General features: G+C 72.3%; 71 protein-coding genes and 5 pseudogenes. 42 read left to right on the forward strand and 34 right to left on the reverse strand.

All coding sequences use genetic code 11. The annotated features are described in order from the left end of the window. Positions 1–117: 117 nt before the first annotated feature. The 5 genes from ACZ499_RS26625 to ACZ499_RS26645 are packed head-to-tail and all read right to left on the reverse strand — an operon-like array spanning position 118 to position 7490. A complete protein-coding gene (locus ACZ499_RS26625; RefSeq protein WP_468678578.1) occupies positions 118–2643 on the reverse strand; it encodes an acyl-CoA reductase in 2526 nt (841 codons plus the stop codon). Then, positions 2640–3788: a LuxE/PaaK family acyltransferase gene (locus ACZ499_RS26630; protein WP_468402271.1), complete on the reverse strand. Its 1149-nt coding sequence runs from the start codon at positions 3786–3788 to the stop codon at positions 2640–2642. Before ACZ499_RS26630 ends, ACZ499_RS26625 begins: the two co-directional genes overlap by 4 nt. Then, on the reverse strand, positions 3785–4921 hold the full coding sequence (locus ACZ499_RS26635; protein ID WP_468678580.1) for a GNAT family N-acetyltransferase: 1137 nt from the start codon (positions 4919–4921) through the stop codon (positions 3785–3787). Before ACZ499_RS26635 ends, ACZ499_RS26630 begins: the two co-directional genes overlap by 4 nt. Then, the gene (locus tag ACZ499_RS26640; RefSeq protein WP_468678582.1) at positions 4918–6222 is read right to left on the reverse strand and encodes an MFS transporter; all 1305 of its coding nucleotides are present in this window, start codon (positions 6220–6222) and stop codon (positions 4918–4920) included. The genes ACZ499_RS26635 and ACZ499_RS26640 overlap by 4 nt, the downstream gene beginning before the upstream one ends. After that, positions 6219–7490 carry a phenylacetate--CoA ligase family protein gene (locus tag ACZ499_RS26645; RefSeq protein ID WP_468678584.1) on the reverse strand — a complete coding sequence of 424 codons (1272 nt, stop codon included), beginning with the start codon at positions 7488–7490 and terminating at the stop codon, positions 6219–6221. Before ACZ499_RS26645 ends, ACZ499_RS26640 begins: the two co-directional genes overlap by 4 nt. Before the next feature lie 304 nt (positions 7491–7794). On the opposite strand from ACZ499_RS26645, the gene ACZ499_RS26650 reads away from it, so the two are divergent. Beyond that, positions 7795–8739, forward strand: coding sequence for a GlxA family transcriptional regulator (locus ACZ499_RS26650; protein ID WP_468678586.1), 945 nt, complete (start codon positions 7795–7797; stop codon positions 8737–8739). 168 nt (positions 8740–8907) lie between these two features. On the opposite strand, the gene ACZ499_RS26655 is transcribed toward ACZ499_RS26650, so the two are convergent. The 3 genes from ACZ499_RS26655 to ACZ499_RS26665 form a co-directional block, all read right to left on the reverse strand. Continuing rightward, positions 8908–9291, reverse strand: coding sequence for a hypothetical protein (locus tag ACZ499_RS26655; RefSeq protein ID WP_468678588.1), 384 nt, complete (start codon positions 9289–9291; stop codon positions 8908–8910). A 239-nt stretch (positions 9292–9530) separates the two neighbouring features. Further along, complete coding sequence (locus tag ACZ499_RS26660; protein WP_468678590.1) at positions 9531–13325, reverse strand: nSTAND1 domain-containing NTPase; 3795 nt, start codon at positions 13323–13325, stop codon at positions 9531–9533. A gap of 205 nt (positions 13326–13530) precedes the next feature. Then, positions 13531–13950: an RICIN domain-containing protein gene (locus ACZ499_RS26665; RefSeq protein ID WP_468678592.1), complete on the reverse strand. Its 420-nt coding sequence runs from the start codon at positions 13948–13950 to the stop codon at positions 13531–13533. Between the two features lie 375 nt (positions 13951–14325). Here ACZ499_RS26665 and ACZ499_RS26670 point away from each other — a divergent pair, with 375 nt between their 5' ends. Next, positions 14326–14826: a histidine kinase gene (locus ACZ499_RS26670; protein ID WP_468678594.1), complete on the forward strand. Its 501-nt coding sequence runs from the start codon at positions 14326–14328 to the stop codon at positions 14824–14826. Between the two features lie 27 nt (positions 14827–14853). Here the strand turns inward: ACZ499_RS26670 and ACZ499_RS26675 are convergent, their stop codons facing one another. Both ACZ499_RS26675 and ACZ499_RS26680 read right to left on the reverse strand, forming a co-directional pair. Next, positions 14854–16335 (reverse strand): flavin-containing monooxygenase, encoded by a 1482-nt coding sequence (locus ACZ499_RS26675; protein ID WP_468678596.1) that lies wholly within the window; start codon positions 16333–16335, stop codon positions 14854–14856. Positions 16336–16741: 406 nt separating this feature from the next. Next, positions 16742–17578: a MurR/RpiR family transcriptional regulator gene (locus ACZ499_RS26680; RefSeq protein ID WP_468678598.1), complete on the reverse strand. Its 837-nt coding sequence runs from the start codon at positions 17576–17578 to the stop codon at positions 16742–16744. A gap of 83 nt (positions 17579–17661) precedes the next feature. Between ACZ499_RS26680 and thrC the strand changes: the two genes are divergently transcribed. Together thrC and ACZ499_RS26690 are read left to right on the forward strand one after the other, a co-directional pair. Beyond that, entirely contained in the window at positions 17662–18759 is a 1098-nt protein-coding gene (gene thrC / locus ACZ499_RS26685; protein ID WP_468678789.1) for a threonine synthase, read from the forward strand. 79 nt (positions 18760–18838) lie between these two features. Further along, a pseudogene (locus ACZ499_RS26690) lies at positions 18839–19739 on the forward strand (arginase family protein). A gap of 40 nt (positions 19740–19779) precedes the next feature. On the opposite strand, the gene ACZ499_RS26695 reads toward ACZ499_RS26690, so the two are convergent. Next, positions 19780–20430: an HAD family hydrolase gene (locus ACZ499_RS26695; RefSeq protein WP_468678792.1), complete on the reverse strand. Its 651-nt coding sequence runs from the start codon at positions 20428–20430 to the stop codon at positions 19780–19782. 92 nt (positions 20431–20522) lie between these two features. On the opposite strand from ACZ499_RS26695, the gene ACZ499_RS26700 reads away from it, so the two are divergent. Then, positions 20523–21143, forward strand: coding sequence for an L-threonylcarbamoyladenylate synthase (locus ACZ499_RS26700; protein ID WP_385536342.1), 621 nt, complete (start codon positions 20523–20525; stop codon positions 21141–21143). A gap of 43 nt (positions 21144–21186) precedes the next feature. Here ACZ499_RS26700 and ACZ499_RS26705 read toward each other — a convergent pair whose 3' ends face one another. The 3 genes from ACZ499_RS26705 to ACZ499_RS26715 form a co-directional block, all read right to left on the reverse strand. Continuing rightward, complete coding sequence (locus ACZ499_RS26705; RefSeq protein ID WP_371656185.1) at positions 21187–21456, reverse strand: DUF6225 family protein; 270 nt, start codon at positions 21454–21456, stop codon at positions 21187–21189. A 96-nt stretch (positions 21457–21552) separates the two neighbouring features. Beyond that, complete coding sequence (locus ACZ499_RS26710; protein ID WP_468678600.1) at positions 21553–23049, reverse strand: IMP dehydrogenase; 1497 nt, start codon at positions 23047–23049, stop codon at positions 21553–21555. A gap of 185 nt (positions 23050–23234) precedes the next feature. Continuing rightward, a complete protein-coding gene (locus ACZ499_RS26715; protein ID WP_468678602.1) occupies positions 23235–24923 on the reverse strand; it encodes a reprolysin-like metallopeptidase in 1689 nt (562 codons plus the stop codon). Between the two features lie 290 nt (positions 24924–25213). On the opposite strand from ACZ499_RS26715, the gene ACZ499_RS26720 reads away from it, so the two are divergent. The 7 genes from ACZ499_RS26720 to ACZ499_RS26750 all read left to right on the forward strand — a co-directional run bounded on the left by ACZ499_RS26720 (position 25214) and on the right by ACZ499_RS26750 (position 33605). After that, positions 25214–25513, forward strand: a complete 300-nt coding sequence (locus ACZ499_RS26720; protein ID WP_468678603.1) for a hypothetical protein — start codon at positions 25214–25216, stop codon at positions 25511–25513. Positions 25514–25583: 70 nt separating this feature from the next. Then, the gene (locus tag ACZ499_RS26725) at positions 25584–27587 is read left to right on the forward strand and encodes an outer membrane protein assembly factor BamB family protein (protein ID WP_468678605.1); all 2004 of its coding nucleotides are present in this window, start codon (positions 25584–25586) and stop codon (positions 27585–27587) included. 124 nt (positions 27588–27711) lie between these two features. After that, on the forward strand, positions 27712–29460 hold the full coding sequence (locus ACZ499_RS26730) for a glycosyltransferase family 2 protein (protein WP_468678608.1): 1749 nt from the start codon (positions 27712–27714) through the stop codon (positions 29458–29460). Beyond that, complete coding sequence (locus ACZ499_RS26735) at positions 29457–30566, forward strand: glycoside hydrolase family 26 protein (protein WP_468678610.1); 1110 nt, start codon at positions 29457–29459, stop codon at positions 30564–30566. Before ACZ499_RS26730 ends, ACZ499_RS26735 begins: the two co-directional genes overlap by 4 nt. A gap of 274 nt (positions 30567–30840) precedes the next feature. Continuing rightward, positions 30841–31764, forward strand: coding sequence for an NADP-dependent oxidoreductase (locus ACZ499_RS26740; RefSeq protein WP_468678612.1), 924 nt, complete (start codon positions 30841–30843; stop codon positions 31762–31764). Positions 31765–31794: 30 nt separating this feature from the next. After that, positions 31795–32733: an AraC family transcriptional regulator gene (locus ACZ499_RS26745; protein WP_468402289.1), complete on the forward strand. Its 939-nt coding sequence runs from the start codon at positions 31795–31797 to the stop codon at positions 32731–32733. A 209-nt stretch (positions 32734–32942) separates the two neighbouring features. Further along, complete coding sequence (locus ACZ499_RS26750; RefSeq protein WP_468678614.1) at positions 32943–33605, forward strand: peptidylprolyl isomerase; 663 nt, start codon at positions 32943–32945, stop codon at positions 33603–33605. Positions 33606–33676: 71 nt separating this feature from the next. On the opposite strand, the gene fusA is transcribed toward ACZ499_RS26750, so the two are convergent. Then, on the reverse strand, positions 33677–35776 hold the full coding sequence (gene fusA, locus ACZ499_RS26755) for an elongation factor G (RefSeq protein ID WP_468678616.1): 2100 nt from the start codon (positions 35774–35776) through the stop codon (positions 33677–33679). Between the two features lie 494 nt (positions 35777–36270). On the opposite strand from fusA, the pseudogene ACZ499_RS26760 reads away from it, so the two are divergent. After that, a pseudogene (locus tag ACZ499_RS26760) lies at positions 36271–36429 on the forward strand (tetratricopeptide repeat protein); the annotation flags it as partial. 15 nt (positions 36430–36444) lie between these two features. Next, positions 36445–36822, forward strand: coding sequence for a hypothetical protein (locus tag ACZ499_RS26765; RefSeq protein ID WP_468678618.1), 378 nt, complete (start codon positions 36445–36447; stop codon positions 36820–36822). A 394-nt stretch (positions 36823–37216) separates the two neighbouring features. On the opposite strand, the gene ACZ499_RS26770 is transcribed toward ACZ499_RS26765, so the two are convergent. Continuing rightward, positions 37217–38440, reverse strand: a complete 1224-nt coding sequence (locus ACZ499_RS26770; RefSeq protein WP_468678619.1) for an FUSC family protein — start codon at positions 38438–38440, stop codon at positions 37217–37219. Positions 38441–38519: 79 nt separating this feature from the next. Further along, positions 38520–39374 carry a helix-turn-helix transcriptional regulator gene (locus ACZ499_RS26775; protein WP_468678620.1) on the reverse strand — a complete coding sequence of 285 codons (855 nt, stop codon included), beginning with the start codon at positions 39372–39374 and terminating at the stop codon, positions 38520–38522. A 139-nt stretch (positions 39375–39513) separates the two neighbouring features. On the opposite strand from ACZ499_RS26775, the gene ACZ499_RS26780 reads away from it, so the two are divergent. The 3 genes from ACZ499_RS26780 (at position 39514) to ACZ499_RS26790 (ending at position 41619) form a co-directional block, all read left to right on the forward strand. Continuing rightward, positions 39514–40335 carry an alpha/beta fold hydrolase gene (locus tag ACZ499_RS26780; protein ID WP_468678622.1) on the forward strand — a complete coding sequence of 274 codons (822 nt, stop codon included), beginning with the start codon at positions 39514–39516 and terminating at the stop codon, positions 40333–40335. 119 nt (positions 40336–40454) lie between these two features. After that, the gene (locus ACZ499_RS26785; protein WP_468678624.1) at positions 40455–40961 is read left to right on the forward strand and encodes a GNAT family N-acetyltransferase; all 507 of its coding nucleotides are present in this window, start codon (positions 40455–40457) and stop codon (positions 40959–40961) included. 79 nt (positions 40962–41040) lie between these two features. Continuing rightward, complete coding sequence (locus ACZ499_RS26790) at positions 41041–41619, forward strand: histone deacetylase (RefSeq protein ID WP_468678626.1); 579 nt, start codon at positions 41041–41043, stop codon at positions 41617–41619. Positions 41620–41640: 21 nt separating this feature from the next. Here the strand turns inward: ACZ499_RS26790 and ACZ499_RS26795 are convergent, their stop codons facing one another. Continuing rightward, positions 41641–42423, reverse strand: coding sequence for a LysR substrate-binding domain-containing protein (locus ACZ499_RS26795; protein ID WP_468678628.1), 783 nt, complete (start codon positions 42421–42423; stop codon positions 41641–41643). A gap of 58 nt (positions 42424–42481) precedes the next feature. Here ACZ499_RS26795 and ACZ499_RS26800 point away from each other — a divergent pair, with 58 nt between their 5' ends. Further along, a complete protein-coding gene (locus ACZ499_RS26800) occupies positions 42482–42886 on the forward strand; it encodes a DUF5997 family protein (protein WP_468678630.1) in 405 nt (134 codons plus the stop codon). Positions 42887–43067: 181 nt separating this feature from the next. Here the strand turns inward: ACZ499_RS26800 and ACZ499_RS26805 are convergent, their stop codons facing one another. Further along, a complete protein-coding gene (locus tag ACZ499_RS26805) occupies positions 43068–43925 on the reverse strand; it encodes an arylamine N-acetyltransferase family protein (protein ID WP_468678631.1) in 858 nt (285 codons plus the stop codon). Between the two features lie 252 nt (positions 43926–44177). On the opposite strand from ACZ499_RS26805, the gene ACZ499_RS26810 reads away from it, so the two are divergent. Together ACZ499_RS26810 and ACZ499_RS26815 are read left to right on the forward strand one after the other, a co-directional pair. Further along, the gene (locus tag ACZ499_RS26810; protein WP_385536447.1) at positions 44178–44684 is read left to right on the forward strand and encodes a mycothiol transferase; all 507 of its coding nucleotides are present in this window, start codon (positions 44178–44180) and stop codon (positions 44682–44684) included. Positions 44685–44748: 64 nt separating this feature from the next. Then, complete coding sequence (locus ACZ499_RS26815) at positions 44749–46023, forward strand: MFS transporter (RefSeq protein ID WP_468678633.1); 1275 nt, start codon at positions 44749–44751, stop codon at positions 46021–46023. A gap of 33 nt (positions 46024–46056) precedes the next feature. Here the strand turns inward: ACZ499_RS26815 and ACZ499_RS26820 are convergent, their stop codons facing one another. After that, positions 46057–46353 carry a DUF4031 domain-containing protein gene (locus tag ACZ499_RS26820; protein ID WP_385536378.1) on the reverse strand — a complete coding sequence of 99 codons (297 nt, stop codon included), beginning with the start codon at positions 46351–46353 and terminating at the stop codon, positions 46057–46059. 236 nt (positions 46354–46589) lie between these two features. Between ACZ499_RS26820 and ACZ499_RS26825 the strand changes: the two genes are divergently transcribed. Beyond that, positions 46590–47951, forward strand: coding sequence for an FAD-dependent oxidoreductase (locus tag ACZ499_RS26825; RefSeq protein WP_468678636.1), 1362 nt, complete (start codon positions 46590–46592; stop codon positions 47949–47951). A 79-nt stretch (positions 47952–48030) separates the two neighbouring features. On the opposite strand, the gene ACZ499_RS26830 is transcribed toward ACZ499_RS26825, so the two are convergent. After that, positions 48031–51519: a M28 family peptidase gene (locus tag ACZ499_RS26830; RefSeq protein ID WP_468678793.1), complete on the reverse strand. Its 3489-nt coding sequence runs from the start codon at positions 51517–51519 to the stop codon at positions 48031–48033. Between the two features lie 145 nt (positions 51520–51664). On the opposite strand from ACZ499_RS26830, the gene ACZ499_RS26835 reads away from it, so the two are divergent. From ACZ499_RS26835 to ACZ499_RS26845, 3 genes and pseudogenes are all read left to right on the forward strand, one after another. Then, positions 51665–52651: a LysR family transcriptional regulator gene (locus ACZ499_RS26835; protein WP_468678638.1), complete on the forward strand. Its 987-nt coding sequence runs from the start codon at positions 51665–51667 to the stop codon at positions 52649–52651. Positions 52652–52830: 179 nt separating this feature from the next. Beyond that, positions 52831–53265 (forward strand): annotated as a pseudogene (locus ACZ499_RS26840) (cytochrome P450); the annotation flags it as partial. A gap of 23 nt (positions 53266–53288) precedes the next feature. Then, on the forward strand, positions 53289–53471 hold the full coding sequence (locus ACZ499_RS26845; protein ID WP_468678639.1) for a hypothetical protein: 183 nt from the start codon (positions 53289–53291) through the stop codon (positions 53469–53471). On the opposite strand, the gene tgmB is transcribed toward ACZ499_RS26845, so the two are convergent. Then, positions 53465–54385: an ATP-grasp ribosomal peptide maturase gene (gene tgmB / locus ACZ499_RS26850; RefSeq protein ID WP_468678641.1), complete on the reverse strand. Its 921-nt coding sequence runs from the start codon at positions 54383–54385 to the stop codon at positions 53465–53467. The genes ACZ499_RS26845 and tgmB overlap by 7 nt on opposite strands. 15 nt (positions 54386–54400) lie before the next feature. Next, positions 54401–54592 (reverse strand): putative ATP-grasp-modified RiPP, encoded by a 192-nt coding sequence (gene tgmA / locus ACZ499_RS26855; protein ID WP_371656159.1) that lies wholly within the window; start codon positions 54590–54592, stop codon positions 54401–54403. Positions 54593–54804: 212 nt separating this feature from the next. Here tgmA and ACZ499_RS26860 point away from each other — a divergent pair, with 212 nt between their 5' ends. Further along, the gene (locus ACZ499_RS26860; protein ID WP_468678643.1) at positions 54805–55233 is read left to right on the forward strand and encodes a hypothetical protein; all 429 of its coding nucleotides are present in this window, start codon (positions 54805–54807) and stop codon (positions 55231–55233) included. A 66-nt stretch (positions 55234–55299) separates the two neighbouring features. On the opposite strand, the gene ACZ499_RS26865 is transcribed toward ACZ499_RS26860, so the two are convergent. Continuing rightward, positions 55300–56241 carry a DUF389 domain-containing protein gene (locus ACZ499_RS26865; protein WP_468678645.1) on the reverse strand — a complete coding sequence of 314 codons (942 nt, stop codon included), beginning with the start codon at positions 56239–56241 and terminating at the stop codon, positions 55300–55302. 364 nt (positions 56242–56605) lie between these two features. Here ACZ499_RS26865 and ACZ499_RS26870 point away from each other — a divergent pair, with 364 nt between their 5' ends. The 7 genes from ACZ499_RS26870 (at position 56606) to ACZ499_RS26900 (ending at position 62132) form a co-directional block, all read left to right on the forward strand. After that, positions 56606–57034 (forward strand): hypothetical protein, encoded by a 429-nt coding sequence (locus ACZ499_RS26870; protein ID WP_468678647.1) that lies wholly within the window; start codon positions 56606–56608, stop codon positions 57032–57034. Between the two features lie 318 nt (positions 57035–57352). After that, entirely contained in the window at positions 57353–58309 is a 957-nt protein-coding gene (locus ACZ499_RS26875; RefSeq protein WP_468402308.1) for a hypothetical protein, read from the forward strand. A 171-nt stretch (positions 58310–58480) separates the two neighbouring features. Then, on the forward strand, positions 58481–59932 hold the full coding sequence (locus tag ACZ499_RS26880) for an amino acid permease (protein WP_468678795.1): 1452 nt from the start codon (positions 58481–58483) through the stop codon (positions 59930–59932). Positions 59933–60267: 335 nt separating this feature from the next. Then, the gene (locus ACZ499_RS26885) at positions 60268–61320 is read left to right on the forward strand and encodes an SIS domain-containing protein (protein WP_468678649.1); all 1053 of its coding nucleotides are present in this window, start codon (positions 60268–60270) and stop codon (positions 61318–61320) included. A 25-nt stretch (positions 61321–61345) separates the two neighbouring features. Next, the gene (locus ACZ499_RS26890) at positions 61346–61591 is read left to right on the forward strand and encodes a hypothetical protein (protein WP_468678651.1); all 246 of its coding nucleotides are present in this window, start codon (positions 61346–61348) and stop codon (positions 61589–61591) included. Further along, positions 61588–61722: a hypothetical protein gene (locus ACZ499_RS26895; RefSeq protein ID WP_468678653.1), complete on the forward strand. Its 135-nt coding sequence runs from the start codon at positions 61588–61590 to the stop codon at positions 61720–61722. The genes ACZ499_RS26890 and ACZ499_RS26895 overlap by 4 nt, the downstream gene beginning before the upstream one ends. Then, a complete protein-coding gene (locus tag ACZ499_RS26900) occupies positions 61719–62132 on the forward strand; it encodes a hypothetical protein (protein WP_468678655.1) in 414 nt (137 codons plus the stop codon). Before ACZ499_RS26895 ends, ACZ499_RS26900 begins: the two co-directional genes overlap by 4 nt. On the opposite strand, the gene ACZ499_RS26905 is transcribed toward ACZ499_RS26900, so the two are convergent. Then, positions 62120–65218 carry a GH92 family glycosyl hydrolase gene (locus ACZ499_RS26905; protein ID WP_468678657.1) on the reverse strand — a complete coding sequence of 1033 codons (3099 nt, stop codon included), beginning with the start codon at positions 65216–65218 and terminating at the stop codon, positions 62120–62122. The genes ACZ499_RS26900 and ACZ499_RS26905 overlap by 13 nt on opposite strands. A 398-nt stretch (positions 65219–65616) precedes the next feature. Between ACZ499_RS26905 and ACZ499_RS26910 the strand changes: the two genes are divergently transcribed. After that, positions 65617–66633 carry a LacI family DNA-binding transcriptional regulator gene (locus ACZ499_RS26910; protein WP_468678658.1) on the forward strand — a complete coding sequence of 339 codons (1017 nt, stop codon included), beginning with the start codon at positions 65617–65619 and terminating at the stop codon, positions 66631–66633. Here the strand turns inward: ACZ499_RS26910 and ACZ499_RS26915 are convergent, their stop codons facing one another. Beyond that, the gene (locus tag ACZ499_RS26915) at positions 66634–66900 is read right to left on the reverse strand and encodes a hypothetical protein (RefSeq protein WP_468402313.1); all 267 of its coding nucleotides are present in this window, start codon (positions 66898–66900) and stop codon (positions 66634–66636) included. 175 nt (positions 66901–67075) lie between these two features. Here ACZ499_RS26915 and ACZ499_RS26920 point away from each other — a divergent pair, with 175 nt between their 5' ends. Beyond that, positions 67076–67330, forward strand: a complete 255-nt coding sequence (locus tag ACZ499_RS26920; protein WP_468678659.1) for a hypothetical protein — start codon at positions 67076–67078, stop codon at positions 67328–67330. After that, positions 67279–67962 (forward strand): annotated as a pseudogene (locus tag ACZ499_RS26925) (YfcC family protein); the annotation flags it as partial. The gene ACZ499_RS26920 and the pseudogene ACZ499_RS26925, both read left to right, overlap by 52 nt. Positions 67963–68003: 41 nt before the next feature. Here ACZ499_RS26925 and ACZ499_RS26930 read toward each other — a convergent pair. Together ACZ499_RS26930 and ACZ499_RS26935 are read right to left on the reverse strand one after the other, a co-directional pair. After that, on the reverse strand, positions 68004–68393 hold the full coding sequence (locus tag ACZ499_RS26930) for a hypothetical protein (RefSeq protein WP_468678661.1): 390 nt from the start codon (positions 68391–68393) through the stop codon (positions 68004–68006). Positions 68394–68715: 322 nt separating this feature from the next. Beyond that, positions 68716–69633: a MurR/RpiR family transcriptional regulator gene (locus ACZ499_RS26935; protein ID WP_468678663.1), complete on the reverse strand. Its 918-nt coding sequence runs from the start codon at positions 69631–69633 to the stop codon at positions 68716–68718. A 960-nt stretch (positions 69634–70593) separates the two neighbouring features. Here ACZ499_RS26935 and ACZ499_RS26940 point away from each other — a divergent pair. Then, positions 70594–71733, forward strand: coding sequence for a hypothetical protein (locus tag ACZ499_RS26940; protein WP_468678664.1), 1140 nt, complete (start codon positions 70594–70596; stop codon positions 71731–71733). A 111-nt stretch (positions 71734–71844) separates the two neighbouring features. Here the strand turns inward: ACZ499_RS26940 and ACZ499_RS26945 are convergent, their stop codons facing one another. Continuing rightward, complete coding sequence (locus ACZ499_RS26945; protein WP_468678668.1) at positions 71845–72018, reverse strand: hypothetical protein; 174 nt, start codon at positions 72016–72018, stop codon at positions 71845–71847. Positions 72019–72104: 86 nt separating this feature from the next. On the opposite strand from ACZ499_RS26945, the gene ACZ499_RS26950 reads away from it, so the two are divergent. Further along, positions 72105–72548, forward strand: coding sequence for a GNAT family N-acetyltransferase (locus ACZ499_RS26950; RefSeq protein WP_468678669.1), 444 nt, complete (start codon positions 72105–72107; stop codon positions 72546–72548). 4 nt (positions 72549–72552) lie between these two features. On the opposite strand, the gene ACZ499_RS26955 is transcribed toward ACZ499_RS26950, so the two are convergent. Further along, entirely contained in the window at positions 72553–74550 is a 1998-nt protein-coding gene (locus ACZ499_RS26955; protein WP_468678672.1) for a glycoside hydrolase, read from the reverse strand. A 75-nt stretch (positions 74551–74625) separates the two neighbouring features. On the opposite strand from ACZ499_RS26955, the gene ACZ499_RS26960 reads away from it, so the two are divergent. Further along, entirely contained in the window at positions 74626–75513 is an 888-nt protein-coding gene (locus ACZ499_RS26960; RefSeq protein ID WP_468678673.1) for an ATP-grasp domain-containing protein, read from the forward strand. 3 nt (positions 75514–75516) lie between these two features. On the opposite strand, the gene ACZ499_RS26965 is transcribed toward ACZ499_RS26960, so the two are convergent. Continuing rightward, on the reverse strand, positions 75517–76326 hold the full coding sequence (locus ACZ499_RS26965) for an endonuclease/exonuclease/phosphatase family protein (RefSeq protein ID WP_468678675.1): 810 nt from the start codon (positions 76324–76326) through the stop codon (positions 75517–75519). A gap of 321 nt (positions 76327–76647) precedes the next feature. Between ACZ499_RS26965 and ACZ499_RS26970 the strand changes: the two are divergent. Both ACZ499_RS26970 and ACZ499_RS26975 read left to right on the forward strand, forming a co-directional pair. Then, a pseudogene (locus tag ACZ499_RS26970) lies at positions 76648–76761 on the forward strand (glycosyltransferase); the annotation flags it as partial. 235 nt (positions 76762–76996) lie between these two features. Continuing rightward, a complete protein-coding gene (locus ACZ499_RS26975; protein WP_468678677.1) occupies positions 76997–77908 on the forward strand; it encodes a glycosyltransferase in 912 nt (303 codons plus the stop codon). Between the two features lie 160 nt (positions 77909–78068). Here ACZ499_RS26975 and ACZ499_RS26980 read toward each other — a convergent pair whose 3' ends face one another. After that, positions 78069–79868 (reverse strand): S8 family peptidase, encoded by a 1800-nt coding sequence (locus ACZ499_RS26980; protein WP_468678679.1) that lies wholly within the window; start codon positions 79866–79868, stop codon positions 78069–78071. A 194-nt stretch (positions 79869–80062) separates the two neighbouring features. Continuing rightward, the gene (locus ACZ499_RS26985; RefSeq protein WP_468678681.1) at positions 80063–80452 is read right to left on the reverse strand and encodes a cupin domain-containing protein; all 390 of its coding nucleotides are present in this window, start codon (positions 80450–80452) and stop codon (positions 80063–80065) included. A 52-nt stretch (positions 80453–80504) separates the two neighbouring features. Between ACZ499_RS26985 and ACZ499_RS26990 the strand changes: the two genes are divergently transcribed. Continuing rightward, a complete protein-coding gene (locus tag ACZ499_RS26990) occupies positions 80505–81509 on the forward strand; it encodes a helix-turn-helix domain-containing protein (RefSeq protein WP_468678683.1) in 1005 nt (334 codons plus the stop codon). 88 nt (positions 81510–81597) lie between these two features. Here the strand turns inward: ACZ499_RS26990 and ACZ499_RS26995 are convergent, their stop codons facing one another. Beyond that, positions 81598–82797 carry an MFS transporter gene (locus ACZ499_RS26995; protein ID WP_468678684.1) on the reverse strand — a complete coding sequence of 400 codons (1200 nt, stop codon included), beginning with the start codon at positions 82795–82797 and terminating at the stop codon, positions 81598–81600. 275 nt (positions 82798–83072) lie between these two features. Between ACZ499_RS26995 and ACZ499_RS27000 the strand changes: the two genes are divergently transcribed. Continuing rightward, positions 83073–84125 (forward strand): hypothetical protein, encoded by a 1053-nt coding sequence (locus ACZ499_RS27000; protein ID WP_468678686.1) that lies wholly within the window; start codon positions 83073–83075, stop codon positions 84123–84125. The last annotated feature ends 180 nt before the right edge of the window (positions 84126–84305 follow it).

The following is an 84305-nucleotide window of genomic DNA, read 5'->3' on the forward strand; positions in this document are numbered from 1 at the left end:
ATTGTTTCTTATACCCCCACCCGACGTCGGGGGGGGAGACTGTCTGGAGCCCCCCCGGGCCCTTCCCGGGCCCCCCCTCCCCCCCCCCCCGTCCCCCCCCCCCCGACAGGCGAAGACCTACACGCGCAGGTCCACCACCGAGCGCAGTTTGCCGCTGGTGGGGCTGCGGTCCAGGGACGCGCCGTCCACCGCCTCGACCGTGAGGTCGAGGAGCCGCTCGGTCACGGCCGAGCGCAGCTCGGGGTAGTCGGCCAGGAACGCCTCGCGCAGCAGCTCGGTGTCCAGCACGCCGGAGCGTTCCACGCGGACGGTGAGCCGTTCGCGGGCGTCCTGCCGGGCGAGGACGGTCTGGAGTTCGCCGCTGTAGCCGGTCCGTTCCTGCGCGATGGCCGCGAAGCGGCGGTGGTTGAGGAAGTACGTGGCCACCCGCATCACGTCCCCGGTCCTGCCGCGCAGCTCGAAGCGGGGTGCATGGCTGCCGCAGGGGCATCGGCCGTCGACCGCGCGGCCGAGGTCGCCGATCACGTAACGCCCGAGGTGCTGGCCGCGCCGGGCGTGCGTGGTGAAGACCAGACGGCCCGTCTCGCCCGGCGCCACCGGCCGGTCGGCGGCGAGGTCGAGTATCTCCATGGTGTGCAGATCGGCGTGGAGGTGGTGCACGCCGCCGGTGCTCTCGGCGCACTGGTAGCCGAGCGGGCCCAGGTCGGTGCTGCCGTACGTGATGGACCGGACGACCTCGATGCCGAAGGCGTCCCGCAGGGTGCGCTGCTGTGCGTCGGTGAAGTGCTCGCCGCCGTAGAACACCTTGCGTATGCCGCCGTACTCGCGCAGCGCGTCCGCCTCCTCGTGCAGCAGTTGCCACAGGTAGGAGGGCATACCGAAGAGGGTGTCCGCCTTGTGGTCGATCAGCGCCTGGGCCGTGGCCCGGTGGTCGGGGCCGGCCGAGAGCGGCAGTTGGACGCCGCCGAGGCGCTCCAGGATGGAGAAGAAGCTGATGAAGCTGCCGTACATACCGCCGCAGTAGAAGAGGTTGGCGGTGCGGTCGCCCATCGGGTCGTAGCCCGCTGCGAGCAGACCGCGGGCGGCGGCGTGCATCTGGGTGTCGTAGTCGTCGTAGCTGAACAGGGAGAGCGCCGGGGCGCCGGTGCTGCCGCCGCTGCGGAAGTACAGCTCGGCGTCGGCCCTGGCGACATGGCGGTTGAACTCCTGGACCTCCTCCTTGCCGGTCAGCGGGCCGCTGGGCGGCGGCAGGACGACCGGCCGGGCCAGGTCGTCCAGACAGGCGGTGGTGGCGAACCGGGCGTCGGCCTGGACCGCGACGCGGCGGCTGTAGCGCTGGAGCGCGTACACGCCGTCGTGCGGCTCGCCCGAGTAGCCGCTGAGCATGGCGCCGACGGGCGTGACGCGGGTGACGCCCGCGGCGAAGGCGGCGCGGGAGAGTTCGGCGGTGTCGGTCGGACTCGCCGCGATGCCCGCGGTCTGCAGGTACCGGCGCATGGGGCGCAGGGCGCCGATCAGCTTCTTGCGCGGCAGCGGCTTGACCCACACACTGCGGTGCAGCGGCGAGGCGGTGAGGGCGGACCGGGTGTCGGCCATGACCCGCCAGGAGCCGTCGGGGGCGGCGAACACCCGGGTCAGACCGAGGTGTTCCTCAAGGCGGGCGACGAGCTCGGTGGTGGTCAGCTCGGCCTGCTCGGCGATGCCGGGGCCGCCGTCGGGGCCGGGCACGGCGGCGGGCCGGGCTGCCAGTACGTCCGCGAAGCGCTCGGCGAAGGCGAAGACGTCCTGCTCGTCCTCGGTGTCGAGGTAGACCACCTGGGGGCTGGAGCAGGCCTGCTGCTCGTACAGGCACACGTCGGCCGCCAGCGCCTCCAGCGTCGAGGGCTCGTGCCAGGCGTCGCGGGTGAGGTAGGCGAAGGAGATGCGGTGTCCCCACTCCACCAGGCGGCAGCCGGGGGGCACGTGGGCGGCGACCCCTTCCACGGCGCTCTCGCCGCCCCAGACGGCGACCGCGTCGGCGGGCGCGCACATCAGCTCCAGCCACTCCTTGCGGGAGGAGGAGAAGCGCAGCACGATGACGCGGGCGGCGAGGGCGCCGGTGGTGTCGAGCGCGGCGAGCTCGGCCAGCAGGTGCTGGGTGAGCAGGGTGTCGGCGCTGCTGGTCTTGAGGATGTTGACGTTCCCGGCGAGCAGGCCCTCGACGATGCTGAGCGGGGCGACGGTGGCCGCGTTGCCCGGCGCGATATGGGCGACCAGGCCGACCGGCGCCCAGGCCTCGTACACCGTCTCGCGGGCGTCGGGCCGGTTCAGCCGTCCCGGGGCGGTACCGCCGAGTTCGCGGCGCAGCTTGCGGGTGAGCTCGGTCCGGCTGAGGTAGGTGCCCAGCTCGCCGAGGACGGCGGGGTCCTCGCCCTCGGGCAGATGCCCCGCGAGCCGGTTCCGTACCGGGTTCCGCCCATCGCGCAGGGCCGTGGCGAGCGCGTCGCAGGCGGCAAGGACCGTCTCGGTCTCCAGCGGGCTCGCGAGCGCCTCCTCGACGGCGGCGGGCAGCGCGGCGAGGCGCCGCCCGGCCTCCTCGTCCCCGATGAACGCGCCCTGCCAGTAGTGGTGTTGGTCCGCCCGGTCCATGGTCTGCACGGTCACGACATGCCCTTCATCAGTTCGGCGGCGGCCACCGCGCAGCTCTTGTTGCGGCTCACTCCGGCGCGTCCGTGGACGGTGAACCAGTCGGTGCCCAGCTCGCACGCGCACTCGTCGCCGGGGTGCAGCGAGGCGAGGTCGCCCATGACGACGCTCTGCGCCGGTACGGAGGTGATGTACGGGGAGACGAGGTGCAGGTAACCGGTCTCGCCGTACGGCAGGGGCTCCAGGGTGCTGGTGGAGAGGATGGCGACGCGGGACCAGACGGGGGCGTGCAGCCGGTGGTGGTCACACTCGATGTACGGGATGCAGTGCTCAACGGAGCCGAAGGTGTCGCGGATGCGGTCGCCGGGGATGCCGAGCTGCTCGGTGACGCGGGCGTACAGCTCGTCCTTGCCGATGCGCCGGTCGGCGTGCCCCTTCCAGCCGCCGCCCAGGACGACCAGGGAGCCTTCGGGCAGGCGCAGGGGCGGCAGCCCCATGGCGCGCATCCGCTCCAGGGTGAAGTAGAGGAAGGCGGGGAAGCCGAGGATGCGGACCGGGGCGCCGTCGTTCTCGAAGCGGCGCAGCGCGGCGACGCAGCCGAACGGGTCGAACTCGTGGCCGTTGCCGGTGTTGCGCAGCGCGTACTCGACGGTGCGGGCCGGGGCGAAGTCGCAGAGGTAGTTGTCGGTGAAGGCGGTGCCGAGGTTGAGGGCGGGGGCCGGTTCGTAGCTGTAGAGGAGGTAGTTGACCTCCTGGTCGGGGGTGATCCAGCCGTTGCGCTCGAAGATGCGGGCGACCATGCGCTGGGCGGAGCGGATGGTCCAGCGGTCGAAGAACATCTGCGACTTCTGGCCGGTGGTGCCGGAGGAGGTCAGGTGCAGGTCGACGTCCTCGCGCGGGATGGACAGCACTTCGTGGCGCTTGAAGAAGTTGGCGTGCACCAGCGGGGCCCGGTACGGCTGCGCGGGCGGCGCCGCCTCGTACAGCGAGCGGAAGAACGGGGAGCGTTCGGCGTGCCAGGCGTTGGTCTCCGCCATGGCCGCGGCGAACAGCTCGTCCTCGGCGGGCCCGCAGGCGTACGGGTCGGTCAGGTCGCACAGTTCCTGCACATGGGGCAGGAGGGCGGGGTCGGGGACGCCGACCGGGGCGAGATGGGGGTTCATGAGGCAACCTCTAGTGTGGGCAGGTAGGTCGACGCCCAGGCCGACAGGTAACAGTCCAGATAGGGCTGGAGGGGCGGCTCGACGACGACGCCGCGGAAGTCGATCTGCTCGGTGGTGCGCGAGAGCACGACGTAGTCGTGGAAGCCGTCGCCGTCCGCGCGCATCGCCGGGTAGAGCGCGCCCGCGACGAACCCCTGGGCCAGGAACGCCGAGAGCGCCTGGTGGTGTGCGAGCGGCACCAGCGCCTCCACATAGCCCGCCCCGGCCCGGGTCAGGGTCCGGGTGACGGGTTCGAGGTGGGCGGCGGCAGCAGCGGGGTCGGGGTGGGCGGTCAGGAGCGAGCAGTAGCCGCCGGTGCGGTTGAAGTACGCGTAGACCTCGAACCGGCCGTCGTCGGGGGTGAGCAGCACGTTGGGCGTGTGCAGCGGGTAGAACCAGCCGGCGGTGCCGGGGAAGCGCTCGCGGAAGCGGCGGCGCACGAAGGCGGGCGCCTCGATCATCTCAAGGCGCTCGACGGGCCCGCGCCCGGCCGCCGGGAGCGGGCCGGTGGCGCGGACGTCCCCGTAGCTGACGCCCAGACAGCTCTCCACGGCCTTCAGGAGCGGCAGCAGCGGGGCGGGCACCTCGGTCACCGGCACGCGGCGCTCCAGCACACCGGCCGAGTGACGCGCGTAGAGTGCGAGGCTCTCGCGGCTGCTCAGATCCACGGCGTTGGGCAGGACGCCCAACGGGCGGAAGCCGTTGCGGGCGACGACGCGCTGGGGTCCGGCGCTGACCGTACGGACCGTCGCGTACACCGAGTCCAGGCGCCCGCTGTCCAGCATCCCGGCGCACAGCGCCTCGGTGAGTGTGGCGGCCAGACCGCCGGAGCGGTGGTCGGGGTGCACGGCGAGGCCTTCGAGGCGGCCGATCCGGCTGCCCGGCTCGCCGTGGATGGCGGCCGACGCGGCCAGGGCGCCGGTGTCCGGGCAGCGGGCCACCAGCCACAGGGAGTCGGGGTCCTGGATGAGCCGGGCCATCTCGGCCGGGTCGGTGCCGAGCCCGGCCGGGTAGTGGGGCCCGTAGACGGCGTAGTAGAGCTGGCGCAGCTCGGCGATGTCGGCGCCGGTGGCCGGTGCGACACGGGCGCTCATCGCTCGCCTCCGACGGGCTCGGGGGTACGGTCGGCGACGGGTCCGGCCGGACTCGCCCCGCTTTCCCGCGAGTTACGGGAGCCCAGCAGGGCCAGGGCAGCGGCGGCCGGCAGCAGACCGGCGGCCTGCACCAGGCACAGCGTCTGCGCCGAGAGGTGGTCCCCCGCCAGGCCGAACAGCAGCGAGGCCACCGGGAAGGAGGCGCCCAGGACCGCCTGCATCACCGCGAAGAAGCCGGGCTTGTCGGCGGCGGGCACCAGCCGCTGGAACAGGGCCACGAAGCGGACCCCGATCACCCCCACGCTCCAGCCGGCCACGACCAGGCACCCCGCGAAGACCAGTCGCCCCGCGACGAGGCCCGGCAGCGCGAGGGCGAACGCCATCAGCGCCAGGCAGTAGGCGCCGGTGACGGTGGGCCGCCCCGGCACCCGGGCGCCGGTGAACGAGCCGATGAGCGTGCCGCACCCCAGGGACGCCTCCAGGAGGGCCACGGTGGAGCCGCCGTCGCCGAGGACGGTCCGGGTGTAGAGCGGGATGACGACGAAGACGGCGGTGGTGAAGAGGTTGGCCGCGGTGAAGCAGATCAGGATCCGCCGTACGTACGGGAGTCCGCCGAGGATGCCGCGGAGCGTGCGCCGCTCGGGCGCGGCCGTCGCGTCGGCTTCGCCGTCGGCGCCGGGTGCGGCGGTACGGAAGCGGACGCCCGCGACGAGCAGCGCCGCGGCGAGGTAGGCGGCCCCGCAGCCCGCGCCGAGCCCGGCCACGCCCGCACGGTCGACGGTCACGGCGCCGAGCAGCGCCCCGCCGAGACCGGCCAGGGACTGGGTGGACAGCTCGAAGCCGGTGGCTGTCTCGATGTCCTCGTCGTCGACGAGTTCGGGCACCGAGGTGGTCAGACAGGGGTCGAAGAAGGCCTGGCAGGTGGCCAGGGCGAGAGTCGCGGCATAGACGGCGGGCAGCGGCAGACCGCTCGTCCACGCCCAGAGGGCCAGGGCGACGGCGACGGCCCCGGCCACCGCGGCGGCCGTGCGCAGCACGGAGCGGTGGGCGGTGCGGGCGACGACGCGGGCCACCACCGGGGCGAGGGCCACGGCGGGCAGGGTGCTGACGGCCATGAAGAGGCCGGAGGCCAGGCCCCGGCCGCCGTCGACCGCGTAGGCCACCAGCCACCAGGAGACGCCGACTTGGAACATGCGGACCGCGGCCTGGGTCAGGACCTGGCTCAGCCACACGGCGCCGAAGGCGCGGTTGCGCAGGACGAGCGGCCGGCGGCGGCCCTCCTCCACGAGGGGGGCGCTCATGCGGTCGGCCTCTCGTCCAGGACGCGGACGAGCTTGCCCGAGCGCGGGTTGACGGCGAGGTCGCGGTGGCGCGCCCACTCGACGGAGAGCGGGTGCACGAATCCGGTGCTCACACTGTCCGGATACAGCGGCCGGGCGCTCTCCAGCTCGGTGACGACGGCCTTGGCGAGCAGTTCGAGGGCGGCCGGGTCGTCGTCGCCCGGGGCCGTGGCGAGCCGCAGCACCAGCCCGTCGCGGCCCTCCCAGCGGCGCACGACCAGCTGCATGCCGACGATGCGGCCCTCGGTGTCCGCCTCGGCGACGGCGTCCTGCGCGTCCTGCGAGTACAGGGAGACCGGTCCCACCCGGACGCCCTCCTCGGCGCGGCCGAGGATACGGAAGTGGCCGAGCTCGGTGTCGCTCCACTCGGCGCGGTCGCCCGCGGGATAGCGGATGACGGGCATCAGACGGCGGAACAGGCTGGTCACCACGACCCTGCCGGGCCGTCCGGGCTCGGTGATGGGCTCCCCCGTGGTGTCGTCGAGGATCTCGACGATGGAGTGCGGGGTGAAGGCGCGGTGCACCCGGGTGTCGGGGCCGGGCACGGGGCGGCCGAGCAGCCCCGCGTCGACGCTGGCGTAACCGACCGAACGGATCGCCGCGTTGGGGAACGTGGCGGCCAGCAGCCGCCGCTGGTCGGCGAAGAGGGCCTCGCCGCCGAAGAGGACCAGCTCCACCGCGTCGAGCCGCAGGCCCGCCGCCAGGATGTGCTCGGCGAGGCGGCACAGCGTGGTGGAGGTGCCCGCCACGACCTGCGCCGCGAAGTCGCGCAGGGTCGGGACCGTCGACTCAAGCGGCGCGGCGCCGCCGATGGGCAGCCGTACGTTGTCGACGGGGGCGTGGGCGAGCGAGTCGAGGATGAAGAGGAAGCTGGCGTAGAGCTCGCCCGCGTAGAAGAGGTCCGCGACGCGGTGGCCCGGGCGCAGCCCGGTGTCCACCAGGCCCTGGCCGAAGGCGGTCACGAAGGTGCGCCACTCGTCGCGGGTGTAGACGGAGAACTTGGGCGCCCCGGTGGTGCCGCCGGTCTTGTAGACGGTCGCCTCACTGAGGGGGCCGGTCAGGACGCGGTTGTCGTCGAGGGTGTTGGCCGCCCAGAACTTCTCCTGGTCCACGACCGGCAGGTCGGTGAGGCGGTCGGCGTCCGGCGGAAGGGACGCGTAAAGGTCCTGGTAGAAGGGCGAGTTGTGACGGGCGAACCGGATGAGGTCCGAAAGCTGCTGGGCGGACATGCGGCCTTTGCCTAGGTGTACGGAACAGGGCGGGAATCACCGCGGCATGGCGAGGCCAAGTGCTTCGCCGCCTGCGGGATCGGTCGGTGTACAGGGGGTTCCCCGTGCCCCTGACTCCTTGAGGGCGCGCCAAGAACTGACGCGCGGTCACGATGATGGAACATCGGAGCGCGAATCGCAAAGTTGGCCGCACATCCACCGGTCTTAGTGGCCGAAAACAATGATTTTTGCGGGGCGCGTCGGCCCATGACGTTCCGATCGAAGGCGGCCGACCCGGATCTGGGCGCTCTTCTAAGGTTGAGGCATGCACACCGTGGCCGTCCTCGCCCTCGACGGAGTCATCCCCTTCGACCTGTCCACGCCGATCGAGGTGTTCCAGCGCACCCGGCTGCCGGACGGCCGCCCCGCCTACCGCGTCCGGGTGTGCGCGCCCGTCGAGGAGGTCGACGCCGGGTCGTTCACCCTGCGGGCCCCCTGGCGCCTCGACGCGCTGGCCGAGGCGGACACCATCGTCCTGCCGGGCTGCGCCGACCCCGCCGGACCCGTCCCGGACGACGTCCTCGACGCCCTGCGCCAGGCCGCCGCCCGCGGCACCCGGATCGCCTCCATCTGCACGGGCGCCTTCGTCCTCGCCGCCACCGGACTGCTCGATGGCCACCGCGCCACCACCCACTGGGCAGCCGCCGCGCTGCTCGCCGAACGCCATCCCGCCGTCGACGTCGACCCGGCCGTGCTCTACGTCGACAACGGGCAGCTGCTCACCTCGGCGGGCGCCGCCGCCGGGCTCGACCTGTGCCTGCACATGGTCCGCCGCGATCTGGGCTCGGCGGTGGCGGCCGACGCGGCGCGGCTGTCCGTGATGCCGCTGGAACGCGAGGGCGGGCAGGCCCAGTTCATCGTCACCGAGCGTCCGCCCGCCCCGCGCGGCTCGACGATGGAACCGCTGCTGCGCTGGATGGAGGAGAACGCCGGCGACGACCTCACCCTGGACGATCTCGCCGCGCGCGCCGGGACGAGCGCCCGCACCCTCCACAGGCGCTTCCGCGAGCAGACCGGCACCTCCCCGCTGCAATGGCTGCACCGGGCCCGGATCCGCCAGGCCCAACACCTCCTGGAGACCACCGACCACCCCGTCGACCGCATCGCCCTCCAGGTCGGCTTCGGCTCCCCCACCGCGTTCCGGGACCGCTTCAAACGCCTCATCGGCACCAGCCCGCACGCGTATCGGCGCAACTTCCAGGGGGTGTGATCCAGCGCGCGGAGAGTCGCCGGGGCGAAGAGCATGTCCGACTCCCGGGCGAGCCGAGCCGCGCCGGGTCGATGCGCGGGAACAGCCGGCGCGGCAGCGGCATCACGCCGTAACCGCCCGCCGGAGAGGCGTCCGGCGGGCGGTTACGGCGTCACGTATGACAGGTGGTCAGCACTCCCGCAGACCGGGGGCCGGGTCCTGGCCCGTGCTCACGTCCACGGCGGGCACATTGCCCCAGGCGCCGTTGTCGAGCTGCGTCCAGTACCAGATGTCGTTCTGGCCCTGGTGCGGGTCGCCGTGGCCCCAGCACTGGAACCAGCTGAAGGTGCCGACCAGCGTGCCGCGGGTCGCCGAGCGGTACGAGCGGTCCGCATAGCCCTTCGCGCCCGCCTTGTTGCCGCAGTGCAGCCGGCCGTCCGAGCGCACCCCGCACTCGGCGGCCGGCTTGGCGGGCTTGGCCGGGGCGGCGGCCACGGCGGGGACGGCGGTGGTGAGTCCGGCCGCCAGAATGGTGGCGGACGCCATCAGGGCGAGCTTGTCGCGTGCGTTCATGGTGTGCGTGCTCCTTGTTCGCGTCGTACGAGTCCTGCGCGTCTTACGTGCCTTACGCGTCCCGCGGCTCGGGGATCGGCTCTCGCGAGAGGTGGGGGTGCCTTCGCCGCTGGTCGGGACGGGTTCGAGCCTGGCCGCCGCCCTGGGCCGCTGTCGAGGAGGCGGGCGTCGCCCGTCCGGACGTGAAACGGGAAACACCCAGGGAAACAGCACCGGTTCCAGAGCTGCCTGACCCGGCGTCAGGCTGTTGGCCCACAGACACGCACGTACGGCAACCCCGGCAGCAGCCGGTCCCAGCGGCGGGGGCCCGTGTCGCCAAGCAGTCGGCAGACCTCGGCGTCGCGCGCCCGCAGGTCCGTCGACCACAGCCGGACCGTCCCGTCATTGCTGCTGCTGGCCAGCGTCCCCGGCCGTCCGGGAGCGAACACCACGCCCCACACGGCACCGGCGTGTCCGCTCAGGGCGGCGACGAGGTGTCCCGAAGCGGGCTGCCACAGTCGTACGGTCCGGTCGCTGCCGCTGCTGGCGAGCACCGCGCCGTCCGGGCTGAAGGCCACCGCGCGCACCGAACCGCTGTGCCCGGTGAGCGAGCGGAGCGGGGCGGCGCTCCGGGTGTCCCAGAGGCGGAGCGTCCCGTCGTTGCCGCCGCTGGCCAGGGTGCGGCCGTCGGGCGAGTACGCCACGCCGCGCACCGAGCCGGTGTGGCCGCGCAGGACCGTGCGCACCGCGTGCCCGGCCGGATCCCACAGACGGACCGTCAGGTCGTCGCTGCCGGTGGCGAGGGTGCGCCCGTCCGGGCTGAAGGCGACCGCGTTGACGAAGTCCGTATGGCCGCTCAGGACCGCTCGCCGAGCGCCGTCGGCCGCGCGCCACAGCCGGACCGTGCGGTCGGCGCTCCCGGACGCCAGCGTGCGCCCGTCCGGGGAGAACGCGACGGCGAACACCGAACCGGCATGTCCGGTCAGCGTGGTGAGGAGCCGGCTCCGGGCCACGTCCCAGAGCCGGACCGTGCGGTCGGCGCCCGCGGAGGCCAGCAGCCGGCCGTCGGGCGAGAAGGCGACGGCGAACACCGAACCGTCGTGCCCGGTGAGCGGCGGGAGCGGGCGGCGGCGGGCCACGTCCCACAGCCGGACCGTGTGGTCCGCCGCCGCGGCGGCCAGCAGACGGCCGTCCGGTGAGAAGGCCGACTGCCACTCCTCGGTGAACGGCCGTGCGACCAGCGCCGGACCGCCCGGGTTCCACAGCACCACCGACTGGTCGAACCCGCCGGTCGCGAGGCGCCCCTCGGGGCCCGCCGCGATGGACAGCACGTAGTCGGTGTGGCCCGGGAGCACCGCCGCGAGGCGGCGTTTCACCGGGTCCCACAGCCGGACCGTGCCGTCGCCGCCGGCGCTGGCGAGGGTGTCCCCGCTGCGGCTGAAGACCACGGCGTTCACATCGTCGCCGTGTCCGGTGAGGACCGCGCGCGCCGCGCCGTCGGCGGTGTCCCACAGACGTACGGTGCGGTCGGCGCTGCCGGACGCCAGGGTGCGGCCGTCCGGGGCGAAGGCCAGTCCGAGCACCTGGTCGGTGTGGCCGGTGAGCACGGCCTCCGTACGCCCGTCGGCCGCGTCCCACAGCCGTACCGTACGGTCGGCGCCCGCCGAGGCGACGGTCCGGCCGTCGGGGGCGTAGGCGACCGCCATCACCGCGTCGTCGTGGCCGGTGAGCACTCCGCGCGGGGTGCCGTCCGGCACGCTCCACAGCCGTACCGTGCGATCGAGGCCGCCCGAGACGAGGCCGCGCCCGTCGGGGGCGAAGGCGACCGACCGTACGGCTCCCCGGTGGCCGGTCAGGATCGCGGTCATCCGATGCGAGGGCATCTCCCACAGGCGTACGGACCCGTCCGTGCCGGCGGTCGCCAGCCGGTGGCCGTCGGGCGCGAAGGCCACGGCCGTGACGGGGCCGTCGTATCCGGTGAGCGTGGCCGCCTCACGGTGGTGGACGGTGTCCCAGATCCGTACCGTGGCGTCCGATCCGGCCGAGGCGAGCAGACCCCCGTCGGGGCTGAACGCCACGCCGTTGACGGCTCCCTGATGACCCGTCAGTCGCCCGTCGAAGTACTGGGCCTGGGTGCTGAGCAGGGCCCCGCGCGACTCGGGGGTGGAGGCCGACCGATAGGCGGCGGCCGCCAGCAGCATGGACGCCTCCGGCCGCCCTTCGGCGAGCGCCTCCGACCGTACCGCCATGGCCTGCGACTGGGCGATGCGGCGCTGCCGGTACGCGTCGGAGCGCTGGCGGAAGGCCACGGTGCCCGTTGCGACGGCGACGGCCAGCAGGGCGGCGAGCGCGCCGAGCAGGGCGCGGCGGACCCGGACGTGGCGGCGCGCCGCCCGTCGGCCGCGCTCCTCCTCGGCGAGGCAGGCCGCCACGAACGCGGCTTCCCGCGGGCCCAGCCGGTCCCCGCTCCCGGGCCGCCGGTCCCAGTCGCGGACCGCGTCGAGCCGCGCGCCCCGGTACAGCAGCCCGGGGTCGTGCGCCGCGCGCGCCCACTCGACAGCGGTGTCCGCGAGCTGCTGGCGCTGCACGAGGGCGGCGCGGTCGCTCTCGATCCAGCCGTGCAGCCGGGGCCAGGCGTGCAGCAGCGCTTCGTGGGTGATCTCCACGGTCTGGGCGCCCGCCGTGACCAGCCGCGCCCGCACGAACGCGTCGAGGGCGCGGGCGGTGGCCGGCGGATCCGCCGACTGGCCGGGAATCAGGGCGCGTTCTAGCGGTCTGCGGGTCTGGGCGGCGGAGCCTTCGCCGACCTGCACCAGGCGTACGAGCAGGTGGCGCGCCATCCGCTGCTCGGCCGGATCGAGGCGGGTGAACACGGACTCGGCGGTGCGGGCCACCGCTCCGTGGATGCCGCCGGTCGTCTCGTACCCCGCGACCGTCAGTGTGCGGCCCGAGCGCTGCTGCCAGGTCGCGAGCAGGGCGTGGCCGAGCAGCGGCAGCGACCCCGGGGAGGCGGCGGGGCCGGAGCGCAGGTCCCGCAGCAGCAGCTCGGCCAGGCCCGGCTCCAGGGCGAGACCGGCCCGCTCGGTGGGGCCGGCGATGGCGGCGCGCAGCTCGGCGCCGGACATCGGCGCGAGCGCGAACAGGCCGTGCGTGAACGCCTCGGCCAGTTCCGGGTGTTCGAGGCAGTGCCCGAAGAAGTCGGCGCGCACGCCCAGGACTACGGCCGCTTCGGCCGGAACCGCGGCTCCCGCCGGGGCCCGCGCCCCGGGCGGCGGCTCGGCGCCCGTCGCCAGTGTGTGCAGGACGGCGACGAAGGCGCGGCGTTCGCGCTCGTCGGCGCAGAGGGTGAAGACCTCCTCGAACTGGTCGACCACGAGCACGAGTCCGGGGTGTCCATGGGCGTCACGGGCCGCGTCCAGCAGGGCGCGCGGCCGTTCGGCCAGCGCCTCGGGGGTGAGGCCGTCGCCCGCGCGGCCGAGCAGGTCCGCGGTGCAGCGCACCAGTTCCTTGAGCGGGCGCGCGGTCGGGGTGCACACCAGGGCGGGCCACGCGGCGGACCCGGCGACCGGGAGCGCGCCGCGCCGCAGTGCGGGCAGCAGCCCGGCCTGGAGCAGTGAGGACTTCCCCGCGCCCGAGGGCGCGACCACGGCCAGCGGACCGTGGCCCACACGCTCGGCGAGCCGGCCCACCAGCTCCGCCGTGGCGCCGTCCCTGCCGAAGAACCACTCGGCGTCCTGCGGCCCGTAGGCGGCGAGTCCTCGGTAGGGGCACCGCGCCCCGTCCGGATCGGCCTCGCCGGAGCGGGCCGGGGGGATGCCGACGGCGGCGGGTGTCTTCGGTACGAGCCGGGTCAGGCCCCCGCCCGCGTCGAGGACGGCGTCGCAGCGCCGGGCGACGTCGAGCGTCGGGGGCTTCCCGCCGTTCTCGATCTTGCTGAGGTAGCCCTTGCTGTAGTGGACCGAGCGGGCGAGCTCGGTGAGGGACATCCCGCGCAGGCTCCTCAGCCGCCGTAGCTCGGCTGCGAACTCACTGGCCATCTCGTCGTTCGTCGGCACGATCCGTACCTTTCCGTGACCGACGGGACGTAAGCCTCGAAAGCGCGAGGAGTGCCGGGAGCGGACTTCGCGGCCGTACGGAATGCGAAATTCGAAAGGGGAAAACGTCCGCCGCGAAACCGATGGACCACGGGGCGACCGACCGGCGGCCGGGTCGTTTCGCCCGGCCGCCGGAGGGCATCGTCGTTTTCTCGCAGATTACTCCTTACCGCCAGTAGTGGTCGGGCCGGGTTCCGCACGGCCATTGGATGGCTTTCGCACCGGCGTTATGGCTTCCGCCTTCCACCGCCAGGCACTGGCCACTGTTGTGGTTCACGAAGCGGTAGGTGCCGCCACCGGTGGAATCGAACCTCCAGAAGTGGTCGTACCGGGTTCCGCACTGCCACTGGATGACCTGGACGCCGTTCCGCCGGCTGCCGCCGGGGACGGCCAGACACTGCCCCGACCCGTTGTTCACGAGGTGGATGAACGTCTCCGCCGCCGTGAGGTCGAGCTTGGGGTCCGGCGCCGCCCGGACGGCGTCCTTCGCCTTCGCCACGCCGGTACGCGCATGGTCCGGCGCGGGGGACACGGCACCCGCCGTCGGCGCCGCCAGGAACAGGGCGCCCAGCGTGGCAAGGGCCACGGCGGCCCTTCTCCAGATAGCATGATTCCCCTCTCGATTGAGGATCACCCAAGCTGACAGTCAGTCAACTCCCAACAACTCGCGCAGCGCATGGGAGAGTTCTTCGGCGTGATACGCGCAATCCCCCTTTGGCCAGAAACACATGAATCCCGCAAGCCGGCGTGACCGAATCCCCTTGCAGCGAACAGTGCATTCCTGAATAGCTTTTCGGTCACCCGGGAAATGACCCGAACCGGCGCCCGGCCTGACCGGCCCTTTTCCCCGACGGGCGTGCCCACGTGGCGGGGCTCCGGTGCGGGCGTTCCACTGGAGGGGCGGAAGCGGCGGACCGCACGGCAAGGTCGGCGCATCGCACGACAAGGGAGAGCACCTGCCATGGCGGACACTCATCATGTGCTGCTGATCTCGTTCACCGATCCGTCGCGGTGCCGGGCGGCGTACGAGGAAGCCGTCTCCCTGCCGGGGCTGCGCCAGGCGGCGGTCCTTGAGAGGTCCGCCGAGGGCCTGCTCGACGTGCCCGACAACCATGTACGCGGCGCCGGTGTGCCCACAGTGGGCGGCGGCGTGGTGGGCGGGCTCGTGGGACTGCTCGGCGGACCGATCGGCGTGCTGCTCGGCAGCGCGGCCGGGGCCGCCCTCGCCAACGCCGCCGAGAACCGCCGGCTCATCGAGGACGGCGCGGGCCTGATCATGCTGAGCAGCCGGGTCGAGGACGGCGCGGCCATGCTCGTCCTGGACCTCCACGAGGCGTCGCCGGAGCCCGCAGACGAGCTGGCCCGGCGCCACGGCAGCGCATTGCAGCGCCTGACGGCCAGGGAATTCGCCGCGCAGGTCGATGCCGCCGAACGCGCGGCGGAGGAGACCGACGCTTCCTGACACCGTCCCGCCGGGCCGCGCCGCCCCTTACAACGCCTCGGCCGTCTCGGGCAGTTTCGGCCCCAGGACGGCCGGTGCCCGCCAGGTGTACGCGCCGGGGTCAAAGCGGCTCAGCCGGCGCACCAGCCGCCCGGTGGACCAGGGCCAGGCGAAGGTGTTGCGCCCGCTGGGCGCGAGGTAGTAGCTGGTGCAGCCTCCGGTGTCGTAGACGGTGCTCGCCAGCGCTGCCTGCACCGCCGTGTTGTACCAGGCCTGTGCGGCGGGCCGGACGTCCAGGGCGGCGTGGCCGGTGCGCCGGAGATGGGTGAGAGCGGCGGTGAGGTAGGTCAGCTGGGCTTCGAGGACGCTGATCGCGGAGGTGGAGCCGCCGAGCAGATTGGGCCCGAGGAGCAGGAAGAGGTTGGGGAAGCCGCTGACGCTGCTGCCCAGGTAGGCCTGCGGTTCACCGGCCCAGGCCGCTCGCAGCGTACGGCCGTCGGCATCGCACAGGCTCTCGGCCAGCGGCAGTTCACCGACCCGGAAGCCGGTGGCCGTGACGAGGACGTCGGCCTCGGCCACGGTGCCGTCGGCGCCGACGACCGCCTTCTCGCGCACGGCCGCCACGGCGGTGGGGTGGAGGTGGACGTGCGGCCGGGACAGGGCTTGGTAGTAGGTACTGGAGGTCAGCAGGCGTTTGCAGCCCAGTCGGTAGTCCGGCGTGAGCGCTTGGCGGGTGCTCCGGTCGCGGACCGCGAGGCGCAGGTGTGCCCTGGCCCCCGCCTCGACCAGCCGGGCGAGTTCCGGGTGGCGGAAGGCGCAGCCCAGGCCCTCCTGGAGGCCGTACTGCCCGGCGCGCAGGGCCTTGCGGGCGCCGGGCACGCGGTCCAGGCACCAGTTGAACGCCGCCGGGAGTTGCACGTCGGGCTTGGGCAGCACCCAGGGGGCGGTCCGCTGGAAGAGCCGTACCTCCGCCGCACGGGACACGATCTCGGGCACGAGCTGGACCGCGGAGGCGCCGCTGCCGACCACGGCCACGCGGCGGCCGGTGAGGTCGACCTCGTGGTCCCAGCGGGCGGTGTGGAGCACCGGTCCGGCGAAGTCCTCGATGCCGGGCACCTCCAGCGGGCGCGGCACATGCCACGGCCCGGTGGCCAGGACCAGCACCGCCGCGCTGTAGGAGCCGTCGCTGGTCTCCAGGCGCCAGCGCGCGGCCGCCGGGTCCCAGCGGGCCCCCAGCACCCGCACCCCGCAGCGCAGCACCTCGCCGAGCCCGTACCGCTCGGCCGTCGAGCGCAGATAGGCGTGGATCTCCGACTGCCCGGCGAACACCCTCGTCCAGGCGGTGTCCGGGGCGAACGAGTAGCTGTAGAGCGTGGAGGGCACGTCGCAGGCGCAACCCGGATAGGTGTTCTCCCGCCAGGTGCCGCCGAGTTGGGGCGCCTTCTCAAGGACGATCACCTCGCGGAACCCCGCCTGCCGCAGCCGGATGGCGGCACCGATGCCGGAGAACCCCGCTCCGACGACCACCACGTGCGCGTCCCTGCCGGGACGGGAAGCCTGCGCGGGGATCACCGCGCGAATCCGGCGGACCCGGCGGTGTACGCGAGGACGCCGGTTCCCCGCCCGCTCTTGCGGCAGCCGGATCCGAGCGGGGACCTGCGGGCGGGCGGTGACGCCACGACGGTGCGGGCGAACACCGTCGAACCCTGGCCACGGGCCACACAGTGGGGCGGGGAGGCCTCTCTGCTCGTGCGGGTCACGGTGGTGTGCTGCGCACCTCGTGGCATCGATGGGCCTTCCCATACGGCGATCGGACCGTGCCACCGTCTCGTACCGTCCGAGCGGCCCGGCAGAGCGCGAAGACGGGCGCCCTGCGCGCGTGGTCCGATGAAAAGCGCCCCCGTACGCCCCGCTCCTTCGCCGGGCGGCGGGCCGCTCAGTCCTGGCCGAGCTCCGCCGTCAGGGCGTCGAGGTTCTCCAGCCGCCCGGGCGACTCGGTGAGCAGCGGCACGGTCGCGACCAGGATCAGCTCGGTCACCGCGATCTCGTGGGTGAGCGGGGCGATGGGGCCCGCCGCGTCGCGGGGCAGCCGCAGCAGCACCTCGGCGTGTGCGGCCAGCGGGGACTCCCAGGCGTCGGTGACCAGCACGAGCCGCGTCCCGCGCGCCCGGGCCGCGCGCACGAACCGCGCGGTGGTGTCGCTGTAGCGGCGGAAGTCGTACGCGACGAGCAGGTCGCCCGGGCCCAGGTCGAGCAGCACCCGGGCCCGCTCGGCCGCCCCGTCCGGCACCCGGCGCACGCCCGGGCGCAGGCTGGCGAGCTGGCGGACCAGATAGTCGGCGGCGAGTTCACTCAGGGGGCCGCCCATCCCCCACACCCCGCGCGCCTGGGAGAGCAGCGCGGCGATCCGGGCGAGCAAGGGTTCACCGGCCGCGGCGATGGTGGCGTCGAGCCCGGCCCTGAGCTGCTCGGCGGCCCGGCGCGGGCCGTCGGGGGCGGTGGCCACGAACTCGCGCAGCCGGGAGCGGTCGTGCTCGCGGCCCTCGGCCCGGACCGCGGCCTGGAAGTCGGCGAAGCCGGACCAGCCGAGCCGGGCGAAGAGCCGGGAGGCGGTCGGCGGACTGACCTTCGCCCGGTCCGCGAGGGAGCGCAGCGAGCCCAGGGCGGCGAACGGATAGTCGTCGAGCAGCACCCGCACGATGGCCTGCTCCCCGCGCGGCAGCTCCGGATAGACCGCCCCGAGCCGGGCCGCCACCTCGTCGTCGTTCGCCATGCCACTCCCCGCCGCCATCGCCGGTGATGAAACGATTGTTTCGCATGTATGGAAACTCTCGGGTTACAGTAACATTCGTGACCATAGACGAGCGCCCCTCCGCCACCACCACCTCCGTACGGACCCGCCCCTGGCGCGGCCTCATCGACGGCTACCGTGCATGGCTGCCCATCACGGACACCACACCCGTCATCTCGCTCCACGAGGGCAACACGCCACTCGTCCCGGCCACCCATCTGTCGGCGCTCACCGGCTGCGACGTGTGGCTGAAGGTGGAGGGCGCCAACCCCACCGGCTCCTTCAAGGACCGCGGCATGACGGTCGCGGTCAGCAAGGCCGTCGAGGCGGGCGCGCGTACGGTGGTGTGCGCCTCGACCGGCAACACCAGCGCCTCGGCCGCCGCGTACGCGGCCCGCGCGGGCATCGGCGCCGCCGTCCTGGTCCCCCGGGGCCACATCGCCCTCGGCAAGCTCGCCCAGGCGGTCCGCTACGGCGCCGAGATCGTCGAGGTGACCGGCTCCTTCGACGACTGTCTGCGCATCGCCCGCGAGCTGGCCGAGCACCACCCGGTCGCGCTGGTGAACTCGGTCAACGACCACCGCCTGGCGGGCCAGCAGACCGTCGCGTTCGAGGTCGTGGACGCGCTGGGCAACGCGCCGGACATCCACTGCCTGCCGGTCGGCAACGCCGGGAACATCACGGCCGCCTGGCGCGGCTACGACGCGTACGGCAGCGCGGGAATCGCCACCCGCAGGCCCCGGCTGTGGGGCTTCCAGGCGGCGGGCGCGGCGCCGCTGGTGCACGGCGAGGTGGTGGCCGAGCCGGAGACGGTGGCCACCGCGATCCGCATCGGCAACCCCGCCTCGTGGCGGGGCGCGATCGCGGCGCGCGACAGCTCCGGCGGCCTGATCGGCGCCGTCACCGACGAGCAGATCCTCGACGCGTACCGGCTCGTCGCACGCCACGAGGGTGTCTTCGTCGAGCCCGCGTCGGCGGCCGGCATCGCGGGACTGCTCGCCGAGCACCGCGCGGGCCGCCTCGACGCCGGGCAGCGCGTGGTGGTCACGGTCACCGGCAACGGCCTCAAGGACCCGGACGCCTCGATGCGCGGCGGTTACGAGTCCACCACGTCCTCGGCCCGCACGGCGGACGTGGCCCGGGCGCTGCACCTGACGTCCTGACGCCCCGGCCGGGCGCGACACCTTCACCCAGGGGAACCACTGTTGAGGAGCAGGCCCGTCCTCGGTGAGGATGTCCGGCATGCGACGTCTCGTGGTCATCGACGCCCCGTCCAACCTCGGCCTGCGCCCGCCCCGCCCCGGGCACGGTCCCCGGCCGCTACAAACTCGCCGGTGCGATGCGGGAGTTCGGCATCGTGCGGCGGCTCGGGGCGCACGAGGGCGGGGTGGTCGTGCCGCCGCGCTACGACCTCGGCGACTGGCAGGAGGGCGACGGCGTCTTCAACGCCGCCGCCATCGCCTCCTACACCCGTAGACTCGCCGACCGCGTCGAACACCACCTCCGGACCGGCGGCTTCCCCGTCGTGCTCGGCGGGGACTGCTCCATCCAGCTCGGCGCCTCGCTGGCACTGCGCCGCACCGGCCGGTACGGGATCGTCGTGATCGACGGCTCCGCGGACTTCCGCCACCCGGGCAACTCCGACCGGATCGGCGCGGCCGGCGGCGAGGAGCTGGCCCTGGCCACCGGGCGCGGCCAGGCCGACCTGACCGATCTGGAAGGGCTGCGCCCGTACGTACGCGACGAGGACGTCCGGGTCCTGGGGATGCGGGACGACGACGAGGACCGGGCGGAGTTCGCCGAACTGAAGATCCCGACGGCGACGGTCGGGGAGATCCGGCAGTGGGGCCCGGCCGAGATCGGCGCATCGGTGCGCCAGTCGCTGGAGACGGCGGCGCTCGACGGGTTCTGGGTGCATCTGGACGCCGATGTCCTCGACCCGGGCGTGATGCCCGCCGTCGACAGCCCCGACCCCGGCGGGCTGCTGCCCGACGAACTCGCCGTGCTCCTGGAAGCCTTGGTGCGGTCGGAGCGGTGTGTGGGCTTCAACCTCACGATCTACGACCCGGATCTCGACCCGGACGGCACCGCGGGCCGCCTCCTCGCGGACCTGGTCGTGGACGCCCTCGGTCCCCGTTCCTGAGCGGCGGTGCGGGCGGCCCGCACACGCGCCGCCCGCCCGCTCACTCCGCTCCGGTCACGAAGGCGAGGATCTCCGGCCCCGCCTCCTTCAGGCTCGCGAAGTGGCGGTGCACCCCGTCCACCGCGACGGGCGCGTTCACCCCCCATACCGTCATGCCCGCGCGCAGCCCGGACAGCACCCCGGAGGGCGCGTCCTCGACCACCAGACAGTTCTCCGGCAGCGCGCCGAACCGCTCGGCCGCGAGCAGATAGGGCACCGGCGACGGCTTGCCCTCCGTCACCGCGGCGGCGTCCACCAGGACCTCCGGCACCGGCAGCCCGGTCCGGGCGAACCGTCCGCGCACCCGGTGCACGTAGTTCGACGTCACCAGACCCCAGGAGCCCGGCGGCAGGGCGGAAAGCAGCTCCGCCGCTCCTGCGAAGGCGGCGTACACACCGGAGCGGACGTCTTCGTCCTCCAGCTCGTGGAGCGCGGCCAGGCACTCGTGCGGATCGCGGTCCGGGGCCACACTCGCGAAGGTCTCCAGGGGCCGGGTCCGCAGCGCCACCCGGTACACCTCGTCGGGATCCAGGCCATACCGCTCCGCCCATGTCCGCCATACCCGGCGCTGGTTGTCGACAGCGTCGATCAACGTACCGTCGACGTCGAACAGAACGTGCTTGGCCACCGCGGTGGCATCGACGGTATCCATAAGAGTGCTGGTCACACCGCGATCATCGCACCACCCCGACGAGTGAACGGGCGCCCCGGGCGCCATCGCGGCGCGGCCCGTAGACTCGGCGGATGGCCAAGTACTTCGATGTCCACCCCGACAATCCGCAGCGGCGCACCATCAGCACGGTGACGGACAGCATCCGGTCCGGCGCGCTCGTGGCGTACCCGACGGACTCCTGCTACGCCCTGGGGTGCCAGCTCGGCAACCGTGACGGCATCGACCGGATCCGGGCGATCCGGCAGCTCGACGACCGTCACCACTTCACCCTGGTGTGCGAGACGTTCGCGCAGCTCGGCCAGTTCGTACAGATCGACAACGATGTGTTCCGCGCGATCAAGTCGGCGACGCCGGGCAGCTACACCTTCATCCTCCCCGCGACCAGGGAGGTGCCGCGCCAGCTGCTGCACCCCAAGAAGAAGACCGTGGGGGTGCGCATCCCCGACCACACCGTCACACAGGCCCTGCTGGCCGACCTGGGTGAGCCGCTGCTCTCCAGCACCCTGCTCCTGCCCGACGAGGCCGAGCCGATGACGCAGGGGTGGGAGATCAAGGAGCGCCTCGACCACGTGGTGGACGCCGTGATCGACTCGGGCGACTGCGGCACCGAGCCGACCACCGTCATCGACTTCTCCGGCGGCGAGGCCGAGATCGTACGGCGTGGGGCGGGCGACACCTCGCGCTTCGAGTAGCGGGCGCCAGACACACCTCGCCCCGGACACACCTCGGCGGCGGTCAGTCCAGGTCGTAGTGGTACTGGCCCGCCTTGAAGTCCGCGAAGAGCGTGTACTCCACGTCGCTGTGCACGGCGGCGGGCCCGGCAGTCGCGGTGTCTTTCTCGACCGGCTCCAGGTTGACCAGTGCGTACTCGGTGTACCCGTCGAAGTCGCCGGGCCCGTCCGCCACACCGACGTGGATGGGGGTGTCGTCCGGCAGCCCCTGGAGTGCTTCGCGCAGGCGCGCCGCGGTCCACACCCGGGGGTTGTGCTCAAAGGTGTCTGTCATGGGCCCGAGGCTAGCGGCGCCGACGGGCCCCGCCGCGTAACCGCGCCGGGGGCCGGGTCAACCTGAGGGCTCGAAGGACGGGGGGACCGCAGGTGGTCAGGAGACCGTCCCCGGGGTGTCCCGCAGGGTGACGTTGGCGTGGCTCTCCTGGAAGCTCTGGTCCGAAACGAGGGTCAGCCGGGCCGTGGACTGGAACTCCGGCAGGGTGGTGGAGCCGCAGGAGACCATCGTGGTCTTGAGCTTGGCCACGGTCAGGGCGAGGCCTTCGTTGAGGTCGCCCGCGTAGGGGACGTAGCCGTCCACGCCTTCCTCGAAGACCAGACCCTGGCCTCCCTGGCCGTAGCGCTGCCAGTTGCGGGCCCGGTTCGAGCCCTCACCCCAGTACTCCTTCACGAAGCCGTCACGGGTGGGCAGCTTCGCGCCGGCCGCCTGGTCGAAGCGGGCGAAGTAGCGCCCCATCATGACGAAGTCGGCCCCCATCGCCAGCGCCAGGGCCACGTGGTAGTCGTGCACCAGCCCACCGTCGGAGCAGATCGGCACGTACTCGCCGGTGCGTTCGCGGAAGGCGTCCCGGGCCGCCGCGACGTCCAGCACGGCGCTGGCCTGGCCGCGGCCGATGCCCTTCTGGTCCCGGGTGATGCAGATGGAGCCGCCGCCCACCCCGACCTTGACGAAGTCCGCTCCCGCCTCGGCGAGAAAGGTGAACGCCTCCCCGTCGACCACGTTGCCGCCGCCGACCGGGATCTCCGGATAGTGCTTCTTCACCCACGACAGAGCCTGCGCCTGCCAGTCGCTGTAGCCGTCGGACGAGTCGAAGCACAACGCGTCCGCGCCCGCCTCCAGCAGGGCCGGGACGCGCTCCTGGTAGTCGTGGGTGTTGATACCCGCACCCACCCGCAGACGCTTGGCGGCGTCCACGACCTGATTCGGGAAGCGCTTGTTGTCCGCGTAGTCGGAACGGAACACCAGATGCTGGAGGTGACCCTCGGTGTCCAGCACCGGGAGGCAGTCCAGCCGTTCGTCCCACAGCCGCGCGTTGGCTTCGGAAAGCGTGATGTCGGCCCCGGCATGGGCCAGGTCGGCGACAGCGGTCATCCGGCCGCTGACCGGTCCGTCCAGATCATGGCGCTGGGGATGGAAGTCCCGGGAGGTCACCAGGCCGAGCAGGCGGCCGGTGGCGGTCCCGTCGTGGGTGACCGCGGCGGTGCTGTGGCCGGTGCGGCGCATGACGTCGACCAGGAGGCCGAGGGTGTCGTCCGGGCGGACGTTGGTGTCGCTGGTGACGAACCCGGCCTTGAAGTTCTTCACCTGGCGGACCGCCGCGGCCTGGTCCCGGATCGGCTGGTTGTGGTGCAGGAAGCTGAAACCACCGTTTCGCGCGAGCGCGATCGCGAGTTCGGGTGTGCTGACGGCCTGCATGATCGCGGACGTGAACGGGGACTGCAGCTCGATCGCCGACGCCTCGCCCGCGATGTGCCGCACCAGGGGCGTGCGCAGATCGACCGTCGCGGCCGAGCAGTCGGTCCGCGTCCGGTTCGGCAAGAGCAGAAACTCGTTGAACGTCCGTGAGACCTCGGCGATGATCTGTGCCACTCGTTCCTCCTGACCCGTCGGCCGGGGCCCGACTGCCCCGCCGTGAGGACCGCCCCCGTATCGCAGGGCCCGGGCAGGCAGAGATCAGCACGGCAGTCGTGGAGGTGCCACCAACCGCGGCAGAGCCCTGACCGGCCCGTGGATCGAACGGGGAGCGGTCGTGACCTGGCACCTTATCGATCAACTCACCGCAGCACGAATCGTGACGGGCCGGTGGCCGGGGGCACCTGGGCGATCGTCGCCGGGAGTTGGGTCGCGGTGGCCGTGGTCCTGGTGAACCTCGCCGTCACAAAGTGGTTGCCGTCCATCGTGACGGTCAGCTCGCTCGCCCGGGTGGACTGGAGCCTGCCGTCCACCGCCCAGTAGTCGATCCTGTGGCCCGCTCTGGGAACGGCGGTCACGGTGACCTGGTCGCCCTTGTCGAACAGGCCGGTCGCGGCGGGGGTGACGGTGCCGTGCTCGGGGCTGTCCGGGGCGGCGGTGAGCGCGTACCGGGCCGCCGGGGCCGTAGTGGCGGACGGCGTGCGGTAGTTGGCGAGAACGGGGCCGGTGAGGTTCATCACGCGGACGCAGTCGGCGGGGTCGGGCCGGCCCAGCGGCACGCCCCGGGGCGCGTTCTCGTACGTCTGGCGGGGATTGGAGAACCACAGCTTCGTCTCGCACTTGTTCTCGTCGGCGCACGCCATGGTGTACCCCATGATGTCCGTCCAGCTGCGGTCGGCGGGCAGATAGCCGTGGTTGTCGGGGTAGTACGGGTTGAGGTTGCCGCGCCGGTAGTTCTCCTCGGCGGGGTCGACGGGGTCGGTGTTGTAGTCGTGGTTGAGGCCGAAGTTGTGCCCGATCTCGTGCGCCAGGTGGTAGGTGCCGAGGGTGTCGACCTGCTGGGCGCCGAAGGCCGCGCCATCGCTGCCGGCCGAGGGGGCGGCGCCGGGGACGATCCGGGGCAGAGAGGGGGAGTTGGCCGTGCCGACGGTGTAGAGGGCGCCGGGTTCGGGGGTGAACTGGGTGAGCACATGCAGCAGGTCCGCGCCCTGCTCGTCCCGTTGGCGGCGCGCGTCGGCGGCGAACGCGCCGGAGTAGCGCGGGCTGTTGGGGGCCGACAGGGCGGTGGTCATGCCGTCGGTGTCGCCGTCGTCGCCCGTCCACTCCTTCGTGGTGAACGTGCCCAGCAGGTTGAGCCGGGCGGTGACGGTGCTGTCGGAGTAGGCGGCGTTGGTCCCGGCGACGGCGGCCTTCACCTTCAGGTCGAGCGCCTCCACGCCACCCTTGGTGTTGCGGACCGTGTGCGGGGTGTAGCCGATGAGCAGGTCGATGACGGGTGCCGTGATGGCGGCACGCGGCTGCGCATGCCGCTCCTGCCGCGCGGACCGGGGTGCGCGGGGGCCCTGCGGGGCCTCGACCCGTACGACGTCGTCGTACAGGGACGTCGTACGGGCGAAGCGCAGCTCGCGCACCGTGGAAGTCCCCGGCCGGTCGGCGTCGATCACATACCGCTTGCTGCCCAGGTGCACCTCCCCGGCCACCCTCGGCGCGCCCTGTCCGCACGCCCCGTCGATGGCGAGGCTGACGGGCCGGTCGGGGCGGCCCACGAGGTGTCCGGTCCACAGCACGGTCCCCTGCCGGTCCCGCGCGATGTGCGAGGCGACCGCCTCCATCCGGGCGTCGTCGAAGAACCGGAAGGTGCGGCGGTCGGGCGCGGCGCCCCGGCGGGTGCCGCAGAGGGCCCGGAAGCTTCCCTCGGCCCACTCCACACTGCTCGTCCGCGCCGCCCCGGGCGTCGGGTCCGAGGGCCCTGCGGCGGCAGCCGTCGCGGCCGGGGTGAGGAGCACGGCGGCTGCGAGCACGCCGCGGAACAGACGTCGGGAACGGGGCACGGCGTTCTCCTGGGATGTCGTCGACGGGCAACAGCCCCAGGCTGGCGCCCGGCGGACACCCCGGCGCGCCGAAAGCCGCTGGACGGGTGGCGGCGGCCGGGCCGGTGCGCCCGCCGGAGGTGGCCGCCGGGGCGACGGCCGGGCCGCCGGGCACGGGGGCGCGACGGTTCCCGTATGTGCTCCCGTACGCTGCCGCACGCCCTCGGGCCCTGTGTCTCAAAGCGGACCCTCGCGGCGAGAATTGGCCCGCCCGACGCAAGAGGCGGGCAAGACCGGGAGAGGAGCAGTCGATGGCCGTCGTCCTGTCACTGAGCTGGGCCGGGGTCACCCCCGAGCAGTACGACGCGGTGCGTGACACCGTGGGCTGGGAGGAGCAGGCGCCCGACGGTGCCTGTCTGCACGTGGCGTGGTTCGACTCCGGCTCACTGCACGTCACCGATGTCTGGGAGTCCCAGGAGGAATTCGAGCGGTTCTTCGGCGAACGGCTCGCGCCCGCCGTCGAGAAGGCCGGCATCGTCGGGCAGCCGGACATCCAACTCCTGCCGTTGCACCGGCGGTTCGTGGCTCCGGGGGTGAGCGGCGCGGCCTGACCGGCGCTACGCTTTCCGACGAGCGACGTGGTGAAGTCCAGGATGCGACCCGGGGGGCGCCTTGGAGCCGTTGGGGCCTGACGACCCGGCCACCGTGGGGCCGTACCGGCTGGTGGCCCAGCTGGGCAGCGGTGGCATGGGCCGGGTCTACCTCGGGTACTCCCCCAGCGGCCGCAAGGTCGCGATCAAGGTCATCCGGCCGGAGTACGTCCAGGACCCGGCCTTCCGGCAGCGGTTCGCCCGTGAAGTCATCGCCTCCCGTGCCGTGAGCGGCTTCTTCACGGCCGGGGTGGTCGACGCCGACCCCGAGGGGGCCCGGCCGTGGCTGGCGACGGCGTACATCCCGGGCCCCTCCCTGCAGCGGGCGGTGCAGAAGAGCGGCCCCTTCCCCGAGCGGTCCGTCAGGGCGCTCGGCGCGGCGCTGGTGGAGGCGCTCACCGCGATCCACGGCGCGTCCCTCATCCACCGGGACCTCAAGCCCGCCAATGTGCTGCTCGCCCAGGACGGGCCGCGCGTCATCGACTTCGGGATCTCCCGGCTCTGCGAGCACACCGGGCTGACCCTGACCGGCACCACGATCGGCTCCCCGGGCTATATGTCGCCCGAGCAGATCCAGGGGTTCCGGGTCGAGCCGTCGTCCGACGTGTTCTCGCTGGGTTCGGTGCTGGCCTACGCGGCGGCGGGCACCAGCCCGTTCGGGGAGGCGTCGGTACCGGCGCTGCTGTACCGGGTGGTGAACGAGCAGCCCGATCTCCAGGCGGTGCCCACGGGTTTGCGCGAACTGATCGGCCGGTGCCTGGCGAAGAAGGCCGCCGACCGCCCGGAGCTGCCCGCGCTGATGCACGCCCTGACCGGCGGGCGGTCACCCGTGGAGCTGCTGGCCCCGGGTTGGCTGCCGGAGCCGTGGCACGGCGAGGACACGGTTCCGGCCCTTCCGGACGCGCCGACCTCGACGACCGCGCCGCCCGTCTCCGTACCCCTGCGCACCGAGCAGTTGCCGGACCGGCCGGAGGCCACCGGCGGTCGGCCGGTCGGCCGTCGGCATGTGCTGTACACCGCCGTCGGCGTCCTTGCGGCCGGTGGCGCGGCGGCCGCCGGCTGGGCGCTCTCGCGTGGCGGCGGGCCGTCCGGGGCGGGCTCGCCGCGCTGGCGCTTCGCGACCACCGGCACGGTCCTGTCGTACCCCAGAGTGGCGGGTGACTTGGTGTATGCGGCAAGCAACGACGGCACCCTGTACGCACTGAACACAGCCGATGGGCAACGGCGTTGGGCGTACACGACCGGCGCGGCGATCGGCTCCGCGCCCGCCGTGCTGGGCGGCAGCGTCTACTTGGGCGGCGACGACCGCGTCCTGTACGCCTTCGACGCGCGCTCGGGCGCGGTCCGTTGGCGGTTCACGACCCAGGGCATCGTCCACTCCCCGGTGGTGACCGGCGGCGTCGCCTACGTCGGCAGCGCCGACCACCGGCTGTACGCCGTGGACGCGGCCTCCGGCAGGCGCCGCTGGGCCTTCACCGCCGGAAACGACACCCACTCCCCCGCCGTGTCCGGCGAGGCGGTGTACGTGGGCAGCAGCGACACCAACCTGTACTCGGTGAACGCGGCCACCGGCGAGAGGCAGTGGGCGTTCACCACCCGGGGCGCCGTGTCCGGCATCCCGGCCGTGGCGAGCGGCCTGGCCCTCTTCGGCAGCACCGACGGGGGGCTGTACGCGGTGGACGCGGGCACCGGGAAGCAGGTCTGGCGGTTCGAGGGCGCGTCCGTCGGCTCCAGCCCCGCGATCGCCAGGGGGCTGGTGTACGTGGGAGGTGGCAAGGCGCTGCACGCGCTGGAGGCCGCCACCGGGAAGACCGTCTGGACGTTCATGGCCGCCGGCGATGTGCACACCCCGGCGGTGGCGGGAGCGGTGGTGTACGTGGGCAGCGACGACAGCAGGCTGTACGCGCTGAACGCCTCGACGGGCAAAGAGCTCTGGAGCTTCCTCGCCCCCGCTCCGGTGCACTCCCCGGCCGTCGCACAGGACACGGTGTACTTCGGCTGCGACGACAGCGCCCTGTACGCCGTTCGCCTCTGACGCGCGTCCGAACACCCGACCACGGCGAAGGTCGGGAACCGGACAGCGGACGACGGCAGTCCTACTCACCGCACGTAGCGGCCTTTTCACGCCAGAGCGATGTTGTCGGTCAGCAAGGGGGGACATGTCCAGTTATCCAACCCGGCTGGACCGGCGCGCCGAGAAGAGGCGCCGCCGCAACGCGTCGGCCGTCACGGCCTATCGGAGTGCGGCCCGGGGCTGCGGCCCGCTGGCCAACCCGCGCCGGGAGGTGGGGTTCCTCTCCGTGCTGGACACGCGTGACCGGATCTCGCTCACCGCACTGGTCACCGCGACCGCCCTGGCCGACCTCGTCTTCATCGGCTGGCTGCTGCTGCCCGAGCATGTGCCCGGCCCCGGCGTCACGGGCCTGGGCGGGTTCGGATTGTGTCTGGCCCGCGTCGGGTTCTGCCTGGTCATCGCGGTCGAGGCGATCAAAGTCGTACAGGCGGTGGCGATTTGGGTGTTCTCCTTCCGGGCGCGTGACCCCATTCCCATGACCCCGCCGGGCAGGCTGCGGGTCGCCATGCTGACGACGATCGTGCCCTCCAAGGAGCCCCTCGCCGTCGTACAGCGGACCCTGCGGGCCATGCTGGAGGTGGAGCGCTGGGACTGCGCGGTGGACGTGTGGATCCTGGACGAGGGCAACGACCCGGCCGTACGGCAGATGGCCGCGCGCCTGGGCGTCCACCACTTCAGCCGCAAGGACCGGCCCGAGTACAACCGGCCGTCGGGCCCGTTCCGCGCCCGCACCAAGTCCGGGAACCACAACGCCTGGCGCGCCGAGCACGAGAACCGGTACGACGTGGTCGCCCAGATGGACCCGGACCACGTGCCGCTGCCGTGCTTCCTGGAGCGGACCCTGGGCTACTTCCACGACCCCGACACCGCGTTCGTGGTCGCCCCCCAGGTGTACGGCAACGCGTACGACAACTGGGTCGCGCACGGCGCCTCCGTACAGCAGTACCTGTTCAGCAGCATCGTCGAACGAGGCGGCAACGGCCTCGACGCCCCCTTGCTGATCGGCACCAACCACCTCTACCGGGTGGCCGCCTGGCGGCAGATCGGCGGCTACCAGGACTCGATCATCGAGGACCACCTGACGAGCATGCGGGTGCACGGGACGCTCAACCCCGCCACCGGCCACGGCTGGAAGGGCGTCTACACCCCCGACGTGGTGGCCGTGGGCGAGGGGCCGACGACCTGGACCGACTACTTCAACCAGCAGAAGCGCTGGGCGTACGGCATCTGGGAGATCAAGCTCAACCCCCGTCTGAGGCAGGGCATCCGCCTCAGGCCCCGCCAGCGTCTGCTGTACGACCTGGTGCAGTTCTACTATCCGGGCATCGCGGTGAACCTGGCGCTCGGCACCCTCGCCACCGCGCTGTACATGCTGCTGGGGGTGTCGTCGATCCAGCTGCCCGGCCTCCCCTGGTTCCTGCTGTGGTCGGCGGGCATGGCCGGATCGTTCGCGCTGTGGCTGTGGCTGCGCCGGTTCAACCTCGCCGAACACGAGAGGCGCGAGATCGGCATGGCGGGCATCCTGCTGACGCTGTTCGCCGGGCCCGTGTACATCGCCGCCGCCGTGAACGCCCTGCTGCGACGCCCGCTCGCCTACGTCGTCACCGCCAAGGGCGAGCTGCGCAGCGCCGAGTCGCCGCGCACCTTCCGGCTGCATCTGATCTGGGCGCTGCTGGCCGGGTGCCTGCTGGTCGTCAGCTTCCTGCACCACCACGACTACACGGGTATGCGGATCTGGACGCTGCTGTGTCTGGCGGCCGGGTCGGCGCCGCCGCTGCTCGCGCTGGCCGAGGGCGTCTCCACGCGCCTGCGCACGGCGAGGGCCGAGCCATGAGGATCACCGCGCCACGGGTGCTCGCGCTGCTCTGCGCCGTCGTCCTGTGCTGGTACACCTTCCAGGTGGCCCCGGACCTCGCGGACCGCGACCGCCGCGCGGCGGCCGCCCGCGCCGACGCCGTCCTGCCCCCGACGACGCGACTGCCCGACGCCGGGAAAGACACACCTCACCCCGGAACACCCTTCCCCGCCCCCGGAAAGGCGTTCCTCGGCGTCTTCACCTCCCAGGGCACCCATGACTTCACGGAGGCCGCCGACTTCACCCGCCAGACCGGGCACCGGCCGCAGGCCTTCGAGTTCTCGGCCGACTGGGCGCACGACCGCTTCGACGCGGCGGCCATCGACCGGGTGGCCGAGCGGGGCATGCTGCCCATGGTCGCCTGGGAGCCGTGGGACCACACCGAGGAGGCCGAGGAACCAAAACTGCGCGGCGAACAACCCGCGTACCGCCTGTCGCGGATCGTCCACGGCGACTTCGACGCGTACGTACGCTCCTGGGCACGCGGCATCGCATCCCTCGGCTACCCGGTGGCCATCCGCTTCGCCCATGAGATGAACGGCTACTGGTACCCCTGGTGCGAGCAGTCCAACGGCAACAGCCGCGGGGAGTACGTCCAGGCGTGGCGCCACATCCACGAGGTCTTCGACGCGGCGGGCGCGCACAACGCGGTGTGGGTGTGGAGCCCCAACGTCAGCTACACCAACTCCACACCGCTGACCCGCCTCTACCCCGGAGACGCCTACGTGGACTGGGTGGGCCTGTCCGGCTACTACGGCACCGTGGGCAAGGAGAACTACCAGTCCTTCGACGACCTCTTCGCCCCCACCCGCACCGAACTGCGCCGCTTCACCCACAAGCCGCTCGTCATCACCGAGGTCGGCGCCACGGACGCGGCCGGGCGCAAGGCCGAGTGGATCACCGGCATGTTCCGCTCCCTGCCCCGCCACCGCGACATCATCGGAGTTGTCTGGTACCAGGCGGTGAAGGAGATCGACTGGCGCGTGGGCACCTCCCCCGCGACCTCGGCCGCCTTCACCGCAGGCGCTTCGGCCGCCCGGTACCAGCAGCGGTGGGGACCGGGGACGACGCCACGGCTTCGCTGAAGCCGGGCCGCCTGTCGGCGCGTCAGTAGGTGACGACGATCCGCCGGGCCGGCCCGTCCACCCGGACGCGACCGCCGACGGGGATCTTCCGCGGGACCCGTCGGACCGCTCCCCCACCGAGAACACCCAGCGGCGAGACGCTGGGACATATAAGTGAGACGGAAGGCCATTCTGCGGCTCGTTCGATCTCCCTAAGGTTGAGGACATCAAGCAGGGCACACCGAGCCGGACGTCGAGTCGGACGGCAACTTGTGCAGACTTAGGGAGAGTTACCGTGCGTGCAGTGATCCAGAAGTCCTTCGGCGGTCCCGAGGTTCTTGAGGTCGTGGAGGCCGAGCGGCCCAAGCCGCTGGGCGGCGATCTCCTCGTCAAGGTGCACGCCAGTGCGGTCAACCCGGTGGACCTGGCCGTCAGGTCCGGCGCCTACCCGCTGCTCGGCGAGCCGCCGTTCGGTGTCGGCTGGGACATCTCCGGTGTGGTCGAGGAGGCCGGTCCCGGCGCCCGGTTCAAGGCGGGCGACGAGGTGTACGGAATGCCGTACTTCCCGCGCGCCGCCACCGCGTACGCCGAGTACGTCCTGGTCCCGTCCCGCCAGGTGGCCCGCAAGCCCGCCTCCGTCGACCACGTGCACGCCGCCGCCATCCCGCTCGCGGCGCTCACCGCCTGGCAGGGCCTGGTGCAGGCGGCGGGCGTCAAGGCGGGCGACCGGGTGCTGATCCACCGGGCGGCCGGCGGCGTCGGGCACTTCGCGGTGCAGATCGCCAAGGCGCGCGGCGCCCATGTGATCGCCCTGGCCAGTGCGGCCCGGCACGACTTCGTGCGCGGCCTCGGCGCCGACGAGGTCATCGACAACCGGACCACTGACGTCGAGGAAGCCGTCAAGGACGCCGACATAGTCTTCGACTCCGCGGCCCAGGGCGACCTCTTGCTGGGGTCGGTGCGCCCGGGCGGCACGCTCGTCTCCATCCTGGAGCACGGCGACGCGGAGCTCGCCGCGCGCGTCGAGGCGGCCGGGCGGCGCTTCGCGGGCATCTCCGTCGAGCCGGACTACCCGGCCCTCGAGGCGATCGCCGAGCTGGTCGACTCGGGTGCGATCCGGCCGTACGTGGAGGAGACGTTCCCGCTGGAGGAGGCAGGCAAGGCACACGAGCTGGTCGGCGCGGGACACGTACAGGGCAAGATTGTCCTGACGGTCTGACCGACGGACCACCAGGGAGGGCGAGGCCGGATGGACATCCTCACCGAGGCGCTGGCCTCGATGCGTACGGGACACCCGGCGTCCGTACGGACCAACGGCCGCGCCCCCTGGGGCCTGCGGCTGCCGGCGGTCGCGGGGGCCGGGTTCCACGTGGTGCTGTACGGGACGTGCTGGCTGGTCCCCCTGGAGGACGCACCACCGCACCTCAAGCCGATCCCGCTGAACCCCGGCGACGTGGTCTTCCTGCGCGACGGGCGGGGACACATCCTCGCCGACCACCCCTCCACCGTGGCGGTGGAGGCCAAGGCCGAGCAGTGCAGCGGGGGTTCGCCGCTCGGCTCGGTCACGGTCGGCGGCGAGGGCCCAGAAACGAGCCTGCTCTGCGGCAACTACCACCTGGACCAGGGGCGCGCGCACCCCCTGGTGCACCAGTTGCCCGAGGTGATCCACCTCCAGACGCGGCACGGCCGCCACCCCGAACTGAGCGCCGCCGTCCAGCTCCTCGGCTCCGAGCTGGAGAACCCGCGCATCGGCTCGGACGGCATCGTGCCCACGCTGATCGACTCGCTGCTGCTCTACATCCTGCGGGCCTGGCTGGAGGAGCAGCCTCCGGCCGCGGCCCGGGGCTGGGCGGCGGCCCTGGGCGACTCGGCGGTGGCGCCGGCTCTGTCGGCCATCCACGCGGACCCGTCGGCCCAGTGGACGGTCGAGTCGCTGGCCGAGCGGGCCGGGCTGTCCCGGGCCGCGTTCGCCCGGCGGTTCGCCGCGCTGGTGGGCGAGCCGCCGATGGCGTATCTGACGCGCTGGCGCATGACGACGGCCGCGCGGCTGCTGCGCGAGACCGACGCCCCGCTGACGTCGGTCGCGGCGCGCACCGGCTATGGCTCGGAGTTCGCCTTCGCCAAGGCCTTCAAGCGCGAGTACGGTCTGGCCCCCGGCGGCTACCGCCGCCAGACGAGGGCGGCCTGACCCGGACGCGTACGCTCGCCCTGCCCGCCCCAACCAGCTCTCGCGACGAGCGGTTGGGGCGGCCAGTCGCCCCGAACGTGAACCCGCGCCCCCTTGATCCCGTCGCCAATGCGGTCCTTCCCAACCCCGCGCATGGCGCGCGCCCCAGCGGGCAGGATGAGGCGGCCATGACACACCCGTCCGGTGTCGATCCGAAAGGGACCCGTCTCGTGCTCCGTAAGCCGTACGCCCTGCTCGCCGCTGCCGCCCTGCTGCCCCTCGGCGCCGCGACGCAGGCCGCAGCCGCCGCCCCGGCCGCCCCCGGGCCCGCGACCGCCTGCACCTATACGCCGGCCGTGCCCGCGGACAACTTCAAGGGGATACCGGTCTTCGACCCGGTGAAGGCCGCCAAGCCCTACAGCGCCACCCTGCGCACCGGCCAGGGCGCCATCACCTTCCAGGCGCTCACGGACAAGGCCCCGTGCACCACGTACTCCTTCAAGTTCCTCGCCCAGCGCGACTACTTCAACCGCTCGCACTGCCACCGGCTCACCACGGCCCGGATCTATGTGCTGCAGTGCGGCGATCCGACCGGTACCGGCAGCGGCGGCCCCGGTTACTCCTTCCCCGACGAGAACCTCACCGGTGCCACCTATCCGGCCGGTACGGTGGCGATGGCCAACGCCGGGCCGAACACCAACGGCAGTCAGTTCTTCTTCGTCTGGAAGGACACCAAACTCTCCCCGGCCTACACGCCGTTCGGGAAGGTCACGGCCGGGCTCGACGTGCTGCAGAAGATCGCCGCGGGCGGCGAGGACGACCAGAACGGTCCCGGTGACGGGTTCCCGACGGTGCCGGTGAACATCAAGCGCGTACAGATCAAGAACCGGTAGGAGGACGGGGGGAGGGCGCGGCTGGACACGGGGATGGCCCCGCCCTCTGCGGGCGGGGCCATCGTGGGGCATCAGCGGGTCAGCAGGGTGTCCGCCACCCCGGCCGGGACCGGGGCGTAGCCCGCGGGCCGCGTGGTGAAGGTGCCCCGGCCCTGGGTGCGGCCGCGCAGCCGGGACGCATAGCCGAACAGTTCGGCCAGCGGCACGGTCGCGGTGACCACCGCGGTGCCCGCCCGGGCGGCCGACCCCGAGACCCTGCCGCGCCGGGCCGCCAGGTCACCGAGGACCGCGCCCACCGCGCTGTCCGGCACCGTGACCGTGACCTCGATGACCGGTTCCAGGAGCGCCATCGTGCCCGCCCGCAGGGCCTCGCGCAGCGCGAGACGGCCTGCCGTGCGGAACGCCATCTCCGAGGAGTCCTTGGAGTGGGTGGCGCCGTCGGCCAGTGTGACCCGCAGCCCGGTGACCGGGTGGCCGCCGAGGGGACCCTCGGCCAGCGCGTCCCGGCACCCCGCCTCGACCGCGCGCACATACTCCTGCGGCACCCGGCCGCCCGTGACGGCCGAGCGGAACACGAAGCCCTCCGCACTGCCGCCGTTGGCTTCGGCGGCGGCGTCCAGCGGTTCCACGTCGAGGACGACATGGGCGAACTGGCCTGCTCCTCCCTCCTGTTTGACATGTCGGTACAGCAGTCCGGACACCCCCCGGGCAACCGTCTCCCGATAGGCGACCTGCGGCCGCCCGACGCTCAGCTCCAGGCCCTGGGCGCGGCGGATCTTCTCCACCGCGACCTCCAGATGCAGCTCGCCCATCCCGGACAGCACCGTCTGCCCCGTTTCGGCATCGGTCCGCACCGCCAACGAGGGATCCTCCTCGACCAGTTGGACCAGCGCCGAGGCCAGCCGGTCCGTGTCGAGGCTCCTGCGGGCCTCGACCGCGACCGAGACGACGGGGGCCGCGACGGACAGCTGTTCGAAGACGACCGGTGCGCCCGGCGCGCACAAAGTGGCTCCGGCGCGGGCCGACTTGGGCCCGATCACGGCGACGATGTCCCCGGCGAGCGCCCGGTCCACCTCCGTGTTCCGGTCCGCCTGTACGCGCAGGATCCGCCCGATGCGTTCGGTGCGCCCGGCCGTGGCGTCCAGCACGGTGTCTCCCTTCTCGATGGTTCCGGCGTACACACGCACATAGGTGAGGCGGCCCGTCGCGGTCGACGTCACCTTGAAGACGAGCCCGGCGAACGGCGCGGCCGGGTCGGCGGCCCGCTCCCGCACCTCCCCGCCCAGGGTGCCCCGTACGGCGGGCACGTCCAGCGGGGACGGAAGGTAGGCCACCACGGCGTCGAGCAGCGGCTCGATCCCGCGGTTGCGGTACGCCGAGCCGCACAGCACCACGACGCCCTCGCCACCGCGCGTGAGGTCGCGCAGCGCCGTGGCCAAGGTGGCGTCCCGCAGCGCCGCCCCGGCGCAGAACTCCTCCAGGGCCACCGGGTGGAGCTCCGCCACCGCCTCCTCAAGCAGTCGGCGCCGCCGCTGTGCCTCCTCGCGCAGGCCGTCGGGGACCGGGCCCTCCTGGTACGCCTCACCGCCCGCGCCCCAGACGAGCGCGCGCATGCGGACGAGATCCACCACGCCGGTGAAGCCGTCCTCCTGGCCGATCGGCAGCTGGACGACGAGCGGAACCGTGTGCAGCCGGTCCCGGATCGACGCGACCGCCGTGTCCAGGTCGGCACCGGCGCGGTCCAGCTTGTTCACGAACGCGATCCGGGGCACCTGGTGCCGGTCGGCCTGCCGCCACACCGACTCGCTCTGCGGCTCGACGCCCGCGACCGCGTCGAACACGGCGATGGCGCCGTCGAGCACGCGCAGTGAGCGCTCCACCTCGTCGGAGAAGTCGACGTGGCCGGGTGTGTCGATGAGATTGATCCGGTGACCGTCCCAGTCGCAGCTGACGGCCGCGGCGAAGATGGTGATGCCGCGGTCGCGCTCCTGCGGGTCGAAGTCGGTGACGGTCGTTCCGTCGTGGACCTCACCGCGTTTGTGGGTGGCGCCGGTCGCGTACAGGATGCGTTCGGTGACGGTGGTCTTGCCCGCGTCCACATGGGCGAGGATGCCGAGATTCCGTATGACGGTGAGCGGACGGGTGGGGTGGGGTCGGAGGTTGGTACGCACGGCCCGAGGCCTTTCAGGATGAAGCGAAAATGGGCAGCGCGATTCCCGGCCGAGACGAAGGCGCCTGATTCCGGGCAAGGGAGATCCCCTGATGCGGCACGAGTGCCAAGGAGGCATCGGGGTCATGACTCGACCGCCCGCACATGGTTCACGGTGCGGGCGGAGGTCAGGAGTTCGTCGCGGGCATCCGGTGGCGGCCGCGCAGCCGTCACCGGGAGGGTGTGGACACCAGGATCACGTCGAACCGCGACGTGGGAACGACGACAGCGGTGTACGCACGCATGCCGGGCTCCCCTCAACTGGTCGACTGGCGGCCCGGGTTCCCGTGGCCGCTGCGATGTGAGTGTATGAGGTGGACCGGGTTGCCGACACCGGATTTTTTCCGAGGGTTGGACCACCCGCGGTGGCCCGACTTCGCCGTACACCTACATGGTTTCACCTACGGCCATTGACGAACAGTCAGATCCACCCGACTCTCTCGACAGGAGCGCGGCGGCGGGGGCGACGCCGCGGCCGAGTTCGCGCGGGCCCTGGAGCTGGAGCCGACCCGTACGGACGCGCGGATCGCCCTCGCCGAGCTGTGGCTGGACGACGACCGCACCTCCGAGGCCGCCGGACTGGCCCGCGAGGGGCTCGCCCTCTCCCCCGACGACCCACTGCTGCACTGCGTGCTCGGGACGGCCCTGCTCACCCTGGGCACGCCCGACGCGGCACTGCGCAGCCTCGACCGGGCCCTCGCCGTGGACCCCTCGACGGCCGGGGCGCACGCCAACCGCGCCTCCGCCCACCTCGCCCACCTCGCCCACCACGAGGAGGCGCCGCGCGACCTGACGACGGCGCTCGCCCGCAACGTCTGCCGCCGCCCGATGCGGTGGATTGCCATGGTTCCCCCCTCTTGGCCGCTGATCCGCCCACGCCAGGCGCGCACACCGCCGCACCACCAGGGACGCGGCGGTACGGGTGTGCCGGTCCGCTCAGCGGAACGCCGCTTGGTGGGCGGCGGCACGGATGCGACGCTCAACTGCGGGCGCAGGGACGGCCGTTGACGTTGGAAAGTCCGGGGCAGCCGGGCGTCCGGGCGCCCTCGTATCCGGGGGAGGAACCAACGGGTTCCGCGAGCGCGGCCGCTTCTCGGAGTATCCGGCGGTGGGCGCCCAGGTGTTCTACGGCCCCGGGTGGCTCCGAGCACACCGGCGTGGTCGAGCGGTACGACGACACGCGCATTCACACCGTCGAGGGCAACACCAACGTGAACGGCTCCCCCGAGGGCGACGGTGTGTACCGGCGCGTACGGGAGCGCAGGTCGGTCCGGGTGTACGGATACGGATACCCGGGCTGCGCCGACGGCTGGCCGGTCCCGGTGTCCCCCTCGAACTGCGCGTGCCCCGTACGTAAGACTGCCGGGCCGGGGCGATGCGGGCGGTGTGCCGGATCGCGGCCTCAGTCCGCCGACTCCCGCAGACGCAGGCCGCGTCGGAGCCGGCTTCGGAGTCGGCGGAGGAACCGATTGCGTTCCCGGCGTTCGCGGGAGTGCCGGTCGAGCTCCTCCACCAGGCGCTGCGACCGCTTCTCCACATCGAGTTCGTCCAGGATCCGGTCGACCTCCGCGAGCAGCGCGCCATGCAGCTGCCACTGCCGGGGGTCGCGCCCGACCTGGGCGAGCAGCAGCAGGGCGACGCGGTCGCGGCTGGCGCGGGCGGCCGCCAGCTCGGCGGCGAAGCGGTTCTCCGCCTCCTCGGCGTTGGCCCTGACCTGCGTGGTGATCAGTACGGCGAAGCTCTCCACGGCCTGGGCGAGGTGTTCGAAGACGTCCCGCAGGGCGATCCCCGTCTCCGGCTCGAAGAGGTGCTCCTGGGTGCGCTCCTTCGCGAGGTCGGTGACCGACCGGCACACCACCCGCAGCACCACCGCCGAGATCTCCAGCGCGTCGAGTCCGGTGCGCAGCGCGATGCGCGACAGCAGCCCCTCCTTGACCCGGGGGTTGAACCGCAGACTGTCCTCGGCCTGCCGCAGCGAGGCGTCCACCTGCACGATGTCGTGGTCGAGCCGGCGGGCCTCGTGGAGCCGGGCCGCCGCCCGCGCGACCGGAGTGTGGCCGCCGACCTCCTCCGCCAGGTCGAGGAGGAGCCTCCGCATCCGTGCGGCGAGCTCCACGATGGCCTCGCCCGCGGACTCCACCCACACCGGCGGCACGAGCAGCACGTTGAACAGCATGCCGACGCCCGCGCCGATCAGCGTCTCCAGTACGCGGTCCCACGCGGTCGCCGAGACCCGGGTCACCCCGAGCACGAGCATCGCGCTGATCGCGACCTCCGGGACGAATTCCCCGGCCTTGACGAAGCGTCCGACCACCAGCGCGGCCAGGATGATCAGCCCCAGGCTCCACCAGGTCAGCCCCACCAGCGCGCTGAATCCGATGGCCAGCAGCACACCCGCCACCACGGAGTTCACCCGTCGCACACCGGTGACCAGCGTGGTGTAGAGGGTGACCTGGACGACGAGCAGGGCCGTCAGCGGGGCGGTGAGCGGCGCGGGTTCGCTGCTCAGCTGGAGCGCGACCACGTACGAGATGACGGCGGCGGCCGTGGAGCGCAGTGTCTGCACCACCGCGGGTTCCCGGCGGCGCCGCGCCAGATGGATGAGGGGATCAGTGAACTCAGGCACCTCCCGCACCTTCCCTCTCAGCGGCTTCCACTCCACTGATGTCCAGCGACCCGCCGCTTCCACGGCACGGCGCGCCGAATCACCCGACCAGCCGTTGCTCCCCGACGGCCGGGAGCAGGGCCAGGCGGTCGGCCGCGTCCGTACCGGGCGGCGGGGTGAGCAGGACGAGCCGCTGGTTGCCCTCCGGGGCGAGGAGCACCTGGCAGTCGAGGTCCACGGGGCCGATCACCGGGTGCAGCACGCGCATCCGGCTGTGCCGGCGTAGGGCGACCTCGTGCAGCTCCCACAGGGCGGCGAACTCCTCGCTGGCGCCGCGCAGCCGCTCCACGAGCCGGGTCGCGGCCAGGTCCCCGGACCTGCGGCCCACGGCGGCCCGCAGGTCCGCGACGTGGACCCGGCTGTAGTGCGCGTGCTCCTCGGCCGGGTAGGCGTCCCGCGCCGCCGGGTCGGCGAACCAGCGCCAGACCACGTTGCGGCCGTGTTCGGAGACCGTGCACACCCCGCCGAGCAGGGAGCGGGCCAGGTCGTTCTGGGCCAGCACGTCGCCGAGGTCGCTCAGGACCTGGGCCGCGGTGCCCGGGAGGCGGTCGAGCACGTGCAGCAGGCTCGCGCCGACCTGGTCGTCCCTGCTGCGCGCGGCGGGCGGGCGGTGCCCTGCCAGGAGGTGGAGGTGGTCGCGCTCGTCATCGCTCAGCCGCAGGGCGCGTGCGAGCGCGGCGAGTATCTGCGGCGAGGGCTGCGGTCCGCGAGCCTGTTCCAGGCGGGTGTAGTAGTCGGTCGACATGCCCGCGAGCCGAGCCACCTCCTCACGCCGCAGTCCTGGCGTGCGGCGCCGGGAACCCTCGGCGAGCCCCGCGTCCTGCGGGCTCACCCGCTCACGCGCACGGCGGAGGAAGTCGGCGAGCTCACGGCGGTCGATCGTCATGTGGATCATCCTGCCGGATGCCCCGCGCCCCAGCCAGGGACTCCCGGTCCCCGGGTCCCAGCGGGCTCTCCCGCCCCTCGCGTCACGGCGGCAGTGTGGGCACAGCCGGAGCGAACGACCCCGGCGGCCACATACCAAGGAGGAAACCATGTCCACCACCCCTGTCCTCGCCCCCGCCACCCCCACGACCGTGAACGTCGCCGGAGCGCGGGTCCACTACGAGCGCGCCGGTTCGGGCCCCGCCCTCGTCCTCGTCCACGGCACCGGCTCGGGCGGCGCCGCGGTGAACTGGGGCCGGACAGCGCCCCGTTTCACCTCGGACCACACCGTCATCACACCGGACCTCTCCGGCACCGAGCGCACCACGGACGACGGTGCGCCGCTGACCGTCGAAGGCCTGGCCTCACAGGTCATCGCCGTCATCGAGGACGCCGCCGTCGGCGCGGTCGACCTGCTCGGCTTCTCCATGGGCGCCCCGGTCTCCGCCGCCGTCGCCGCCCTGCGCCCCGACCTCGTACGCCGACTGGTCCTGGTCGCGGGCTGGACCCACACCGACGGCGACGAGTACCTGCGCAACCTGTTCACCCTGTGGGGTCAGCTCGGCACGTCCGACCCGGCCGCCTTCGGGCGCGCCGTCGCCATGACGGGCTTCAGCCGGGGCTTCCTCAACGCCATCGGGCGCGAGCAGGTCGAGCTCCTCATCCCCAACATGCCGCCCACCCCCGGCACCCTGCGCCACGTCGACCTCGACACCCGGATCGACATCCGCCACCACCTCCCCCGCATCCAGGCCAGGACCCTGGTCATAGGCTGCGCCCAGGACATCACCGTCCCCGTCGAGAACAGCCGCGCCCTGCACACCGCGATCGCGGACAGCACGTACGCCGAAATCGACGCGGGCCACGTGGCGTTCTTCGAGAAGGAGGACGAATTCGTGAAGCTGGTCCACGAGTTCGTGCTCGCCCCGTGACCCAGGCATCCGGCGGAAGCACGTCGTGGCAGGGCGCCGCCGCGAAAGGGCTCGCGCCGGGGGCCGGGCGGATCCGTAGATCGCGGTCGCCGCGGCACCAGGTGGGTAGCCTGCGGGCCATGCCCCAACTCCAGCTCCTACGCCTCGACCACGCTCCGGCACTCCTTGAGTTCGAGCGGGAGAACCGCGCCTACTTCGCCGCGTCGGTTCCCGACCGGGGCGACCACTACTTCGCCCACTTCGTCGCCCGCCACGATGAGTTGCTGGCCGAGCAGACGGCGGGGCTGCACTTCTTCCACGTACTCGTAGGCAGCGGCGGCGAGGTGCTGGGGCGGGTCAACCTGGTCTACGTGGCGGACGGTTCGGCCGAACTGGGCTACCGCATCGCCGAGCACGCCGCCGGGCGCGGACTGGCCACGGCGGGCGTCCGCGAGGCCTGCGCCCTGGCCGCCACGGAGTACGGCCTGACCGGGCTGCGGGCCGCGACGACCCTGGACAACACCGCCTCGCGAGCCGTGCTGGCGCGTACCGGATTCACCCCCTGCGGGGAGACCGAGCTGGGCGGCCGCCCGGGCCTCCGCTTCGAGCGGAACCTGGACGACGAGGAGGGACGGCAGCGCCCGTGAGCACCCCGCGCGCCATCGAGCCGGGCCCGCTCGACGGCGCTGCCCCCGCCGGGTCTGGTACACCTCGTACGGCTCGAACATGTTCCTGCACCGGCTCGCCTGTTGTCTCGCCGGCGGACGCCCGGCCGGCTGGACCCGCGTCTACCCGGGCTGCCGGGACCGCGGTCTGCCGGCCGCGTCGATCGCCGTGGAGCTCCCGGGCGTCATGTACTTCGCCACCCGGTCGCCGGTCCGGGGCGGCGGCCTGGCCTTCTACGACCCGGACGCCGAAGGCCGGGTCCTGGCGAGGGCCCACCTGGTGTCGGCCTCCCAGTTCGCGGACATCGCCGCCCGGGAGATGTACCGGGAGCCGGGAGCCGACCTCGATCTGAGCGAGGTGCTGCCCCGGGGACGGACGGCGCTCGGTGACGGCCGCTACGAAACCGTCGTCTGCGCGGGGCAGGTGGACGGCTTTCCCCTGCTGACGTTCACGGCGCCGTGGAGGGTGGCCGACGTCCTGTCGACGGCGCCGTCCGCCGCGTACGTACGCCGTCTGGTCCCGGGTCTGCTGGAGGCGGGAGTGAGGGACGCCGACGCGGTCGCCGCGTATGTCGCGTCCCGCCCCGGGGCGCACCCGCACTGGTCCGAACAGGCCGTACGGGAGCTGCTGGCGGGATAGAGCGCCCCCACGGCGCCGGGGCTACGAGCGGCCGCGGGGCTTGCCGCGCTTGGCGCCACCCTTGGAACCGCCGGAACCGGAGCCGGTCCGCTGGTTCTTCCCGGCCGCCTTGCCCGCGGCGGGCTTGCGCCGTGCGGCGGACGCGTCGGGCCGCTTGGCCTTCGGCTCGGCCTTGGTCTTGGCCGGGGTCTGGGCGCGGCCCCGGGAGCTGTTGACGGTCCGGCCGCGGACGATCCCGATGAAGTCCTCCACCAGGTCGGTGGTCCGCTCCTCCGGCCACGACAGGGCGACACGCGACTCCGGGGTACCGGTGAGCGGCCGGTAGGTGAGGTCCTTGCGGTGGTGCAGCCGGGCCAGCGACTGCGGGACGGCGAGCAGGCCGATGCCCGCCGCCACCAGCTCGATGGCGTCCGCCGTCGTGGCGGGGCGCTCCAGCGCGGGCTGCCCCGGCGGACGCTCCCAGCCGAGGGTGTCGTCGAGGGGGTGCAGCACGATCTCGTCGGCCAGGTCCTCGGCGGACACCTCTTCGACCGCCGCGACCACGTGGTCCTTCGGGACCACGACCACGGTCGTCTCGGTGTACAGCGGGATGGCGCTGAGGTCCGTCCGGTCGACCGGCAGCCGTACGAAACCGGCGTCGGCGCCGCCGCCGCGCAGCACGTCGAACGCCTCGGCGTCCGTGACCGCGACCAGGGTCAGCGGGATGTCGGGCAGCCGCTCGTTCCAGATCCGCACCCACTTGGTGGGTGTCACGCCCGGAACGTAGGCGAGCCGGAACGAGGGGGTTGCTTCCGATCCTGTCACCCCGCCAGGTTACCGGTGATGGTCGGAGGTGGCGCACACGCTCGATACTCTTGACACCATGACGTCGCACCAGACCACCCAGACCATGAAGCCCGCGACTGCGGCGAAGAAGCTGGGTGTGTACCTAGAGGCCACCCCCGCAGAGTTCCAGGAGGGTGTCGTCTCGCGCACCGAGCTGAACGCCCTCCAGGCCGACCCGCCCCAGTGGCTCCAGGAGCTGCGCCTCAACGGCCCGCACCCCCGGCCGGTGGTCGCGGCGAAGCTGGGCGTCTCCATCGCGGGCCTGGCCCGTGGCGGCGTGACGGAGGCGCTCACCACCGAGCAGATCGACGCCCTGAAGCAGGACAACCCGGAGTGGCTCCAGAAGGAGCGCGCCACCCAGGCCGAGGTGCGCAAGGAAGCGGTCCGCATCAAGGAGAAGAACGCCCAGAGCGCCGAGGAGCCCAAGGACAAGCGCTCCTGAGCTCCACCGCGAGCATCGCCGTCCGCGACCCGGATCGCGGATCGCGGATCGCGGATCGCGGATCGCGGATCGCGGATCGCGGATCGCGGATCGCGGATCGCGGATCGCGGACGCTGCCGGTGATCTTCGCCACCACGAAGATCACCGGCGTCCTTCTGCCCCGTGGCAGGCCTCCGGGGCATCAGGCCGAGGCGAGGCCCCGCTCCAGATGTGCGAGTTCCTCCCCCTCCACCAGGATCCCGAACTCTTCCGCGAGTACCCGCCCCAGCTCGGCCGGTTCGATCTTGCGCTCGGTGGCGGAGCCGTCCGGGCGAAAGGTGGTCCAGGTGGCCGCGTCCAGCCGGTGGCCGTAGGTGGCGGTGAACTTCTGGGCGAACAGGCGGGCGGTGAAGGGCGACCGGCTGTGGGTGCTCACGAAGTGGCTGCCCACCGCGTAGTCGATGGGGTACTGCGGCAGGAGGGTGAAGGTGTGCCGGTCGAGCCAGCCGTCCTGGCCGTACTGATGCAGCCACCACTCGTCGATGCCGAGCACGCCCGCCCTGCGCTCCATGCGGAACTTCCAGCCGTCGAGATCCGCCTCGACTCCGTCGGCGATCTCGATGGGCGCCAGCGGCCCGCTGCCGAATCCCACGTCGCACAGCCACAGCCGGTCGTCGTCGGCCGGGCGCACCGCGATGAGCGCGTGGGTGGCGGGCAGGACCTTGAAGTTGCCGAGCGTCACGCGCCCGATCAGGCCGGTGAACTCGAAGCCCAGGCGTTCCAGCGCGCTCGCGAACAGCACGACGTGCTCGTAGCAGTAGCCGCCCCGGCCGCCCCTCACGAGTCTGTCCTGAACCGTCTCGATGTCCAGCGCGACCGGCTTGCCCAGCACGGCGTTGGCGTTCTCGAACGGGATCGAGGTCACATGCGCCCGCTGCAGCCCGCGCAGCACCTCCAGCGTCGGCGCGCGCTCCCCCTCGTAACCGATACGGGCCAGGTAGGCGTCCAGGTCCAACCGGTCGCCGGACCAGCCGCGCCCGTCGTTCCGTGCCTCAGTCATGGCTCACCCCTCCTCGAGACCCCGCGCCGGTGTACCCGTACGCCGTGGGTCAACGCCTCGTCGACTTCACGACGATCATTCTTTACGACGTCGACCCTATGCCGCCTGACGTGAGGGAACATCTGTTCAAAGGCGGTGCTGAGCTCACCTTTTGGTCCTAGGACCAGAGGTGCAGGACGCCCGGTCCCGGACACCCCGGCGCGCACCGGCGCATGCGATTGCCCGTGCACTAGGTTGGCACCCGTGACCACGGTGACGAGTTCCGATCTCCTCGTAGACGCGTTCGGCAGGATCCGCGCAACGGTCGCGGACGCCGTCGAAGGCCTGAGCACCGAGGAGTTGGCGTTCCGCGTCGACGACTCGGCCAACTCCATCGCCTGGCTGGTCTGGCATCTGACCAGGATCCAGGACGACCACATCGCGGATGCGGCCGGACTCGAACAGGTGTGGACCGGACAGGGGTGGGCGCGGCGGTTCGGGCTGCCGCTGGCGGAGACGGACACGGGTTACGGACACACTTCTGCCGACGTCGCCTCGGTCAGCGCCTCCGCCGAGCAGCTGACGGGCTATCACGATGCCGTCCACGCACAGACCGTCGCCTATCTGGCGGGGCTCGACGGCGACGCGCTCGCCCGGGTCGTCGACACATCGTGGGACCCGCCGGTCACCCTGGCGGTCCGGCTGGTCAGCGTCGTCTCGGACGACCTCCAGCACGCCGGCCAGGCCGCGTTCGTACGGGGCGTGCTGTCCCGCCGGTGACCCACTCTTCAGCCGGCCGCTAAATCAGTTGGCAACCGCCCATCGGTCCCGTGGACTAGCCCGCATGAGCGATCCCGGCCAGTCCCGTCCCGTGGGCCCCGTACGTGACGGGGCCCAGGTGAGCCGCCATGTGATCCTGCTCCTGGCGGTCACCTGCGGGGTGGCCGTGGGCAATGTCTACTTCCCGCAGGCGATCAGCCCCACGGTCGCCGCCGCGCTGGACGTCTCCCCGGACGCGGCCGCCCTCACCGTGACCGCGGCGCAGTTCGGGTACGCGGCGGGGATCTTCCTGCTGGTGCCGCTCGGGGACCGGTTCCCGCACCGGTCGCTGATCGTCACACTGCTCGGCCTCACCGCGCTCGGGCTGCTCGCCGCGGGCGCCGCGCCGGGGCTCGGGCCGCTGGTCGGCGCGAGCGCCCTCATCGGCATCACCACGGTGATCGCCCCGATCGCGGGGCCGCTGGCGGTCGGGCTCGTGGCCGAGGACCGGCGCGGGGCGGTCAGCGGGACCCTGCTGAGCGGGTCCCTCGGCGGCATGCTGCTCTCCCGGACGCTCGGCGGAACCGTCGGGGAGTGGCTGGGGTGGCGCGCCCCGTATCTGATCGCCGCCGCACTCGCCCTGATCACCGCGGTGCTGTTGTGGCGCGCACTGCCGAGGACGTCTCCGCCGTCGCGGCAGCGGTATCCGTCGCTGCTCGCCGAGCCGCTGCGCCTGCTGCGCGCCGAGCCCGAGCTGCGGCGGTCCTGCTTCTACCAGGCCATGCTGTTCGGCGGCTTCTCGGCCGTCTGGACGGGCGTCGCCCTCCTGCTCACGAGCTCCACGTACGGCATGGGCGCGCGGGCGATCGGGGCGCTCGCCCTGGTCAACGCGGCGACCATGCTCTGCACCCCGCTCGCCGGACGCCAGACGGACCGCCGGGGGCCCGACGCGGTCAACCTCGTCAGCATGCTCGGCGTCCTGGCGGCGGCCGCCGTCCTGGCGTTCGGCGGCCTCGGTGGATCGCTGGGGATGGCCGCCCTGGTGGTGGGCACCCTGCTGCTCGACATCGGCATGCAGTCCGGCATGATCGCCAACCAGGTGCGGTTCTACGCACTGCGCCCCGAGGCCCGCAGCAGGCTCAACACCGCGTACATGACGTGCGGCTACATCGGCGGAAGCCTGGGTTCATGGACCGGGGCCCGTGCGTACGCCGTCTTCGGCTGGCCGGGGGTGTGCGCCTTGCTTGTGGTGCTGACCGGGGCGGCCCTGGTGCGGCACGGCTTCGCGCGCCGGAAGCGCCCCGGCATCCTCGTCCCGGTCCGGCAGCCGGTTGTGCCGGAGCCGAGCGTGGCCCCGTAGCCAGGCGCGCCGGGGCCGTCGCACCCTGCCGGGTCAGACCCGGACGTCGTCGTTGCGGCTGATCATCAGGTTGCCCATGAACCGCCGGTCCACCTCCCGGGCGCCCAGCCGTACGGCCTGGGCGCGGGTCGGCGGGGTGATGTCGTAGTGCCATCGGTGGTCCTGTGGGCCCTTGCGCTGGTACCAGGCGCGGCGCATGCCGAGGGCGGCCGCGAAGGCGTGCAGTTCGTCCTCGGTGTCGGCCGTCATATGGCACCAGTGCGCGGACGGCAGACCTCGTCGTCGCGCGAGAGCGCCGTAGTCCTTCACGTCGTCCACGTAGACGGTCAAGGGGCAACCTCCCACTCCTGCTGAGGCTTTGTATTCTCCCTTGCCCCGGAGCGGCGCCGGGACACCCCGCCGGGGCGACCGTTTCGCGCCGTTCGCGACCCTGCCCATCACCATCACTTTGAGGTGTCATAAGGTTGGCTTATGAGGTCATAAAGGGGGGGCGGGTAGCCACTTAGGTTTACCTAAGCTTAGGGTGGCCGATGAGCCATTTCGTTGTCGGTCGAAGGGAAACAGTCATGCCCCGCCCCCTGCGGACAGCCATCGTGGGCGCAGGTCCCGCCGGGATCTACGCCGCGGACGCGCTGCTGAAGTCCGCGGCCGCCACCGACCCCGGTGTCTCGATCGATCTCTTCGAGAAGATGCCCGCGCCCTTCGGGCTGATCCGCTACGGCGTCGCTCCCGACCACCCGCGTATCAAGGGCATCGTCACCGCCCTGCACCAGGTGCTCGACAAGCCGCAGATCCGGCTCTTCGGCAACGTGGACTACCCCGGCGACATCAGCCTCGACGAGCTCCACGAGTTCTACGACGCGGTGATCTTCTCGACGGGCGCCGACGCCGACCGGGCCCTCGACATCCCCGGCATCGAGCTCGAAGGCTCGTACGGCGCCGCCGACTTCGTGTCCTGGTACGACGGCCACCCGGACGTGCCGCGCACCTGGCCGCTGCACGCGGACAAGGTCGCCGTGCTCGGCGTCGGCAACGTCGCCCTCGACGTGGCCCGCATCCTCGCCAAGACCGCCGACGAACTGCTGCCCACCGAGATCCCTGCCAACGTCTACGACGGCCTCAAGGCCAACCGGGCGCGCGAGGTCCACGTCTTCGGCCGCCGCGGCCCCGCCCAGGCCAAGTTCAGCCCCATGGAGCTGCGCGAGCTGGACCACTCCCCCACCATCGAGGTCATCGTCGACCCCGAGGACATCGACTACGACGAGGGCTCCATCGCCACCCGCCGCTCCAACAAGCAGGCGGACATGGTCGCCAAGACCCTGGAGAACTGGGCCATCCGCGACACCGGCGACCGCCCGCACAAACTGTTCCTGCACTTCTTCGAGTCGCCCACCGAAATCCTCGGCGAAGACGGCACCGTCGTCGGCCTGCGCACCGAGCGCACCCGTCTCGACGGCTCCGGCAACGTGGAGGGCACCGGCGAGTTCCACGACTGGGACATCCAGGGCGTCTACCGGGCTGTGGGCTACCTCTCCGACGAACTGCCCAAACTGCCCTGGGACATCGAGTCGGGCACCGTCCCCAATGAGGGCGGCCGCGTCGTCGAAGCCGGGCAGCCCCTCCCCTCGACGTATGTCACCGGCTGGATCCGCCGCGGCCCGGTCGGCCTCATCGGCCACACCAAGGGCGACGCCAACGAGACCGTCGCCAACCTCCTGGACGACCACACCCACGGCCGGCTGCGCACCCCCTCCGCCCCGGAGCCCGAGGCCGTCGACGCCTTCCTCGCCGAGCGCGGGGTGCGCTGGACGACGTGGGAGGGCTGGCACCGGCTGGACGCGGCCGAAAAGGCACTGGGCGAACCGCAGGGCCGCGAACGCGTCAAAATCGTCGAGCGCGAGGACATGCTCAAGGCCAGCGGCGCATAATCGCAAACCCTGAGGAGATGCGTCGGCCCCCGCCGGGAAAGGCGGGGGCCGACGCGTTCACCACACTCCCAGGCAGCTGTCAGCTCACCTGAAGGGTGATGTCGTCCACGACGTACGAGGTCTGCAGAGCCTGGTCCTCCACGCCGTTGAACTTCAGGGTGACGGTCTGTCCGGCGAACGACGAGAGGTCGTAGGACTTCTGCGTGTAGCCGGAGTTGGCGTCCAGGTTGGAGAAGGTGGCCAGGGTCTGGCCGCCCACCGAGACGGTGAAGACGTCATAGATGACGTTCTCGTTCTCGTCCGTGTCGATGTGCTGGAAGAACGAGAGCTGGTAGTGGGCGCAGCCGGACGGAATGCTCAGCGACTGGGAGGCGCTGTCCGTGCGGGGCGAGCCCCAGCCGTTCAGCCACGCCATGTAGGAGCCGCTGTGCGGCGCCTCGCCGGCCTGGTTGGTGATGACGCCCGAGGTGCTCGTCCACGGGCTGGAGCCGTTCTCGAACCCGCCGTTGACGACGAGCTGGCGCGGTGTGCAGGTGCCGCCGCCGACGGTCAGCGTGTAGGTGGTGCTGTGACTGACCGTGCCGGAGCCCGTGACCGTCAGGGTGTACGTGCCCGGCGTGGCGCTCGTACCGACCTGTACGGTCAGGGTCGAGGACTTGCCGGACTGCACGGACGTCGGGTCGAGGGTCGCGGTCACACCGCTGGGCGCGCCGGATACCGACAGGGCGACGGTCTGCGGGTCACCGCTGACGGTGGTGGTGTTCAGGGTGCTGGTGACGCTGCCGCCCGGGTTGGCGCTGCCGGAGGGCGGGTTGGTGGCGAGGGAGAAGTCCTGCGCCGGGGTGGTCCCGCCGACGGCCTGCTTCCAGATCGTGTACGCCACGCCGTCGGCGCTGCGGTCAAGGACCGTGGCGCTGATGTTGCTCGGGGTGTCGCAGGCGCTGTGGTAGCAGGAGTCGTAGGCGGCGTTGGCCGTGCCGCCCCACTTGGCCGCCTGTGCCGAGGTCTTGCGGTCGCTGGCGCCGGCCGCGTAACCGGAGGTGGCGATGCCGGCCGCCTGGAAGGACGCGTCGTCACTGCGGCCCTGGCCCTCGACGTTCTCCTCGGGGGCGAGGTTGAGCGAGGTCCAGTACGCCTTGAGCGGGGCTCCGGCGGTCGAGTTGACGTTGTTGATGAAGTAGCCGCCGTTGGGCGAGCCGACCATGTCGAAGTTGTAGTACGCCTTGATGGCCGCGCGGTCGGTGGTGCTCAGGCGGTTGACGTAGAACTTGGAGCCGTTGAGGCCCTGCTCCTCGTCGGTCCACCAGGCGAAGCGCACGTGCTTGGTCATGGTCGGGTTCTTCTGGGCCAGGACCAGCGCGTTCTCCAGGAGCGTCGAGGAGCCCGAGCCGTTGTCGTTGATGCCGGGTCCGGCCGACACGCTGTCGAGGTGAGCCCCGAACATCACGGTCTGGTCGGCGGGGCCGCCGGGCCAGTCGGCGATCAGGTTGTTCGACGGGTAGGTGCAGGTGGTGCAGTTCTGCTCGGCCACGGTGTATCCGGCGGCCTGCAGTTTGCCCTTGATGTAGGCCAGCGACTGGGTGTAACCACCGCTGCCCGCACGGCGGTTGCCGCCGTTCTGGCTGGCGATGGTGCCCAGCTGCGACAGGTGCGCCTGGATGTTGGCGACGTCGATGTTGGGCGGGTCGGTGCCGGGCGGGGTGCCCCCGACGTTGAGCGCGTAGTCGACGGTGTGGGAGAGCGTGGTGCCCTGACCCTTGATGGTGACGGTGGACGCGCCGGGCGCCGCGTTGCCGGTGGCGGAGAGCGTGAGCACCGAGGACTGGCCGGACTGCACGGTGGCCGGGTTGAAGGAGGCGGTCACGCCGGACGGCAGGCCGGAGGCCGTGAGCGCCACCGACTGGGCCGAGCCCGTGGTGGTGCTGGTGGCGACGGTGGTGGTGACCGATCCGCCCTGCTGGACGGTGCCGGACGCCGGGTTCAGGGCGAGCGAGAAGTCGTCCTGACCGCTGGGCTGACAGGTCGGGTCACCGCTCTGCGCGGGCACGCTGATGGCGTCCCAGGCGGCCTTGGTCCGGTTGAAGAGGTTGCACGTCGCATCGAGCGACTTGGCCGAACTCAGCGTCGCCGTACGGTACTTCTTGTACGACATGCTGCTGGTCTTGAGGAGCATGCCGCCGTAGAAGATCTTGCCCGCGTTCTGGACGCCGACACCGGTGACCGTGCTCTGGTTGCAGGTGGGGCTGTTGGGCTTGCCGCCGCCGGGGCTGCTGCCCTCGGCCAGCAGGTAGAACCAGTGGTTGAGGGGGCCTGCGGCCGCGTGCACCTCGGTGCCGGGTATCGCGGAGCTGTAGCAGGCCGGGTCGTTGTTGACGGCGGGCGGGTTGTACATGTTCCGGATCGGGCCCCGGCCCTGGAGATTGATCATCTCGCCGACCGTGTAGTCCGGGGTGTCGTACGGGGAGGGCTCGTTGGCGTACGCCTCGGTCAGCGCCCCGAAGATGTCGCCGGTGCCCTCACCGAGTCCGGCCTCCTGGCCGCTGGTGCCGCCGGGGGTGTTGCTGTCGATCGCGTGCCCGTACTCGTGGGCCACCACGTCGATTCCGGCGATCCACTCGTTGGCGCTGTTGTGGCCGATGGTGACCGAGCTGCCGTCCCAGTACGCGTTGAGGTCGCTCAGGCCGACCTTGCCGGGGAAGCTGCGGCCGCTGCCGTTGACGCCGTTGCGGCCGAGCCACTGGCCCAGCATGTCCCACTGCTTCTGCGCGGCGAACATCAGGTCCGCGCAACCGGTCTCCTTGCTGGTGGGGTTGCCCGTGCCCCAGGAGTCGGAGGCCTTGGTGAAGACGGAGCCCGTGCTGTAGTCGGCGCAGCTCAGGCCGGGCCGGTTCGGGTCGCGCAGCGAGTAGCTGCCGCCCGAGTCGGTGGTGTCGATGGTGAGCGGGCCGGGGCCGTTCCACTTGCTGCTGGCGGTGCCCGCCTCGACGTCGTCGTGGGTGGCGAGGACCTTTCCGGTCCGTGCGTCCACGAAGACGTGGAGCTTGCTGGGCGCGGTCCTGGTGCGTCCGGCGAGCACCGTCTCCCAGGCGAGCACGGGTTTGCCGTCCGCGAGCCGGACGACGAGCCGGCTGTCGACCACCTTGTCGACCTTCGCCAGCTTGGTGCGCGAGGTGGCCTCGGCCGTCTTCGCGGTGACCGACGGGGTGGTCGCCACGTCGACGCGTACGGCCGAGGCGGACTGCACGGCGCGTATGTCGCCGTCGCCGTCCGCGAGCACCACCGCGTCGCCGCCGACGACCGGCAGCCCACGGTAGCTCCGCTCGTAGGCGACGGAGTAGAGGTTCTTCACCCAGGGGGTGACCAGGCGCCGTTCGTACTGTTCCTGCGGGGAGTTGACCAAGGTGTCGAGCCCGCTGCGGACCGCCTGGTCGGCGGCGGCGACGGCGCGCGAGAGGGGGGTGGGCCGCTGGTCCGGCCCTGACTGCGAATGGGGTGCGGCCGATGCCGTACCGGCTAAGGCGCCGGTCAGGCTCGTGGTCAGTGCCAGCGCTGCCACGGCGGCCGTCAATCTGAAGGGGCGCAACGTCCACTCCGATCGTGGGGGGCCTGTTCTTCGCGCAGTATGGGCGTGGACATGGCAAGCGTGGTACATACCAGTTGGTCATACGGCGCGAGTTATGGTGCGGCGGGAGGCCGCTGCGTACGCTCGGAGGATGCAGCTGGAGTTGAGGCACTTACAGGCCGTCTGCCAGATTGCCGAAGCGGGCAGCCTTGGACGCGCCGCCCGCCGACTCGGGGTCTCCCAGCCCTCACTCTCCGCCCAACTGCGCCGCATCGAGCGGGTGACCGGCGGCGATCTGTTCATCCGCAGCCGCCACGGCACGGAGCCGACCGCGCTCGGCCGGTTCGTGCTGGCCAGGGCGCGCCGGGTGCTCAGCGAGATGGACGCGCTCGGCACCCGGGCGCGCACGGTCGCCACCGACGCCCCGATGCGGCTCGGCTGCATCCTGCTCGTCCTGGTCGACGGCCTGCTGGAGCAGACCGATCTCTCGCTCTCCGGGCAGGAGATCACCGTGGACCTGGAGCACTCGGTGACCGCGCTGACCCGGATGCTCGGCGCCGGACGCTACGACGCCATCGTGTACGGGGAGGTGAACGACCACGAAGTCCCGCTCCCCGAAGGGGTCCTGGCCAGAACGCTGATCCCGGAGGAACCATTTTCCATCCGGATGTCGGCCCGCCACCCGCTGGCCGGCCGGGAGCACATCGAGCTGGCCGACCTGGCCGACGAGGCGTGGATGACACTCGTGGAGGACGACGACGGCGGCCCGGAGGCCTTCCTCGAGGCGTGCGCGCGAGCCGGGTTCGTGCCCCGGCTGCGCCACCGGATCGCGGACCGCCAGATGCAGTACGCGCTGATCGCCGGGGGCCGCGCCGTCGCCCTGAGCCAGCCGACCGCGCCGCGGGCCGAGGGCACCGTGATGCGCCCCCTCGTCGGCGCCCCGCTTCACGGCCGCATCCGCCTGGCCTGGAACCGCTCGGCCGTCCCGGCCGGGCAGGCCGAGCTGCTCTACCGCGCGGCGGTCTGCGCGTATGTGTCCAACGTCGACAACAACGCGTTCCACCGGGCCTGGTGGGACACCCACCCGGAGCTGCATCCGCCGGGCGAACGGCAGGAGCTCCAGGCCTCCGACGCCTGAGCCTTCAGGGCGCGGAGTCCGTGACGGCTCGCACCGACGGCTTGTCGCACCGGGCACATGGGCAGAAAAGCACTGTGTTGAGCCCTCACCGGCGCACCCCGGGAGTCCCCGTGCCCCTCTCCGCACCCCCGCTCCACCCCGTCCGCGGCCCCCGGGGCCTGCCCCGGCCGCTCGGCAATATGTTCGCCTTCGGGAAGGATCCGCTGGGCTTCCTGACGCTGCTGCGCGACGAGTTCGGGGACGCGGTGACCTCGTCGCTGGGCCCGCTGACGTGGACCGTGCACCTGCTCTCCCGCTCCCCGGCTGCCCGCGCCCGGCTCGAAGCCGAACCGGACGATGTGCCGGCGGGGCGCCCGCCCACCATCGACGACTACGACCGGCTCGTGTGGACCCAGCAGATCGTCAAGGAGGCGCTGCGCCTGTATCCGCCGGTCTGGCTGGTCCCCGCGGTCGCCCGCCGCCCGGGAGCCACACTCGGCGGCGCGCGCGTTCCGGCCGGCACCCTCGTCCGGTGCAGCCAGTGGACCACGCACCGGCGACCCGCGCTGGTTCGCGCGCCCCGACGAGTTCCGCCCCGAGCGCTGGGGCGCCGACGCGCCGCAGGCGGTGCCGGACCACGCCCGGTACCCGTTCGGCGGTGGCCGCGGACCTGTCTCGGCGCCCGCTTCGCCAGGCCCGATCCGCCCTCGTACTGGCCACCCTCGCCCAGCGCTGCCGCCTCGACCTGCCGGCCACCGAGGTGGCGCCCCGCGCCGGACTGCTGCTGCAACCCGAGCTGCCGCTGGTGGCGACCGTACGCGGCCGCGCCGCGGTTCACTGAGCCAGCCAGGCGGCGACCGCGGCGGCTATCGGCTGGCCCGTGTCGAGTTCGACGAAGCCGAACTGCCCGCCCTGGTTGCACTCCAGGAACCACCAGACCCCGTCCGCGTCCTCGGCGAAGTCGAACGCCGCGTAGGCGAGCCCGGTGCGGCGGGTGTACGCGTACACCGACTCGGCGATGCGGTCGGGCACCCCGGTGGGCTCCCAGCGGTGACCGCTGTCGTCGTAGCGCCCGTCCACCTGCTGGAGGTCGGACACCTTCCGGGCGGCGAACAGCAGTGCACCCACACAGGTCAGCCGGATGTCCGCCTTCTTGGGGATGTAGCGCTGGAGCAGCACCGGGCCCGCCCGGACGCTGGAGAAGTCCGCGTCGGGTCCGATCAATGTGGTCGGCAGCGCCATCAGGGGCTCGTCCGGCGGCGGCCCGGCGGCGCTCTTCACCACCACGTCCCGGTACTCCTGCGCGAACTGCCGGGCCACGCGGGGAACCGTCGTGACGACCGTGGGCGGCACGGCGAACCCGCCGGCGTGGGCGACCCGCAGCTGCCACGGCTTGTGGCGGGCCTGTTCGGCGTCGCGCGGATGGTTCATCCAGCGCGCCGACGCCGAGTACAGCATGCCGAACAGCGCCTGCCGGACCTCCGCGGTGAGCCACTGGGAGGGCTCGGGCGCATGGGCGGCGGGCTGCCCCGGCCGGCGCACCCAGACCGAGCGCAGCCCGGACATGCTCACGAGGAACCCGTCGACCGACAGGTGCCCGGCGAAGTCCCCGTGGGCGTACTCGGCGGACAGCACCGCTCTGCCGGGCAGATCGGCGGGGTCGAGGCGCACCAGCGGGACACCCCGCTCGTGCAGCTCGGTCACCACCATGTCCGTGGTGACGTCACCTTCGCAGGTGAGGATGAGAACCGTCATCCGACTGCCGGGCCGTCAGTCGTCGAAATGGGTCTGGGAACCGGCGGTGGACGTGGTGGTGCCGGTCGCCCTGAGCACCGCGCGGTCGGCGACGGCGGGACGCCCGTCGGGCAGCACGTTCAGCTGCCGTGAGGCGTCGAAGTGGTAGGGGACGGCCACGGCCTCCGGTTCATGCGGCACCGTGTAGTGCAGAGTGAACGGCCTCATGGGGAACCTCCTGCAGAAACGTCACGCCGATCCTTGTGCACACCTGTACGTAGTGCCCCTGTAAGGCATTCATCACGTTCCGCCACATAGACGTGAAGGACGTCACACACCGGTAGTCACACACCGGGCAGTCGAGTGACGTCAGGTTTCGCCGACTCCCGTAACGGTGATCGCTGAGGACGTCAGATTTCACCCACTTCACAGGAGCACCCATGCGTTTGCGTACCACGATCTCTGCGAGCGTCCTCGCAGTCGGCATGGTCTTCGGCGGCGCGGCGACCGCGCTCGCCCACGACAACGACGATCACTGCCGCCAGCACAGCCACGGCCAGGACCACGGCCGTGACCACGGCCGCGAGCACGGGCGCGACTCCGACCGTGACAGGGACCGCGAGCACGGGCGCGACTCCGACCGTGACAACGACCGCGAGCACGGGCGCGACTCCGACCGTGACAACGACCGCGAGCACGGGCGCGGCTCCGGCCGTGACAACGACCGCGATGGCGACAACGGCGCCGAGGGCGGGAACAAGAGCAGCTGCCACACCGCCGAGGGCAGCAAGGCCAGCAAGGGCTCGTACTACGAGCACCACTGCGAGTCGGAGGACTGGTTCGACAAGGGCCGCCCCCAGCAGCACTGACCGGCCCGTTCGCGTGTGGCGCGGGAGCGGCGGGCTGCCCCCGCCCCGCGCCACGCGGTACGAGCCTCAGCGCGCGGGCGTACGGCGCCGGCGCAGGCTCGCCAGGAATGACCTCTGGGTGAGCAGGGTGAGGATGCCCGCAAGGACGATCCCGCCCAGGTTGGCGAGCAGCTGCTCGGTCGAGCCCCAGGTCTGGGCGTACTCCTTGTAGCTGAACGCCATGGCGGCGTTGGCCGCCGCCGGGACAGTGGTCACCGAGATGGCCACCCCGATCAGCGCCCCGGACTTGGCCGAGGTGAGCGAGAGGGTTCCGGCGACACCCGCCAGGAAGGCGACGACGAACGACATCCAGTCCGGCTTCCAGATGAAGGCGGTGTTGGGGCGGTCCGCCTCCAGCATGGCCTTGTCGAAGAGCCCCACCTGGTCAAGGAGCCAGCCGAACCCGGCCGTCAGCAGCATGGCCGCGGCGAAGCCCACCACCAGCGCCGTCAGCGACCGCCACGCAAGCCCGGGCGCGCGCTGGACGAGCGCCGTGGAGATCCCGGCCAGCGGCCCGAACTCGGGACCGACCGCCATCGCGCCCACGATCAGGATGGCGTTGTCGAGCATCACTCCGCACGCGGCGAGCATCGTGGCGATGGCCAGGAACGCCACATAGGTGACCGTGAGCGTCGACTCCTCGTGGGTCGCGTCCGCCAGCTGTTCCCACAGCACCGCGTCCACGCCCTCGCCCGGGGCCTCCGCCTCGGCCTTCTCGGCGCGCTTGGACAGCGACAGGTCGATGTTCTCGACGGCGATCGCCCCGGACCGGTCGAGGCCGAGGGAGCGCAGACTGCCGAGGAGTTCGTCCCCGGCCTCGCGGGCGACGTCGCACAGCACCAGATCGCCCGCGGGGTTGCGGGAGGCGCCCGGGACGACGGCCAGATGGGCGGTGCCCACCGTGGCCTCCAGGGTCCGCACCACCTCGTCGGTGAGGTCGGCGGGCACGTTCAGACGCAGATGCAGCAACAGCCCTACTCCAGGTATCGGTTCCCTCGGCGCCGGCCGGCACCGGCGCCCGGCCCCGTGACAGGGCCTCCACAGACGGCAAGGGTGGCACGCGCCGCGCACCCGCGTCACGCGCACCACCCGGGTGGCCCCTTTGGACAACGCTCCATGGACACACCCCTGATTCCCGTGCAGGATACGGAATTCCACGGATGGAGAGGTGCCGGGAGATGAATCGACGTCAACTGCTGGCAGCCAGTGCCGTGTTGGCGACTGCCGGCCCCTTGGCAGCACTGTCCCCGGCAAGCGCCGCCGACGGTCTCCCGTCCAGGTACGAGATCGTGTCCGCCTCGCGGAAGGTCGCCGACCACTGGCTGGCGGAGCTGTGCCGTTAGGACCGGTACGCCGTACCGGGACGGCGCTCGCGGTGGCTGTCGTGCTCGCCGTGGCGGCGGCCGGGTGTGACGACGCGAACGCGGACGACTCCGCGAAACCGTCCGCGTCTTCGGCGCCGAGCCTCACACAGGCCCTCAAGACCTATCGGGCCACGGCGGATCCGAGCTGCACCACGGCCGACGAGTGCCGCCGGGCGGCCACCCGCAAGCTCGCCGCCGCAGCGGCCCTGCGCGCGGCGATGGAGGCGAAGGACCCGGTGGGCCTCGCCGAGCCGATCCGGCTGGTGAAGCTGGCGCAGCAGCGGGCCGACACCTACGGCCGGGCGGCGGGGCTCGGCGTCCGGAGCAACTTCCTCACGGTCGACGAGCCGCTCCACGAGATGGAGATCTGGCTACGGACCCGCTCGCTGCTGCCGTGAGGCGGCGCGGGAACGCCGTCCGCTGAATCCGGCCACGGCCGAAAAGGCTCGATCGGCCGAGGAATATGCCGTACACATACCCCGTACCGGCACCCCGCCAAAGCCGCGCGACGGCACCGGTGGAGCGAACCTCATTTGTCCCGCCCATAAATGACAAGGAACCAGATATTCCGGGCGACGAGTTTCGATACGACTTAATGATGAGTAAGGTGTGCCTCGCTGTCAGTGAGCCTGCGTAGGGGTTACGTCCCTTGGCCGAATTCGCCATGGCCGGAATGCGCATGCGGGTGGCGTCGTCTTCGGGATGGAGAGGGGATCGTGACTGCGGGCTCGTTCGAGGGACAGTACGTGTGGCATCCAGCCGCCGACGATCGCGAGTTGGCGCAAGCATGCACGGACGTGCGGGCCGGTCGGTATCTGAGTGCGCACAACGTACTCAAGGACGCGCGCACGGACTTCGAGGTGCGGGCCCACCGCTCGCTGGTGCTCGCGTCCGAGGCCGCCGACTCCGACCTCGCCGAGCGGTGGCTCGCCGAGGAACCCAGTGCGGAGGCCGCGCTGTTGGCCGCGCGTGTCGCGATGGTACGAGCGCTACGCATGGCCGACGCCCAGGACGGCCGGGCCGGTGCGCTGGTGCGCATCGCGACCGCCGCCTGCGGACGGGCCGCGAAGCTGCTCCCGCAGGACCCCACCCCGTGGGTCGCCCAGCTCGCCCTCGCCCGCTTCGAACGCTCCCACGACCCGGCCCCCAAAGGCCTGTTGACCGCGCCGCCGGGACCCTGGCTGCTCTTCTCCCACGTCCTGCGGCTCGACCCCTGGAACCGTGAGGCCCACCACCGGTTCCTGGCCTTCTTCTTCACGCGCCACGGCGGCTCGGCGAGCGCCCGCTGGGACGTCGCCTCCTTCCTCAGCCACCGCGCACCGCTCAACTCGCCGCTGCGACTGCTCCCCCTGGTCGCGCTGGTCGAGGACTACGACTCGTCCGCGCTCCTCGCGGACAGCACCTGGCTGCAGCCCCAGTGGACGGCCACCGCGCTGGGCATCTACCAGAACTGGTTTCCCCACACGGCGAGTTACCGCTTCACGCCGGTGCTCGACCTGGCGTATCTTGCGCACGCGCTGTACATGGCCAAGCGCGAGTTCGAGGCCCGGGAAGTGCTCACGGCCATGGGGCCCTACGCCTCCCGTATGCCCTGGAGCGCGTTCGGCGACCCCGAGGAACGGCTGACCAGGGCCAGGCGGTCATGCGGACTTCAGACCCCCGGCCCGGCCTGATCCACCCCTGCGGCCGCACGCCCCCGCGGCACCCGTACGAGACTCGACGCGTCCTGTCCACCCCCACCAGGAAAGGCTGCCCCAGTGTCCGAGCGCACGTCCCCGCTCCGCTCGAAAGCCCCTCGCCGTGAAGCACCCGTCGCCCTCGACGACGACGCGACGCTGCACGCGATGGGCTACCCGCGGAAACTCACCCGCAGATTCCACGCGTTCGACAATTTCGCGATATCTTTTACGATCATCAACATCATCTCCGGTATATTTTCCGCCTTCGGATTCGGAATGGGCGCCGGCGGCCCGCGCATCCTCATCTTCGGCTGGATCGGTGTGTCGGTGATGGTGCTGTTCGTCGGCGCGGCGATGGGCGAGATCGCCTCCGCCTACCCGACCAGCGGCGCCCTGTACTTCTCCGCCGGCAAGCTCGCCAAGCGGCACCGCGGCGCTTGGTCCTGGTACACGGGGTGGCTGAACTTCGTCGGCCAGGTGGGCGGCACCGCCGCCACCAACTACGCGGCCGCGACCTTCATCCAGGCGTTCGTCTCGATGCAGTGGCCGTCGTACGACCCGACGCCCCAGCAGACCGTCGGCATCGCCGCGGTGATCCTGGTGGTGCAGGCGCTGGCCAACACGTACACGGTGCAGCTGGTGGCCGTGGTGAACCGGATTTCCGTGTGGTGGCTGCTGGTCGGCATGGTGGTGATCGTGGCCGCCCTGAGCTTCAAGCCCTCACATCACCAGTCCGCGTCGTTCGCCAACCACTTCGTCAACACCACCGGCTTCAGCAACGGGCTGTACGCGGCGATGCTGGGCCTGCTGGTGACCAGCTGGACGTTCACCGGCTTCGACGGCAGTTTCCACATGTCGGAGGAGACCGTGAAGGCCACGGTCAACACGCCCAAGGGCATCATGCGCGCGATCATCTACTCGGCGCTCGCCGGACTGGTCCTGATGCTCGCCCTGGTGTACGCGATCCGCGACTACGCGGGCGAGGCGAGCTCGGCGGCCCCGCCGGTGCAGATCCTCATCGACGCGCTCGGCATGGGCACCGCCAAGCTGCTCCTGCTGATCGTGATCGGCGCCATGCTGTTCTGCGGCCTCGCCAACATGACCAGCAACACCCGCCAGATCTTCGCCTTCTCGCGCGACGGGGCGATGCCGGGATCGCGCTGGTGGCACTCGGTTTCCCTGCGCACCCGCACCCCGGTCAAGGCCGTGTGGCTGGCCGCGGCCTGCTCGCTGGTGCTGATCATCCCCGGCTGGTGGTCGCACACCGCCTTCACCGCCATCGTCAGTGTCAACGTCGTCGGCCTCTACCTCGCCTACGGCGTCCCCATCTTCCTGCGGCTGCGCCTGGACGCCTTCGAGCCCGGCCCGTGGAACCTGGGCCGGTGGGGCAAGCCCGTGGCGGCGGTCGCCGTGGTCTGGATCGCGCTCAGCAGCGTGCTGTTCATGCTGCCGCAGACCTCGCCGATCACCACCACCTCGTTCAACTACGCCCCGATCGCGCTGGGTGCGGTGCTGTTCATCGCCACCGTGTGGTGGTTCGTCACCGCCCGCCACCGCTTCCAGGGCCCGGTCAGCTACGGCAGCCCCGACGAGGTGGCCGCGATGGACCTCATCTGACGCCCTGACGTCCCACGCCTGACCTTCCGGGCCGTCCCCCGCCTCTTCGGAGCGGGGGACGGCCCGTGTACGTGGGCGGGTACCCGGCGCCCGGCCGGATGGCGGACACCCTGCGCCGTGCGCAGTGGGGCCCCGGCGCGCCACCGCCGCGGATGAGGCACCTGCGGTCACGGCGGACACGACCGCCACCGTGCGCTCCCCGGGCGCCATTCCCCCGGTCGGCACTTCGCAGGATGATCCTGCCTTCAACGTCCTACCTGCCCGGTTCGTCCGCCTTCTGTCCCCCGCTCCGCGCTCCGGCCCGCTCACGCCGGGGGCGCACGAAAGGACTCCTCATGTCCGGAACGCGAATCACCTTCCTCGACGGCCAGGCCGGCCAGCCGCAGGCGCTGGAGCGCGTGATCGACCATGTGCGGCGGCAGTTGGACGGTTCCGTCGGTGACCGGCTGCGTGACGTCAAGCGCCCGCTCCTCGTCGGCATCGGTGCCTCGTACGCGGCTCTGGCGCTGCCGGTCGAGGTGCTGCGCGGCCACGGCGTGCCCGCCCAGCGGGTGCTCGCCAGCGAGATCGAGGAAGGGCTGGGCGGCTTCGACACGGATCTGCTCATCGGCGTGTCGCAGAGCGGCCGCAGCTCGGAGACGATCGCGGCGTTCCGGGCGGCGTGCGGCGTGCCGACCCTCGCGCTCCTCAACGTCACCCCCTCCCCGCTCGGCGCCCTCGCCGGACTCACCGTCGACCTCGGCAACGAGCCGGACTCCTGCGCCTCGACCGTCGGCTTCACCGGTACCGTCGTCGCCCTCGACCTGATCGCGGGGGTGATCGCGGGCCGCGACGGGGACGCCTGGGACGGCGTCCCCGAGCAGGCCGAGGCCGTACGGACGCGGGCGGCCCACGCCGTCGCCTCGCTGCGGACCCGTGCCGCGCGGTGCGTGGCCGCCGACTGCGTCGCCTCCGGCGCCTCCCGGGTCACCGCGGAGGAGGCGGCGCTGCTGCTGCGCGAGGTGCCCCGGATGCCGGCCGCCGCCTCGGTCACCCGCAACTACCTGCACGGCGAGATGGAGTCGGCGGGCAACACACTGCACCTCGTCTTCGGCTGCGGCCGCGAGGTCGCGCTCGCCCGCTCCCTGTCGGCCGCGGGCCATCTGACGCTGCTGGTGACCACCGCCCGGGTCAAGGCGTCCGAGAACCTCGCCGTCGTACGGCTGCCCGACAGCCCACCCAGCGCCCGGGTCGTCCTGGAGACGGTCGTGGCACAGGAGCTGGTGGCTGCGCTGAGCGACGAACGGAACGTACCCATCGAGTCGATCGTCTTCATCAACGACGACACCAAGGAGGGCGGTATCGTCCTCGCGGACTTCGAGCGCGCCTCGCCCGTCGCGGTCCTCTGACGGAATTTCCGCTTTCGGCGGCGGAGTGACGAAACGTCCCGCTACCCTCGGTGACGCGAGGCTCGCGTACGGCCAGCAGACCCGCGTCCGGCTCGGGGCGGCCACGGCCGTGGCCGCCCTCCTCGCGCTGACGGCCGCCCCGCCGTCGACGGCCGCCGCCCGCCCCGCCGATCCCGCCCGCCAAGTCCCCGCCTGGCACGGCTGTGTGCGCGACGCCCAGGACACCTCCGGCCAGGAGCTGGAGAAGGCGGGCCCCGGTGCGCCGAGGTGAAGGTCCCCCTCGACCACACCCGCCCCGGCGGCCCGGGCGTCACCGTCGCGGTCGCCCGCATCCGGGCAACCGACACCGCTCACTGGATCGGCGCACTCGTGGTGAACGAGGGCGGCCCGGCGACCCGGTGATCGACTACCTGCTGGAGCGCCGGGCCGCGATGGGCGAACTCGCTGCCCGGTACGACGCGGTGGGCGTCGACCCCCGCATCACCGGCCGGAACGCGCCCATCGACTGCCGCTGGCCGACCAGCGCGCACCTCCGCGCGGCAGGCAAGGACCGGGCGGGCTTCGCCCGTATGACGCCCTCCAGCGCGATCTGGCCGCCAAGTGCCGCCGCAACGCGGCCGGTCTGCTGCCGTACGCGTCGACCCGCAACGCCGCACGCGACCTCGACGTGGTGCGGACGGTGCTCGGCGAACGGCGGATCTCGTACGGTCAACGCCTATCTGGCCGACGGGCGGCTGCCGGCCGCCGACCACACGTGCCCGGCGGCGCGCGACGACATCCCGTCGACCAGGCCCGTGCGTCAGGTGCCGTAGACCTCCAACTCGTATATCCGGGCGGCCTGGTCGGCGGTCTGCGTGGGAGTGACGACCGAGAGCCGCACATAGCGGGCGGAGGCGGCGACCGGGTTGGTGGTCGAGTCGGCGCTGTTGCCGCGGACCTGTGCCACCGTGGTCCAGGTCGCCGCGTCGGCGGAGACGCTCAGATCGAAGTCCTTGGTGTCCAGACCGGCGCTCTCGCCGCCCGCGCCCGCGTGGCGCACGGTGATCGAGTTCAGCGGGTGGGAGGCGCCCAGGTCGACCTGGAGGTCCTTGGTGCCGGAGGCGAGCGAGCACCACTTGTCGCTGTTGCCGCCACTGACGCTTCCGTTGACCGCCTTGTCGGGGGTCTCCGACCCGTTGCACGACGCCGAGCCGGTCGCCGCCCGCCCGAGGGCGAGGTTGCCGCTCCCGCCGCCGTACACCTCCAGCTCGTAGATGCGGGCCGCGCTGCCCGAGGTGTTGGACGGGCTGGTGACCAGCAGCCGGACGTAGCGGGCCGTGCGGGCCGAGACCGGGTGGTAGGTCCGGCTGGAGCGCGACCCCGTGACGGTGGCGGCCGTGGTCCAGGAGGAGCCGTCGGTGCTGGTCTGGATCTGGAAGCCACCGGTGTTCCAGCCGGTGTTCTCACCGCCGAGACCGGCGTGCTCGACCACGAACGACGACACGTTCCTGGCGGATCCGAGATCGACCTGGAGCGAGGGGCTGCTCGCGGCCGAGCACCACTTGCTGTTGTTCTTCAACGAGCCGTCCACCGCCTTGTCGGGCGACTCGGCCGCCGCGCAGACGGCCGATCCGGTCGCCGTCGCGCCCTGGGCGAGGTCGGCGCCGAGCTCGGGCGCGGGCGGTACCGGAGTGGCGCCGTCCTGGAAGGAGGGCGGCACGTCGGACGCCCCGGTGCCCCAGGTGGCACTGGGGACCGCGCCCATGGTGTACGTGAGGGTGGCACCGGCCGCGAGGTCCGGATAGCGCAGGTAGTTGTGGCTGGTGGCGGTGCCGTTGACGCCGAGCCCCTGCACATAGGGGCCGGAGCCGGAGGTGTTGATGGTGATGTTCCCGGCGGCGCGCTGGATCAGGACGGACGGGAACTGCGGCCCGTGCAGCGCGAGCGTGTCCGCGCCGGGCGTGGCCGGATACATACCGAGCGCCGCCCACACGTACCAGGCGGAGGTGGCGCCGAGGTCGTCGTTGCCCGGCAGGCCGCCGGCGCCGGTGGTGAAGGACTCGGCCATCACCTTGCGCACCGCGTCCGAGGCTCCGGCCGGGTGGCGGGCATAGTTGTAGGCCCACGGCACACCGTGCTCGGGCTCGTTGCCGATGTAGTAGTACGGCCTGCTCTGACCGGCGTTGACCTCGGTGAAGTGGTGGTCGAGGCGCTGGACGGCGGTCTGCCGGCCGCCCATCGAGTTGATCAGGCCGGCGAAGTCGTGCGGGACCATCCAGGTGTACTGGGAGGCGTTGCCCTCGGTGAAGGTGGACTGGCTCGCCGGGTCGAGCGGCCAGGTCCAGGAGCCGTCGCTCTTGTGCTGCTGGACGTACGACGACTCCTGGCTGAAGGTGTTGCGCCACCACTGCGCGCGGCTCATGTGGGTGGTGTAGCTGGAGGTGTTGCCGAGCGCCTTGGCGAACTGGGCCACCGCGAAGTCGGACGCGGAGTATTCGAGCGAGTCGGAGGGGTCGTCGAGGTAGTGCAGGTTCGTGTACGTCGACTGGCGCCCGCGGATCGCGCTGCCCTGGGTGGTGCCGCCGTTGGACGCCTTCTCCATCAGGGCGAGCGCCGCGCTCGTGTCGAAGTCGCGCCCCCCGAACGCGTACAGGCCGGCGACGATGATCGGGCCCGGGTCGCCGGTCATCACGAAGTCCTCGTTGGTCTGCTGCGACCACTTGGGCAGCAGTCCGCCCTGCTGCCCGTCCAGGACCATCGACTTGGCGATGTCACTGGCCTCGGTGGGCGCGATCAGCCCTATCAGCGACGCCCAGGAGCGGTAGATGTCCCAGCCCGAGTAGTTCTGGTACACCGGCCGGGCCGAGTTGTGCACGGCGTTGTCGAAGCCCCGGTAGTCGCCGTTCACATCACTGGAGATGTTGGGGCTCTGCAGGACGTGGTAGAGCGAGGTGTAGAACTTCTGGCGCTCAGCGGTGCTGCCGCCGGAGACCTGGAGCCGGTTGAGCATCCGGTTCCAGGAGTCGTCGGCCGCCGTGCGTACCGCGCCGAAGTCCCAGCCGCCGTTCTCCGCCGCCACATTGGCCTGGGCGCCCGCGACGCTGACGTACGACAGGCCCACCTTGAACTGGACCGTGGTGCTGGCGGTGGTGTCGAAGGTGACGTAGGCGCCGGTGTTGGTGCCCGACGCGTTCGCCGAGCCGTCGGTGACAGCGGAGCCCGACCAGGTGCCGAAGCCGGTCGGGGTCCGGTCGAAGCGGATGTCGAAGTAGATCTGGTACGTCTTGGACGAGCCGCAGAATCCGCCGGCCGTCACGCTGCCGGTCAGCTCGTTGCCGTTGACGTGCACGGTTCCGGCGCGGCTGCCGGTGGCGCTGCGGCCCGTGTTGACCAGCAGGCGGGACGTGGCCGAGGCGGGGTAGGTCAGCTTGCCCATGCCGGTGCGGGTGGTGGCGGACAGCTCGACGTCGGTGGCGTAGCGGTCGAGGCGCGTCTTGTAGTAGCCGGGCCTGGCCACCTCGTTCGCCTTGGTGTAGCCGGACGCGTAGCCGGTCCAGTTGGAGCCCGGTGAGGTGCCGAGTGCGCCGGTGACCGGCAGCAGCGGCAGGTCCTCGTTGTTGGCGCAGCCCGCGCCGTCGAAGTGGGTGAGGCTGAAGTCCTCGACGGAGGCGTCCTTGTAGCGGTAGCCGGACGGGGAGGCGGTGGGGGTGTCGGGGCTGAACTGGACGCCGCCGAAGGGCACTACGGCGCCGGGGTAGGTGCTGCCCCCGGCGCCGCCCGGCACGGGGTTGGGGGCGTTGCTGTCGTCGGTGCCGATGAACGGGTCCACGTACTGGGTCAGCGGCAGCACCGCCGCGTGGGCCGGCGCCGCCGCGGCGAGGCCGACGAGGCCCGAGGCGGCCAGGGCGAGGGCGCTCAACGCCCCCGCGTACCGGGAGCGGAGCGGGGATCTGGAGGGGTGCACGGATCGGAGCACGAGGGGGGACCACCTTCTCGCGGAGGCCCGCTCGCCGTCCGGCGGGCTGCCTCGGGGACGGGGATGCTCGGAGTGCGGGTGAAGGGTGGGCGTGTGAACGTTACCAATCAACTCAGGATTGTTGAGGTGTCCCTGACGGCTCGTCAAGAGGCAGGGGCGTGAACAAGCCCCGGAACCAGCCGTTGAGGGTGGGAACGTTACCAAGCCGGGCCCGCACCGGAGCCCAGGCCGCACCAGCCGCACCAAGGTCCCCTCATCTGGCCTGACATGCGGCTCCGTCTGCAATCATCGACGCATCGCCGTGCCCGTCCCCGAAGAGGGATCCGCCGCTGAGGAGGCCCGTGAACCGCCCGACGATGAAGGACGTGGCCCGCGCCGCCGGGGTCAGCCCCATGACCGTGTCGCGCGCGGTGTCGGGCGAGCCCGGGGTCTCCCCCGGGACGGCCGCCCGAGTCGAGCAGGCCGTACGGCAGTTGGGCTACCAGCGCAACGACAACGCCCGCAACCTACGGCGAAAGAACCCCGGAACGTCCACGATCGGGCTCGTCGTGGACGATCTGGCCAACCCGTTCTACGCGCTCATGGCCCGCTCGGTGGAGGACGAGGCGCATCGCCGCGGCTGTCTCGTCCTCGTCGGCAGCACCAACGACGAGCCGCGCCGCGAACGCGAGGTCATAGCGGCCTTCACCGCCCGCCAGGTCGACGGCCTCCTGCTTGTCCCCACCATCGGCGGCCACGGCTTCCTCAAACAGCCGATGGAGGGCGGCACGCGCGTCGTCTGTGTGGACCGGCCCGCCAAGGGCCTGGCCGTCGACACCGTCACGGTCGACAACCGCGCGGGCGCGGAGCGGGCCGTCCGCCATCTGCTCGCCCAGGGCCACACCCGTATCGCCTACCTCGGCGACCGGTTCGGCATCTGGACCCAGCGCGAGCGCCACGCCGGCTACCTCGACGCGCTGGCCGCGCACGGCGTACCCGAGGACCCCGCGCTCGTACGGCACGACCTGCGCAGCCGGTCGGACGCGGCGGCGGCGCTGGCCGCGCTGCGGGCCCTGGCCCGGCCGCCCACCGCCCTGTTCACCACCAACGACGTGATCACCATGGGGGTGATGGGCGCGCTCGGGCACGCCGACCGCGTCGACGTCATCGGCTTCGACGACTTCCCGCTCGCCGACCGCCTCAGCCCGCCGCTCAGCGTGGTCAGCCAGGATCCGGTCGCGCTCGGCGCCACCGCGGCCCAGCTGCTGTTCTCCCGCATCGACGGCGACCGCTCGGCGCCCCGGTCGGTCGTGCTGCTCACCCGGCTGATCGTCCGCGGGCCGGGACAGCAGGGCTCCCGCCGCTCCGGGCCCGCATAGTCAGGGCGTGTCGCCCGCCCAGTCCCAGTGGTGCGGATCGCCGGGCCGCGGGCCGTACCAGGCGCGGCCGCCCGGGCCGTGGGAGCCGATCTCCGTGGCGAGCGCGGCGCCTTCGCGCAGCTGCCCGTCGGTCCAGCCGGTGACGTCGAGCAGCAGCCCGTCCAGCGGTCCCGCCACCAGCTCGCGGTAGACATGGCCCGGTCGCGGTCCGGGGTCCGGATCGTCGTGGTCGGCTCCATAGACACGGCGCCGTATCAGCTCGTCCATACCCGCCAGCGTGCCATCCACCACTGACAACGACGGGCGCGAGCGGGGTGCCCCGGGTCCACCACCCGTAGTGCGGCGGTGCGCCCGATCGCGAATCGTGGTGTCCCGATGGCATTCGGATCCGTCGGCCCGTGCGCCGGGCGCGGCGGCTCAGCGGCAGTCAGGGCGGCGTGCGATGGAGCTGGAAACCCGGGTCGACGGCCTCATGGACGGGCTCCGCGCAGATCTGGAACGGCTGGCGGCGCCTCCCTCCATCGCCTTCCCGGGCTTTCCGCCCGAACCCATCGAGCAGGCGCACGACCTGGTGGCTGAGCTGCTCCGTGACGTCGGAGTGCCCCACATCGAGCGGCTCGACCTGCCCGGCACCGCCCCGGTGGTGGCACGCACAAGGCCGTTCTCGTCGTGCTCGGCCTCGTCTTCGCCTTCATGATCTTCTCGGTGGTGCCGCGGTCGAGCGCGCTGACGGGCAAGGCCGACGCCACCCCGTACCCCTTCGAACTCGACTGGCCCTTCCCGCAGTTGGCGGCGCTCTTCCTGCGCGCGGCGGTGCTCGTCGGCCTGGCGGCCCGCCTCGGCGAGCAGAAGACCAGCTCGACGATCATCGAGGGCGCGGGCGACTTCATCTCCCCCGCGCTCGTCATCACGCCGGCCCGCGGCGTGACCGTGATCATGAACAACTCCAGGATCACGGACACGGTCCTGCACTCCATCGAGGGCGTCGTGAAGGGCACCTCTTCGGGCCTGTTCGCCGTCATCGTCTTCGTGGTGAACCTGCCGCCGGCCTTCCTGATCCCGTCCACCTCCGGGCACGCCACCCTCGCCATGCCGATCCTCGCCCCGCCGGCCGACTTCGCGGGCGTCTCGCGGGCGGTGGTCGTCACCGCCTGGCAGGCGGCGAGCGGCTGGATGAACCTGTGGGTGCCGACGGCGGCCGTGACGATCGGCGGCGTCGCCCTCGCCAAGGTCGGCTACGACAAGTACCTGCGCTTCGTCTGGTCCCTGCTCGCCATCCTGTCCGTACTGATCTGCGGATTCGTGGCGCCGGGGGCGGCGATGACGTGAGGCGCGAGGGTACGTGAGGGCTTCGGCCGGGCGGACGTGGCCTACGGCCTGCGGTGGGCCGGGTGGTCGCCCATCAGCGCGTCCGTCACCAGACGCACCCCGCGCGCGAGGCGGCCCAGCTGGTCCAGCTCCGTCGCGTACATCCGGATGGTGTTCTCGATGACCGCTTCCGCCACGCCCAGCGTGGGCAGCTCGGCCCGGCTGGTCTGCAGGGCCACCCGGACCGCGCGCAGCTCGTGCTGGAGCTGGAGCTGTGCGTGCCGGGCGAGGATGACGTGGTGGCGGGTGAGCGGTGAGTAGCCGGCGTAGCGGGCCGGCAGCAGGTCGCGCAGCCAGCGGGTGGCCGTGCGTTCCCAGTCCCGCGTCCCGGGTTCCTTGACCTGACAGGGCCAGTCCGGGCTGAGCGCGATGGTAGGGGCCGTGTGGGGCATTCTCGTCGCTTCCGAAGTTGTCGAACTCTGATCGAGAGGTGGAAGGGGGGCGGCCCCGGCCTAGGGGTTAGCCGAGGCCGCCCGTGGGCGTCCGCCCGGATCCGAAAGCCTCGATCGAACATCCGGCCTGACGCGAGGAGGGGGGCGTCACGTCGGCTGTTCGCTCTCAGAGGGCGTGGGGTCGCCTTCCTTGGCATCTGGGGGATCGGGGGATCGCCACCGCCTCAGTAAACATATATACCGTTGAGTAAACAAGGGTATGAAAAAATTCATGCACCCGAAAGGTGTGAAGATCCCGGGGAGCCCGGTGGGCGAATCGGTCCTACAGGAAGAAACCGTGCTGGTCGGCGGCCTGCTCGTACTCCTCGAGGCGCGCCTGCGTCCGCTCCGGATCGGCATCCGCCATCGCCTGGAGCAGGGCCGCGGCGAGCATGCTCGGTGCCGCGTACGAGTCGAACACCAGCCGTGATCCGGTGCCGGCGGTCAGCGCCACATCCGCCTCGTCGACCAGCGGCCCCAGGGTGGTGTCCGTGATCAGAGCGATGCGCAGCCCCGCGCTGCGGGCCGCCCGCAGCGCGGCCAGGGTCTCCTTGGCGTGCCGGGGCATGGCGAAGGCCAGTACCCAGGTGCCGCCCGCCGAGCGGGACTGGAGCAGCGCGTCGTAGGCGACGCTGCCGCCGCGCGTCACCAGCCGCACATCGGGGTGGATGCGCCGGGCCGCGTACGCGAAGTACTCCGCCAGGGACACGGAGATCCGCAGGCCGATGATGGTCAGCGGCACCGAGCCGGCCAGCTCGCGGCCGATCTCCAGCACCTGGTTGGTGTTGGCCACCAGCCTGCGCACGTTCTCCAAATTCTCGATCTCGGCGTCCACCGCCGCCTGCAGCTCGTTGTGCCGGATCTGCTCGCGGGTCTCCGGCGACCCCGCGACCGCGCTCAGGGCGATCGGCTGGAGCACGTCACGCAGGGCGGGATAGCCGCTGTAGCCGAGGGACACCGCGAAGCGGGTCACGGACGGCTGGCTCACCCCGGCCCGCTCCGCGAGCTCGGTGATCGAGAGGAACACGGCCTCGGTGAGGTGGTCGATCATGTACTGGGCGATGCGCCGCTGCCCCGGGGAGAGGCGGTGGCCGTCGAAGAGGGCGCGCACCCGGTCCGCCGCGGGGCGCTCGTGGTCCGACGCCTGCCCGCTCGGCGTGATCGCGGCCGCCTGGGCGCGCGCCTTCTGCCCCGATGACACCGGCGGGCCTCCTTCTCATGCCATGTGTGTTCAAAACATAGCTCACCGCCGTGACGGGCCGGCGCCCGTTCCGCCGGTGGGGGCGGGCGCGCATTCGAGACACCGGTGGCTTCTTGTGCTGGACGTGACAAGCCGGAAGGTGTTCCCCGTGCCGCGCTCGCGCGGGGGATGCGGCCGGGGGGCCGCACGCGCGTCGGTCAACGCACGGACCATGCGGCCGGTTGGTGGAGCAGGGGCGACACATGACCAGAGCAGGACGTCCGCAAGGTGGGCCGAAGGGCAGAGCGGAAGCCGCCGACGAACTCGCGGGCTTTCTGCGTGAGGTGACCCGCGGCCAGACGGTGCGGGAGCTCGCGCAGCGGTACGGCGGCGGCAAGACGGCGTGGAGCGAATACCGCTCCGGAGCACGGGTCATCGCGCTCGGGCGCCTCAACACCGTACTCAAGGACCAGGTCCGGGACCCCCTGCGCCGAGAAGGGCTGCTCGCCGAGGCCCGGCGGCTGCACGACCGGGCGCTCACTGCCGAGGTGGCGGGCAGGCCCGCGCCGGGCGTGGAGGAGGCACTGCGTCAGGCACGCACGGACCTCGCCGGATCGGGCCGTCTGGTGGAGAGCCTGCCGGCGATGGTGACGCTGCTCCGGGACCGCGCGGACGACGGCGGGGCCGGGTACGCGAGCTCCGCCGCCGGGGTGCCTTCCCCGGCGGCCGGGCAGCCGGACGCCTCCTCCAGGCTCGCGGAAGCGCGATCTGGGGACGCGGCGTCCGAGGAAGCGGAATCCGCAGTGGCCGAGCAGGTGCGGCTGCGACCGGACCAGGCCGTCGACCAGTTGGTGGCCGCCCGGTCCGTGGAGGCGGCGGCACGAGGGGCCGTCGCGGACGCCGAGGCCCAACGGGACGCGAGTGCCCGGCGGGGGGGGCGAAATCCGGTCGGCTGCAGCGGAGTTGACGCAGGGCGGCCCCGTGCCGGTGGCGGGCGCGCTGCGCCGGGGCGCCCCTGCGCCGAAGGCCGACCGTTCGGCGGAAGATGTCCGCACACCGAAGGCCGGGCCTTGGCCGGAGGCCGCCCGCACACCGAAGGCCGGGCCTTGGCCGGAGGCCGCCCGCACACCGAAGGCCGGGCCTTGGCCGGAGGCCGCCCGCACACCGAAGGCCGGGCCTTGGCCGGAGGCCGCCCGCACACCGAAGGCCGGGCCTTGGCCGGAGGCCGCCCGCACACCGGAGGCCGGGCCTTGGCCGGAGGCCGCCCGCACACCGGAGGCCGGGTCTCCGCCACCGGACGCCGGAGACTTGACGCAGGCCCGGCTCTCGCCGGAGACCGACTCCCTGCCCCACCCCTGTGCCGCGCCGGAAACCAGTACCCCGCCCCGTGCCGCAGCGGCCGCGCCCGGCCCACCGGCCGACACGGGCGCCCACGGCCGCCTCCCGTCCGTCCCCCTCGCGGACGCCACGCCCGCCTTCGAGCTGGTGCGCATCGGGCACGCGCTGGAGCAACAGCGTGCCGACGCCCGGTGGTTGGGGAAGCGGATACGGCGGATTCCGTCCCGCTCGCTCCAGGCCGTGTCCTCGCACCCGTACGCCGTCGGCGGGCGGCGCGGGCCTCTTCGCGACGAGCCCGGACACGGGCGCCCTGTTCCGGTACTCCCGTTACGGCGACACCTGGGTCGACGCGGGCGGCCCCGACTACGTGGCCCGCCACTCCCCGACGACAAGGAGATCTGGCAGGCCAACGGCAGGGGCAGCGGCTGGCGGCGGATCGGCGGCCCGGCCCACAAGCTGCACGCAGGTGGCGCCGGGCTGTTCGCCGACGACGCGGCCACCGGGCGGATCCTCCAGTACGACGGGGTTCCGGGCTCGTGGACCGCGATCGGGGAGGCGGGCGTCGCCCTTGCCGTCGGCGGCAACCCGCTCTACCGCACAGCCCCCGACGTGCCGGCCGTCTCCCGGTGGGCCGGCCGCCGCTCCGAGTGGGTCCCGCTGGGCACCACGGCGAGCGCGATCGCGGCCACGGACCGACCGCCGTGCTCGACCGCCCTCCCGCACCGCCTAAAATCGTGCCGCCGGCGGGACGCGCCGGCGGCCAGGAGGGACAGCGCGCGGTGAACAGCGACAGTGACGTACCGATCTACGCCCAGCTCATACGGGAACGGGGTGACGTCCCTGGCGACGTCCGCCGGGAGGCCGAACAGATCCAGGCGAACCTGGAGCGGGTGATCATGCCGTTCCGTCCGGGCCTGCCGACGCCTGGTTTCTTCCGCTGACGAAGTGGGCGGCGATCTCATCGCTCGTCGTCACCCGCACCCCGGGGTGGTTCACCGCGTACTCCAGGGCCTGGCCCAGGTACTTGAGGCGGAACAGCAGGCCGATGACGAACGGGTGCAGGGCCATCACCCGGCCGCTGTCCGCCGCGTCGTAGTGGGAGCTGGTCCAGCTGGCCCTTGACTGCCCGCCCCACCTGCGGGTCTGCTGCTCCGGTGAGCAATCTTCGTATCCAGGTGCCGGACAGCGACGCCACACTGCGGGACTGGCGGCATGTGCACAACGTGATCATCCCCACCGCTCCCCTGTCGCTCGACGAGGTGCGCGAGCGCGTCCACCGGAACCGTCTGGAAGTCGCTTATCTGGAGGACGTCCTGGTGGGGTGCACGACGGTGCGTCCGCCCAAGGACGGCTCCGGCACGGCGACGGTGATCGCGCGCGTGCTCGCCGAACACCGTGGACAGGGGTTCGGCGAGCAGCTCTACACCCGCGGCCTCGACCACGCGCGGGCGCTCGGCGCCGACGTGGTCGAGACGGTGGTCCTCGCCTCCAACGTGGAGGGGTTGCGGTTCGCGCGGAACCACGGGTTCGTCGAATTCGAGCGGTATGTACTGCCCGGTGACAGCACACCGTGGATCGAGCTGCGACTGGCCCGTTGAGGGGTCAGCGCACCACGTTCTTCGGGCACAGCAGCCTCGGCTGCCGGTCGCCCTTGAGCTTCGCGCTCACACATCCCGCGGGCACATCGTGCGATGCGGTGGTTCCGAAGTTGGCGGTGACGCTCAGCGTGCCGTCACCGAAGACGGTGCGCTGCACGGCGCGGTCGGCGGTCAGCCAGCGGAACGACGTCAGCCGCTGGGTGCCCGCCTTCTCGTGCAGCGGGGCGAAGTACTTCTGCAGAGCGGCCAGTTCGGGCCCGTCCTGCTTCAGGGTCGGCCCGTCGAGGACGTAGTTCAGCGGGACGTTGTAGAGCATGGCCAGCATCGCGCGGGTCTGCTTCTGCTGCGGCAGCTTGCCGAAGGACAGCTCCCAGCGCTCGACGTTGACCAGTGAGCCGTGCAGGGCGGTCTCGTACAGCGGGATGCGGTACTTAGGGTCGTACATCTCCCGGGCGAGGTCCGCGGGCAGGTCGACCGGCTTGAAGAAGGTCTTCGGCGCCTTCTCCGGGGCGTATCCGCCCCACACCTCCTTGTTGCGCTCCAGCGGCCACAGACCGTTGCCCACAGGGGTCGCCGACCCGTGGTTGAAGGCGACGACCTGGTTGGCCCACGCTCCGGCCGACTCGGAGCCGAGGACGAGCCCGCCGTCCTGCAGGCGCTTCATCCGGGCGAGGCGGTGGGCCCGGTCCTGGGCCTTGGTCATCTTGTGCTGCGGGCTGTGGTCCCGGAAGAGGTCTCCGGCCGCGTCGACGTCGAGGAAGTAGCTGTCGGCGCCGTTGGTCACCATCCGGCGCGTGCGCTCGGCGAGGTAGTGCTCGGCCGACTCGGACTGCTCGAACGCCTGTGAGCTGAGGTAGCAGCCCCGGTTGCCGAATCCGGTCTCCGGCTTGCCCTTCGCGTCGATCACGCAGTAGTCGGGGTAGACACGGCCGGGCCACGCCGAGCTCGGCGAGTCGGCGGTGGCGGGGTCCTGCCCGTTGGCGAAGGAGTCGTACGGGCCGACGAGGTAGCCGTTCTTCTTGGCGGCGGCGACGGCCTGGGCGCTCATCGGATCGGTTCCGGCGTCGTAGCCGAGCCACATCCGGCTCACGCCCAGCTTGTGCAGCTCCTCCATGCCCTGCGGCGTCCGCGCATCACCCCACAGATAGGCGTGGAAGGCGCCGAGCAGCTTGCCGTCGGCCGGGTTGGCCCTGATCTTGTCGCGGAGACTGCCGAGGCGGCCGTGCTCGGAGAGCCAGTCGCGGTAGTCGACGGCGGGGGCGACGGGGTTCCCGTCGGTGAGGGCGAAGGTGACGGTGTACGAGCGGGTGTCCTCGCCGCCGTCGAAGGTGTGGGTGGCCGTGCCGCGCAGCCCGCCCCGGTCGGAGGCGAACCCCAGCGAGGTGCCGATGTCGGTGGGGACGAGATAGCTCGCGCCGCGCCTGCCGTACGTATATCCCCACATCGGCATGGTGAGCGCGCCGGTGCCCATGTCCATCGGCTCACCGGTGAGTCCGCGCTCGGGCGCGCTCCAGAACGCGTCGCGCACGGGGATGTTGAGGCCCTCGCCACGCGGGAGCTGGAGGTCGGTGGCGGACGCGTCGGTACCGGTGACCGGCCACCGCACCTCCCCGTCGCGCCCCGCGGCGATGCTCACCCGCAGCCGCCCGCGCTCCGCGACGGCCGTGACCGTCAACTCCTTCGCGGGGTACGTCCAGCGGGCTCCCCCTCGGATCTCGGTGACCGGGCCCGGCCGGCCGAGGTCGGTCGCGGCCGCGGCGGACAGCTCCAGCTCTCCCCCGGACGCCGGGCGCGCCCGTACGGCGAGTGACGCGGTGTCGATGACGGCGGTGCCGCCCCGGACGGGAACGGCGACCTTGCCGTCCCCGGTACCGGTGGCGGACACCTCCGCGCCGGCCGCCGTGGTACATCCGGCGAGCGCGGCGAGGGCGAGGGTGACGGCGAGCCCGTGGGCGGCGGCGCGGCCCCGGGTCCGGCTGTGGGTCGAGGAAGTTGATCTCATGCGTCGTGAATAGTCGTGCACCATAAGAGGGTTCTAAGAGCTCCGGTACAACGTGCAAGGCAACGGGGAGTGTCCATGGGTGCTGCGAGGGTCGCGATCGTGACGAGCGCCGCCGGTATCGAGTACGACGTGGACCTCCCCCTGATCGTCGACGCGCTGCGTGCCGACGGCCTGGCCGCGGAGCCGGTGGCCTGGGACGCGGACGCCGTGGAGTGGAGCGGATTCGATCGGGCGGTGATCCGGTCGACCTGGGGCTACGCGGCACGGCTCGACGAGTTCCTCGCGTGGGCCGACAAGGCGGGGCGCGCCACCCGGCTGTGGAATCCGCTGCCGGTGGTGCGCTGGAACAGCGACAAACGCTATCTGCCGGAACTGGCCAGGCGCGGCGTCGCCGTCGTGCCGACGCGTGTCATCGACCCGGGCGGGCGGTGCGAGGAAGCCGACTTCGATCTGCCCACCGGCGCGGTGGTCAAGCCCGCGGTGTCCGCCGGCGCCCGGGACACCGCACGGTACGAGCCCGGGCGGCACGCGGATGCCGTACGCCACGCCCGGATGCTCCTCGACCAGGGCCGCAGCGCGATGGTCCAGCCCTACCTCCCGCTGGTGGAGGAGGGTGAACGCGCGCTGGTCTTCCTCTCCACCGGCGAGGACGGGCTGACGTTCAGTCACGCCATCCGCAAGCAGCCCGTGCTGACCGAGCCCAATGTGATCGACAACTTCAGGGACGCGCACCCGGGCGTGGCTCCCCACGAACCGACCGGGGCGGAGATCCGTACCGCGCTCGACGCGCTCGCGGCGGTTCCGTCACCCGACGCCCTGCTGTTCGCGCGGGTGGACCTCGCGCTGGACGACAGCAGGGCGCCGGTGGTGATGGAGCTGGAGCTCATCGAGCCGAATCTGTTCCTTCAGAGCGATCCGCGCGCACTGGAGCGGTTCGCGTCCGCCGTGGCCGCCATGGGCTAGGGCCTAGGGAAGGGTGACGTCGACGCTGACCGGCAGGTGGTCGGAGGCGTCGCTGTCGATGACCTCCGCCTGCCGGGCGGCGAGGCCAGACGAGGTGAGGACGTAGTCGATGCGCTTGTGCGGGTTGCGTGCGTCGAAGGTGTAGCCCGCCCCCTCCCCCGCCGCGCGCCACGCGTCGCCGAGGTGCCTGGTCAGTACGCCGACCTCGCGGGCGCCCGGAGTGGCGTTGAGGTCGCTCACCAGCACGGTGGGACGGCTGGAGTCCTCGATGACGCTGTCGATCGCGTCGGCCTGGGCGAGCCGCTCGGTCTGCGAGGTGTGTTCCAGGTGGGTGGTCAAGATGCGCACGGCCGTGCCGTCCACGTTGATGTCCGCCTCCAGCAGGCCGCGTCGCTCGCCCGAACGCGGGCGGGGCAGCCGGGTGTTGTGGGCCTTGATGACGGGGAAGCGCGACAGGATCGCCGTCCCGTACTGGCGCCGGGGCGCCCCGGACCGCGGCGGGTCGAGGCTGAGGTTGGCGCCGTAGGCCACGTGCATGCCGAGGCGTTCGGCGAGCCAGCCCGCCTGGTCCACGAAGTTGCTGCGCGCGTCGTAGTGCCGGTCGACCTCCTGGAGGCCGACGACATCGGCGCCGCTGTCCTTCACCACGCGGGCCACCCGGTCGAGGGAGAGGGCGTCGTCGGTGCCCGCGCCGTGGTGGATGTTGTAGGTCAGCACGGTCAGGGTCTGAGGTGCGGCCGCCGCCGAGGACGTCGGTGCGGCGGTCATCGGGATGAGCATCAGGACGAGAGCCAGTGCGGACCTGGCGCACACACGGATCACTGAACACCTCTGTCTTCTTCGAAGGTTTACGGAGGTCGTCGGACGGCGCTGCGCACAACTCGGAACATGCCGACGCGCCCTGACGGCGTGGGTGCTGCTCGGTGCCGTCGGGCGACGCGGACATGGATACGGACACGGACGGGGACTTGGGGTCGGACTCGGGTCTTGCTGTCTAACTCCCCACTTACCGAGCAAAGTTGACAAAAATCATCCGATTGGATGGAAGTTCGTCCTGCGGGGTGCGCCCCCGCTTCGAGCGGCACCTGCGCGGCTTGCGCCTGCCGACCGGGCCGGCACCGCGATACTGCGCCCATGCGCATCCTGATCGCGACGGCCGGGTCGCTCGGTGACGTGGCGCCGTACACCGGCCTCGGCGTACGCCTCCAGCAGGCGGGCCACGATGTGGCGATCGCCACGCACGAGGGTTTCGAGCAGGTGGTGCGAAGGGCCGGGCTCGGCTTCCGTCCGCTGCCGGCCGACCCCCGCGCGGTACTCGCGTCCGAGGACGGGCAGCGGCTGCTGGACGCACGGACGGGGGCGCGAACGGTCGTGGAGCTCGTACGCCTCGGACGCTCACTGATGCCCGCGCTCGCCGCGGCCCTGCTGGACGCGGCGGCGCGGGGCACCGATCTGGTCCTTTTCCGCGGCTACCACCGCCCCGGTGGCCCGGGTCGCGGCGGAGGCCCTCGACGTACCCAGCATGGGCGTGTTCCTGCAACCGCTCGCGCCCACCGGCGACTTCCCGCCCGTGGCCACGGGAGCGCGCTCGATGGGCCGGTACGGCAACCGCGTCGGCGGCGCGGCCGTCCAGCTCGCCACCGACCGCGCCTTCGCGCCCGCCGCCCGCGCCCTGCGCAAGGAGCTGGGGCTTGCCGCCCGCGGCCCGGCGGCCCAGCGACGGCTCGACGCCCGCACCAAGTGGCCCGTGCTGCACGGGTTCTCCCCCACCGTGGTCCCGCGCCCGGCGGACTGGCGGCCGGGGCTCGACGTATCGGGCTACTGGTGGCCGCACCCGCAGCCCGGCTGGCGGCCGGACGCACGGCTCACCGACTTCCTGAGCAACGGTCCGCCGCCGGTGTTCGTGGGGTTCGGCAGCCTGGTCGTCGCCGACTCGGAGCGGCTCGGGGCGCTGACACGTGACGCCCTGCGGCAAGCGGGAGTCAGGGGCGTGGTCCAGGCGGGCTGGACGGGGTTGTCGGTCAGCGACGACGACGTGCTCACGGTGGGCGAGGTACCCCACCACTGGCTGTTCCCGCGGATGGCGGCGGTGGTCCACCACGCGGGCGCCGGAAGCACGGCCGCCGGGCTGCGGGCGGGGGTGCCGGCTGTGCCGGTGCCCGCGCAACTGGACGCGGGGTTCTGGTCGTCACGGCTGACCGCGCTGGGCGTCAGCCCCGGTCCCGTACCCCTGCGCTCGCTCAGCGCCCACCGGCTGGCGGCGGCGCTGCGGGAGGCCGTCGCACAACCGGCCTTCCGGGACCGGGCCCGGGCGCTCGCTGCCCGTATCCACGCCGAGGACGGCGCCGCGGCCGTGGTGGCGGCCGTGGGGCGGCTGGCGGGGGCGAAACGATAAGCGGTAAAAGATAGGGAAAGGGCCGCTTTCGCCTCTCCCGGGAACACCCTCACGGGTCTCCGGTGGACCGCACGACGCCCGGGCGTCCATTCCCCGCGGGGAACGGGCGCCCGGGCTTTCGCGGTTCAGGAGCTCAGCAGGTCCGGAAGCTTCAGAGACTTCAGAACGTGAGGTTCCAGCTGTCGATGCGGCCGGTGTCCCCGTTGGCGTTGTCGTTCACCCGGAGCTTCCAGGTGCCGTTGGCCACCCGCGCGGAGGCGTCGACGGTGTACGTCTGGTGGATGTCGTCCGCGCTGCCGCCGGCGTGGTTGTGCAGGGTGTACACGGTGCCGTCGGGGGCGACGAGGTCGACCTTCAGGTCACCGATGTAGGTGTGCACGATGTTCACACCCACCTTGAGCGCGGCCGGGGCGTTGCCGGTCACGCCGGTGACCGTCAGCGGGCTCTCCACGGTGGTGTTGTCGTTGACGGCGACATCGGCCGTGTTCTCGAAGTACTTGCCCGGCGGGACGGTGGCGCCGACCGCCTTGAGCGCGTCCACCTGGCCCTCGCCGAAGAACGCGTTCCTGGCGGTGGTGCCGGTGCACCGGCTGTCCGACGGGCAGGCGACGTCGTTGGCCTGGACGGCCAGCTTGTCGCGCAGCTGCGCCGGGGTGATGCCCGGGTTGGCGCTCGCCAGGAGCGCGGCCACACCCACGACGTGCGGCGAGGCCATCGACGTACCGCTCTTGGTGCCGTACTTGCCGCCCGGCAGGGTGGAGTACACACCGTTGGAGCCGTCGCCGCCCGGGGCCGCGACGTCGATGACGCCGTTGCCGAAGTTGGAGTACGACGCCTTCACATTGCCGCTGCCCATCGCCGAGACCGTGACGACGCCCGGCAGTTCGGTCGGGATGTCGAGGCAGGCGTTGGTGATGCGGCGGGTGGTCGGCGTAGAGTCGTTGGGGCTCTCGCTGTCGGTCGTCTTGTTCGCCAGGTCGTAGTTGGAGTTGCCTGCGGCGGCGACCTGGAGGGAGCCCTTGCCCTCGGCGTACTCCTGGGCGCGGCGCACGCCCTCGATGATGGCGGCCTGGTCGACGTTGTCCGGGCAGTTGAACTGCCACGGGTCGGTGTAGTAGCTGTTGTTGGTGACCTTGAAGCCGTGGTCACCAGCCCACACCAGTCCGCAGACGGTGTTCTCGGCGTAGAAGAGCGTCGAGGTCGGCTCGGCGAGGCGGACCGAGGCGATCTTCACGCCCGGTGCGACGCCGACGACGCCCTTGCCGTTCTTGGCGGCGGCGATCGTGCCCGCGACGTGCGTGCCGTGGCTGTCCACGTCCCGCCAGGCGCCGGTGCGGGTGTCCGGCTTGCCGTAGGCGCAGGAGACCGAGTCGGCGGCGTCGAAGTTGGGCGCGATGTCCTGGTGCTGGTCGTCCACGCCGGTGTCGAGGATGCCCACCTTCACGGAGGCGGATCCGGTGGAGACGGCCCAGGCCTGGTCGGCCTTGATCTGGCTCATGTCCCAGCGGACCGGCTCGCCGGCGGGGGTGGTCGACTGCGCGGGGTTGGCCGGCAGCGCCGGGTTGTAGGCGTCGGCCGGGACGTCCGAGGTGCGCGTGGCACCGACCTGCTGGACCCCGCTGACGCCCCGCATGGTGGTGGCGAAGGTTCCGGAGGCGGAGTGGGCGACGATGACGCCGATCGCGTCGAAGTACGAGAAGACCGTGCCGCCGTTGGCGGTGACGGCCGAGCGCACCGCCGAGGTGTCACCGGGTGCGGTGATGACAAGGTAGGCACGGGTGCCGGCGACCCAGGCCGCGCTCCGGGCCGTGACCGGCGCGGCCGCGTGGGCCGGGGCGGCGGCAGCCGGGGCGACGGGCTGGGTGCTCGCGAGGGCGGGAGCCGCGAAGGTCAGCGCGGCTCCGAGGGCGGCGGCGCCGACCAGGAAACGTCTGGGGCGTCTGGATATGGGGGGTATCAATGCGTCCTCCGATGACCCGACAGGTACGGGTGGCACCTGCCGGGTCGTACGAAACGAGTGGTGGACGCAAGATGTCAGATGATCACCCGGGGAGGGAAGTACCTTTCACCGTACGGGCGTTCCGGCGGGGCGGCCGAAACGTGCCGGAAACGTGATCGTCGTCGATACGTACGTCGGGTGAGCAGGGCAGACGGTCAGAGCGCGTGCCCGGTCGTCGCGTCGACGTGGGCGGGCACCTCGTCGTGGCGGTCGCCCACCGAGAGGGTCCCACTGGGCTCGAACAGGAGGATCGAGGCACCGGACGGCGAGGACGGTTTGTGCTCGATGCCGCGCGGGACGGTGAAGACCGAGCCGGTGGCCAGGGTCACGGTCCGCTCGCCGCCGGCCTCCCGCAGGGAAATGTCCAACTCCCCGTCGAGCACCAGGAAGAACTCGTCGGTGTGGTCGTGGACGTGCCAGACGTGCTCGCCCCCGACCTTGGCCACGCGTACGTCGTAGTCGTTGACGCGGGTGACGATGCGGGGGCTCCACAGGGTGTCGAAGGAGGCCAGGGCCTGGTGCAGGGCGATGGGTTCGTTGCTCATGACCTCATCCTCGGCCGTGGTGCTCCGCCCCCGCGAGTGCTAGAAATCGCATATGCCGCAAGATTCCTCGCACGGGGCCCGCGCGTCTCACACCCCTCGGGTCGTCGTGATCGTCGACGAGAACTCCAACCCCTTCGAGCTGGCCTGTGTCACCGAGGTGTTCGGCCTGCGCAGGCCCGAACTCGGCCGTGACCTCTACGACTTCACCCTGTGCGCCCCCGAGCCGTACACCCTGATGCGGGACGGGTTCTTCACGCTCACGGGCGTCGCCGCACTGGACGCGGCCGACACCGCGGACACCCTGATCGTGCCCAACCGGCCGGACACCGACGTGCCCCGGCGCCCCGCGGTCCTCGACGCCGTACGACGTGCGCACGCGCGCGGCGCACGCCTGGTGGGGATGTGCAGCGGTGCCTTCACCCTGGCCGAGGCCGGGGTGCTCGACGGGCGCCGCGCCACCGCGCACTGGCAGTGGGCCGACTCGTTCCGGGCCCGCTTCCCCTCGGTCGATCTGCGGCCGGACGTGCTGTTCGTGGACGACGGCGACATCCTCACCTCCGCCGGCAGCGCCGCCGCCCTCGACCTCGGACTGCACCTGGTCCGCCGCGACCACGGCGCAGAGGTGGCCAACTCGGTGAGCCGAAGGCTTGTCTTCGCCGCCCACCGGGACGGCGGGCAGCGGCAGTTCGTGGAGCGGCCCGTACCCGACACCCCGGACGAGTCGCTGGCGCCGGTGCTCGCCTGGGTCCAGGAGCGGCTCGGCGAACCCCTCACCGTGGCCGACATCGCCACCCGCGCGGCCGTCAGCCCCGCCACCCTGCACCGCCGCTTCCGTGTCCAGCTCGGCACCACGCCGCTGGCCTGGCTCACCGGCGAGCGGGTCGCCCTGGCCTGCCGCCTCATCGAACGCGGTGAACCGCGGCTCGACGTGGTCGCCCGCCGCAGCGGCCTGGGCACCGCCTCCAACCTGCGCGCCCGGCTGCGCCGCGAGACGGGCCTGAGCCCCTCGGCGTACCGGCGGCGCTTCGGCCCGGAACCGACGCTCGCACCACGGTGACCGCGAGCGGGACGGGGCCGCCGGAGGCGGGGAGGTGGAGGCGGGGCGCCGCAGGCCGGGGGCCGCGGCCGCGAGGCGAACGCGCGGCTCAGACCGCCGGCCGCTTCGCCGTCACGATCACCACCGTGGCGAGGGCGGCCACCGTGCCGCCCAGAGCCATGACCACCGACGGGGTGGCGTGGTCCACGACCGCGCCACCGGCCAGCGCCCCGAGGGAGATCGTCGCCTGGAACGACGCCGTGAAGAGCACCGCCGCGGCCTCCGGCGCGTGCGGCGCAGCCCGGGCGAACCACACCTGCGCCGAGACCGGTACGGCTCCGTAGCCGATCCCCCAGACGACCAGCAGCGCCACGGCCCCGGCCGGTGAACCCCCGAGCACCGGCAGCAGCAGTGTCGCACCGGCCATCATCGCGGTGGCGGCGCCGAACGCGGCGCGCGGGCGCGAGGTCACCAGGCTGCCGCCCAGGAAGTTGCCCGCGATTCCCGCGGCCCCGTACAGGAGCAGCAGGCCGGTGACCGCACCCTGGCCGACGTCGGTGACGTCCTCCAGGAACGGTGTGACGTAGGTGTACGCGCCGAAGTGCGCCAGGACTGTCAGGAAGGTGATGAGCAGGGTCCGGCGGACGGCGCCGTGGTGCAGCAGGGAGCGGAGCGCTGCCGGGCGTACGGCCCGGACCGGCGGCAGGGGCGGGACCACGAAGAGCAGCGCGGCGAACACCGCCACCGACATGACGCCCATGACGACGAAGGCGGTACGCCATCCGGCGTGGTCCCCGATGAAGGTGCCCACCGGCACGCCGAGGACGGAGCCCAGCGGAACGGCCGCGAATATCACGGCGGTCGCCCGCCCCACCGACTCGGCCCGCACCAGGCGTTCGGCGAGGCCGGCCGCGATCGACCAGAAGCCGCCGACGGTGACGCCGACCAGGACCCGTGAGGCGAGCACCAGCCAGTAGACCGGTGCGGCGGCGGCCAGGAAGTCCGCCACGGCGAGCAGGAGGACGAGCGAGCACAGCATCACGCGGCGGTCGATCCGCGCCGTGGTCAGGGTGACGACCGGCGCGGCGACGGCGGCGAGGATGCCGGGGGTGGTCATCATCAGCCCGGCCGTGCCGTCCGATACGCCGAAGTCGGCCCCGATCGGCGTCAGCAGGCCGATCGGCAGGATCTCGGTGGTGACGATCGCGAAGATGCCCGCCATCACCGACAGCACCGCGAGCCACCCGGCGAGGGGTGGCCGCCGTGCGGCCGGGTCCGTCGAGGTCGAGAGGGTGGTGGCTGTCGTCATGTGGAGGTGGTCCCGTCCCGTAGCTGGTGTACGTCGTTCACCGACGCCACAGTCCAGCAGCCGCCCCGGGCTCGGGTCCGGCGACTTTGCGACGACAAGGTCGGGGTGGCCGCGGCGGCCAACGGTGTGCGGGGCGGGGATCGGGCGCATACGGAGTAGCCGCCCGCGCATGTGCGCCGCCACCGGGCGCGTCTGACGGATAGTGGGGGCGCCCCCGAAGGCCCGGAGGCGATCCGCATGTGCTGCGTCACACGCCGTGCGTCAGAGGAGCGGTCATGGTCCGTCGTCCCCCGATCCACCAGCAGCGGCCGGAGCCGCTCGGACGCCGTGCGCTGCTCCTGGGCACGGCCGCCTGGTGCACCTGCGCCGTGGGCTGCTCGGACGGTGCGAAGACACCGAAGGCCACCGGCTCTCCGGCGGGTTCCGGGACACGGAAACCAATCACCTCGGCTCCAACTCCCGTACGCAGTGCGGGAACAGGGGCGTCCCTGCCCTCGCCCATCCCCTGGCGGCCGGGTCCCAGCGAGGTCACCCCCGCGGCCAAGACCGCCGCCGTCCGCCTCGTCGAAGCGCTCGGGACCTGGCGGGCCGGACAGGGTGATGTACGCGGGGCGGCGGCCCGGACCGCCGCACTCGGCATCCCCGCCGCGTCGGCCGCGAAACTCGCCGCCGAGGCCGGGCCGTTGACGCCTTCGGCGGACGAGGCGGTGGTCCACGTGATCGACGCCCAGTACGGCGGGATCCTGTCCGACTCCGCGAGCGTGCTGGTCGTGTGCGAACAGAGCACACGGACCGGCGGGGCCGTCCGCAGCGGTGGAACCACCGTCGACGTGCGGCTCAGCCGCACCTCCTCGGGCTGGCAGGTCACCTCGCTGCACCCCGCGAACCCGGGCCCCGCGGGGCCCCTCGGCGCGTCGGCGAAGGCGGTGCTCGCCCAGCCCAGGATCGAGCTGCCGCCCGCCTCGGCCGCCGACGTGCGCAGCGGGAAGGTGCACGAGAGCGTGCTGCGGGCGATGCTGCGGCTCGCGAGCGACTACCGGATGTCGGTGAGCGTCGTCCGCTCGGGGCACCCGCTCGACGTGTTCGGCACCGACCGCCCCAGCGACCATCCGCCCGGGCGGGCCTTCGACATCTGGCGCATCGACGGGCACCCGGTGGTCGACCCGGCGACCTCACGCGGGCTGATCACCGGTTTCATGCGCGCCGCGGCCGCGACGGGCTCGTACAACGTCGGCGGCCCGGTCCAGTTGTCGGGCGGCGCGACCGCGAACCAGTTCTTCTCCGACGCCACCCACCACGACCACGTACACATCGGGTTCAGGGCCTGAGCCCCCAGTGCCCCACGGGCTCAGTACCCCGCAGCGGCCCGGTCCGAGGGGACCGGGGGGGGGGGGGGGGGGGGGGGTGGGGGGGGGGGGGGGGAGGGGGGGGGAAGGGGGGGCGGGGGGGGGGGGTGGGGGTTGTTACGAGAAGCCACACCCCAAAGGGGATGGGAGTGTGATGCAACA

The organism is Streptomyces sp. NPDC031265 (assembly GCF_055570295.1).

Bases quoted from the DNA above. Each gene is read 5' to 3' on its own strand.
- ACZ499_RS26630 (WP_468402271.1), bottom strand. From the start codon at position 3,788: ATGAACCCCCATCTCGCCCCGGTCGGCGTCCCCGACCCCGCCCTCCTG.
- ACZ499_RS26635 (WP_468678580.1), bottom strand. From the start codon at position 4,921: ATGAGCGCCCGTGTCGCACCGGCCACCGGCGCCGACATCGCCGAGCTG.
- ACZ499_RS26640 (WP_468678582.1), bottom strand. From the start codon at position 6,222: ATGAGCGCCCCCCTCGTGGAGGAGGGCCGCCGCCGGCCGCTCGTCCTG.
- ACZ499_RS26645 (WP_468678584.1), bottom strand. From the start codon at position 7,490: ATGTCCGCCCAGCAGCTTTCGGACCTCATCCGGTTCGCCCGTCACAAC.
- ACZ499_RS26650 (WP_468678586.1), top strand. From the start codon at position 7,795: ATGCACACCGTGGCCGTCCTCGCCCTCGACGGAGTCATCCCCTTCGAC.
- ACZ499_RS26655 (WP_468678588.1), bottom strand. From the start codon at position 9,291: ATGAACGCACGCGACAAGCTCGCCCTGATGGCGTCCGCCACCATTCTG.
- ACZ499_RS26670 (WP_468678594.1), top strand. From the start codon at position 14,326: ATGGCGGACACTCATCATGTGCTGCTGATCTCGTTCACCGATCCGTCG.
- ACZ499_RS26680 (WP_468678598.1), bottom strand. From the start codon at position 17,578: ATGGCGAACGACGACGAGGTGGCGGCCCGGCTCGGGGCGGTCTATCCG.
- ACZ499_RS26695 (WP_468678792.1), bottom strand. From the start codon at position 20,430: ATGGATACCGTCGATGCCACCGCGGTGGCCAAGCACGTTCTGTTCGAC.
- ACZ499_RS26700 (WP_385536342.1), top strand. From the start codon at position 20,523: ATGGCCAAGTACTTCGATGTCCACCCCGACAATCCGCAGCGGCGCACC.
- ACZ499_RS26705 (WP_371656185.1), bottom strand. From the start codon at position 21,456: ATGACAGACACCTTTGAGCACAACCCCCGGGTGTGGACCGCGGCGCGC.
- ACZ499_RS26720 (WP_468678603.1), top strand. From the start codon at position 25,214: ATGGCCGTCGTCCTGTCACTGAGCTGGGCCGGGGTCACCCCCGAGCAG.
- ACZ499_RS26730 (WP_468678608.1), top strand. From the start codon at position 27,712: ATGTCCAGTTATCCAACCCGGCTGGACCGGCGCGCCGAGAAGAGGCGC.
- ACZ499_RS26735 (WP_468678610.1), top strand. From the start codon at position 29,457: ATGAGGATCACCGCGCCACGGGTGCTCGCGCTGCTCTGCGCCGTCGTC.
- ACZ499_RS26745 (WP_468402289.1), top strand. From the start codon at position 31,795: ATGGACATCCTCACCGAGGCGCTGGCCTCGATGCGTACGGGACACCCG.
- ACZ499_RS26775 (WP_468678620.1), bottom strand. From the start codon at position 39,374: ATGATCCACATGACGATCGACCGCCGTGAGCTCGCCGACTTCCTCCGC.
- ACZ499_RS26780 (WP_468678622.1), top strand. From the start codon at position 39,514: ATGTCCACCACCCCTGTCCTCGCCCCCGCCACCCCCACGACCGTGAAC.
- ACZ499_RS26785 (WP_468678624.1), top strand. From the start codon at position 40,455: ATGCCCCAACTCCAGCTCCTACGCCTCGACCACGCTCCGGCACTCCTT.
- ACZ499_RS26790 (WP_468678626.1), top strand. From the start codon at position 41,041: ATGTTCCTGCACCGGCTCGCCTGTTGTCTCGCCGGCGGACGCCCGGCC.
- ACZ499_RS26800 (WP_468678630.1), top strand. From the start codon at position 42,482: ATGACGTCGCACCAGACCACCCAGACCATGAAGCCCGCGACTGCGGCG.
- ACZ499_RS26805 (WP_468678631.1), bottom strand. From the start codon at position 43,925: ATGACTGAGGCACGGAACGACGGGCGCGGCTGGTCCGGCGACCGGTTG.
- ACZ499_RS26815 (WP_468678633.1), top strand. From the start codon at position 44,749: ATGAGCGATCCCGGCCAGTCCCGTCCCGTGGGCCCCGTACGTGACGGG.
- ACZ499_RS26825 (WP_468678636.1), top strand. From the start codon at position 46,590: ATGCCCCGCCCCCTGCGGACAGCCATCGTGGGCGCAGGTCCCGCCGGG.
- ACZ499_RS26835 (WP_468678638.1), top strand. From the start codon at position 51,665: ATGCAGCTGGAGTTGAGGCACTTACAGGCCGTCTGCCAGATTGCCGAA.
- tgmB (WP_468678641.1), bottom strand. From the start codon at position 54,385: ATGACGGTTCTCATCCTCACCTGCGAAGGTGACGTCACCACGGACATG.
- tgmA (WP_371656159.1), bottom strand. From the start codon at position 54,592: ATGAGGCCGTTCACTCTGCACTACACGGTGCCGCATGAACCGGAGGCC.
- ACZ499_RS26860 (WP_468678643.1), top strand. From the start codon at position 54,805: ATGCGTTTGCGTACCACGATCTCTGCGAGCGTCCTCGCAGTCGGCATG.
- ACZ499_RS26880 (WP_468678795.1), top strand. From the start codon at position 58,481: ATGGGCTACCCGCGGAAACTCACCCGCAGATTCCACGCGTTCGACAAT.
- ACZ499_RS26885 (WP_468678649.1), top strand. From the start codon at position 60,268: ATGTCCGGAACGCGAATCACCTTCCTCGACGGCCAGGCCGGCCAGCCG.
- ACZ499_RS26915 (WP_468402313.1), bottom strand. From the start codon at position 66,900: ATGGACGAGCTGATACGGCGCCGTGTCTATGGAGCCGACCACGACGAT.
- ACZ499_RS26920 (WP_468678659.1), top strand. From the start codon at position 67,076: ATGGAGCTGGAAACCCGGGTCGACGGCCTCATGGACGGGCTCCGCGCA.
- ACZ499_RS26930 (WP_468678661.1), bottom strand. From the start codon at position 68,393: ATGCCCCACACGGCCCCTACCATCGCGCTCAGCCCGGACTGGCCCTGT.
- ACZ499_RS26945 (WP_468678668.1), bottom strand. From the start codon at position 72,018: ATGGCCCTGCACCCGTTCGTCATCGGCCTGCTGTTCCGCCTCAAGTAC.
- ACZ499_RS26955 (WP_468678672.1), bottom strand. From the start codon at position 74,550: ATGAGATCAACTTCCTCGACCCACAGCCGGACCCGGGGCCGCGCCGCC.
- ACZ499_RS26960 (WP_468678673.1), top strand. From the start codon at position 74,626: ATGGGTGCTGCGAGGGTCGCGATCGTGACGAGCGCCGCCGGTATCGAG.
- ACZ499_RS26985 (WP_468678681.1), bottom strand. From the start codon at position 80,452: ATGAGCAACGAACCCATCGCCCTGCACCAGGCCCTGGCCTCCTTCGAC.
- ACZ499_RS26990 (WP_468678683.1), top strand. From the start codon at position 80,505: ATGCCGCAAGATTCCTCGCACGGGGCCCGCGCGTCTCACACCCCTCGG.
- ACZ499_RS26995 (WP_468678684.1), bottom strand. From the start codon at position 82,797: ATGACGACAGCCACCACCCTCTCGACCTCGACGGACCCGGCCGCACGG.
- ACZ499_RS27000 (WP_468678686.1), top strand. From the start codon at position 83,073: ATGGTCCGTCGTCCCCCGATCCACCAGCAGCGGCCGGAGCCGCTCGGA.